The sequence below is a fragment of the Mycobacterium sp. UNC410CL29Cvi84 genome, assembly GCF_000686745.1.
GTDB classification, from domain to species: Bacteria; Actinomycetota; Actinomycetes; order Mycobacteriales; family Mycobacteriaceae; genus Mycobacterium; species Mycobacterium mucogenicum_B.
The window spans coordinates 55,275-165,661 of sequence record NZ_JMLM01000012.1 but is presented as its reverse complement, the minus strand read 5'-3'; the positions used below and the strand labels follow the sequence as shown (position 1 = coordinate 165,661).

The following is a 110,387-nucleotide window of genomic DNA, read 5'->3' as shown; positions in this document are numbered from 1 at the left end:
CAAGGGCCGGGCCGATTTTCTCGGCCGGAAGGCTCCAGCCCATGGACGTCATGGTCGGGCCGGGATGCACCACCGAGGCGCGGACACCGGTGCCTTCCAGCTCCATCTGGAAGTTGGTGACCATCGCGACCAGCCCGGCCTTCGCGGCGCCGTAGGCGCCCATGTGGGGACGCTGGCGCAGCGCCACGTCGGAGCCGACGAAGATCAGGTCGCCGCGCCGGCGCTCGACCATGCCGTCGAGAACGGCGCGGGCCATCCGGTTGGCGCCGACGAGGTGAATCTGCAACTGCTCGGCGAACTCGTCGGTGCTCATCTCGTGCAGCCGGCCGAAGTTGGTGTCACCGGCACCGGTGACCAGGACCTCGATGTCCCCGAGAGCGGCCGTCGCCTTGGCGACGAAGTTCTCGACCGATCCGGTGTCGGTGACGTCGAGCGGCAGCGCGATCGCTTCTCCGCCTTCGGCTTTGATCTGGTCGACGAGTTCCTGACACTTCTCCACCCGGCGGGCGCCGAGCGCGACCGGGAAGCCGCGCGCGGCGAGTGCCGTCGCCGTCGCGGCGCCGATGCCGGACGAGGCGCCGGCCACGATGGCAGGGCGGCGGGAAGGGTGTGGTTCGAAACGGGCCATTTAGCGTGCCTTCACTGTCATTGGGAGATGGGCAAATCCGCGTACGGAACTCGAGTGGACGCGGACGCAGTTGTCCTCGTCGACCTCGTAGCCGCGGATACGTTTGAACAGTTCGGTGAGGGCGACCCGGGCTTCCATCCGTGCCAGGTGAGCGCCCAGGCAGAAGTGCGCGCCGCTGCCGAAACTCACGAGCTTCGAACCGATGTCACGGCCGATGCGGTATTCGTCGGGCGCCTCGAACACCCGCTCGTCGCGGTTGGCCGAGCCGGCCAGCAGAATCAGCACGTCACCGGCGGGGACGGTGGTGCCGTAGAACTCGAGGTCCTCGACGACGGCCCGGGCCAGGAGCTGGCTGGAGGTGTCGTAGCGCAGCGTCTCCTCGATCCACGGCGAGATCAGCTCGTGGTCGTCGAAGACCGGCGCCAGTTGGTCGGGGTTCTGGTATCCCCAGTAAGCCGCATTGGCAAGCAGTTTCGTGGTCGTCTCGTTACCGGCGATGACCATCAAGAACAGGAACGCCATGATCTCGTCGTCGGTGAGCTTGTCGCCGTCGATCTCGGCCTCCACCAGCGCGGAGGTGAGGTCGTCGGACTGATTCTTGCGGCGCTGCTTGACCATGTCGGCGTAGTACATCAGCAGCTCACCCGATGCGGCCATAGCGGATGCCGGGACGTCGGCCGTCCCGTCTTCGCGATGCATCACGCCGTCGGCCAGCGCGCGGATGCGCACGCGGTCTTCTTGCGGGACGCCCATCAGCTCACTGATGACGTCCATCGGCAGCTTGCCGGCGAAATCGTCGACGTAGTCAAAGGTGTTGTGCTGCAGCGCCTCATCGAGATGCTGGACGGCGATCTCGGTGACCCGGCCCTCCAGCTCACGGATGCGCCGTGGGGTGAAGCCCTTGGAGACCAAGGTGCGCAGCCGCAGGTGCGCCGGATCGTCAAGGGCCAGGAACGACATCACGCGGTGGGCTTCGTCGTTGCGCGAGATCGGGTCCAGCGAGACGCCGTGCTTGTTGGACAGCGCGGTGCTGTTCCGGAAACCGCGCAGCACGTCTTCGTGGCGGGACAGGGCCCAGAAGTTGAGCTTTTCGTTCCGGTAGATCGGCGCCTCGTCCCGCAGGCGCCGGTAGTACGGGTACGGGTCCTCGTGGAAGTCGTAGCTGTACGGGTCGATCAGCAGCTCCACTTGCCGGGGCGAGCGAAGCGACGGGGATGGGTTTGTCGTCACGCGTTGTCTCCCACGATGAGTCCGACGACATAGGACAGCCGGTCGGCGATCTGGTGATAGGTGTAGACGCCGCTGCCGGCGTTGACGAGCGCACCGAAGTACGTCATCTCGAGGGCCGACAGCAGGCGCGGATCGGCGTCGGGGCCGACGGCTGAGCGGATGCGTTTGTGGATTTCGCCACCGATGCGGTCGCGCACCTTGCGGACCGTCTCGTCGTCGCCGGACAGTAGGGCCGTCGTGCAGGCGGCCGCCACCCCCGGTTCGTCGGCGACCACGAGCGCGAGGCTGCGCAGTGCCTGCTCGACGCGGCTGGCCCTCGTCTGGTTCACGTCGGTGAAGTAGGGCACCTGCCGAACCATGTCCAGGTACACCTCGGCGATGAGGTGGTTCTTGGACGAGAAGTAGGTGTAGGCGGTAGCCGGCGCGACCTTGGCGCGTGCCGCGACGGCCCGCACCGTCAGATCGGCGTAGGACGATTCCCGCAGCATCTCGCGACCGGCGGCCAGGACCTTCTGGAAGGTTTCCTCCTGGCGGCGGTTGCGCGGCTGGTCGTCCGCTTCTTGGCCGGTGCTTGTGAGGGCGGCCACTGCATCGCTGGACACATGTCCAAGTTAGCCGATGGCGCGGTACGGAAGCAAGAAGTGCATGAAAAAAGCCTGTTAAACGGGCATTTATGCCGCGGTTTCGGTTGCCGATCTCGTCGGACTCTTGCCACTCGGTGGCGCGTGCGGTTATGGTTCGACTGAACGTTGTCGGACAGCTGTCCAGTAAACATCAGATCGCTGGACGTCGTCCCGAAGGCAGGAGCGCAGATGACCTTGTTGGGTGACGGCGAAAGTCGCCTTCTCATCGACGGAAAATTGGTGCCGGGTTCGCGAGGCACGTTCCCGACCGTCAATCCCGCGACCGAGGAAGTCCTCGGGGTGGCGGCCGACGCCACGGTCGGCGACATGGTGGACGCCATCGACGCCGCCCGCCGGGCTTTCGACGAGACCGACTGGTCCACCAACGTGGAGCTTCGCGTGCGGTGTCTGCGGCAGCTACAGCAGGCCATGCGCGACCACGCCGATGAATTGCGCGAACTGACCATCTCGGAGGTCGGTGCGCCCCGGATGCTGACCGCCGGAGCGCATTTGGACGGCCCGGTCGAAGACCTCAGCTTCGCCGCCGACACCGCGGAGAGCTACCAGTGGACCACCGACCTGGGACATGCCACGCCGCAAGGGATTCCGACCAACCGGACCATCGCCCGCGAGGCCGTCGGGGTCGTCGGTGCCATCACGCCGTGGAACTTCCCGCACCAGATCAATCTGGCCAAGGTCGGCCCGGCACTCGCGGCGGGCAACACCCTGATCCTCAAGCCCGCACCCGACACCCCGTGGGTCGCCGCGGTGCTCGGCGAACTGATCACCCAGCACACCGACTTCCCGGCGGGCGCCATCAACATCATCACGTCCCGGGACCACGGCGTCGGTGCCTTGCTGTCGAAACACGCTGACGTGGACATGGTTTCGTTCACCGGCTCGACCGCCACCGGCCGCGCCGTGATGACCGACGCCGCGGAGACCATCAAGAAGGTGTTCCTGGAACTCGGTGGCAAGTCGGCATTCCTGGTGCTCGACGACGCCGATGTCGCCGCCGCGTGCGCGATGGCCGCGTTCACGGCGTCGATGCACGCCGGCCAGGGGTGCGCGATCACCACCCGGCTCGTGGTGCCGAGGGCCCGCTACGACGAGGCCGTTGCGGCCGCCGCCGGCACGATGGGCGGCATCAAGCCCGGTGATCCGTCCAGCCCGCGCACCGTCTGCGGGCCGGTGATCTCGGCCCGCCAGCGTGACCGGGTGCAGGGCTACCTCGACCTCGCCCTCCAGGAAGGTGGCACGTTCGCCTGTGGTGGCGGCCGGCCGGCCGACCGCGACAGGGGCTTCTTCATCGAGCCGACCGTCATTGCCGGCCTGGACAATTCGGCTCGCGTCGCCCGCGAGGAGATCTTCGGGCCCGTGCTCACCGTCATCGCCCACGACGGCGACGACGACGCCGTCCGCATCGCCAACGACTCGCCGTACGGCCTGTCCGGCACGGTGTTCTCGGCCGACCCGCAGCGGGCGGCCGGCGTGGCGGCGCGGCTGCGGGTCGGCACCGTCAACGTCAACGGCGGCGTCTGGTACTCCGCCGACGCACCGTTCGGCGGATACAAGCAGTCCGGCAACGGGCGGGAGATGGGCATCGCCGGGTTCGAGGAATACCTGGAGACCAAGTGCATCGCCACGCTGGCCACGTAGGCGTCAGCGTCCCAAAACCATTGGCTCACACGAAGTAGACGAGAGGACATCATGAGCAGGTTCGAGAACAAGGTCGCGATCGTGACCGGCGCGGGCGGCGGCATCGGCCAGGTCTACGCCGAGGCGTTGGCCCGCGAGGGTGCCGCCGTCGTCATCGCCGATATCAACGTCGAAGGCGCCGAGAAGGTGGCCGCCGGCATCAAGGCCGACGGCGGAAAGGCGCTGGCCGTGCGGGTCGACGTATCGGACATCGACTCCGCCAATGACATGGCCGCCCAGGCCGTCGCGGAGTTCGGCGGCATCGACTACCTGGTGAACAACGCCGCGATCTTCGGCGGCATGAAGCTCGACGGCCTGCTGACCGTCGACTGGGACTACTACCGCAAGTTCATGAGCGTCAACCTCGACGGGGCGCTGGTGTGTACGCGCGCGGTTTTCCCGCACATGGAGAAGCGCGGCGGCGGGGCCATCGTCAACCAGTCCTCGACTGCCGCATGGGTTTACGCCAATTTCTACGGTCTGGCCAAGGTCGGCGTCAACGGCCTGACGCAGCAGCTCTCCCGTGAGCTGGGGTGGCGCAACATCCGGATCAACGCGATCGCGCCGGGCCCCATCGACACCGAGGCCAACCGCAGCACCACGCCGCAGGCCATCGTCAAGCAGATCGTCCAGACCCTGCCGCTGGCGCGGATGGGCACGCCCGAGGATCTCGCCGGCATGTGCCTGTTCCTGCTGTCCGACGAGGCCAGCTGGATCACCGGGCAGATCTTCAACGTCGACGGCGGACAGATCATCCGGTCATGAGTTCGGATGTGAAACTGGGCTATATCGGCCTGGGCAACCAGGGCGCACCGATGGCCAAGCGACTGGCCGAATGGCCCGGCGGGCTGACCGTTTTCGACATGCGCGCCGAGGCCATGGCGCCGTTCGCCGAGCTCGGCGCCACCCTGGCCGACAGCATCGCCGAGGTCGCCAAGGCCGATGTCATCAGCGTGACGGTGCTCAACGACGAGCAGGTCCGTGACGTCGTGGCGCAGTTGGCCGAGCATGCCGAACCCGGTACCGTCATCGCGATCCACTCCACCATCGAACCCACCACTGCAGTCGAACTGGCCGAGCAGTTGCGGCCCAAAGGGATTCACATCGTCGACGCGCCGGTGAGCGGCGGCGCCCATGCGGCGAGCAAGGGTGAGCTGGCCGTGATGGTCGGCGCCGACGACGACGCCTACGACAAGGTCAAGCCAGTCTTCAAGCAGTGGGCGTCGCTGGTGGTGCGGGCCGGCGAGCCGGGCGCGGGCACCAAGATGAAGCTGGCGCGGAATATGCTGACGTTCATCGGTTTTGCCGCGGCATGTGAGGCGCAGAAGCTGGCCGAGGCATCGGGCATCGATCTGCAGAAGCTGGGGCGCGTCGTCCGGCACAGTGACGCGCAGTCCGGTGGACCCGGCGCCATCATGGCGCGCGACGACACCAAGCCGCTGGCGCCCGACCACTTCCTCTACAACATGTTCGTCCACACCCGCGGGCTGGCGGAGAAGGATCTGTCGCTGGCACTCGGGCTGGGTTCGACTGTGGGAGTGGACCTTCCGCTTGCCGAGCTGGCGCTGGCCAACCTCGCCGAGGGCCTCGGCGTACCGCACCCGAAGGAGTCATGATGGACGAGCTGCGCGCCAAGGGCCTGGCGAAGATGAACGAGGTCTACGGCTGGGAGATGCCCAACATCGAGGGCGACCCGTACTTCGACCTCACCGTGGATCACCTGTTCGGCACCATCTGGAGCAAGCCCGGCCTGTCCATGCGGGAGAAGCGGCTGATGACGTTCACGTGCGTCACCGCCGTCGGCTCGCAGGACCTGGCCGAGATCCAGATCAACGCCGCCTTGCTCAACGAGGAATTCACCGAAGCCGAGCTCAAGGACATCGGCATCTTCCTGACCCAGTACCTCGGCTTCCCACTCGGTTCGGCGTTCAACGGCGCGGTGTCCAAGGTGGTTGCCAGACGGCGTAAGGCGGCCGAGAAAGGCGTGGGGGAGGATCGCAAGGCCAACGTCAACGCCGCGGTCAGGATGAACACCGGGAGCGAGCTCGATGACAAGTAGGTACGCGTCGCTGTCGCGAGCTGAGCTCGCGGCGCTGGTGCCGGAGCTGCTGCTCATCGGCCAGCTCATCGATCGCGCCGGAATGGCCTGGTGCATCGTCGAATTCGGTCGTGAGGAGATGCTGCAGGTCGCCATCGAGGAGTGGGCCGGGTCCAGCCCGCTCTACACCAAGCGCATGCAGAAGGCGCTGAAATACGAAGGCGTCGACGTCATCACGATCTTCAAGGGCCTGCAGCTCGACATCGGCGCGCCGCCGCAGTTCATGGACTTCCGGTACACCGTGCACGACCGCTGGCACGGCGAATTCCACCTCGACCACTGCGGTGCCCTCATGGACGTCGAGCCCATGGGTCCCGACTACGTGCGCGGCATGTGCCACGACATCGAGGACCCGACGTTCGATGCGACGGCCCTGGCCACCAACCGGCGCTGCCAGGTGCGGCCCATCCACCGGCCGCCGCGGGTCCCGGCGGACCGGACCCCGGCCTGCGCGTGGACCGTCATCATCGACGAGTCGTACCCCGAGGTCGGCTTCATCCCGCAGCTCGACATCATCGGCGCGACAAACGCTTACCGCTGCGAGCTCGACGACATCGATCCCGCGGACGAGGGCCGGGCCGACTACTCCGGTCCGCTGGTGAGCGACGTCGATTTCTCGGAGTTCTCGCACTCGGCGCTGGTGCGCATCGCCGACGAGGTGTGTCTGCAGATGCACCTGCTGGTGTTGTCCTTCGCGCTCGCCGTGCGGGCCCGCTGCAACGGCGACGTCGACAAGGAACGGTCCATCCGGACCAAGTCCCTCATCGGCATCTCCGGGGTCGCGGCCGAACGCATCCAGAAGGTGTTGGGGTTGCCGGCCGATGCCGCCGGTGCCCTGCGGGTACTGGAGCTGCATCCGCTCCTCAACCCGGCCGCCTATGTCTCCGTTGATGTTTCGGGCGACGAGGCGCACGTACACCCGTCGCCGGCGCACGAGGACGGTGCGTGGATCACGCTGGTGTCGCCGGAGTCCGAACTGCCGTTGCAGGCCGTCGCGACGGCCGTCAACCCGCTGCTACGGGCCGAGGTTTCGGGTGACGCCACCGACTGGAGCGTCCGGTTCGTCGAAACCGACACCCCGGCAAAGGAACTCGGCGAGGTCTCGGTGTGCAAGGTCAGTAGCGGGGCCGCGTGGGTGTTTGAAGAACGCAAGTCCCTGCCGTTGACGGTGGTGTAGGGGTCGCTCAGAAGTCGTCGAACTCGCTGTCGAGGCTCTGGATTCGGCCGGCGACTCCCGACAGGTCGGTGTGGGAGCGCTGGATGATGTCGGCGACGTCGCCGCTGGCCTTGCCGATCGCCGACCACAGCGCGTGGTCGGCGGCAGCGGTCGGCGTCTTCTTCGATTCGTCGGCGAGGTCGGTCACCCACCGCTTGAGCGCGTCGAGTTCGCGCCGTCCGCCGTTGACCACGTCCGCGGACCGCTCGAGTTCATCGCCCACCCGCTTGTCGAGTTCGGCCAGCCGGCCGAGGGCCTGGGCGTGCTTGGCGTTGGCGTCGGCGTAGCGGTCGGCCGCACCGCCGGTCCAGTGCGAACCGGGATCCGCGGCCTTCACCTGATCCTGCAGGTCACGCAACTGCTCGCTCTTGTCGAACTCGGAGCGGTCGTGCGGAACGCCCTCGCCGAAGGTCGCGCGGGCCCGCTCCCACATCAGCAGGAAGGCATCCAGCGGCTCCACCGGTGCGGACCTCCTCGCGTGCGTCGGGCCTGCCCAGTTTAGGACGAGCCGACCAGCTACTAGGGTGTGGCTGTGCGCGTCCTCGTGATCGGCTCCGGTGCCCGTGAACATGCCCTGCTGCTCGCCCTGAGCCGCGACCCCCAGGTGGACTACCTGGCCGTCGCTCCCGGCAATGCCGGTACCTCCGCCGTCGCCGAGCAACACGACGTCGACATCACCGCCGCCGACGAGGTCGTTGCGCTGGCCAAGAAGCTGACGGCCGACCTGGTCGTGATCGGACCCGAGGTGCCGCTGGTGCTCGGTGTCGCCGACGCGCTGCGGGCAGCCGGTATCGCAACCTTCGGGCCGTCCAAGGACGCCGCCCGCATCGAAGGTTCGAAGGCGTTCGCCAAGGACGTCATGTCCGCCGCCGGCGTTCGCACCGCGACGAGCGAGATCGTCGACAACCCCGCTCACCTCGACGCCGCACTGGACCGCTTCGGGCCGCCCGCCGGCCAGCAGGCCTGGGTCGTCAAGGACGACGGTCTGGCCGCAGGCAAGGGCGTCGTCGTCTCCGCCGACCGGGAGGCCGCCCGCGCCCACGCCGCCGAACTGCTTGAATCCGGCCACCCGGTGCTGCTCGAGTCGTTCCTCGACGGGCCCGAGGTGTCACTGTTCTGCGTTGTCGACGGCGAGACCGTGGTGCCGCTGCTGCCCGCGCAGGACTTCAAACGCGTCGGCGACAACGACAGCGGACCCAACACCGGTGGCATGGGCGCCTACACGCCGCTGCCATGGCTGCCCGCCGCAGTCGTCGATCAGATCGTCGACGAGGTCGTCAAACCCGTTGCCGCGGAACTGGTCCGGCGGGACAGCTCCTTCTCGGGCCTGCTGTACGCGGGTCTGGCCATCACGTCGAACGGCCCTGCCGTCGTCGAATTCAACTGCCGCTTCGGCGATCCCGAGACCCAGGCGGTCTTGGCGCTGCTCCAGACGCCGCTGGGCACGCTGCTGAACGCCGCCGCCACCGGAACCCTGGACGCGATCGGTCCGCTGCAGTGGCAGGACGGTTCGGCCGTGACGGTCGTCGTCGCCGCCGAGAACTACCCGGGACGCCCCCGCGTCGGCGACGTCATCACCGGATCGGAGACCGCCGGCGTGCTGCACGCGGGCACCACCCGCCGCGACGACGGCAGCGTCGTCTCCTCCGGCGGCCGGGTGCTGTCGGTGGTCGGTACCGGTGCCGACCTGGCGGCCGCGCGCGCCGAGGCCTACCGGATCATCGAGTCGATCCGCTTGCCGGGCAGCCACTTCCGCACCGACATCGGCCTCGCCGCCGCCGAAGGCCGCATCTCCCTCTAGGGATTCGTGCACGATTTTCCGCGGTGCGCGCGGAAAATCGTGCACAAATCACTGGACGAGGAGCGGGGCGAGCCAGGAAATCTCGGCCGGCAGCTGCGCGCTCCAGAACGAGCCGTCGTGCCCGCCGGGAGAGAAGCCACCCGCCGCGCCGTTCGGCAGCTGCGCGATGAACTGTTTGGTCGCCGAGTAGAACGGGTCACTGTCACCGCAGTCGATGCGGATCGGGATACCGGCCAGCCCGGGCAGACCCCACACCGAGTTGGCCGCGTAATCGGCCGCGCCGTCGAACGCGCCCGGGGCCGTCGCACCCGATGACGTCCACAACGCCGGGCTGACGGCACAGATCGCCGCGGTACGGGCCGCGCCCAGCCGGGCGCCCAGCAGCAGCGCGCCGTAGCCGCCCATGGACCAGCCGAGAAAACCCACCCGCGAGGTGTCGAGGCCCTGCGAGGCCAGCATCGGGATCAGCTCGTCGAGCACCATCGCGCCCGAATCCTCGCCGGACGCCCGCTTGTGCCAGTAGCCGCCGCCACCGTCGACGGCGACAACCGCGAACGGCGGCAGCCCCGCGGACACGGCCTGTGCCAGCCCCTGTTCGACACCGCCGGCCATCACCGTCGCGGCGTCGCTGCCTTTGCCATGAAGCGCGATGACGGGCCGCAGCGGGGCGGTCTGGCCCGGCGGGCGGGCGATGGCCCAGTTGGTCGAGATGCCGCCGCGGGCCTGCGAGACGAAGGAACCGGTCACGTAGGTCGGCGCCGGATCCGCGACGGCCGGAGGCGGCGCCAGCGGCACCCCGACGCTCGTCATGGTCACCGGGTTCGCGGTGACCGTCGGGCGGCCCGACGTCGACCCCAGCGCGAACGCGCCGGCGGCCCCTGCGGCGGCGCCGGCTCCGAGACGGAGGACGGCGCGTCGGCTCAGCTCTGCCATGGCCGCCATCATGCCATCGGCCGCAGCCCGTCATTCCTGAGTAATGCCTAATGGATTACGTGAAATCGTGATCGCCGCGTGACCATTCCTGGCAGCATTTACAGCGTGATGACAGCAGTCACCCCGAAGGGGGAACGGCGACGGTATGCGCTGGTCAGCGCGGCCGCCGAGCTGCTGTGTGAAGGCGGCTTCGACGCCGTCCGGCACCGCGCCGTGGCGCAGCGGGCCGGGCTGCCGCTGGCCTCCACGACGTACTACTTCTCGTCCCTCGACGACCTCATCGAAAAGGCGGTCGAGCACGTCGGAGAATCGGAATCCCAGCAGCTGCGCATGCGCGTCTCGGCGTTGTCGCGGCGTCGCCGCGGCGCGGACGCGACGGCGGACCTGCTGGTCGACCTGCTGGTCGGTGACGGTAACCGGGCGTCCGACCAGTTGATCTCCCGCTACGAGCGGTACATCGCCTGCGCCCGTCAGCCCGGGCTGCGCGACGTGCAGCGGCGCATTCTCAAGCAGCGGTCCGAGGCCGTTGTCGAGGTCGTGGAGCGGTCCGGGCGCTCGGTACGCGCCGAACTGCTCACGGCCCTGGTCTGCGCCGTGGACGGGGCGGTAGTGGCGTCGATGGTGAGCGACGGCGACGGTCCGCGCGCGACGGCCCGGGCGACCCTCGTGGACGTCATCGACGTCCTGGCCCCCTTCGACCAGGAACGCCGGGTCGCCCTGTAAGCGGGCTTAGTAGGCTGTAGTTCCGTGAGCATCCCCAACGTGCTGGCCAATCGTTACGCCAGCGACGAGATGGTGGCCATCTGGTCCCCGGAGAACAAGATCGTCGCCGAACGCCGGCTGTGGCTGGCCGTGCTGCGCGCGCAGTCCGAACTGGGCGTGACCGTGCCGGCCGGCGTCGTCGAGGACTACGAGCGGGTGCTGGAACAGGTCGACCTGGGTTCGATCGCCGCGCGGGAGCGTGTCACCCGGCACGACGTCAAGGCGCGCATCGAGGAGTTCAACGCGCTGGCCGGCCACGAGCACGTCCACAAGGGCATGACGAGCCGCGACCTCACCGAGAACGTCGAGCAGTTGCAGATTCGGCAGTCGCTGGAGCTGGTGTTCTCGCACGGCGTCGCGGTGGTGGCCCGGCTGGCCGAACGCGCCGCGCTGTACCGCGACCTGGTGATGGCCGGCCGCTCGCACAACGTGGCGGCGCAGGCCACCACCCTGGGCAAGCGGTTCGCCTCGGCCGCCGAGGAGACGCTGATCGCGCTGACCCGGCTGCGGGAACTGATCGACCGGTACCCGCTGCGCGGCATCAAGGGCCCGATGGGCACGTCGCAGGACATGTTGGACCTGTTCGACGGTGACGCCTCGCGGCTGGCGGACCTGGAGCGCCGGGTGGCCGAATTCCTGGGATTCACCGAGGTTTTCACGTCCGTCGGCCAGGTGTACCCGCGGTCGCTGGACCACGACGTGCTGTCCGCGCTGGTGCAGCTGGGCGCCGGTCCGTCGTCGTTCGCGCACACCATCCGGCTGATGGCCGGCCACGAACTGGCCACCGAGGGCTTCGCACCCGGGCAGGTCGGCTCGTCGGCCATGCCGCACAAGATGAACACCCGCTCGTGCGAGCGCGTCAACGGCCTGCAGGTCGTGCTGCGCGGCTACGGCTCGATGGCCGCGGAACTGGCTGGCGCGCAATGGAATGAGGGTGACGTCTTCTGCTCGGTGGTGCGCCGCGTCGCGCTGCCCGACGCATTCTTCGCGATCGACGGGCAGACCGAGACGTTCCTGACGGTGCTCGACGAGTTCGGCGCCTACCCGGCCGTGATCCAGCGCGAGCTGGACCGCTACCTGCCCTTCCTGGCGACGACCCGCATTCTGATAGCCGCGGTGCGCGCCGGCGTCGGCCGCGAGACCGCGCACGAGGTCATCAAGGAGCATGCGGTCGCGGTCGCGCTCGCGATGCGCGAAAAGGGTTTGGAGCCCGACCTTCTGGACCGGCTGGCCGCCGATCCGCGGCTGCCGCTGGACCGCGTCGAGCTCGACGCGGCACTGGCCGACAAGCAGGCGTTCAGCGGTGCGGCCGGCGACCAGGTCGACGCCGTCGTCGCCGCGGTGGACCGCCTGGTGGCGCAGTACCCGGAGGCGGCCAAGTACACCTCGGGCGCCATCCTGTGACCTTGGCGGGAAGCTTGGCCGGGGTTGACCTGACCGACCTCGACAACTTCGCGTCGGGCTTCCCACACGAGCTGTTCGCGCGGCACCGCGCGGAAGCTCCGGTGTACTGGCACGAGCCGACCGAGAACACCCCCGACGGCGAGGGCTTCTGGTCGGTGGCCACTCACGCGGAAACCCTTGCGGTGCTGCGTGATCCGGTCACGTACTCGTCGGTGACGGGCGGTACGCGGCCGTTTGGCGGGACCCTGATCCAGGACCTGTCGATCGCCGGCCAGGTGCTGAACATGATGGACGATCCGCGGCACGCGGAGATCCGGCGGCTGGTGTCGTCGGGGCTGACGCCGCGGATGATCGCGCGGGTCGAGGATGACCTGCGTGCCCGCAGCCGGGCGCTGCTGGATGCGGTGTCGCCGGGGGTGCCGTTCGACTTCCTGGTCGACATCGCGGCCGAGCTGCCCATGCAGATGATCTGCATCCTGATGGGTATCCCGGAGTCGCAACGGCATTGGCTGTTCGAGGCCATCGAGCCGAGTTTCGATTTCGGCGGTTCCCGCAAGGCCGCCATCACCCGGTTGTCCGTGGAGGAAGCCGGCTCCCGGATGTACAACTTCGGCATGGAGCTGATCGCATCCAAGCGGGCCGAGCCCACCGACGACATGCTGTCGGTGGTGGCCAACGCCGAAGGCGCGTCAGACCTCGAGGTGTATCTGTTCTTCAACCTGCTGTTCAGCGCGGGCGCCGAGACCACCCGAAACTCGGTGGCCGGCGGGCTGCTGGCGTTGTGCGAGAACCCCTCTCAGCTGGCGCGGCTGCGCGCCGACCTGTCGCTGCTGCCGTCCGCGATCGAGGAGATGGTGCGCTGGACCTCGCCGTCGCCGTCGAAGCGGCGCACCGCCACGCGGGCGGTGTCGCTGGGCGGTTGCGATATCGAGGCGGGGCAGAAGGTGGTGGTCTGGGAAGGTTCGGCCAACCGCGACGAGCTCGTGTTCGCCGACCCGATGACGTTCGACGTGGCGCGCAAACCCAACCCGCACTTGGGATTCGGGCAGGGCCTGCACTACTGCCTGGGCGCCAACCTGGCCCGCCTGGAGCTGCGGGTGCTGTTCGAGGAGCTGCTCACCCGGTTCCCGGACATCCAGGTCGTCGAGCCACCCGAGTGGACCCGCAGCAACCGGCACACCGGGCTCCGCCACCTCTGGGTGTCCCTGTCGTGATTTGTGCACGAAAATCCGCGGGTAGCGCGGAAAATCGTGCACAATCACGACTTTTCGAGGGTGAATTGATTGACGTCGACCTGGCGCAGCCGGAACAACTTCGCGCACCCGGTCAGGTATTTCATGTACCGGTCGTAGACCTCGACCGATTGCACTGCGATGGCTTCGTCGCGGTGTGATTCCAGGGCCTCGGCCCAGAGGTCGAGGGTTCGCGCGTAGTGCGGCTGCAGTGACTGGACTCTCGTCACCTTGAATCCGGCCGCCGCGGCGTGCTGACGGACCATCGGGCCGGACGGCAGCCGGCCGCCCGGGAAAATCTCGGTCATGATGAACTTGACGAACCGCAGCAGGTCGATCGTGACGGGCAGGTTCGTGTAACGCGGATCGGTGGTGCAGATGGTGTGCAGCAGCATGACGCCGTCGGGCGGGAGAGCGTCGTAGGCCATCTGGAAGAACGCCGGATAGCGTTCGTGACCGAAATGCTCGAACGCGCCGATGGAAACGATCCGGTCGACCGTTCCGTCGTATTGTTCCCAGCCGCCGAGGAGGACGCGACGGGAGCGGGTGGTGTCCATGTCGTCGAAGAGCCGCTCGACGTGGGTGGCCTGGTTCTTGGACAAGGTGAGGCCGATGACGTTCACGTCGTACTTCTCGATGGCGCGGCGCATGGTGGCGCCCCAGCCGCAGCCGATGTCGAGCAGCGTCATTCCTGGTCTGAGGCCGAGTTTTCCGAGGGCGAGGTCGATCTTGGCGGTTTGGGCCTGTTCGAGCGTCATGTCGTCGCGCTCGAAGTATGCGCAGCTGTAGGTCTGGCTGGGGTCCAGGAACAGTCTGAAGAAGTCGTCGGATAGGTCGTAGTGGGCTTGAACGTCCGCGAAATGCGGTTGAAGTTTATGCGCCATGATGTTCCTTCCTGGCGGTTGGGCTGGATTCAGTGCTCCATGAAAAGCATTGAATTGCAACGGATATCGATGTGACAGTGTGATCCCGTCACATCGGCGGCATCAGGACCGAGTCGATCATGTACACCGTGGCATTCGCGGTCTTGACTCCGCCGCACACCAGCGCGGCGTCATTGACTTTCAGTCCTGCGCCGTCGCCGGTGACGCTCACCGGCGAGCTCTCGAGGGTGGTGTGGGTGCCGGCCACCGCCGCAGGCGAGAGTTGGCCTTGTACAACGTGATACGTGAGGATTTTGGTCAGGGTGGCGGAGTCCGTCTTGAGTGAATCCAGGGTCGCTGCCGGCAACTTCTTGAAGGCATCATCGGTGGGCGCGAAAACGGTGTATTGGCCATCGTTCAGCGTCGCGACCAGGTTGACGTTCGGGTTCAGCTTGCCCGACAGCGCCGCCGTCAGCGTGGTCAACATCGGATTGTCGGAGGCTGCCGTCGCGACCGGGTGCAAGCCCATCCCGGCGACCGAACCCGGCCCGGTGGGCACCTGCTGCGCGTAGGCCTGGCAACCAGTGCCCACGAGCGCCGTGACGGGCGGAGCCGATGTCACTGCCGTGGCAGCACTTGGCATTGAGGCCATGTTCGTACTCGGCGCAGCCGAGGGTGCCGATTTGGTGCCGGCGTCCGAACACGCTGATAAGCCGACGACGGCGACAATCGACATGCCGGCGGCCGCGATGTGTGAATAGCGAGGGTGTTGCATCCGGGTCTCCTTTGTGCGGACGACTGCCGCCGTGGTTTGTTCTTTGTTTACTGATTCGGAACCCCGGCGCCTTTGGATGGGTCTGCGGGCAGATGGAATGAGGTTTGTCCGCCAACATGATTCGACTTAAGGGAGGAAGCGGCCAGATTCGGGTAACCGAAGACACCGAATTCGCTGCCGCACCCATCCGGGCTGCCCTTGGCTCCGAACCACTCCTGCGACCCGCGCGTGATGGCTCGGGCGTCGGACGAGAGTGAGACCACATGACGCAGCGATTTGACGTGGCGATCGTGGGCGGCGGACCGGCCGGTGCCGCCGCGGCGTGGCAGGCGGCGCAGGCCGGGGCCCGTGTGCTGGTACTCGACAAGGCTGAGTTCCCCCGCGACAAGCCGTGTGGCGACGGCCTGACGCCCCGGGCCGTCAGCTACATCCAGAAGATGGGACTTGCCGAGCAGGTTGCGAAGTTCCACCGTGTCAATCGAGCCACCGTCTACAGTCCGAGCCGTTGGGACCTGGCATTTCCGGACCGCCCGGGGATGCCTGATCACGGTCACGTGGCGCGTCGACTGGATCTGGACTTGATGCTGCTCGACCGGGCCGAGTTCTGCGGGGCGCAGGTGCGCCGCGGCGCAGAGGTGGCCGGGCCCATCATCGATTTCGGTGGGCGGGTCGCCGGAGTGATCCTCAAGACCGGGGAACGGGTCGCTGCCGATGCCGTAATCGCCGCTGACGGCGCCCATTCGCCGATCAAGCGGGCACTGGAACTCAAGTCGCGCTACAACGGCTACGCGGCGATCGCGATTCGCGCAGAAATGTCGGCGGAACGCCCGGATGTCGATTCTCTTGACGTACACCTGCAGCTCAGATTCGAGGGCGATCAGCTGCCGGGCTATGGCTGGGTATTCCCGCTCGGAGGCGGCCGGGTCAACGTCGGCCTGGGTTACGTCAACAGCTACAAGAAGTGGCGACAGATCAATGCGACGCGGCTGCTGGGCGAGTTCCTCGCCGGGCTGCCTGCCGAGTGGAATCTACCGGCGATCGATGAATTGATGAAAGCCAAAGCCGTGCAAGCATGGCGGCTCCCAATGGGTTTCACCGCCTGGCCCCCGTGGCGGCCGGGCGTCCTTTTCGCCGGCGACGCCTTGGGCGCGGCGCGCCCCGCCTCAGGTGCGGGAATCTCGAAGGCCCTGCAGTCCGGTCTGGCAGCCGGTGAGTGCGCTGTCGCGGCGCTGACCAATGGCGGCCCAGGCGATTTCACCAACTACGCCCAGCGGGTAGAGGAGGCGTGGGGTACGGAATACCGCCGCGGCCGGTGGTTCCACAAGTTGGTCGGTGTACCGGCGATCGCGGCCGCCGGCGTGCGCACACTCGACGTCGTCAGCAATCCGTCCGTGCGCGCGAGACTGCTGTTCTGGGAGCAATGGTCCAACGCTCAGAGCTAGCGGGTGATACGCAGTGGCCCAGTGTATTTGGCGTGTGACAGCGTGCGACCGGCCCGGACGGGCCGATCGCACGCATACCTAGGCCGCGGGCTTGTGATAGCCGGCCAGGGTGACGTCGAGCAGACCTTCGGTGAAGTAGCGTTCGCACCCACGCAGATATCTCATGAAGCGCTGGTAGACCTCCTCGGATTGGATTTCCACCGCCTTCTCGTGGTTGGCCTCGAGCGCGTCGCCCCAGATCTTGAGCGTCCGGATGTAGTGCGGCCGTAGGGATATGGCCTCGGGGACGACGAAACCGGCTTGTTCACCGTGGGTGATCATCATCTCCGTCGTCGGAATCCGGCCGCCGGGGAAGATTTCGGTGACGATGAACTTGATGAACCGCGCCGTCTCGAAAGTGACCTTCTTGCCGTCCGCGTGCAGCTCGTACGGGTGATAGCCGACGCTGCTCTGAATCGTCATCCGGCCGTCGGCGGGAAGAATGCCGAAACATTTCTTGAAGAAATCCGGATAGCGTTCGAAACCGAAATGTTCGAAGGCCTCGATGGACACGATCCGGTCGACGGGCTCGTCGAACTCCTCCCAGCCGTGGAGCAGCACCCGGCGGGTCCGGTCGGTGTCGATACCGTCCAGGAGTTGTTGTGTGAAGGCCCTCTGGTTCTTCGAGAGAGTCAATCCGACAACGTTGACGTCGTACTTCTCGACGGCCCGCTTGAGAGTGGCGCCCCAGCCACACCCGATGTCCAACAACGTCATTCCGGGTTTCAGGTCGAGCTTGTCGAGGTTGAGATCGATCTTCGCGACCTGTGCTTCCTCGAGAGTCAGGGTCGGTGGCTCGAAGTAGGCGCAGCTGTAGGTACGCGACGGGTCTTGGAAGAGGGCGAAAAAATCGTCTGACAGGTCGTAGTGGGCTTGTACTTCTTCGAAATGGGGTCGCAGTTCGTTTTGGGAACCAGATGCCATGAATCGGGGCCTACTTCTCCAGGGTGAATTGATTGATGTCGACCTGGCGCAGCTTGAAACCCTTTGCACAGCCGGTCAGGTACTTCATGTAGCGGTCGTAGACCTCGACGGACTGGATCGCTACAGCCTCATCGCGGTGTGCTTCCAGCGCTTCGGCCCACAGGTCGAGGGTTTTCGCGTAGTGCGGCTGCAGCGACTGGACCCGGGTCACCCGGAATCCGGCCGCGGTCGCTTGCTGCTCCACCATCGCTGCCGACGGCAGTCGACCGCCCGGGAAGATCTCGGTGGTGATGAATTTGATGAATCGGGCCAGCTCGAACGTCAGAGGTATTCCGAGTTCCTGGGCCTGCCGTGGGTCGAAGCCACAGATGGTGTGCAGCAGCATGACGCCGTCGGGCGGGAGCGCGTCGTAGGCCATCCGGAAGAACGCCGGATAGCGGTCGTGGCCGAAATGCTCGAAGGCGCCGATCGATACGATGCGGTCCACCGGTTCGTCGTACTGCTCCCAGCCTTCCAGCAGGACTTTCCGTGAGCGCGTGGTGTCCAGGCCGCCGAGCAGCTGATCGACATGTGCGGCTTGGTTTTTCGAGAGTGTCAGCCCGACGACGTCGACGTCGTACTTCTCGATCGCGCGCCGCATGGTCGCGCCCCAGCCGCAGCCGATGTCGAGCAATGTCATACCGGGCTCGAGGCCCAGCTTGCCCAACGCCAGGTCGATCTTCGCCAACTGGGCCTGCTCCAGCGTCATGTCGTCGCGCTCGAAATAGGCACAGCTGTACGTCTGGCTCGGATCCAGAAACAGTCTGAAGAAATCATCTGACAGGTCGTAATGCGCCTGGACGTCCGCAAAATGCGGCTTGAGTTTTTCTGCCATGGCTTCCTCTCCAGGCCGACGGCCTGAGAATGCTGATCGCGCGCACACACCTGATCAGCCGGCGACATCGACGGCCCGCAGGGAGGTGCGGTTGCCCTGTACACGTGTGTGGCGCCCGCACGGTTCACGAGCACGACAACAGGTATTCGTTGCCAGGTTTCAGTTGGATGGGTGGGACGCCGAAATTGATGAGTTGGCCCAGTTGCTGGAGCGACATCGGCGCAGCGTTCGACAGCGCAGGAATTCGCGGTCTGGCGGCGCCCGCGCTGCTGGAGCGATCAGCCAGAGAAGCCCTGAAATATATTGCCGACGGCTTACCAGTGAAGCAACGACTCAGGCGCAATGCAAGAGCAAACGCCCACGAACGGTCGGTGCGTCCGTCAGGACGACGTGGGGCGGGCCGGGCGCAGGCCGGCCGACCGCAACTCCAGTGCCGCCAGCTTCCGGATCGCGATGGTGTCGTGGGTACGCCAGGCGGTCACCGGGTCGTCGGAAACCTCGGTCAGCTTTGCCAGCGGCCGGTTGGCCAGCGCCCGTAACGCCAGCAGCTGTTCGCCGGCATCGGTCGACGCCAGCGTCACCGCCGTCCACTTACGGCGGAAGAACCTGATCCGCAGCACCAGCCACGGCATTGCGACGGCGAGGATCGGCGGCAGCGCCACCGCCAGCGCGAGCACCCAGGCCAGCCAACTGGCCGTGCTGTTCAGGCTGTCGCCGGCGCCCGCGATGTCGACCGCGGCGCTGCCGGCCGACCGCAGCGGACCGCCGAACGCCTTCCCGATCAGGGGAATGCCGTCGGCGTTGTGGCCGGCGGAGGCCAGGCTGTCGGCGACGCCGTCGGCACCGTCGTGTACTTGGCGCCCGACATCGGCGATGGTGGCGATCGCGCTGTGCACCGCGACGCCGACCGAGATCCAGATCGCGAACCACACCAGCGCGACGACGTCGCTGGTCAGCTGGGCGAGCAACCGGCCCGGCGTCCGGGCATAGGGCACGTAGCGCGAACTCATGCCACCCATCCCAACAGATAGGGTGGTCCGATGCGCCCAGCTTTGTCCGACTACCGGCATCTGACCAGCGGCAAGGTTCGCGACCTGTACCGCATCGACGACGACCACCTGCTGTTCGTCGCGTCGGACCGGATCTCGGCTTTCGACTACGTGCTCGACAGCGAGATCCCGGACAAGGGCCGCGTGCTCACCGCCATGAGCGTCTTCTTCTTCGATTACCTGGCCGAGCAGCTGGGCACCGCCAACCACCTCGCCGGCCCGGCCGACGACGCGCGCATCCCGGCCGAGGTGCTGGGCCGCGCCCTAGTGGTGCGCAGCCTGGAAATGATGCCGGTCGAGTGCGTGGCGCGTGGATACCTGACCGGTTCGGGGCTCATCGACTACCGCAAGACGGGCCAGGTGTGCGGCATCGCGCTGCCGGAGGGGCTGACGGAGGCCAGCCGGTTCGGTGAGCCGCTGTTCACGCCGGCGACCAAGGCCGAGATCGGTGCGCACGACGAGAACATCGCGTTCGACGCCGTCGTGAAGCTGGTCGGGGCCGAGCGGGCCGAGCAGCTGCGCGACGAGACCCTGAAGGTCTACAGCGCCGCCGCCGCGCACGCGCTGACCAAGGGAATCATCCTGGCGGACACCAAGTTCGAGTTCGGGGTCGACGCCGACGGCGGGCTGGTGCTGGCCGACGAGGTGCTGACGCCGGACTCGTCGCGGTACTGGCCGGTGGACGGCTACACCGAGGGTGTGGTGCAGCCAAGCTTCGACAAGCAGTTCGTCCGGAACTGGCTGACCGGCCCGGACTCCGGCTGGGACCGCGCCGGCGACACCCCGCCCCCGGCGCTGCCCGACGACATCGTCGAGGCCACCCGGGCGCGCTACATCGAAGCGTACGAACGCATTTCGGGTCGTCGGTTCGCTGATTGGATCGGCGCATGAGCGAGGCTCCCGTCGCGAAGAAGGTCGATCACCGTCGCGAACACCACGGTGACGTGTTCATCGACCCGTACGAGTGGATGCGGGACAAGACCGATCCCGAGGTGATCGCACTCCTGAACGCGGAGAACGCCTACACCGAGGAGATCACCGCACCACTGGAACCGTTGCGGCAGAAGATCTTCGACGAGATCAAGGCCCGCACCAAGGAGACCGACCTGTCGGTGCCGACCCGGCGCGGCGACTGGTGGTACTACGCCCGCAGCTTCGAGGGCAAGCAGTACAGCGTGCACTGCCGCTGCCCCATCAGCGATCCCGACGACTGGACCCCGCCGCAGCTCGACGAGCACACCGAGGTCCCCGGCGAGCAGGTGCTGCTGGACGAGAACGTCGAGGCCGAGGGCCATGACTTCTTCTCGCTCGGCGCGGCCACCGTCAGCGTCGACGCCAACATCCTGGCGTACTCCGTCGATACCGTCGGCGACGAGCGATACACGTTGAAATTCAAGGACTTACGTACAGGCGAGCTGTACGACGACCGCATCACCGGCATCGGTGCCGGCGGCACCTGGGCGGCCGACAACCGGACGCTCTACTACGTCACGGTCGACGATGCCTGGCGGCCGGACACCGTCTGGCGGCACCGACTGGGCTCCGGGCTGCCCGGCGAGAAGGTGCACCACGAATCCGACGAGCGGTTCTGGGTGGGCGTCGGCCGCACCCGCAGTGACAAGTACATCTTCATCGCCGCCGGCAGTGCCGTCACGTCCGAGATGCGCTACGCCGATGCCCGCGATTCCAAAGCCGAATTCAAAGTGGTGTTGCCGCGCAAGGACTCCGTCGAATACTCGGTCGAGCACGCGGTGGTCGGCGGCGAGGATCGCTTCCTCATCCTGCACAACGATGGCGCCGAGAACTTCGCGCTGGTGGACGTGCCGGTGTCCGATGCCCCGCTGACCAGCCTGGACGGTGCCCGCACGCTCATCGCGCACCGCGACGACGTGCGACTGGACGGTGTCGACGCGTTCGCCGACCAGCTGGTGGTCAGCTATCGGCGCGAGGCATTGCCGCGGATTCAGCTGTGGCCCTTCGACTCCGACGGCAACTACGGCGAGACCCAGGAGATCGCCTTCGAGTCGGAGCTGATGTCGGTCGGCCTGTCGGGCAACCCGAACTGGTCGTCGCCGCGGCTGCGGATCGGTGCGACGTCGTTCGTCATCCCGGTGCGGATCTATGACCTGGACCTGGCCACCGGTGAACGAATTCTGTTGCGCGAGCAGCCTGTTCTCGGGGACTACCGACCCGAGGACTACCTCGAGCGCCGGGACTGGGCGGTGGCCGCCGACGGCACGAAGGTGCCGCTGTCGATCATCCAGCGGGTGGGCGCGCCGACCCCGGCGCCGGCGCTGCTGTACGGCTACGGCGCCTACGAGTCCTGCGAGGACCCGCGTTTCTCGATCGCCCGACTGTCCCTGCTCGACCGCGGCCTGGTGTTCGTCATCGCGCATGTGCGTGGCGGCGGCGAGCTGGGGCGCGGCTGGTACGAGCACGGCAAGCTGCTGGAGAAGAAGAACACCTTCACCGACTTCATCAGTGCCGCAGAGCATCTGATCGCCACCGGCGTCACCCGGCCGGAGAACCTCGTGGCCCTCGGTGGCAGTGCCGGTGGCCTGCTGATGGGTGCCGTGGCCAACATGGCGCCCCAGCTGTTCGCCGGCATCCTGGCGCAGGTGCCCTTCGTCGACGCCCTGACCACCATCCTCGATCCGTCGCTGCCGCTCACCGTCACCGAGTGGGACGAGTGGGGTAATCCGTTGGCGGACAAGGACGTCTACGACTACATGAAGTCCTACACGCCGTACGAGAACGTGACGGCCCAGGACTACCCGGCGATTCTGGCGATGACGTCGCTCAACGACACCCGCGTGTACTACGTTGAGCCCGCGAAATGGGTTGCCGCGCTGCGTAGTACCAAGACCGACAACCATCCCGTCCTGCTCAAGACCGAGATGGCAGCCGGCCACGGCGGCACCAGTGGGCGCTACGAACGCTGGAAGGAAGCCGCGTTCCAGTACGCCTGGGTGCTAGCCACCGCGGACCGCGACAAATATGGCAGCGGCCAGGTAGACGACCTCCTGGACGGAGCGCACGCCTAGGTTCGACGCCATCGATGGTGGGGTGTCGGGCATCTGCGCGGCGTAGATGTTGGCCGGGAACATGGCCAGCATCAACAGGAACAGGCAGATGGCGGCCGCGACGCGCGTGGGCGGAAACAGCAGCCCGATGGCGCCGAGCAGTTCGAGCACGCCGGTGACGGCCACCAGCCGTTCCGGTGACGGCAGCTGTGGGGGAACAATCGCGGTCATGTCGCGCCGCATGCCCGGCGTGAAGTGCGCGACGCCGGTCATGAAGAACATCAGGGCCAGGCCGACCGCGATGGCGCTCGGCCAGCTGTTGACGTAGCCGACTCCGAGCCACCCCGCGACGCGGGCGCCGAGGCTGCCCAGAACGAGAACGAGAAGAACGGCCACGGTGCGCCCCTCCATGATCTAGTCGATGTCTAGATTGAGGATAGCGTTGAACTTGGCGCTGTCAAGATAGGATGCGGCCATGGCCAAGGGCAGCTACCACCATGGCGATCTGAAGGCCGTCATCCTGGAGCAGGCGGCCGCACTCGTTGCCGAGCGCGGCGCCGATGGCATCTCGTTGCGCGAGCTGGCCCGCGTCGCCGGGGTGTCGCATGCGGCGCCCGCGCACCACTTCTCCGATCGGCGGGGGTTGTTCACCGCGCTGGCGACCGAGGGCTTCACGCAGCTGGCCGCTGCCCTCACCGAGGCGGAGCCCGAATTCGCGCACGCGGCAAGGGCTTACGTGCAGTTCGCCCTCGACCACCCCGGCCATTACGCCGTCATGTTCGACAAGATGCTCTACGACGCGGACGACCCGGCCCTGCGCGCCGCCGAAGCCGAGGCGGCCGCCGAACTCACGGCCGGCGTCGCAACCCTGGCTGATCCCAACGCCCAGAACGACCCCGACGGCTCGGCCCTGGCCGCGTGGTCGCTGGTCCACGGCTTCGCGTTGCTGACCCTCAACGGCGCGGTCGCCGATGCCGACCCCGTCGATACCGCCGAACGCCTCGCCCGCATCCTCTTCTCCGGCTAGCCCCACCTCCCGCACCCACTTCCTGCGAGCGGCCGTGTTTGTACGGGAACACGCCGCAATCTGCGTGCAGAAAGGTCGCGCTCACAACTGCTGAGCGGCCGTGTTTGTCCGGCAACACGCCGCAATCTGCGTGCAGGAAGGTGTCGCGGGTGGCTGCTGAGTGGCCGCGTTTTGTACACGTAGGTCGGCGTGTCGCCGGACAAACACGGCCGCTCGCGCTGAAGGGCAGCAGGGAGAGAAAAGGGCCAGTGTTCAGGCGGCACCAATGTCACGGCAACCGACGGGACACCTGACGTTGTCACACTGCTTACATGGCTGGCCAATTGATCGTCTCGATCTCGGGGATCCGGGACCGCACGCTGGGCGACGTCGCCGACATCTGTGCCGAACTCGACACCCGGCAGATTCCCGCGTCGCTGCTGGTCGCCCCGCGGCTCAAAGGCGGCTACCGGCTGGAGCGTGACATCCCTACGGTCGAGTGGTTGACCAAAAGCCGCGCGGCGGGCGCCGCCGTCGTCCTGCACGGGTTCGACGAAGCCGCCAGCAAGAAGCGCCGCGGCGAGTTCGCGGCCCTGCCCGCGCACGAGGCCAACCTGCGGCTGATGGGCGCCGACCGGGTGCTCGAGCACCTCGGCCTGCGCACCCGGCTGTTCGCCGCGCCCGGCTGGACGGCATCGCAGGGCACCGTCACCGCGTTGCCGCGCAACGGCTTCCGGCTGCTGGCCGGCGACACCGGCATCACCGATCTGGTGCGGTCCACGACCTTGCGGTCGCGGGTTTTCGGCATCGGTGAGGGCTTCCTCACCGAACCCTGGTGGTGTCGCACCCTGGTCCTTGCCGCCGAGCGCACGGCCCGGCGCGGCGGCACCGTCCGGCTTGCGGTGGCCGCCTCCCAGCTGCGGCGGACCGGGCCGCGGCAGGCCATGCTCGACGCCATCGACCTGTCGCTCATGCACGGTTGCGCGCCCGCGGCCTACGAGTGGACACCCGACCCGGCACTAACCGACGCGGCCTGAAGGTTGGGACGCTAGCGTGGCCCCATGGACGCTGACGTCATCGTCGTGGGGGCCGGGCTGGCCGGGCTGGTCGCCGCCGCCGAACTGCTGGAGCGGGGCCGCTCGGTTCTGATCGTCGATCAGGAGAACGAAGCCAGTATCGGCGGCCAGGCGTTCTGGTCGTTCGGTGGACTGTTCTTCGTCGACAGCGCCGAACAGCGTCGCGTCGGCATCCGCGACAGCTACGAGCGGGCGCTGGAAGACTGGCTGCGCACAGCGGGATTCGACCGCGACGAGGATCACTGGCCCGAGCAGTGGGCACGGGCCTACGTCGACTTCGCCGCCGGCGAGAAGCGCAGCTGGCTGCGGGAGCGGGGCCTGCAGACGTTCGCGTTGGTCGGCTGGGCCGAACGCGGTGGCTGGGACGGCAAGGGGCCGGGCAACTCCGTGCCGCGCTTCCACATCACCTGGGGTACCGGTCCTGCACTGGTCGACATCTTCGCCCGACGGGTCGTCGGCCACCCCAAAGTGCGCTTCGCGCACCGGCATCGGGTCGACGAACTCATTGTCGATGGCGGCGCCGTCACCGGCGTGCGCGGCGCGGTGCTGGAACCGTCTGCCACCGCCCGTGGCGAGGCGTCGTCGCGTAACACTGTGGGGGAGTTCGAGTTCCGCGCGCAGGCGGTGATCGTCGCCAGTGGCGGCATCGGCGGCAACCACGACCTGGTACGCCAGAACTGGCCCAAGCGCATGGGCCGGGTGCCCGGCCAGCTGCTGTCCGGCGTGCCCGCGCACGTCGACGGCCGCATGCTCGGCATCAGCCAGGCCGCCGGTGCCAGTGTCATCAACAACGACCGGATGTGGCACTACACCGAGGGCATCACCAACTACGACCCGATCTGGCCGCTGCACGGCATCCGCATCCTGCCCGGGCCGTCGTCGCTGTGGCTGGACGCCACCGGCAAGCGGCTGCCCGACCCGCTGTACCCGGGCTACGACACCCTGGGCACGCTGGAGTACATCTGCCAAACCGGTTACGACTACACGTGGTTCGTGCTCGACCAGAGCATCATCGCCAAGGAGTTCGGGCTGTCCGGCCAGGAGCAGAACCCCGACCTCACCGGCAAGAATCTGCGGGAAGTGCTGGGGCGCAGCCGGGGTGGCGGTCCCGCTCCGGTCCGCGCGTTCGTCGACAAAGGCGTGGACTTCGTGTCGGCGAACACATTGCGCGACTTGGTTTCTGCCATGAACAAGGTGCCCGACGTCGAACCGCTGGACTACGCGACCGTCGAGGCCGAGGTCGCCGCCCGCGACAAGGAGATGACGAGCAAGCTCACGAGCGACGGTCAGACCGTCGCCTACCGGGCCGCGCGCTCCTACCTGCCGGACCGGTTGGCCCGCATCGCCGGACCGCACAAACTGACCGACCCCAAGGCCGGGCCGATGATCGCCGTCAAACTGCACATCCTGACCCGAAAGTCGTTGGGCGGCTTGCACACCGATCTGGACTCCCGGGTGCTCACGCCGGAGGGTGCGGTGCTCGACGGGCTGTACGCGGCCGGCGAGGCGGCCGGTTTCGGTGGCGGCGGCGTGCACGGCTACCGGGCGCTGGAAGGCACGTTCCTGGGTGGCTGCATCTTCTCCGGCCGCGCCGCCGGACGTGCCGCGGCCCGCGCCGTCGGCTGAGTTCCTACCCGCGTGCGGGCGACTGCACGCGGTCGGCGCCCTTGGCGCGCGGGGAGCGGTGTAATACCTGCGGGCCGGCGGCCAGGATCGCCAGGCACACCATCGACGTGGCGTAGAGCGCGCCGCCGATGATGTCGGTGAAGTAGTGGAAGTCGTTGCTGGCCATGCCGATAGAGGGGATGGCGGCGCCGATCGTGGCGATCGTGACGCTCCACACGTGAACGCCGATCCCGAGCACCAGCATGGCCGCGACGGTGATCGCCACGGTGGTGTGACCGCTGGGATACGCCAGATTTTCGCCGTACCAGGGCCGGCCGAACAGCACCTTGAGCACCTTGGCGCCGATGATCGAGATGACCGGGCACAACGCGGCGACGGTGGCCAGCCGCCACTCGCGTCGCCACATTGGGATGGCGACCGCCAGCACGTAGAGCGGCACCAGCACCTTGACGCGGTTCAGCAGCAGCATCCAGTACGGGTGGTCGCCGAGCAGCGCGCGCGACGTCTGCATGAACCAGTGATCCACGGCCGAGTCCCCCGACCGGACGACGATGCCCAGCGCGATCATCGCGGTGAACCCGACCAGCGGCCACCACACCAAGAACCGTCGCGTGTTCAGAACCGCATCTCCTGCTCGGGAGTGAGCACCCGGAAGTCGGTGTCGGTCATCTCGTCGAGCCGGCCGTAGTAGATGCCCTTGGCCTGTTCGGCGACGACGCCCTGGTGGATCGGCACCGCGTGCTGCGGCGCGACGGCCCGCAGGAAGTCGACGGCCTCGGCGATCTTCATCCACGGCGCGGCGGCCGGTGCCGCCAGCACCTCGACCGGCTCATCCGGCACGAACAGCGCGTCGCCCGGATGCATCAGTCGGGCAGCGTGACCAGCATCACCGACCAGGTACGAGATGTTGTCGATGATCGGAATCTCCGGGTGGATCACCGCGTGCTTGCCGCCCGCGCCACGCACCGTCAGGTGACCGATCGACAGCGTGTCGCCGACGTGCACCGCCTGCCACGCGCCACCCAGCTGCGCCGCGGTCATGGGGTCGGCATACAGCTTGGCCTGCGGATTCGCCTCGACCAGGGCCGGCAGCCGGGCCGGATCGGCGTGGTCGGGGTGCTGATGGGTGATCAGGATGGCGTCCAGTCCCGTGATGCCCTCGAAGCCATGCGAGAAGTTGCCCGGGTCGAACAGGACCGTCGCCTGTGCGTCGCCGTCGGTGAATCGGGCCAACAGGCAGGAATGTCCGAAGTGCGTCAGCTCCATCAGTCCATTGTGCGGGCATCGCGGCGTACAAGGGCGCCGGTAGAGTACAGATGTCTTCCCGTCGCTACGCTCGCTTCGGCAGAGCAATCCGACCCGAACAAAGGAGCGCGCGTGGCCCGCGTCGTTGTGCACGTGATGCCCAAGGCCGAAATCCTGGACCCGCAAGGCCAGGCGATTGTGGGAGCGCTGGGGCGCCTCGGGATCACCGGAGTGTCCGACGTCCGCCAGGGCAAGCGGTTCGAGCTCGAGGTCGACGACACCGTGTCCGACGAAACGCTGGAGCACGTCGCCGAGACGCTGCTGGCCAACACCGTCATCGAGGACTTCTCGGTGCACCGGGAGCAGGCGTGACCACCGCTGGGGCGAGCGCAGCGACGGGAAATTCGCGAGTCGGTGTCATCACCTTCCCCGGCACGCTCGACGACGTCGACGCCGCTCGGGCGGTCCGGGCCGTCGGCGGCGAGGCCGTCAGCCTCTGGCACGCCGATCCCGACCTGAAGGGCGTCGACGCCGTCATCGTCCCCGGCGGCTTCTCCTATGGCGACTACCTGCGCTGCGGCGCCATCGCCAAGTTCGCGCCCGTCATGACCTCGGTCGTCGAAGCGGCCGGCAAGGGCATGCCAGTGCTGGGCATCTGCAACGGCTTCCAGGTGCTGTGCGAGGCCGGGCTGCTGCCGGGCGCGCTGACCCGCAACGAGGGTCTGCACTTCATCTGCCGCGACGTGTGGCTCGAGGTCACCGCGACGTCGACCGCGTGGAGCAGCCGCTACGAACCCGGCGCCGACATCCTGATCCCGCTCAAGTCGGGTGAGGGACGGTACGTCGCGTCGGAGAGCGTGCTCGACGAGCTCGAAGGTGAAGGCCGCGTGGTCTTCCGCTACCGCGACAACATGAACGGCTCGATGCGCTCGATCGCCGGGATCAGCTCGGCCAACGGCCGCGTCGTCGGCCTGATGCCGCACCCCGAGCACGCCACCGAGGCCCTCACCGGCCCGTCGGACGACGGACTCGGCATCTTCTTCTCGGCGCTCGACGCGGTCCTGAGCGCCTGACGCCCTTCTGCTTGCCAGCGAGGGTGCATACAGATCGCGAAAATCGCACGCGAGACGCGCTGGGCGCACCCTCGTTGGCGTGGCCGACGCAGCTGCGCCCAGGCTTCAGCGTCAACTCGATTTGAGCATCCCGACCCGTTGACCCTGACCTGAGGGCGCACCTCACTCGAAAAAGTGCGCCCTGGGTACAGGATCAATGCGGTGGTGCGGGGGAACAACCGATGCGTCAGCTGTCGAGCGCGACCGACGCCTCGGCGGTGTAGCAGAGGAACGTCAGCGTCTCCTGCAGGTACAACTGCACCGTCTCGGCATCGTGCGACAGGTAGCCGATGGTCACGTCGGTGCCCAGCTGCAGATCGAAATCGCCTCCGCGCGTGGACAATACGAACGCGCCGTCGATGGCGGGCGCCCAGATGATCTCACCGTCGACCAGACGGTTGAGGTGCTCCAGCAGCGGGTAGCCGTGCTCGGTGGTCTCGCTGACCTTGGTGTAGGCCTCCGCCGACAGCAGCACCGAGTACGGCCCGTCCACCCCGGCGAGCCGCAGCTCCGACAGCGCCTGCGAGATGACGTCCGGGTAGCCGCGGGGGTCGCTCGGCAGCGCCAGCGCCGGGTTGGAGCTGGCGGCCCGGATGCCCTCGATCTGCGCGGCGGGGTAGCCCTCGAAGATCGCCCGGTCCTCCGAGAACGCCAGCTTCTTGGCGGCTTCCTTCACCGGATCCCAGTCGGAGTCCTGCGCGCCGCGCTCGACGTCGTCGATGGCCGTGCGTGTCACCGTGAACGGCACCCGCAGCCGCACCAGCGGCCGGGCTTCCCGAAGATGCGCCACCACACCGTCGGCCGGTGACGTGACATCGACGAGGTGGCCGGTGCTGACCGCGGCCGTCTTGGGTCCACCCGGTTCACTCACGTCGACGACGCGGCGGCCGGCGATGTGCCGCTTGAACGTCCGCGCGGCTTCCTCCTCGATCTGCGCCCACGCGGCGGCGGTGACGGGAGCGAGATCGCGGTACAGGTTGTTCATTGCGGTTGACCTTTCAGACTGCCGATGGACAGGGTCCCGGGGGACGTGGGTTGCGCTTCGGGTTCGGCCGGTGGCGCGGCGGGCAGGGGCGGCGGGGCATCGAGGAAATCGACTGTGGGAGTGAAGAACAACACTCCGGTGACCGCAGTGGAGAAATCCAGTATGCGATCGGTGTTGCCCGGCGGATCGCCGATGAACATATTGCGCAGCATGCGTTCGGTGACGGCCGGGTCGGCCGAGTACGCGATGTAGTACGTGCCGAATTCCCCTGAGCCGACGCGGCCGAACGGCATGTTGGCCCGCACGATCTGCAGCTGGTTGCCGTCGTCGTCCTCGATGACGTTGAGGGCCAGGTGCGAGTTGGGCGGCTTGACGTCGTCGGCCATCTCGATGTCCTCGAGCTTGCTGCGGCCGATCACCCGCTCCTGCTCGGTGACACTGAGTGATTCCCACGACGCCATGTCGTGCAGGTACTTCTGCACGTGAACGTAACTGCCACCGGCGAATCCGGGATCGTCGTCGCCGACCAGCGCCGCGACCACGGCATCCGGACCGTCCGGGTTCTCGGTGCCGTCGACGAAGCCCAGCAGGTCGCGGTTCTCGAAGAACTTGAATCCGTGGACCTCGTCGACCACCTTCACCGCGCCGTCGAGCGATTTCAGGATCTGGCTGGCCAGCTCGAAACACACGTCCATGGCGTTGGCCCGGATGTGGAACAGCAGATCGCCCGGGGTCGACGGCGCGTGGTGACGCGCACCCTGCAATTCGGGGAACGGATGCAGGCCGGCCGGGCGCGGCCCGCTGAACAAGCGATCCCAGGCGTCCGAGCTGATGCCGGTCACCAGGCTCAGACGGCTTGCGGGCGTGCGGAATCCAACTGCCCGAACGAGTCCGGACAGCCCGGTGAGCGCATCGTGCACTTCGGGCTCGGCGCCCTCATCGATGGTGGCGATGAGAAAGATGGCAGCAGATGTCAACGTGGTGAGAACGGGCTGAGGCCGTGCGGGACACACGAACTCGACCCTAGCGGCAACCGCAACGGATTTCCGGGTGATGATGGCCTCATGACCGGAGCTACTGCCGCGGGCCTCTGCGGGTTCATCGACGCGTCGCCCTCGCCGTTCCACGTGTGCGCGACGGTGGCCGCGCGGCTGACCGCCGCCGGCTTCACCGAACTCGTCGAGACCGACGCCTGGCCCGGCTCTCCGGGCAACTACTTCACGGTGCGGGCCGGCTCGCTTGTCGCCTGGCGCAGCACCGACGAGCCACTGCCCTTCCGCATCGTCGGCGGCCACACCGACAGCCCCAACCTGCGGGTCAAGCAGCACCCCGACCGGTTCGTCAGCGGCTGGCAGGTGGTGGCGCTGGAGCCTTACGGCGGCGCATGGCTGAACTCCTGGCTGGATCGCGACCTCGGGATCAGCGGCCGGCTCTCGGTGCGGCGCGGCAACACCGTCGAGGACGTCCTGGTCCGGATCGACGACCCGATCCTGCGGGTGCCGCAGCTGGCCATCCACCTGTCCGACGACCGCAAGGGCGTCAGCCTCGACCCGCAGCGGCACGTCAACGCGGTGTGGGGCGTCGGGACCGGCACCCGTGACTTCGTGGCGTTCGTCGCCGAGCGCGCGGGTGTCGACGGCGCCGACGTCCTGGCCGCCGACCTGATGACGCACGACCTGACGCCGTCCCGGCTGATCGGCGCCGACGGCGAGCTCGTCAGCGCACCCCGGCTCGACAACCAGGGCACCTGCTACGCCGGGCTGGAGGCGTTCCTGGCCGCTCCGGCTGCCGACTACGTTCCGGTGCTGGCGCTGTTCGACCACGAAGAGGTCGGCTCGACGTCCGACCATGGCGCGCAGTCCGATCTGCTGCCGACGGTGCTGGAGCGCATCGTGCTGGCGGCCGGTGGGACGCGCGAGGACCTGCTGCGCCGGCTGGCCGGGTCGATGGTGGCCTCGGGCGACATGGCGCACGCCACCCACCCGAACTACCCCGAGCGGCACGAACCCGGGCACCTCATCGAGGTCAACGCCGGGCCGGTGCTCAAGGTCCAGCCCAACCTGCGGTACGCCACCGACGGCCGGACCGCCGCGGCGTTCGCACTGGCCTGCGCGCAGGCCGGGGTACCGCTGCAGCGGTATGAGCACCGCGCCGACCTGCCGTGCGGATCGACCATCGGCCCGATGACCGCCGCGCGCACCGGTATCCCGACCGTCGACGTCGGCGCCGCGCAGCTGGCCATGCACTCGGCGCGCGAGGTGATGGGCGCGCTCGACGTGCCGGCCTACGCCGCGGCGCTGCAGGCGTTCCTGTCACCGGCCTGACCTACAGTCTGGCCATGGCACTCAAAGTGGAGATGGTCACATTCGACTGCACCGACGCGCAGGCCCTCGCCGACTGGTGGGCCGCGCAATTCGGCGGCAAGGTGCACACCCTGATGCCGGGGGAGTTCTTCGTCGTCAACTTCCCGGAGGGTCCGAACCTGGGCTTCCAGCAGGTGGACGACCCGACGCCCGGCAAGAACCGGCTGCACCTGGACTTCCACCTGGAAGGCGACATCGAGCCCGAGCTCGAACGCCTCAAAGCCGCGGGCGCGACGGAAACCGAGCGGCACGCCTTCGGCGAAGTGGCCCGATGGGTGGTGCTGGCCGACCCGGAAGGCAACGCGTTCTGTATCGCGGGCGCGGCCTGACGAGCTAGGGGCCGGCCTGCTCGACCAGTTCGACGCCGGTGGACACCACCGGCTCCGACGCGGCATGCCACGCCTTCGACGCGACGACGATCGCGCCGGCACAGATACACACCAGGGCCGCGATCACGGCAAACACCGCGATCGCACCACGGTTGAGTCCAATGTGAAGTCTCATCCGGCCACGCTAAAACCGCGGGATGAGGCCCCGATGGGTCCTACCTAGCAGCCCGCTATGAGGGCCGGCGCGATGAGTTCCCGCGCCCGCGCAAGTCGACTTAGTGTTGAACCAACGACCGCGAACGGAGTCCGCCATGGCCGACGCCAAGGATGTATCGAACCCCCGGGCCGCATGGGCCGGCCGCACCGCATCACAGAAGGCCGGCCTGGCGCTGAGCGCCTTCCTCCTGCTGTTCCTGCTGGCCGATGCCATCCCGAAGATCCTCGGGGTGGAATTCGCGCGCACCGCGACCGAGGGACTCGGCTTCCCGCCCTACCAGACGTACGTCATCGGGTGGGTGCTGCTGGCGTGCATCGTCGTGTGGGTGATTCCCCGCACGGCCGTGCTGGGCTCGGTCGGGCTGACGGCCTACCTCGGCGGCGCCGTGACCATCGACATGCACCACGAGGCGTGGTTCCCGGTGGTCTTCGCGGTGGCCTTCGGCCTGCTGATCTGGGGCGCGCTCATCCTGCGGCGGCCGGCGCTGCTCAAGGTGCTGGTCAGCGGCGACGAGTAGCCGGCGCTCGCCGTGGCGGGCGGGCCAGGTCGGCAACGGTAGACTCTCTGCGTGACGTCCTCGGTCGATACCGTCAATAACGCGACTACCACGCCCGATCAGCCGCAGCCGTATCGCGAGCTCGGCCTCAAGGATGACGAGTACCAGCGCATCCGCGAGATCCTCGGCCGCCGGCCCACCGACGCCGAGCTGGCCATGTACTCGGTGATGTGGAGCGAGCACTGCTCGTACAAGTCCTCCAAGGTGCATCTGCGCTACTTCGGTGAGACCACCACCGACGAGATGCGCGCAGGCATGCTGGCGGGCATCGGCGAGAACGCCGGCGTCGTCGACATCGGTGACGGCTGGGCCGTCACCTTCAAGGTCGAATCGCACAACCACCCGTCGTACGTCGAGCCGTACCAGGGCGCTGCCACCGGCGTCGGCGGCATCGTCCGCGACATCATGGCCATGGGCGCCCGCCCGGTCGCCGTCATGGACCAGCTGCGCTTCGGCGCGGCCGACGCCCCCGATACCCGTCGCGTGCTGGACGGCGTCGTCCGTGGCGTCGGCGGCTACGGCAACTCGCTGGGCCTGCCGAACATCGGCGGCGAGACCATCTTCGACCCGTCCTACGCCGGCAACCCGCTCGTGAACGCCCTCTGCGTGGGCGCCCTGCGCGTCGAGGACCTGCACCTGGCCTTCGCGTCCGGCACCGGCAACAAGATCATCCTGTTCGGCGCCCGCACGGGCCTCGACGGCATCGGCGGCGTCTCGGTGCTGGCCTCGGACACCTTCTCCGGCGATGAGTCCGGCGCCGGCCGCAAGAAGCTGCCGAGCGTTCAGGTCGGCGACCCGTTCACCGAGAAGGTGCTCATCGAGTGCTGTCTCGAGCTGTACGCCGCGCACCTCGTGGTCGGCATCCAGGACCTCGGCGGCGCCGGATTGTCCTGCGCCACTTCGGAACTGGCATCGGCCGGTGACGGTGGCATGCACATCGACCTGGACAAGGTGCCGCTGCGCGCGACGGGCATGACCCCGGCCGAGGTGCTCTCCAGCGAGTCGCAGGAGCGCATGTGCGCCGTCGTGACGCCGGAGAACGTCGACGCCTTCATGGCCGTCTGCCGCAAGTGGGACGTGCTGGCCACCGTCATCGGTGAGGTCACCGACGGCGACCGGCTGAAGATCAGCTGGCACGGCGAGACCGTCGTCGACGTGCCGCCGCGCACCGTCGCCCACGAGGGCCCGGTGTACAACCGGCCCGTTCAGCGCCCCGACACCCAGGACGCGCTGATCGCCGACACCTCCGCCACGCTGCCCCGGCCCAAGACCGGCGACGAGCTGCGCGCCACCCTGCTGCAGCTGCTCGGCAGCCCGCACCTGTGCAGCCGGGCCTTCATCACCGAGCAGTACGACCGCTACGTCCGCGGCAACACCGTCCTGGCCGAGCACGCCGACGGTGGCGTCCTGCGCATCGACGAGGCCACCGGCCGCGGCATCGCGGTGTCGACCGACGCGTCGGGCCGCTACACGCAGCTGGACCCGTACACCGGTGCGCAGCTGGCGCTGGCCGAGGCCTACCGCAACGTCGCCGTCACCGGCGCGACGCCGGTCGCCGTCACCAACTGCCTCAACTTCGGCTCGCCAGAGGATCCGGGCGTCATGTGGCAGTTCTCGCAGGCCGTGCGCGGCCTCGCGGACGGCTGTGCGGCCCTTGGCATTCCGGTCACCGGCGGCAACGTCAGCTTCTACAACCAGACCGGCTCGACGGCGATCCTGCCGACCCCGGTGGTGGGCGTGCTCGGCGTCATCGACGACGTGCACCGCCGCATCCCGACCGGCATCGGCCTGGAGCCGGGCGAGACGCTGATCCTGCTGGGCGACACCCACGACGAGTTCGACGGCTCGGTCTGGGCCCAGGTCACCGCCGACCACCTCGGTGGCGTGCCGCCGCGGGTGGACCTGGCGCGCGAGCAGCTGCTGTCCGAGGTGCTGACCGCCGGGTCGCGCGACGGACTGATCTCGGCCGCCCACGACCTGTCCGAGGGCGGGCTCATCCAGGCCGTCGTCGAGGCGGCCCTGGCCGGCGAAACCGGTTGCCGCGTCCTGCTTCCCGAGGATTCGGACCCGTTCGTGCAGCTGTTCTCCGAGTCGTCGGGCCGTGTCCTTGTCGCGGTGCCGCGCACCGAGGAGAGCCGCTTCATGGCGATGTGCGAGGCCCGCGAACTGCCGGCCGTCCGCATCGGTGTGGTGGATCCGGGCAGCGACTCGGTGGAGGTGCAGGGTCAGTTCAGCGTCACGCTGGACGAACTGCGCACAACCTCCGAGAGCGTGCTGCCCGCCCTGTTCTCCCATGAGTGATTTGTGCACGAAAATCCGCGCCCACCGCGGAAAATCGTGCACAAATCGCTGAGATGGTGACCCGTGGCCGGGCGTAAGGCGCCCGACCCGGCGGCGACGCGCGCGGCGGTGTTGCTGGTGGCCGACTGGCTGCGGGACGAGCAGACCGAGACGCCGCCGCGCGCCGCGATCGCCGAGGCCGTCCGGCTGACGGCCCGCACGCTGGCGGCCGTCGCACCGGGCGCCAGCGTCGAGGTCCGCGTCCCGCCATTCGTTGCGGTGCAGTGCATTTCGGGCCTCAGTCACACCCGCGGTAATCCGCCCAACGTGGTGGAGACGGACCCTCGCACCTGGCTGCGGCTGGCCACTGGGCTGTTGTCGCTCGACGACGCGGCGGGCGTCATCGAGATGTCCGGGTCACGGGCGCGGGAGATCGGCCCGTGGCTGCCACTGGTCGACCTGTAGCGCTCACTTGAAGAACGGGTATTCCTGCACCCAGTGAAAACCCCTGTTGCGCAAGGTGAATTGATCGAGGTCGACCTGATCGAGGGCGATCTGAACCGGGCGGCCGTGCAGCGTGCCGGTCAGTTGCAGCTGCCGGTCCGACGGCCGTGACACTTTCAGCTCGGCCAGTGCCGCGCCGCCGGGTTCGGACACCGTGATGGTGTCGGACTTGACGGTGGCGGGGGCGTCGACCAGTTCGCCGTTCATCCGCTGGTACGTCAGCGCGCCGTCCGTCTCGAAAACGACGCGTTGCCAACGGGTTTGATCCGTCGTCAGCGGCGGCACCGGCTTGCCGTCCACGCTGAACTCCCGGACCGACCAGATGCCGTACAGCTCGGGCTTGGCCTTGCCGCCGCCGTAGGCGTGCCACGCCTGCCAGCTCGCGAAGGCGCATCCGACCAGCACCCAGAGACCCAGCACGGCCTGCGCGGTGGCCCCTCTGCGATTGGCCCGCTCAGAGCTGAACAGCGGGGGTTGGCTGACCGGCTCCGACGGGCGCTGCAGGACGAAGAGGTCCGTCAGCCGGCGCAGCTGCGGGGCGAGCAGCACCAGGCTCATCAACAGCAGATGGCCGGAGAGGATCTTGACCGGCACGTCGAACGTCATGTTCAACAGGAACACCTGGGCCATGCTGGCCAGCCCGAGCAGCGTCCCCAGCGTCGCGGTGCGGGGCAGGAACATCAGCAATCCGGCCAGCACCTCGACGGCGCCGAGTGTCATCTCGTACGGATGCGAGCTGCCCACCTGCAACCACAGCACTGAGGCCGGACTGAAGTCGCCGAACGACCGCAGCAGCGCGGACGGCGGCGGCGACGGCATCTGGGTGGGCACCAGTTTGGCGAACCCGTAGAACAGCATCTGGCCGGCGACGCACAAGCGCACGAACGTCAGGAACCACGCCGACAGTCGCGCGTAGTCGGGCCGCCGGCGGTCCAGCAGCGTCCACACCGCGGTCCCGACGGCCGCGACGACCGCCAGGGTGAACACCATCACCCACACCACGGTCTGGTCGCCACTACCCGAGTCTTGGTGCAGCACCGCGTCGACGCCGAACACCTCGCGGCCGATCCACTGCAGCGGCGGGCCCAGCACAGTCATCTGCCACATCACCGCGAGCTTCGGCAGGAACTCGCCCACGATCCCGAAGAAGGCAAAAGTGATCTGCGCGAACAACACACAGAACAGGCCGAAGTACAGAAAGCAGAATCTGAATGCGATCTTCGTCACGCTCGACCATGGCCGGGTCGCGTCGGCGGTGACGGGATCGAGGACGGGAGTATCAGGACTCTCTGATAATTGACTGGCCACGAAACCCATATAAACAGCCGGACTGAAGTGGGCTGATGAGACGGTGTGAGGCCGTGCGCGAAGTCGCCCGCGGCGCGGGAGTCGAGCCCGAAACAGGCCCGACGCGTGCGCCTCCGGTGGGCGACGCGCCGACAGACAGAAGATTCGATTCCGTTTCCCGCCCGGCTGGACCGTAGACTCATTCCTGTCACCAACCGCCTCCCCGGGAGCAGCCCTATCGTGACCGAACAGACCGAGAACGAGCCACGCGAGGAATGCGGCGTATTCGGGGTCTGGGCCCCTGGCGAGGACGTGGCAAAGCTCACGTACTACGGCCTTTATGCGCTGCAGCACAGAGGGCAGGAAGCGGCAGGCATCGCCGTCGCCGACGGATCTCAAATCCTGGTGTTCAAGGACCTCGGCCTGGTCAGTCAGGTGTTCGACGAGCAGACCCTGGCCGCCATGCACGGCCACGTCGCAGTCGGGCACTGCCGGTACTCGACCACCGGCTCCACGACGTGGGAGAACGCGCAGCCGGTGTTCCGCAACACCGCCGCCGGCACCGGCGTCGCGCTCGGCCACAACGGCAACCTGGTCAACACCGCCGAACTGGCGGCCCGGGCCCGCGAAGACGGCCTGATCAACGCGCGTGGCCATGTCGCCGCCACCACCGACTCCGACATCCTGGGCGCCCTGCTGGCGCACGGCGCCGCCGACTCGAGCCTGGAACAGTCCGCGCTGGAACTGCTGCCGCAGGTTCGCGGCGCGTTCTGCCTGACCTTCATGGACGAGAACACCCTCTACGCCGCGCGCGACCCGCACGGCGTCCGTCCGCTGTCCCTGGGCCGGCTGGACCGCGGCTGGGTCGTCGCCTCCGAGACCGCCGCACTGGACATCGTCGGCGCCTCGTTCGTCCGCGACATCGAGCCCGGTGAGCTGCTGGCCATCGACGCCGACGGCGTGCGCTCCACCCGGTTCGCCAACCCCGAGCCCAAGAGCTGCGTCTTCGAGTACGTCTACCTGGCCCGCCCCGACAGCACCATCGCCGGCCGTTCGGTCCACGCCGCGCGCGTCGACATCGGCCGCCGGCTGGCCCAGGAGAAGCCCGTCGACGCCGACCTGGTCATCGGGGTGCCCGAATCGGGCGTGCCCGCGGCCGTCGGCTACGCGCAGGGCTCGGGGATCCCGTTCGGTCAGGGCCTGATGAAGAACGCCTACGTCGGGCGTACCTTCATCCAGCCGTCGCAGACCATCCGTCAGCTCGGCATCCGGCTCAAGCTCAACCCGCTGAAGGAAGTCATTCGCGGCAAGCGGCTGATCGTCGTCGACGACTCGATCGTCCGCGGCAACACCCAGCGCGCCCTGGTCCGCATGCTGCGGGAGGCCGGCGCCGTCGAGGTGCACGTGCGCATCGCGTCGCCGCCGGTGAAGTGGCCGTGTTTCTACGGCATCGACTTCGCCACCCCCGCCGAGCTGATCGCCAACGCCAAGAGCACCGAGGCCAGCGAGGACGAGATGCTCGAGGCGGTCCGGCACGCGATCGGCGCCGACTCGCTCGGCTACATCAGCCGGCAGGGCATGATCGCCGCCACCGAACAGCCCGCTTCCCGACTGTGCGCGGCCTGCTTCGACGGCAACTACCCGATCGAACTGCCAGGTGAAGCTGCCCTCGGCAAGAACGTCGTCGAGCACATGCTGGCGTCGGCGGCCCGCACCGGCCTGCCGCTGACCGCCGACAACGACAACGCCTCAGCCCTGCGCCGCCCCTGACCCGGCCGCCCTGGATGGGCGCGACGTGCATCCGCGAGGGTGCGACCGGTAGCCTTGGGGCCGATGACTAGCCAGGATGAGCGAGCTGAATCGATTGGCGCCTCCTACGCTTCGGCGGGGGTTGACATCGAGGCAGGCGATCGCGCCGTCGAATTGTTCAAGCCCCACGCCAAGAAGGCCACCCGCCCCGAGGTGCGAGGCGGCCTCGGAGGTTTTGCCGGGCTGTTCGGCCTGAAAGCCGGGTACCGCGAGCCACTGCTGGCTTCGTCGACCGACGGTGTGGGCACCAAACTCGCGGTGGCGCAGGCCATGGACAAGCACGACACCGTCGGCATCGACCTCGTCGCGATGGTCGTGGACGACCTCGTGGTGTGTGGCGCCGAGCCGCTGTTCCTGCAGGACTACATCGCCGTGGGCCGCACCGTGCCCGAGCGGGTGGCCGAGATCGTCTCGGGCATCGCCGAGGGCTGTGTGCAGGCCGGCTGTGCGCTGCTGGGCGGTGAGACCGCCGAGCACCCGGGCCTGATGGAGCCCGACCACTACGACATCTCCGCGACAGGCGTCGGCGTCGTCGAGGCCGACGACCTGCTGGGCCCCGAGAACGTCCGCCCCGGCGACGTGATCATCGCCATGGCTGCCACCGGCCTGCACTCCAACGGCTACTCGCTGGCCCGCAAGGTGCTGCTCGAGATCGACCGCATGAGCCTGTCGGGCCACGTCGAGGAGTTCGGCCGCACGCTCGGTGAAGAACTGCTGGAGCCGACGCGCATCTACGCCAAGGACTGCCTGGCGCTGGCCGCCGAGACCCAGGTCCGCACCTTCTGCCACGTCACCGGTGGTGGGCTGGCCGGAAACCTGGAACGTGTCATTCCGCACGGCCTGACCGCCGAGATGGACCGCGGTACCTGGACGCCGGCACCGGTGTTCCAGATGATCGCCCAGCGCGGCCGCGTGGAGCGTGCCGAAATGGAGAAGACGTTCAATATGGGTGTCGGCATGGTCGCCGTCGTCGCGCCGGAGGACACCGACCGCGCGCTGGCGATTCTGACGGCCCGGCACCTGGACTGCTGGACTCTGGGCACCGTCAACAAGGGTGGCAAGAGCAGCGTTCGAGCCGAGTTGGTGGGCCAGCACCCGCGCTTCTGACCTCAGGTCGCGCGCGGGGCTGGGCCGGCGGCCCTGGATCAGGGCCGCTCGTGGGGTCTAGTGACGCCAGTCGTCTTCGGGCACGGCCCAGCGACCGGCAGGCTCGTCGTCCGAGTCGTCGTCGCCCAGGTCGTCATCGAAGGCACTTGTGCTGTAACCAACGGAGTCGTTCGAGAGCTCTCGTTGCAGCCGACCGAAATCGGTCTGCGGTGAGCTGTACTTAAGGTCTCGAGCAACCTTGGTCTGCTTCGCCTTTGCTCGGCCGCGGCCCATGGGGGACCCCCTCGCGCAATAACGGAGCGGCCCGATGTGCAGGCGGCTCCGATCTGAGTGTGTTTATTGTCCTGCCGCTAGCTTACCGTGCCCGGCGGTCTCATGCTGGCAGGCCACCCTTACGGGGGTTCGGAGAGCGAATCGGCCGGACGGTTCAGTCCTGGTCGAACAGGATGACCTGACGAATGGCCTGACCGTCGGCCAGCCGATCCATCGCCTCGTTGATCTGATCGAGCCGAATCCGCGCGGAAATGAGCTTCTCGACCGGCAACTTCCCTTCGCGCCACAGCTGCGCGTAGCGGGGGATGTCGCGGCCCGGTATCGACGAGCCCAGATAACTGCCGACGACCGTCCTGGCCTCGGCGGTGACCGTCAGCGGCGAGATGGCGGCCAGCGCCGCCGCGGCCGGCAGGCCGACCGTGATGGTGCTGCCGCCCGGCTGCGTCGCGCCGAAGGCCGTCTCGAACGCCCGGGGATGCCCGGCGCACTCGATGACGTGGCGGGCCTTGATGCCGAGTTCGGCGACCTGAGCTGCGGTGTAGGTCTCGGTCGCGCCCAGCGCGGTGGCCTGGCCGAGCTTGTCCGTGGCGGTGTCGACGGCGATGACGCGTTCGACCTGCAAGGCCCGCGCGGTGATGAGGGCCGCCATCCCAACCCCGCCGAGCCCGACCACCATCAGGCTGTCGGTCGGTGCGGGCCTGGCGACGTTGAGGACGGCGCCACCCCCGGTGAGTACCGCGCAGCCGAGCATCGCGGCGACGTCGGGCGGGATATCGGAGTCGACGGGCACGGCGGAGGCCCGGTCGACGACGGCGTGGGTCGCGAAACCGGACACGCCGAGATGGTGATGCACCGGCCGGCCGGCCGCGCTCAGGCGGCGGCCGGCCAGCAGGGTGCCCGCGGCGTTGGCCGCCGACCCGGTCGGGCACGGCAGACGGCCGCCTTCGTCGCAGTCGGGGCACTCGCCGCAGCGGGGGAGGAACGACATCACGACGCGCTGCCCGGGGCGGATGTCGCCGACGGCGGCACCGACGCCGACGACGACACCGGCGGCCTCGTGCCCCAGCAGCATCGGCAACGGGCGGGGCCGGTTGCCGTCGACGACGCTGAGGTCCGAGTGGCAGACCCCGGCCGCCTCGATCCGGACCAGCAGCTCGGTCGGGCCGGGATCCGCCAGCTCCAGCTCACCGACGGTGATCGGCCGCGACCGCGCGTACGGCCGGGCCCGCCCGGACTCCTCGAGGACCGCCCCGGTGATCTTCATCGCCGGGCCAATGCCGCGAAGGCGTCGTCGGTGCGGTCGAGCGCGTCGTCGATGTCCGCGGTCGTGTGGGCCGCGCTGAGGAACCAGTTGTGGTACGGGTGCAGGTAGACGCCACGGGCGCCGGCCTCGTCGCACCACAGTCGGGTCTGGCTGAAGTCGTCGTCACCGGTGAACCGCAGCAGCGGCATCTGCACCGGCCCCGTCTGCACGACCTCGAACCCGTGCGCGCGGGCCTGGGCGGCGAGCCCGTCGCGCAGGCGTTGGCCGGAGTCGAACATGCGCTGCATCGCGTCGGTGTCGCGCAGTTCCCGGATGGTCGCCAGCGCGGCCGCCATCGACACCGCGGAGTACCAGAAGGATCCCGTGGCGTAGATGCTGCCGGCCGCTTCTCTCAACCTGTCGGTGCCCGTAACCGCAGCCAGCGCATAGCCGTTGGCGATGGCCTTGGACCACGCCGACAGGTCGGGGCGCACGCCCAGCGGTTCCCAACTACCCGCAAGATCCAGCCGGAAGCCGCAACGGACGTCGTCGAGGATCAGCGCGGCGCCGGCGCGGTCGCACAGCTCGCGTAACCCCTTGGCGAACAACGGATCGGCCAGCTCCTGATCGCGGAACACGTCGTGCCGGAACGGGCAGACGATGACGGCGGCCAGATCGTCGCCGGCGCGGTCGACGGCGGCGCGCAGGGAATCGAGGTCGTTGTACTCGAAGTAGTCGAGGTGTGCCCGATCCTCCCGGGTCACCCCCGCCGTCACGGGGGTGCACCACGGCACCGCACCGTGATACGCGCCGTGGGCGATGAGCACCTTGCGCCGCCCGGTCGCCGCGCGCGCGATCGTCACGCACGCGGTGGTGGCGTCGGTGCCGTTCTTGGCGAGCATCGCCCAGTCGGCGTGGGCGACGGTGTCGACGAGCAGTTCGGCGAGTTCCACCATCACCGGAGCGGCGCCGTTGAGGCAGTCACCCTTGGCGATCTGTTCCGAAACTGCTTGCTGCACAGCAGGATTGCGATGACCCAGGACAACTGGGCCCCAGCCGCACATGAAATCCAGATATGTGTTGCCGTCGGTGTCGGTTATGCGGCAGCCGTCGCCCGAGGCCATGTACTGCGGCAGCGTGGCCGAGAACGACCGCGCGTTCATGTGCCCGTACATGCCGCCGGGAACGACGAGCCGGGCCCGTTTGGTCAGGGCGGTGTCGTTGTGGTCGATCATCGCAACAGCTCCCGGGCCACCGCCGCGACACCGGGCGCGTCCAGCCGGTACTTGGCGTACAGCGCCGCCGGGGGACCGACGGGGATGTATTCGTCGGGCACACCGTGTTTGGCGAACCGCACGGCGGGCGCGCCGTTCAGGAACAGCGCTTCGGCGACCGCGGATCCCAGTCCATTGGTGACGTTGTGTTCCTCGACGGTGAGGATGGCGCCGGTCTCATGCGCGGCGGCGAGTACCTCGTCGATGTCGAGCGGCGCGACGGTGTGCATGTCGATGACGCGGGTCCTGATGCCTTCGTCCGCCAGGATCGCCGCGGCCTCCAGTGCCGGGTGGACCTCGCTGCCGGTGGCGATGATGGTCAGGTCGTGGCCGTCGCGCAGCCGGATGGCCTTGCCGAAGGTGAGGTCGGGCACCGTCGGGTAGACCTCGGGGTCACGGCCGCGGCCCAGCCGGATGTACATCGCGCCCGGGTGGTCGACCGACGCCCGCAGGATCGCGCGCAGGTGGTTGGCATCGGTCGCGCAGACGACGGTCAGCTCGGCGAAAGTGCGCAGCACGCCAAGGTCTTCCAGCGCGTGGTGGCTGGTGCCGTAGAACCCCATCGACATGCCCGAGTGGTGCCCGACGATCCGCACGGGCATCCGCGGGTACGCGCAGTCGGTGCGGATCTGCTCGGCACACAGCAGCGCCGAGAACGACGCGAACGTCGCGGCGAACGGCACGTAGCCGCACGAGGCGATACCGGCCGCGGACGTGATCATGCCCTTCTCGGCGATGCCCATGTTGAAGAACCGGTTGGGATGGCGCGCCGAGAAATCGGTGGCCCGGTTGGCGCTCGCCAGATCGGCCGTCAGCACGACGACGCGCGGATCGTGGTCGGCCAGGTCGGCCAGTTCCTCACCGAACACGAACGCGGGGATCGAACTGACGTCGCTGCCGTCGAACGATCGCTTGTCGCGCAGTTCGGTGGCACCGCCGCCGAAAATCTCTGCCTGGTCCTGGGTTTCGGTCATTTCACTGCCTCCAGCGGACGCAGGCCGGCCTGCAGTTCCGCGATCACGTCGTCGTAGTCGGCGCCGACGAGGTTGCCGACGTGCCAATCGGGGTTGAATTCCATGAGCTGCACGCCGCGGCCCTTGACCGTGTCGGCAACGATGAGTTGTGGTGGGCCGTCGGGTTTGTCGGGCAGGGCGCCGAACAAATCCAGCAGCGCGGCGGGGTCGTGCCCGTCGACGCGGTGGGTCTGCCAGCCGAACGCGGCGAAGCGGTCTTCGATGGGCTCGACGCTCATCACGTCATCGGTGAAGCCGTCGATGCACAACTGATTGCGGTCGACTATGGCGACCAGCTTTCCGAGGCGGTAGTGCCCCGCGGCGTTGGCGGCCTCCCAGATCTGACCCTCGTGCAGCTCGCCGTCGCCCAGCATGCAGAACGTGCGGTACGGGCGGCCGCCGACCCGTCCGGCGAAGGCCATACCGACGGAGATGGACAGGCCGTGGCCGAGTGAGCCCGAGCTGAAATCGATACCCGGGATCTTCTTCATGTCGGGGTGGTCGCCGAACGGGCTGCCCAGGCGCGTGTAGTCGTCGAGCGCCGACGGCGGGAAGAAGCCGACATCGGCCAGCACGGGGTACAGGCCGATGGCGGCGTGGCCCTTGCTGAGGACGAAGCGGTCACGGTCGGCCCATTTCGGTTCTGCCGGGCGGTATTTCAGGACCGAGTAGTACAGCGCCGCGAACAGTTCGGCGGCCGAGAAGGACGACGTGTAGTGGCCGGCGCCGGCGATCCGGGACAGTCGCACGGTCTCGAGCCGGATGAACTTCGCCCGGTCGACGACTTGCTCCAGTGCGGCCGCCCGGCCGGGCGTTCCCGTTGGTGGAATCATCTGCTGCTCCCTTGCAGTGGGTGGTGCCGACCGGGGCGTGCCAAAGGTGATGTGGCGCAACGGGTATGGCGCTGATCGCAGTTTCGGCTGTGGTCGGCCTCACGCTATGGTGGGAGATCTTTCGAGGTACAAGGTGCGGAACCGAAGTTCGTTCGGAAACTCAGGCGAACAAGACACATTTTTCGGTCATGGTCCGTATTGTCCGAGTTGCGCCGAAGGATGTGCTGCCCGAACGCGGATGTGGACGACGCGGATTCAGGCTGTGGGACGAGGAGGTTCAGATGCAGCGGTACGAGGACGACCGGGTCGGAGAGGTCAAGACCGACGAGATCGACGAGTTGTTGCTCTGGGAGCTGACCACCAACGGGCGGCGCACCAACAACGAGTTGGCCCGCAAGGCGGGGATCGCGCCGTCGACCTGCCATGCCCGGATCAAGCGGCTCGAGCAGCTCGGTGTGATCCGCTCGATCAACGCTTTCGTGGACTACGAGGCCCTCGGATTCCCGGTGCAGGCAATCGTTTTCGTGCGACTGCCGGCGTCGGCGCGTGATCAGGTCAAGAGCTACGCCAGCCGCGTGATCCGGTTTCCCCAGGTGCTCAACGTGTTTCACATGGGCGGGCCGGACGACTTCCTGATTCACGTGGCCTGCACGTCGACCAGTCAGCTGCGCGACTTCGTCGCGACCAAGCTCAGTTCCGGGCCCGTCGCGGCCACGACCACCAGCATCATGTTCGACCACTACATCGGGGTCCAGCACATGGAGTACGTCAGCGGTTACGACGAGATGCGTCGGCCGATCCGGTAAATACCGAAGAAATTTCGGCGGGCACCAGCTTCGGCCGGGCTTGTTTCGAAGATCATCGAAACTTCCGGACCACCTGGCGCACGATGTTCGGAATCTTCCCGGGGCACGAAATGTGGTCTGCATCATAGGCAGCGTCTTGCCGCCATGGCCCGCCCGAGAGGAATTCGACGATGACCGCAGCAACGGAACTGCTCGCCAAACACCGGATGTCGATCGGTGGTCAGGCGCGCGACAGCGCCTCCGGTGAGGTCATCGAGATCCGCGACAAGTTCGACGGCCACCTCATCGGCACCGTGCCGGCGGGCACGATCGCCGACGCGCAGGACGCCCTCGACGCGGCCGTGGCAGGTGCCGAAACCTGGTCGGCAACACCGGCTTTCCGTCGCGCCGCCATCCTCAAGGCCGCCGCGGCACAGATCCGGGCCGACCGCGCGCAACTGAGCGCGATGCTGTCGGCGGAGAACGGCAAGACCATCGCCGACGCGAGGCTGGAGATCGACACCACCGCCCGCATCTTCGACGGCTTCGCCGAGGAGTCCCTGCGGCTGTTCGGGCAGACCATCCCGCTCGATATTCAGGACGGGCTGCAATCGGACCTCATGCTCACGGTGCGTGAGCCGCTCGGCGTCATGGTGGGCATCGTCCCGTTCAACTTCCCGGCCGAGCTGTACGCGCACAAGGTGGGCGCCGCGCTCGCCGCAGGCAACGCCATGATCGTCAAGCCGCCGGAGGACGACCCGATCGTGGCGGTCATGCTCACCGAGATCCTGCACCGGGCCGGAGTGCCCGGCGCCGCACTGCAATTGGTCACCGGCTACGGCCATGTCGTCGGCGCGCACCTGGCCGGCAGCCCCGACATCGCGGCGGTCACGTTCACCGGCAGCACGGCGGTGGGCGCCGTCATCGCCGCCGCCGCGGGCCGCAACGTCGTGCGCGTCTTCCTCGAACTCAGCGGCAACGACGCCTTCATCGTCTGCGACGATGCCGACCTGGACACGGCCGTCGACCATGCCGTCGCGGGGCGCACCTACGCCAACGGACAGGTGTGCGTGGCCACCAAGCGCATCATGGTCGTCCAGTCCCGCTATCAGGAGTTCGTGGACCGCCTGCGCGAGCGGGTCGCGGCGCTACGGGTCGGCGATCAGCGCGGCGAAACCACCGATGTCGGTCCGCTCATCAGCGTCGAGGCGGCCCGGACCGTCGAACGGCAGATCCACGAGGCCGTCGAGCAGGGCGCGCGCGTGCTGGTCGGTGGCACGCGGCGCGGCGCCTTCATCGACCCCACGCTGCTGGAGATCGACACGCGCGTCGGCATCGCCACCGACGAAGAAATCTTCGGGCCGGTCTTCTCGCTGCTCGCCGTCGACAACCTCGACGAGGCGATCGAACTCGCCAACGCCTCCCAATTCGGGCTCAATGCAGCGGTTTTCACCAACGACGTCACACAGGCCATCCGCGCCGGCCGGCGCATCAAGGCCGGCATCGTCTCGGTCAACGGCGGCAACACCTACCGGCCCGACGTGGCCGCGTTCGGCGGCTACAAGAAGAGCGGCCTGGGGCGTGAAGGGATCGCCTACACGCTCGACGAATTCACCCAGATCAAGAGCATCGTGCTGCGGGGCGTGCTCGCCGACTGACCCCGCCCGACCACCCCGCCGTTCCTGGGTTCCCGGAATTCACCCCGACAGCGTCGTCAGAAAGCCGAAAATCAATGATCAACACTCCACCATCCGACCCCGCGACGACGCTGGAAGCAGCGCCCGGGACACACACCATGCTGCAGCGCGGGCTGGGCGTGGGCTCCATCGTGTTCATGGTCGTCGCCGCGGCCGCCCCGCTGGCCGTCGTCACCGCCAGCGTCCCGATCATCATCTCGGTGAGCGGCAGCGCCGCCGCCCCGCAGTTCTTCCTGATCGCGATGGTGATCCTGGCGCTGTTCTCGGTCGGCTTCACCTCGATGAGCAAGTACGTGCCGAATGCCGGCGCGTTCTACTCGTACATCCAGCGCGGGCTGGGGCGGCACGTCGGGGTAGGGGCGGCGGCGTTGGCGCTGGGGTCCTACGGGGTGATGCTCATCGGGCTGTACACCTACCTCGGTGTGGCCACGTCGAAGCTGTTGACCGCCGTGCACATCGGAATTCCGTGGTGGGCCAGTGCGATTGGCTGGGTCTGTCTGGTCGGGGTGCTGGGCTACCGCGACATCGAGCTGAGCTCCAAGGTGCTGGGCGTGCTGCTGATCGCCGAGACGCTGGCCGTAGTGCTCGTCGACATCGGCGTCATCTGTGCGGGCGGAGCCGGCTGGTCCGGCGGTGAGGGCGGCCTGAGCCTCGTACCGCTGTCACCGTCCGAATTCGCCACCGGTGCACCGAGTCTCGGGCTGATGTTCGCGTTCTTCTGCTTCATCGGATTCGAGGCGACCGCGGTGTTCCGCAACGAGGCCAAGGACCCCGACCGCACCATCCCGCGGGCGACCTACACCGCGGTGGTCTTCATCGGCCTGTTCTACGCCCTGGCGGCGTGGGCCGTCGTCGAGGGCCTGGGCGTCGACCGCGCCGTCGACGCTGCCAAGGCCGAGCCCGAGAACGTCGTGCAGAACCTGGCGAGCACCTACGTCTCGCCGATCCTCACCGACGTCATCCAGGTGCTGCTGGTGACCAGCTTCTTCGCCTGCGTGCTGTCGTTCCACAACGTCATCACGCGCTACCAGTTCACGTTGGCGACCAAGGGGCTGCTGCCCGCGTCGCTCGCCGAGATCGACGAACGCCACCGCACGCCGTCCCGCTCGTCGCTGGTGTTCACGGTGATCTCGCTGACCGCGATGGTGGCCGTCGCGGTGATCGGCTGGGACCCGATCACCCAGACCTACATGTGGTTCTCCGGCGCGTCCACACTGGGCCTCATCGCCCTCATGGCAATGACGAGCCTGGCCGTCATCGTCTTCTTCCGGACGCAGGAGCACGGTGCGAGCCTGTGGCACACCGTGATCGCGCCCGGCCTGTCCTTCCTTGGCCTCATCGCGATCCTGCTGCTGGTGATCAAGAACTTCGCGCTCCTGGTCGGCAGCACCACCACCGCGGTCGTGCTCGGCGGGCTCATCGCCGCGATCTTCGCCGCGGGCGTCGTCGTCGCCGAGCGGGTCCGGCGCCGCCGTCCCGACCGCTACCGGGCGCTGGTGCAGGACAACTAGTTCCGGGCGCCGCCGCGCAACCGGTCCACCGCGGCCCGGCCCGCGCCGGCGGACGTATCGGCCTCCGGCAGCGAGTCCGCGTCGATCGCGGCGGGCACCTGGGCGTCACCGCCGGTGGTCAGCTCCGTATCAGCGGGCACGCCGCGCTTGAGCAGCGCCAGCGCGATCGGGCCCAGGTCCACATGCTCGGCGACGGTGCCCACGCGGCCGATCGCCCGGCCACCGGCGAGCACCGGATCACCCGTCGCGGGACGGTCATCGCCGCCGTCGAGATGCAGCAGGACCAGCATGCGGGGTGGCTTGCCCAGGTTGTGGACCCGGGCGACGGTCTCCTGGCCGCGGTAGCAGCCCTTGTCCAGATGCACGGCGCCGACGCCCGGCCCGCCGATCCAGCCGACCTCATGCGGGATGGTGCGCTCATCGGTGTCGACGCCCAACCGCGGCCGCAGCGCCGCCACCCGCAGGGCCTCGTAGGCCCACAATCCCGCGGGTCGGACGCCCGCGTCCAGCAGCCGCTGCCGCCATGCCGCGGCGTCGGCCCGCGGCACCACCAGCTCGATCTCCTCCGGACCCACCCGGCGCACGAAACCGCCTTGGGGCAGCGGCGCGGCCGTCCACTCGGTGTCCGGGGTCGGCAGGTCCAGCTGGTTGACGGCGGGCCCGAGCAGCGACAGCACCGCGAGGTCGGCCGGGTTCACCTCGACCTTCGACCAGAACACCATCTTGCGCAGGAAGTCGGCGAGCGGCTGCCCGCGCCACGATTCGGTGTCCAGCGTGGTGACGCCGCCGAGCTCGGTCTGCAGCCAGTGGTCCTCGACGCGGCCCTGGCCGTCGAGGCTCAGGTTCTGGACGACGGACCCCTCCGGCAGGGCGCTGACGTGCTGGCTCGAGATGGTGTGCAGCCAGCTCTGGCGGTCGTCGCCGGTGAGTGCGATGGTCGCGCGGTGGCCGCGGTCGACGACGATGGCCTCGGTGGCGGCGGCACGCTGCTCCCCGAGCGGGTCGCCGTAGTGCCAGACGGCGCCGGCGTCGGGTCCGGATTCGGGGGCGGGAACTGCGCTCATGCTTCGAGCCTAGTTGGCGTCCCGACTAGCCTTCTGGCCGTGACCACCCCGCCGCCGATCGTCGTCGCAGTCGACGGCTGCCGGGCCACGGTCCGCGCCGACGATCCCGTGTTCTCTCGCGGCGACGGGGTCTTCGAGACGGCATTGGTGCGGGGCGGCGTCGTCCTCCTGCTCGACGAGCACCTGGCGCGGTTGGCGGGGTCGGCGGTACTGGCTGGGCTGCCGTGCCCCCATTCCGAGCGGTGGCGGGCGGCGGTGGCGTCCGCGGTCGGCCAGTGGCCCGGCGGAGAGGCCGTGCTGCGGCTGGTGCTCGGCCGCGGTGCCGACGGTGTGGTGGCGTTCGTGATGGTCTCGGCCGTGCCGGCGCGCGTCGCCGCGGCCCGCCGGGACGGTGTCGCGGCGGTGACACTGGTGCGGCCGCACTGGCCGCTCGCGGCCGCGAAATCGCTGTCCTATGCCGCGAACGTCGCCGCGCTGCGGCATGCCGAACGGGCCGGTGCCGGTGACGCCGTGTTCGTCGACGCGACGGGCGCGGTGCTCGAAGGGCCGCGCTCGGCCGTCGTGCTGGCGGTTCGTGGCGCGGCCGGCGAACCGGTTCTGGTGACGCCCGATGCGTCGTCGATCCTGCCGTCGACCACGCAGCGCGCGCTGTTCGCGGCCGCCGCGGCGCAGGGTGTCGAGTGTGTGTACCGGCGGGTGACCGTGCCGGATTTGTTTGCCGCACAAGGTGTTTGGCTGCTTTCGGCGATCACGCTGGCGGCGCGGGTGCATACCTTGGATGAGCGCGCGTTGCCGGGCTCGCCTTTCGAGGCCTTGATCCGCGGGTTGATCGACGGGCAGATCTGAGTCCGAGAAAAATCGGTTGTCGGGTCTTCGACCTGGGAGTACGGTCGCACGTACACAGGGAAGGAGGTGGTCCGACAAATTGATTGATTCTTTGAGGACATGTGAGGTGGCTGCCCGCTAGTAGCGCAGGGTAATTCCCGAGCGCACTCGCGAATTCCCGCAGCCACCCGGCCCCCGAGCCTCCCGGTCTTGTCCAACCAGGAACCTTGGCTCGGGGGCCGCCCCATGTCCGGGGTAGGTCAGCCGGCCGGCGGGGGCGCCGGCGCGAGCGAGTTGCACGCCTGCGTCGCGGACTTCCAGGTGTTCTCGTCGACCCCTGGAGGAGCCGGCGGGGTGCCGTGCTCGCCACCGGGCGGCGGACCCTGATGGCCCTCGTGCTTGCCCGGAGCGCCCGGCGGCGGGCCCTGCGGCGGCGCGGGAACGCCGTGCTCGGTCAGGCACTGCGCGAAGGCGTCACCACCGGGTGGCGTGCCCGGAGCTTCCGAGCCGGACGCCGGTGCCGCGCTGCTGGACGAGGCTGCCGACGACGCCGTGCTCGAACTGCTCGGTGCCGAGTCGCTGCTCGACGAACACCCGACCACACCGCCGACCAGTGCGGCCGCGGTCGCACTGAAGACGGCGAGACGAATAGCGGAAGGAACCACGTTTCCCCCAATCTGGTTGCGAATACTGACCAGGCAGACGCTAGAGAGCGCCGATGGGGGAGTGATATCGAGAATCTGGGCGTCGCCTGTGAAGTGGCTGCGCCGGGAGCTACGAGATCAGCGGGGCGAGCTGACGGACCGTCAGCCGACGAAACGCGACAGGCGCGCGGAGAGGTGCGGGGTCAGGCCGCCGTCGGCGTCCACGCGCTCCTCGACGTAGGCCAGGTCGCCGTTCTCGATGATCCCGTACAGCCGCTTCGCGCCGCCGACGAGCATGCCGGACTTGCTGCGGGCCAGGGCGTCGGTCGCCAGTTCCCAGGAGGCCTGGTTCAGCGGGGTGCCGTAGAACAGCTCGACGTAGCCGGCCGAATGCGCCAGCAGCAGCTCGATGGCCTGGGACTCGTCCTGCCCGTGGGGATCGTTCGGATCGTTCACGAACCGCCAGTAGCCGGTCTCGCGCAGGCCCGGGCCGGCGTATTCGCCGTTCTCGTCGAGCCGCCAGGAGCGGGCATCCCAGTTGAGGTAGTCGCCGCCGTTGTGCGACACGATGATCTGCTGACCGAACCGGTAGTCGCCGGCGGACTCGCGGCCCTCGCCCTCACCGCGCCAGACGCCGACGAGCGGCAGCAGGGCCAGCAGGGCGTCGTTGAAGTCCGCACCTTCGCGCAGGTTGGCGGTATCCGCGGGCAGCGGCAGGTCGTCGAACCCGGGCACGTTGCGCGCGGCCGTGGCCTTGGCGCGATCGGCTGCCGCGGCGATGGCGCGGTCGCCGGAGCCGCTCAGTGCGCCGAGCTCGCCCAAGCCGTCAGGGTCCTGGTCGGACGTCACGACTCGTCGGTGATCAGGCGGTACAGCGCGTAGAGCGCGAACCAGGTGATGGCCAGCGTGGCCACGACCAGCAGGATCTCGAAGAAAAGCACCACGAGGAGACAGATTACTCGGGGCTTCGGTGTGACGTGCGCCGCACCGGCTCCTCAAATGCGACGAGCGGCCGCATCTGTACGTCCGGACACGGAGTGTCGGGGTACAAACACGGCCGCTCGCGGCAGTGAGAACTAACTCAGGTCATGCGACCTTGACGTCGACCTCGTGGATGCCGGCACCGGTCGGCGCAACCACGGCGTCGCCGTTGCCGACCTTGGACAGTGCGCGCAGCGTCCAGGTGCCGGGCGCGGCGAAGAAGCGGAAGTCACCGGTGGCCGACGCGACGACCTCGGCGGTGAACTCGTCCGTGCTGTCCAGCAGGCGCACGAATGCCCCACCGACCGGCTGGCCCGAGCCGTCGACGACGCGGCCGGTGATGACCGTTTCCTTCTCCAGGTCAACGCTGGCCGGCAGCGTCAGGCCTTGCTTGGGTGCAGAGCACATATTCAGTTTCCCAACTCGATCGGGGCACCCACCAGGGAGCCGTATTCGGTCCAACTGCCGTCGTAGTTCTTTACATTCCGGTGGCCGAGCAGTTCCTGCAGCACGAACCAGGTGTGCGACGAACGCTCACCGATGCGGCAGTAGGCGATGGTCTCCTTCTCGCCGTCGAGGCCGGCGTCGGCGTAGATCTTCGCCAGCTCCTCGTCGGACTTGAAGGTGCCGTCGTCGTTTGCGGCCCGGCTCCACGGCACGTTGATGGCGCTCGGCACGTGGCCGGGGCGCTGGCTCTGCTCCTGCGGCAGGTGCGCGGGAGCCAGAATCTTGCCGGAGAACTCGTCGGGCGAACGCACGTCGACCAGGTTCTTGGTGTTGATCGCGGCGATCACCTCGTCGCGGAACGCGCGGATGCTGTTGTCGATGGGCTTGGCCTCGTACGAGGTCGCCGGGCGGACGGTGGCGTCCTTGACCAGCGGGCGGTCGTCGAGCTCCCAGCGCTTGCGGCCGCCGTCGAGCAGCTTGACGTCGTCGTGGCCGTACAGCTTGAAGTACCAGTAGGCGTAAGCCGCGAACCAGTTGTTGTTGCCGCCGTACAGGATGACGGTGTCGTCGTTGCTGATGCCCTTGTCGGACAACAGCTTCGAGAACTGCTGCTGGTCGACGAAGTCACGCTTGACCGAGTCCTGCAGATCATCGCGCCAGTCCAGCTTGACGGCGCCGGGGATGTGCCCCTCGTCGTCGTAGGCGCTGGTGTTCTCGTCGACCTCGACGAACACCACGCCGGCGGTGTCGAGGTTGTTCTCGGCCCATTCGGTCGAGACCAGGACGTCGGAACGTGCCATGTACGAATTCCTTTCGGTTGCTTATGAGCTCTAGCGGGTCAGGTGGTGGCGGGGGCGCCGGTGCCGCGGAATCGCGCCACGAGCGGGTAAATCTGGCAACCGAGGCAGATGCCGAAGGCGGCGTTGAGGAAGGCGGCGATCAACGCGAACGCGGTGGCACCGAGGCCCAGCGCGGTGATACCCGTCGCGAAGCCGACGAATCCCACGATGGCGAACAGCAGTCCGACGAGCTGGGCGAACTTCAGCGGCGCGACCGGTTCCTTCTCGCTCACCGGGGCCAGCCGCGGCGCGATGAAGGTGGCGAAGATCCGGCCGTAGGGATGCTTGCGCGGTCCGCCGAAGGCGCCGATCGCGAACACGACGGCCTGCAGACCGAGAATCACGGCCGCGGCGATCGGGCTGGCGGCCGAAACGAGCAGCGTGAGGATCAGCACGCCGGTGGTGACCCAGGCTGCGAAGCGGGGTCCGCGAACGTCGACCTGCGGGGTTTCGATGGAATTGTCTGACATGGGAAAGCTCCTGTTGGTTGTAAATGTGGACTGGCCACAGAAGGGCTGCTCGGAGCGCAACACGAAATGACGGCGCGGCTACTCAGCAGCTACAACAACAACAGCAACAACCCGCAACGCGGCACAGATCTACTGCGCGACGCTTGGTGAGCAGGAGCTCGCGGGGGGCCAACACGGCAGACAGCTTACCCAACAACGGGGTGGTCAGGCCAACAGCGGTAGCAGGGCCTCGCGCAGATCAGCGGATTTCGGGACGCCCGCGGTGCGGTACCGCTGCTGCCCCGCGGCGTCGAAGATGAACGTCGTCGGCAGCGAGAGCACCGACAGTCGTCGGGCCGCAACGGGATTGGCGTCGAGATCGAGTTCGACGTGCGCGACCCCGAGGTCGTCGCACACCTGGTCGACGACGCGGCGCACGGCCGCGCAGGGTCCGCACCACGTTGCGCTGAAATGCACGACCGTCGGGCCGGTGGTCGACAGGCCGAGGTCGGCGTTGTCGTTTTCGGCCGACGCCTCGGCCGGTATCACTTCCTTCATCAGGCCGGCGCGCAGCGTCAGCAGGCGGCCGATGATGTACGCGATCCCGAGCGCGGCGACCAGGACCGTCAGCACCACAACTGTGGAGTTCATGATTGTCTGAACCCATCCAGGGGCACGGTTACTCCCGTCGCGATGCCTTCGATGATGACGTCGGAGCCGCGGGCCCCCTCGCTGGTCGGGGTCAGCCCGAACGGCAGCTTCATTCCCGGCATCGTGGTGGAGAAGGCCCGCAGGACGGCGGCCTTCTTGTCGTCGGGCACCTTTTCTTCCGCGGTGCCCGGGCCGGTGAGCACGTCGGTCGCCGTGAACACCAGGTTGGTGCGGTCGGCGCCGGTGATGGACAGGTCCACCGAGACGCTGACGCGCTTGTCGAGGCCGGCGGCGGCCGGGGTCCCGGTGAACACGAGGCCGTGGTTCTCGGAAATACCGGATTCGGTAGTGCCGCCGGTCGCATCGTTGGAATCGTTGGTGGGGGCTTCCACCAACAGGTCCTTGATGCCCATGAAGCGGCCGACATGGGTCGAGTCGACGATGATGCGGCTTTCCAGCTTCGCCGCGGTCAATTTGGCGTCGGGTCCGATGAGCCAGGACTTGGGCGTCGCGACCATGTCGTACAGCGTGGCCTCGATGGACGCCTTCCCCACGACGGGGTGCGCGACGGCGGCCGCCTTGACCTCGACCTGCTGGTAGCGGCCCCGCGCGGCCTGGGTTGCGAAGGGGAAACCGAGGATCGACACCCACGGATCGAAGTGCAGGTGGGCCGCGGTCCGGACGCTGCGGGACATTCGATATTCGGCGAAGATCGCGAAGCCGAAATCGGTGCCGACGACCGCGAGGATCAGCACGACCGCTGGGATCAGCAGTCGGGTCAGCACCTTACGCATCCGGACATTCTGGCGTACGGCCAGCCACGCAGTGGTGCGACCGGCCGTTCCAAGCCGCTAAATCGCAGGTGGCAAGCTATCGTTAGATGATCTTGGCCGGTAACGGCCATGTGTCAGCCATGATTCTCCGGAGTTGAATCGGATTGAACTGCGACAGCGTCGTCGCGGGGGAGAGTCCGGTGTGGCCCCGGACGTACTGGAGGACCCGTTGGATCTTCTGCTACTGACCGTCGACCCGCACCCGGAGTCTGTGCTCCCGGCGCTGGCGCTACTGCCGCACAGTGTGCGGCCGGCACCCACCGAGGTGTCGTCGTTGCTGGAAGCCGGCAACGCCGATGTGGCGATCGTCGACGCGCGCACTGATCTCGCGGCCGCCCGCGGACTCTGTCGTCTGCTGGGCAGCACCGGAGCGTCCGTACCCGTGGTGGCCGTGGTCAACGAAGGCGGCCTGGTGGCCGTCAACGTCGAGTGGGGTATCGACGAAATCCTGCTGCCCGGCACCGGCCCGGCCGAGATCGACGCCCGGCTGCGGCTGCTCGTGGGACGCCGTAACGGCGTCGCCGACCAGCAGAGCGCCGGCAAGATCACGCTCGGCGAACTCGTCATCGATGAGGGCACTTACACCGCGCGGCTACGTGGCAAGCCTCTCGACCTGACCTACAAGGAATTCGAGCTGCTGAAGTACCTGGCTCAGCACGCCGGCCGGGTCTTCACCCGCGCCCAATTGCTCCAGGAGGTGTGGGGCTACGACTTCTTCGGCGGCACCCGCACCGTCGACGTGCACGTCCGGCGCCTGCGCGCCAAGCTCGGCCCCGACTACGAGTCGCTGATCGGCACCGTCCGCAACGTCGGTTACAAGGCCGTCCGGCCCGCACGCGGCCGCACCAACGGCGCCCCCGAATCGGTCGACGACATCGACGACGAGGACGACGGCGACTCCGGTGACGTCGAGAACGGCGCCCGCCAGACCCAGCCCGTGCAGTGACGGAACTGACCTGGCACACCGCACTGAGTGCTGCCGACCAGACGGCCATCCGTGAACTCGTCGCGGCGGCGACCGCCGCCGACGGCGTGGCCCCGGTCGGGGACCAGGTGCTGCGCGAACTCCCGCTAGACCGCACCCGGCATCTGCTGGCGCATGACTCCGGTGCGCTGGTCGGCTATCTGAATCTCGCGCCGGACATGGCCGAGGCCGTCGTCGCCGTCGACGCCCGGCGCCGGGGGATCGGCAGCGAGCTGATCCGCACCGGCCTGGCCGCCGGTGGCCCGGCCACCCGAATCTGGGCGCACGGCAACCTCGATGCCGCACGGGCCACCGCCGCGGCGCTCGGCCTGACCGCGGTGCGCGAACTCTGGCAGATGCGCCGCTCGTTGTCGGCCCTGCCTGCGCTGACCGAGGTACCGGGTGTTTGGCTGACCACCTATCCGGGACCCGACGTCGACGCCGAACTGCTGCGCGTCAACAACGCGGCGTTCCACTGGCACCCCGAGCAGGGTGGCTGGACGCAGGCCGAGATGGACGAACGCCGGGGTGAGTCGTGGTTCGATCCGGCCGGGTTGTTCCTGGCATATGACGCCGACGATCTGACCGGGGAACGGTTGCTCGGCTTCCACTGGACGAAGATTCACCCGGGCTCCGGCCTGGGCGAGGTGTACGTCGTCGGCGTCGGCCCGGACGCGCAGGGCCGCGGCCTCGGGGCGTTGCTGACGCTGGCCGGCCTGCACTACCTGGCCGACCGGCTGGGGACGGACGGGACCGTACTGCTGTATGTCGAGGCAGACAACACTGCGGCGGTGAAGACCTACCGACGTCTCGGGTTCGAGCTGTACAGCGCCGACGTCGCCTACGCGGGGGCCCCGACCGTTAGCTGAAACGGCGAGTTGGCTGAAAAGTCCCTGTCCGTGTTCACCCGGTGTTCATTCGGCATCAGTGATTCGTCCATTACGGCCGCATACGTTGCGCGGGAGTCGGAAGCCGACCCTTGAAAGCCGACCATCGGCCGACACCGAAAGTAGGACCCGTGAAGTTCACCAGCATCGGTAGAGCATTCGTCGTCACCGCAGCGGCCGCATCGCTTGCCGTCGGTATGACTGCGTGTGGCAATGACAACAAGTCCGGCACCGCGTCGTCGTCGTCCGGCTCGGCCGCCGAGTGCGGCGGAAAGAACGCGCTGACCGCCGAGGGCTCGACCGCGCAGCAGAACGCGATCGCCGAGTTCAACAAGGCTTGGGGCCAGGTTTGCTCGGGCAAGAACCTGTCCTACAACGGCACCGGCTCGGGCGCCGGCCGCCAGCAGTTCATCGCCAAGCAGGTCGACTTCGCCGGTTCCGACTCGGCGCTGGCCAAGGAGCAGATCGAGAAGGCCGCCGAGCGTTGCGGCGGCAACCCGGCGTGGAACCTGCCGCTGGTCTTCGGCCCCGTCGCCCTGGCCTACCACCTCGAAGGCGTGAGCAAGCTCGTCGTCAACGCCGACGTGCTGGCCAAGATCTTCCAGGGCGAGATCAAGAAGTGGAACGACCCGGCCATCGCCGCGCTGAACGCGGGCACCACCCTGCCGGACGCCGACATCAAGCCCGTCTACCGCTCGGACTCGTCGGGCACCACCGACAACTTCCAGAAGTACCTGTCCGCCGCGGCTCCGGAGAGCTGGAAGAAGGGCGCCGGCAGCGAGTTCCAGGGTGGCGCCGGTGAGGGCGCGCAGAAGTCGGCCGGCGTCGTGCAGGCCGTGCAGGCCACCCCGGGTGCCATCGGCTACGTCGAGAAGAGCCCGGCCGCCGCTGCCGGTCTGCCGTTCGCGCAGATCGACACCGGTTCGGGCGCAGTCGAACTGACCGACGACAACGCCAAGAAGGCCATCGCGTCCGCCAAGTTCGCCAAGGACGGCAACGACCTGGCCCTCGACCTGAAGTCGCTGTACTCGACCAAGGAAGCCGGCGCCTACCCGCTGGTGCTGGCCACCTACGAGATCGTCTGCTCGAAGGGCTACGACGCCGATACCGCCGCCGCGGTGAAGTCGTTCCTGAAGGTGGCCGCCAACCAGGGTCAGGCCAACCTGTCGAAGGCGGGCTACATCCCGCTGCCCGACGCTTTCAAGGCGCGTCTGCTGCAGTCGGTCGACGCAATCGCTTAAGCAGTGCTGGCGCTCCGGTTCCATCGCAGTAAGGATGGAACCGGAGCCCACGACCGTTAGGTTCCTGACAGGATGACAGTGACAACACCGAATCCAGCCGACGCGGGGTCGGGGGAGGCGCTTGCCGCACCCTTCCCCGAGCCGACGCCGGTGTCTCTCGACCCGCTGAAGGGCTCGAAAGTTCGCCTGGGCGACCGGATTTTCCGCCTGCTCGCCGAGGGTTCCGGCGTACTGATCGTCGCGCTGATCGCGGCCATCGGTGTGTTCCTGCTGTGGCGCGCCATCCCGGCGCTCGCCCGTAACAAAGAGAACTTCTTCACTTTCGGTGGCAACTGGGTCACCACCGACACCTCGGCGATGCACTTCGGCATCCTCGATCTGCTGCAGGTCACCGTCTTCGTATCGGTGTTCGCGCTGCTGATCGCGATGCCGGTGGCGCTGGGTATCGCGATCTTCCAGACGCAGTACGCGCCGCGCCGGCTGGCCGGACCGCTGGCGTATGTGGTGGACCTGCTCGCGGCGGTGCCGTCGATCGTCTACGGCGTGTGGGGCCTCTACGTGCTGGCTCCCGTGCTCAAGCCGTTTGCGTTGTGGCTCAACAAGAATCTCGACTGGCTGTTCCTGTTCAAGACCGGCAACGCCTCGGTGGCCGGTGGCGGCACCATCTTCACCGCGGGCATCGTGCTCGCGGTGATGATCCTGCCGATCATCACCGCTGTCACTCGTGAGGTCTTCATCCAGACGCCGCGCGGCCAGATCGAAGCCGCACTGGCGCTGGGCGCCACCCGCTGGGAGGTCGTGCGCACCACGGTGCTGCCGTTCGGCCTCTCGGGCTACATCAGCGGTGCGATGCTCGGCCTCGGCCGCGCGCTCGGCGAGACCATCGCGCTGCTGATCATCCTGCGCGGTACGCAGACCCAGTTCAGCTGGACCCTGTTCGACGGCGGCTACACGTTCGCCAGCAAGATCGCGGCCACCGCAAGCGAATTCAACGACCAGTACAAAGCAGGCGCCTACATTGCCGCCGGCCTGGTGCTGTTCATCCTGACGTTCGTGGTGAACTCCGCGGCACGCGCGGTCGTGGCCGGAAGGACGGCGAAATGAACGCGAAGATGGCGGCGATGCTGGAGCGGCCCGTCAAGCACCAGTCGTTCGAAGGGGTGGGCCTGCGCCGCAAGGTGACCGACAAGGTCGCGACGGTGCTCGTCAGCCTGTCACTGCTCGTGGCGCTGATCCCGTTGGTGTGGGTGCTGTATTCCGTTATCACCAAGGGCTACAAGGCCCTCACCGCGTCGGAATGGTTCACCAACTCGCAGTCCGGCATGACGGCGTTCGTCGAGGGCGGCGGCGCGTACCACGCCATCGTCGGCACCGTCCTGCAGGCGCTGGTGTGCGCCGTCATCTCGATCCCGATCGGCGTGATGGTGGCGGTGTACCTCGTGGAGTACGGCGGCGGCACCAAACTGGGCAAGGTCACCACTTTCATGGTCGACATCCTCACCGGTGTCCCGTCGATCGTCGCCGCGCTGTTCGTCTACGCGCTGTGGGTCGCCACCCTGGGCTTCCAGCGCACGGGTTTCGCGGTGTCGCTGTCGCTGGTACTGCTGATGATCCCGGTCATCGTGCGGTCCACCGAGGAGATGCTGCGCATCGTCCCGATGGACCTGCGCGAGGCCAGCTACGCGCTGGGCATTCCCAAGTGGAAAACCATTGTGCGGATTGTCATTCCGACAGCGCTGTCGGGCATCGTCACGGGCGTCATGCTGTCGCTGGCCCGCGTCATGGGTGAGACGGCCCCGCTGCTGGTCCTGGTGGGCTACGCACAGGCCATGAACTTCGACATGTTCGGCGGCTTCATGGGGTCGCTGCCGGGCATGATGTACGACCAGATCGGCGCCGGTGCCGGCGCCAACGAGGTCCCCACCGACCGGATGTGGGGAGCGGCGCTGACCCTGGTGCTGCTGATCGCGCTGCTGAATGTGGCGGCGCGGTTGGGCGCCAAGTTCTTTGCCCCGAAGAAAGTTTGAGCAGGAGTACCGTCAATGGCCAAGCGTCTGGATCTCAAAGATCTCAACATCTACTACGGCTCCTTCCACGCCGTGCAGAGCGTCAGCCTGTCGGTGGAGCCGCGCAGCGTAACGGCGTTCATCGGGCCGTCGGGCTGCGGCAAGTCGACGGTGCTGCGCACCCTCAACCGCATGCACGAGGTGATCCCGGGCGCCCGCGCCACCGGTTCGGTGCTGCTCGACGGTGACGACATCTACGCCCCCGGCGTGGACCCGGTCGGCGTGCGCAAGACCATCGGCATGGTGTTCCAGCGCCCGAACCCGTTCCCCACCATGTCGATTCGCGACAACGTGGTGGCCGGGCTGAAGCTGCAGGGCGTGCGCAACAAGAAGACGCTCGACGAGGTCGCCGAGCGGTCGCTCAAGGGCGCCAACCTGTGGAACGAGGTCAAGGACCGCCTCGACAAGCCCGGTGGTGGTCTCTCGGGCGGTCAGCAGCAGCGCCTGTGCATCGCCCGCGCCATCGCCGTGCAGCCCGACGTGCTCCTGATGGACGAGCCGTGCTCGGCGCTGGACCCGATCTCGACGCTCGCCATCGAGGACCTGATCGCAGAACTGAAGCAGGACTTCACGATTGTGATCGTCACGCACAACATGCAGCAGGCGGCGCGCGTCAGCGACCAGACCGCGTTCTTCAATCTCGAGGCCACCGGCAAGCCGGGTCAGCTGATCGAGATCGACGACACCGAGAAGATTTTCTCCAACCCGTCCAAGAAGGCCACCGAGGACTACATCTCCGGCCGCTTCGGTTAGGTCGCCTTCTCCCGCGAGTATGCGTGGGGGGCATTGTCGACGCGGGGGTTCGCGGTCACTTTCTCTCGCGAGCTGGGGGCACCTCCCGCTTGCGGGGGAACGTAAAACTGTCGTTTTTGCTTGAAAATTGACAGTTTTGCGTCTGTTCGCGCAGGAACTCATGCCGCGCGATCAAAGTGACGCCTGATTCTTGTGCACAGCTCGACCGGGTATTGCCTGATGTCGTCGACGACAGCCGGAACGCTGGTCCAGCTCATTTCCTGTAGCCGTGCTGTCTTGATGCGATCATGTTTAACCGCAACGGGATTCGAGTGCCATTCCATACTGTCGTACTCAGCTGCCACGCGGTATTCGGGCCAGGCGAAATCGAGTCGCCATAGTTGACCGTGGAGATCGCGTATCTCGTACTGCAATTCGGGAGTCGGAAGCTCCCATTCGATGAAGACCAGCCGCATCTCGGATTCCATTGGAGACTCGGCTCGCGCGTCAGCCAATGGCAGCAGCTCGCGGACATTGACCACGCCGCGACGACCACGTTGTTCCTCAAGGGCCTGCAGCAGTTCCGCCCTGCTGCAGGTGCCGCTGCGGAGAGCGGCATCTAATACCGCTAGCACCCGCGGACGTTTCAGTGTCCGGGCGACTTCTATCGCTGTCCATGCGGGCGCGGTGGCGAGTCGGCCGTCAAGTTTCTTGAGCGGCGCGCCAATTCGCTGGTGCACGATGAGGTCGAGCGAAGTCCGTATGCGCACGCCCGGGTCGAGGATGTGGGTCCGATCGTCCTGTTCGGTATCGAAGCCGTACATCGCGGCGGCAGTGTTCATACAGGCGACGATGGGGACGTCGGACAGCAGGTCCAGTGCTCTGAGCCGGCTTGTTGTGTCTGGAGGCCGCGCGGAATAGACGCCGTGGCACACCCGGAAGACTTCTCCCTCCCGGACTCTGCGTGCGAGTGCCCGATCGGTCATCGTCGCGAGCAACTGTCGTGCTGTCGCAACGCCGTTGTGGACGGCGAATACGTCTTCGAGCGTCATGCGTCGATGGTGGCGGCCGCATCCCGTCGCCGCCACCATCCGGCCTCCAGCCCTGTGGATAACTCAGCGAGCAGACGCAAAACTGTCATTTTTCGCTCGAAAACGACAGTTTTACGTTCCCCCGCAAGCGGGAGGTGCCCCCAGCTCGCGAGGGGAGGTGACCCAACTGCGTCCTACGGCGTGATGACGACGCGGGTGCCGGAGGGTTCCTTTGCCGCCCAGACGTTTTCGATGTCGGCGAGTGGGCGCGCAACGGTGGTCAGCTGCAGTTCGCCGGCGTCGAGCATCGCGAACATCCGAGTCAGGCCTTCGGTGCGGGCGCGCTGCAGGGCCTCCGGCGGGACGCTGCCGATACCCACGCCCTGAAGCGTGATGCCCGTGCTGCGCAACGTGGCGGCGTCGACGCTGATGCTCGCCCCGGTCATCGAACCGACCTGGATGAAGCGTGTGGCGTGGAAATGGGTCGACGAATGCGCGGCGGCCAGGGCGGCGAGGGTCTGCTGCGCGGGTTCGCCCCACAGGTAGTCGATGACGGCGTCGAACGGCCGCGCCGAGTGTTGGGCCACAACGCTTTCCGTCAGATCATCGGTGCCGAGTGCAATGACGTCGTCAGCTCCGACGGTGCGGAGCCACTCCAGTCGTTCGGGGTTGCGGCCGGCCACCACGACGCGGCCCGCCCCGAAGACGAACTTGGCCAACTGCACTGCCAGGGATCCCGTGACGCCGGTGGCGCCGAGGACCAGCACCTGGTCGCCGGGCTTGGTCTGGGCGGCGTAGTCCAGGCTCATCCACGCCGACATGCCGGGGTTGGGCACTGCCGCGGCGGTCACCGAGTCGACATGTTCAGGTACGGGGACAGCCGCACCGGGGTTGACCCGGGTGCGTTCGGCCATCAACCCGTACGGCGCAATCGAACCGGTGTACACCCGCGAACCGTCATCGAGGCGGGCGACGCCGTCGACCCCGGCGATGGCGGGGAGCTGAATCTCCTTGCTGCTGTAGTGCTTTCCCATGATGACCATGCGGCTGAGGTTGGTCAGTGCCGACGCCTCCACGGCGGCGACGACGGCGCCGTCACGCGGCTGGGGCTCGGGGAAATCCAGGTACCGGGGCTGCTGTCCCCACTCGTGCACGACCGCTGCCTTCATGTGTGCTCCTCGGCTCAGAATATGGTTTCTTAGGAAACTATATGCCGATGGCTCAGTGGATGGCAATATGGTTTCCATGAAAACCAAATCCGCTCTGATCGCCGAGATCAGCTCGCTGGTCGGCGCGGTGGGGGACAAGTTCGACACCGACGAGGTTGATGCCGAGCGCGATTACCTCGCCGCGCACTGCCCGCCCCGGCTGGAGCGCACCGTGCGTGAGCTGCCCACCCTTGGTCTGCATCTGCTGGCGGAGCTCGCCGACGGCCCGATCAGCGTGGTGGGCCTGGCCGCGCGCGCCGGGCAGCTCAAGGGCACCGTGTCCAAGCACGTCCAGAAGCTGGTCGACGCCGGGCTCGTGACCCGCTCGCCGGTGCCGGGCAACCGCAAAGAACTGCAGCTGAACCCCACCGCGGACGGGAAACGCCTCATCGAGGTACATCAGCGCATGCACGACGAGATGGACGCCGGCCGGCACGACTTCCTGTCGCGCTACACCGTCGCGGAACTGTCGATGCTGGAGAAGATGCTGCAGGACTTATTGGCGACGAGCCGGGACGGCGTGCGGTTGGTCCCCGCCGGGCTGGGGTCGCCCCCAGCTCCCGAGCGGGGGGCACCTTCCGCTCGCGAGCTGGGGGCACCTCCCGCTTGCGGGGGAACATAAAACTGTCGATTTGCGCGTGAAAACGACAGTTTTACGTCTTCTCGCGGGAAAAACTCAGCGGATGGTGGGCAGACCGTCGTCGTCGGAGTAGCGGCCGGTGACCTGGAAGATCACGCGACGCGCGACCTCGACGGCGTGGTCGGCGAAGCGCTCGTAGAAGCGGCTGAGCAGCGTCACGTCGACGGCCGCGGTCACGCCGTGCTTCCACTCGCGGTCCATCATCACGCTGAACAGATGACGGTGCAGGTCATCCATCGCGTCGTCTTCTTCTTGGATACGGGCGGCGCGCTCCGGGTCCTGGGTGAGGAGCACCTCTTGCGCGGTGTTGCCCAATTCGACTGCCAGACGGCCCATTTCGGCGAAGTAACCGTTGACCTCCTCGGGCAGCGCATGCTGCGGGTGGCGGCGGCGGGCGATCTTGGCGACGTGCAGCGCCAGCGCGCCCATGCGGTCGACATCGGCGACGATCTGGATGGAGCCGACGACGGACCGCAGGTCACCGGCGACCGGGGACTGCAGGGCCAGCAGGACGAAGGCCTGTTCTTCGGCCTGTGCGCTGAGGGCCGAGATGTGCTCGTGGTCGGAGATGACCTGCTCGGCCAGCACCAGATCGGCCTGCAGCAAAGCCTGGGTCGCGCGCTCCATGGCAACACCCGCCAGTCCGCACATCTCGCCAAGGCGGTTGGTCAGGCCCTCAAGCTGCTCGTGGTACGCGGTACGCATGGGCTCCAGACTACTTTCTGGCCATGAGACGTGCCGTGATCTGGCAATGAACGGCCGGTGAATGGGACAGGTCAGATGCTATTTGCAGGTCGTGTCGGCCGCATTGGTGATGCTGAGGTCTTCCGGCAGCTTGGTGGGCTCGCCGGACAGGCTGCCGTGCGTCACCCGCATCTGGGCCGCTGAACCACTGGCGGCGGGGGTTCCCACCGCGGTGAAATCGGTCCCGAGCACCACTCGCACCACGTCCCCGAGGCCGGACACCCGCTCGACGTGGGCGTTGGGCAGCGTGGACGCCACGGTCGCCGCGGCCTGTTCGTGCCCTGCCGAGAAGAACACCGTCGTCGACGTCACCTGGCCCTGGTAGTCGTCCGGCGAGTTGACGGTGAAGCCGTGCTGCTCGAATTCCTTGGATGCGGTCGCGGCCAGGCCGTCCTGACCGGTCGAATTCGACACCCGGACCGTCACCTGGCTCGGGTCGGTCGTCGTGGTGTTGACCTCTTCGCCGTCCGAAGTGGCCGCGGCGCTGCTGGGCGCGGCCGGCGTGGGCGGAACCGGGGTGTTGTCGGAGTTGCGTTCCTCGGGCAGCGGGTCATCGTTGATGATCGCGTCGAACAGTGCGCGCATGTCGTCGACGCGCGGCGGCTCGTTGCCTTCGGAGTCGGTGACGCCGGTGGGCACCGTGACGAAGGTGACGCGGCCGGCGCTGACGCCCTGGATGGACTGGCCGAGTTGCACCAGGTCCTTGGTGGTGACGTTGTCGACCGAGGAGTCGTTGATGAACAGGTTGACGACGTTGTTGAGCTTGCCGATGTTGAAGAACGTGTCCTTGGAGATCATCGACCGCAGCAGCGAGGACAGGAACATCTGCTGGCGCTTGATGCGGCCGTAGTCGCCGTTGACCTCAGTGGTGACCTGGCGGGCGCGGACGTACTGCAGCGCGGTGTGACCGTCGATGACCTGGCGGCCGGAGTGCTCCAGCACGGTGCCCAGTTCGTAGTCCTCGAGCGGCGTGCTGCTGCAGACCTCGACGCCGCCGACGGCATCGACGAGTTTTGAGAAACCAGCGAAATCGACTGCCATGAACCGGTTCACCGACAGGCCCGACAGCTTCTGGATCACCTTCACCAGGCACTTCGGCCCACCGAACGAATAGGCCGAATTCAGCTTGGTCTCGGTGTAAACCTGGTCGGGCCCATAGCTCTTGGTGTCTTCGTCGTAGATGGGCCCGTAGCCGCCGGTCTTCGGATCCCACGCCTCGCACTGTGTCGACTTGATGGCCAGGTCGCGCGGGAACGACACCGCCACAACACGTTTGCGGTTCGCCGGGATGTTGACCAGCATGATCGTGTCGGAGCGGGTGCCGCCGGCGTCTTCGGTGGTCCCGGCCCCCATGTCGGCGTTCTGGCCGTAGCGGCTGTCCACGCCGACGATCAGGAAGTTCTCGTCACCGAACTGCGCGTTGGGGTCGATGATGTCGCGGGAGTTGAGGTCCAGCGCCGAGACGCGGTTCATGTTGTTGTTCTTGATGTTCTGCCACTGCCAGGCGGCGCCGGTCATCGACAGCGCGATGACGGCCGCCAGCGCCATGAGGATGCGGCCGGCCACCGCGAACCGGTGGCGCGTGTGGTGATCGACCGGTGGGGGCGCGTCGACGTGCGCCGGCCGCTCGGGGTGGTCGATGTAGTTCCGGACGTCGGTGCGCACCACGGCCCGTGGCCGTTCGGTCAGCGCGACGGGTTCGGCCAGCGGCGCACCGAAAACCTCTGTGGCGGGCTCGGATTCGAGTCGAAGGCGGGCGGTGCGCGCCGGTTCCTCGGCCACCGGTGCGGGGGCGACGGGCTCGCGCTTCGGCGCGTTCCGTGGCGCCGGCGCGGGCCGCTGCGGTTCTGGGCGCTTGGGCGGCGCGGGCGCTTCGACCGCCGGCGCGGCCGTACCGCCCGAGAGCCGGGCGATGAGTTCGGCGACGGTGACGCCACCGCCGCCGTGGCTCCCGGTTCCCTCGTCGTCCGCGCTCTCGTCGTCCGGCTGGCTCTGGAGGCGACCGGCTCGCTCCCACGGCGCCCGGACGGGGCCCGCGGCCCGCGTCGTACGGGTTACCCAGGGGCTGTCGCCGGCAGCATCGCCGTCACCCTCACCGGGGGTGGTCCGGTCGCGGTCGCTCACGTTTACCCGCCGGAGTTGACCAAGTCGGCGCCGAACGGCACCGTGCAGTCGTCGGGATCGTCCAGCCAGCCTTCGGGCAGCACCACGGAACCCGGCGACCCCTGCCGGCCTCGTGGGCCCTCTGCGCAGTCCGGGAACGGCACATCGGAATCCAGTTGGGTGAGCAGCTCGTCGAGCTCGGCCAGGGTTTTCACCAGCGCCAGCGCACGACGCAGATCCGCGCCGGCGGGCAGCCCGTGCAGGTACCAGGCGACGTGCTTGCGGATGTCGCGCATGCCCTTGTCCTCGCCGAAATGGTCGGCGAGCAGCTGGCCGTGCCGGCGGATGATGTCCCCGATTTCGCCGAGCGTCGGCGGGGTGGGGCGGGGCTGGCCGTTGAAGGCCGCCGACAGTTCGGCGAACAGCCAGGGCCGGCCCAGGCAGCCGCGGCCGATGACGACGCCGTCGCAGCCGGTCTCGGCCATCATCCGCAGTGCGTCGTCGGCGTCGAAGATGTCGCCGTTGCCGAGCACCGGGATGCCGGTGACGTGGGCCTTCAATGCGGCGATCTGATCCCAGTCGGCGGTGCCGGAGTAGCGCTGCGCGGCGGTGCGGGCATGCAGGGCGACGGCGGCGGCACCTTCCTCGGCGGCGATCCGGCCGGCATCGAGGTGGGTGTGGTGGGCGTCGTCGATCCCGATCCGGAACTTCACGGTGACGGGAATGTCGGTGCCTTCGGTGGCGCGCACGGCGGCCGCCACGATCTGGCCGAACAGCTTGCGTTTGTAGGGCAGGGCCGAACCGCCGCCGCGGCGGGTGACCTTGGGCACCGGGCAGCCGAAGTTCATGTCGATGTGGTCGGCCATGTTCTCGTCGACGATCATCTTGGCCGCAGCGTACGTGGTGGCGGGGTCGACGGTATAGAGCTGCAGGGAGCGGGGGGATTCCTCGGGCGCGAACGTCGTCATGTGCAGCGTCGCGGCGTTGCGCTCGACGAGGGCCCGCGCGGTGACCATCTCGCACACGTACAGCCCGCTGACGGTGCCCACGCGGGCGAGCTCCTGCTCGCGGCACAGGGTGCGGAAGGCGACGTTCGTCACACCCGCCATGGGCGCGAGGACGACCGGAGAGCGCAACGAGATCGGCCCGATCCGAAGGGATCGGGCCGTCTCGCTGACAGCTTCGGTTACGACGCTGATGTCGACACCAGGAGGTTCTTCATCGCCTTCTTCTCGGCGACCTTGCGCTCGCGTTCCAGACGACGTTCCTTGGCCACCTCGAACTTCGCGCAGGTGTCCTCGAGCTCGTTGATGATCCGGCCCAGGTCGTCGCGCAGTCGCGCGCCTTCGCCGGTGAAGTCTTCGCGCTCGAAGATGCGCCACTTCTTGAGCACCGGCATGAGGACGTCGTCGAGGTGGATGCGCGGGTCGTAGACGCCACCGACGGCGATGATGACGGCCTTGCGGCGGAAGTCGGGCACGGTGTACCCGGGCATCTTGAAGTTCTCGACGATGCGGTGCAGCGAGGCCATCGCCTGGTTCGGGTTGATGTCCAGGCCGGCGGCCGAGACATCGCGGTAGAAGATCATGTGCAGGTTCTCGTCACCCGAGATGCGCTGCAGCAGCTGGTCGGCGACGGGGTCGTTGCAGGCCTTGCCGGTGTTGCGGTGCGAGACGCGGGTGGCCAGCTCCTGGAACGAGACGTACATGACCGAGTCGAACAGGCTCTCGGCGAACAGGTCGCCCTGCAGGTTCTGGCCGGGCGAGAAGCCGCGGGTGACCTGCTCGACGCGCAGTTCCTCGAGCTCGACCGGGTCGCAGTTGCGGGTGACGACGAGGTAGTCGCGCAGGGCGATGCCGTGGCGGTTCTCTTCGGCGGTCCACCGGTTCACCCAGTAGCCCCACGCGCCGTCCATGCCCATGTTCATCGCGATCTCGCGGTGGTAGGACGGCAGGTTGTCCTCGGTCAGCAGGTTCTGGACCATGGCGGTCTGGGCGACCTCGGAGAGCTTGGACTGCTCCGGGTCCCAGTCCTGGCCACCGAGGGCGTAGTAGTTCTTGCCCTCTTTCCAGGGGATGTAGTCGTGCGGGTTCCAGTCTTTCCGCATGTTCATGTGGCGGTCGACGAGCGTCTCGACGACCGGCTCCAGCTCATGCAGAAGCTGAAGGTCGGTGTAGTCGGCTGTCATGGCGCCTCCCGAATAGATATCTGTACCTGGTGGTAGCAGTCAGAGTATCTGTGTCCCGTAGTGACATCAAGTTGCTGTGACGCATGTCCGATCGGTGAATCTGAACTGTGACGTCACGGCTTCGTAGGCGTTACCGGTGCGACGGCACCCGACTCATCAGCATGTCGACGCAGTAGTCGACGAACTGCTCTCGGGTGACGGGCAGCTTCCCGCCCAGGTATCCGGTGAACAACGCGGTGAGGGCACCGATCAGGCTGGTGGCCTCGAGCGCCCGCCGCGCGGGGTCGCCGTCGGGGAACATCTTGTGCTGCAGGAGCTCGATGAAGCTCGGCATCCAGTCGGCGCCCGAGCGGGTGAGGACCGGTTCCTGCGCCGGGGCGATGAGCAGCACGCGGCCACGGGTGGGGTCGTCGACCATCATCGTGACGAACCGCTCGACGGCGTCGCGCGGGCTCTGTGATGTGGTCAGTGCCGCCATGGCCGTCGTGCACACCTCGTCGTACACGGCGCGGACGAAATCCTCACGGTCGGTGAAGCTTTCGTAGAAATAGCGTTCGGTCAGGCCGGCGGTGCGGCACACCGTCCGGACCGTCGCAGCCGGGCCGTCGGAATGGCCGAGCGCGGCAATGCCGGCTTCGATGAGCGCCTCGCGGCGCCGCGTCGGGCGGTCCGCCAGGGGGACGGCGGACCAGCGGCCCTGTCGTTGACCGGAAGGCACGTGACTCCTAAGCTGTGGCTGACAACGCGTGTAGTCAGGATACCCGCTGACATCCAGGAAAGAATGCCGGTGACTCAAAATACTTCCGACGCATGCCCCATGACCAGCGACTCTGTGCCCGTGGCGGCCGGCTGCCCGGTCACTTCCGGTGGCTATGACGCGGTGCCGCTGGGGCCCGACTCGCTGACGTGGAAGTACTTCGGCCAATGGACCGGGCTGTTCCAGGGCACCTGGGCGGGCTCGATGCAGAACATGCATCCGCAGCTCGGGGCGGCGGTCGAGGAGCACTCGATCTTCTTCATGGAGCGGATTCCGCGGCTTCTCCGGTCGATCTACCCGATCGGCGGCGTGGTGTTCGACGGTTACCGTGCACCGCAGACCGGCGCCGAGGTGCGGGACTATCACATCGGGATCAAGGGCGTCGACAAGCAGGGACGCCGCTACAGCGCGCTGAACCCCGACGTCTTCTATTGGGCCCACTCGACGTTCTTCAAATCCACCCTGCTGGCCGCCGAGAAATTCGGCGGCGGCATCTCCGAGGCCGACAAGCGTCAACTGTTCGACGAGCACGTCGCCTGGTACCGCATGTACGGCATGAGCATGCGGCCCGTGCCGAAGAGCTGGGAGGACTTCGAGGTCTACTGGGATCACATGTGCCGCAACGTGCTGGAGAACAACTATGCGGCGCGCGAGGTCATGGATTTGTCGACCATGCCCAAACATCCTTCGCTGCAATGGATTCCGGACTGGCTGTGGGCCCAGAACCTCAAGGTGATGCAGCGCTTCCTGACCTTCATGACGGTGGCGCTCTACGACCCGCCGGTGCGCGAACTGATGGGCTACACGTGGTCGCCCCGGCAACAGTGGGTGCACGACCGGCTGTGCCAGGTCATCACGCTGGTCTCGAAATACGGCCCGAAGCGCAGGCTGATGCATCCGCGCAAGCGATCGGCGATCGACCGGGCGACCGGCCGGCTGCCCATCGATTCGCCGCTGGTGGAGACGCCCGCACGCAACCTGCCGCCCGTCGAGTACCGGGGTCAGCCGCAGTTCTACTGCCCAAAGGTGGACTGACTCAGGCGTTTTGCGGTACTCGCAGTATTTCGAGGGGTCTGTGAGGCCGATTTAGTCGCTGGGTCACCGTCGGGCAATGGTTAGGCAACACGGCCGGTGTTGGCTCGACGCATGACGAGCATCTACGAACAGATCGGAGGAGTCGAGGCGCTCGAACAGGTGGTGGCGGACTTCTACGAGCGCGTGCTGGCCGACCCCGAACTCGCCGGCTTTTTCGCCGGCGCCGACATGCCACGACTCAAGGGCCGGCAGGTGGAGTTCTTCGCCGCGGCACTGGGTGGGCCGGAGCCCTACACGGGCGCATCCATGCGGGACATCCACCGCGGTCGGAGGATTTCCCGGCAGCACTTCAATCTGGTGGCCGCGTATCTGAGTGAAAGCCTGGCTGCGGCAGGCGTTCCGGCGCGGACCGTGCAGCGGATCATGGCAGCGATCGCGCCGCTGGCCGACGATATCGTCACGGCAATGAGCGCCTGAGCGCCCACAGCACCGACTCTGCCTGGGCCCGCGGGGTGGCATCAGGACTAGCGTTGAGGCCATGCCAGTTCAGGGCGTCCTCGCCGACCGCTACCAATTGCGGGGCACGCTGGGTCACGGCGGTATGGCAGAGGTCCGCGACGCGTGGGACACCCAGCTGCAGCGGCCGGTGGCCGTCAAACTGCTCTACGCGCAGTTCAGTGATCAGCCGGATTTCCGGCACCGGTTCCAGGTCGAGGCCCGCGCCGCGGCCGGGCTGAACCACCCGCACGTCGTCGCGGTGCATGACTACGGCGAGCAGGACGGCACACCGTTCATCGTCATGGAACGGCTGCCGGGGCGGACGTTGGCCGACGTGATCGCCGCGGGTCCGCTGCCCCAACACGTGGTCCGAGCCGTCCTCGACGGCGTGCTCTCGGCGCTGGCCGCGGCCCATGCGGCGGGCATCCTGCACCGTGACATCAAGCCCGGGAACATCCTGCTGGCGGACTCGGGGGCGGCGAAGATCTCGGACTTCGGCATCGCCAAGAGCGCCGACTCGAACCACACCGTGGCCGGCCAGGTGGTCGGCACGATGGGCTATCTCAGCGCCGAGCGACTGTCGGGACGGCCTGCGACGGTGGCCGACGACCTCTACGCCGTCGGTGTCGTCGGGTACGAGGCACTCACCGGCCGGCGGCCTTTTCCGCAGGACAACCTCGTCGACCTCGCGCGGGCCGTCATCGAGGGGCATCCGGTGCCGCTACGTGCGTTGCGTCCCGACGTCGACCCGGCGCTGGCGGTGGTCGTCGAACGGGCGATGGCCCGTGACCCGCGGGTGCGCTTCGGCGGTGCCGACGAGATGCGTGCGGCGCTGCACGGTGCTGTGCCGGCCGGTCGTCCCCCGACGCTGGTGCTGGGGCAGCCGCTGCCGGACCCGACGACGTCGCTGCTGCCGGTCGCCGCGCCACGCCGCCGCTCGCGACTTCTGCTGTGGGGTGCGGCCGCCATCGTGGTGCTGGTGACGGTGATCGCGGTGATCGTCGACGCCGCATCACGGCCGTCGACGCCGACGCCGGTCGGGACGACCACACCGGAGCCGACCCCGACGTCCACGTCGGCCCCGCCGCCGACCTCGACCCCGACGCCCATCGACGACCGTCCCACGCCCAACGGTCCGGGCAACGGGCACGGCAAAGGCCCGAAGAACAAGCACCGCGACTGACTCAGCTTGCCGGGCGCAGCACCCCCAGCGCCCAGCCGGTGCCGAGGCCGCGGCGCAGCGCCATGTGGATCCACAACAGCGCCAGTGGCTCGAGCAGCCGGGCGGCGGTGAGGTCGCCGGCGTCGAGGGTCTCGAATCCCAGCTCGCGAACCAGCTGTGCCGCAATAGCTTTCGCATCGGCGTCGTCGCCGCAGATGAACATGACGGGTGACGACGGCAACGCGGGCGAGTCCATCATCGGCGCGCCGATCTGGTTCATGGCCTTGCACACCCGCGTACCAGGAGCCCAGGCGGCGACCTGTTCGGCGCCGGATGTGGTGTGCCCCAACTCGAGGGCGGTGACGTCGGGCGTCAGCGGATTGGTGCAGTCGATCAACACCTTTCCCGTCAGGTCACCGCACGCGGACACCGCCGCCTGCGTCCCCTGCCAAGGCGTGCACAGCGCGACAACGTCGGCCCCGGTCGCGGCCGTCGCGTTGTCGGTCACCGCTGCGCCGAGGCCCGCATACCTGTCGTTGTCGGGATTCCGTACCCCGTAAGTGATTTCGTGGCCGAGACGCTGCCATGCCCTTCCCAAGGTGCTGCCCACATTGCCGGCGCCGATGATCGTGATCCGCATCGGTCAGCCCACCAGCGCCACGTCGTAGTGCTGCATCTCGTCGATCTGGTCGACGAAGGGGGCGATGTGCGAAAAGAAATCGCGGAAATGCGTGCTGCGGCGGAACTTTTCGAGATGATCGGCGACCGAGGTCCAGCGGATCCGCAGAATCCAGCGGTCCGCTTCCTCGACGCATCGGGTCAATTCGTAGCCCAGGCAGTGCGCGCTCTCGCGCAGTGGAACCGTGGCGGCTCGGTACGCTGCGACGAAGTCTTCGGCGCGTTCGGGCGGAATCCGGTAGCGGATGTATTCGACGACGGACGGCTCGCCGGGCGAGCTCAGAATCTTCATGGCATAACAATGCTTGAATTCAAGCAATGTTGCAACGGCTTTGTGGCCGAATATCGGGGTGACCTGGCGGTATCGTCGTCCGCGTGGGTGAAGCGAGCGGGTCCTATGGCATCCCGGAGCACGAGGCGACATGGGACAGCGTCGACCACCTGCTCGCCGACTGGGCCCGGGAGCGTCCGGACCTGGATTTCAGTCCGCTCGCTGTCGTGTACCGGATGGGGCAGGTGCGTCGGTTGCTCGAGCAGCGGATGGCTGAGGTGTTCGCCCGGCACGGCCTCACCGCCGCCGACTTCCTGGTGATCGTCACACTGCGTCGCGCCGGCGAGCCGTATCGAATGCCGCAGGCGCGGCTGATGAACGCGCTGGGGCTCACCTCCGGCACGGTGAGTCTGCGGCTCGACCGGTTGGTGAAAGCCGGCAGCGTGACACGCGAACCCGACCCGGATGACCGGCGCGGCAGCATCATTCGACTCAGCAAGTCTGGCTTACGGCTCTTCGACGCGGTGGCGCCCGAGCATCTGGCCAACGAAGACCGGCTGCTGTCGGCACTGACGGCCGGCCAACGCACCGAACTGGCCGGGCTGCTCCGTCATCTCCTGGTCTCGCTGGAATCGCGACGAGCGACGCCGGACGCGTATCTGGGGATGTCGCTCGAATCGGCCCATGTCGCGCGGAGCCTGCGTACCGCAGTCGGGCTGAGTGACACCGCGGGGCTGCTGGTGTCGACGGTCGAACCGGGCAGTCCCGCCGCCGTCGCCGAGCTTCAGCGCGGCGATCTCATCACCGAGATCGGGGGAATGCCGGTGCGCAACCACGGCACCCTGGCGACGGCGCTGGCCAAGCTGGGCGAGGGGCAGGCTGTGGAGCTCGTGGTGCTGCGCGGCGACGAGCCGCGGCGGATCACCCTGCGCCGGCCGACGGGATAAGTACAGATTTTTCTGAATACAGATAGATCTGTACTGTCGTGGTGTGACCACGGCTCAGCACACCGACGCGTTGTCTCGGTTCGGGCATGCCCTGTCGGATTCCACGCGAGCGCGAATCCTGTTGAGCCTGAGCCGGACTCCCGGCTATCCGTCGGAGCTCGCCGACCAGCTCGGCGTCTCCCGGCAGATCCTCTCCAACCATCTGACGTGCCTGCGGGGCTGCGGCCTGGTGGTGGCCGTGCCGGAGGGGCGTCGGATGCGATACGAACTGGCGGACGGCCGCATCGGCCGGGCGCTGGACGACCTCATGGGGCTGGTCCTCGCGGTGGATCCCGACTGCGTGTGCGTCGGCGCCGACGGCGAGCCGTGCGGGTGCAGCTGATGACGCTCACCGAGGTCCGCCGCGGGCAGCTGGCGCGACGCATCAGGTGGCTGGTCGCGGCGACCATCTCCTACAACGTCATCGAAGCCGTCGTCGCGCTCTCGGAAGGGGCACGGGTGTCGTCGGCGGCGTTGGTCGGCTTCGGCCTCGACTCGGTGATCGAGGTGTCCTCGGCCGCCGCCGTCGCCTGGCAATTCGCGGGCGCCGACGCGGAAGCTCGCGAGAAGACCGCACTGCGAATCATCGCGTTCTCGTTCTTCGCGCTGGCCGCGTACGTCACCGTGGATGCGGTCCGTGCCCTGCTGGGCTTCGGCGAAGCCCAGCACTCGACCATCGGCATCGTGCTCGCGGTGGCGAGTCTGATCGTCATGCCGGTGCTCTCGTACGCACAACGGCGGGCCGGCCGGGAGCTCGGATCACGGTCGGCCGTGGCCGATTCCAAGCAGACGCTGCTGTGTACCTATCTGTCGGCCGTGCTGTTGATCGGCCTTCTGGTGAACAGCATCCTCGGCTGGTCCTGGGCCGACCCGATCGCGGCGTTGGTGATCGCTGCGATCGCGGTGAAGGAAGGTGTCAACGCGTGGCAGGGCGATGTCTGCTGTGCACCGGCCGTCCGCGAGTCCGCCGCGACATCCGATGGGTGCGGCTGCTGCAACTGACCATCTGGCGAATGCGAAGAAAATAGCCATCGATTTGGAATTCGGGTGGAAAATCGCTTCTGTACACCGTTCGAACGACAAATCTTGCCCAGTTAGAAGTTTGCCAAGCATGTCTCTGGGCAACGGAGTACGGTGCCGGATAGCCGGTGATGCATCCGGCTGAACACCGACGAACGGCTGGTTCTGATGGCTGGGAAACATCGCGAACGCAAAGCGGCACGGCGCTGGTCACGTGGTGCGAGTGCGGTGACCCTGACGGCCGCCGGTCTCGCAACGGTGTGCACCACCGGCAGCACCCGCGTCCCGGTGATCGGTGCGCCGGTGGCGCTGGCGGCATTGATCACGCCGGCGAACTCGACGGCGCAGATCTTCGCGGGCTCGCAGTACTACAACCGGGACTGGAGCCAGTACGGCCAGCCGCAGGTGATTCCGTTCCTCGCGGGGCCGCAGGGGATCGCCAATGCCGTCTCGGCCAACGCCGACGACCCGCGGGGCATCGTTGTGCTGTCGTCGGGCTGGGGCGCCGGGCAGACGGGGACGGCGCTGGGCATCCTGCAGGACCGGAACGACCCCGCGCTGGACAACGTGAAACTCGTAGTGCTCGACAACAACTCCAACCGCGCGGGTGGCGGGTTCTGGACCACGTACTGGTTCGGCGCGCCCTTCCTGTTGACGTCAGCCGCACCGACACCGAACGACACCACGGTTCCGGTGGTCGACGTGGCCTACGAATACAACGTCAACTCCGATGCGCCGACCTACCCGATCAACGTGCTGGCCGACGCCAACACCATGGCCGCGTACCTGGCGGACTACGGGGCGGAGGCCAAGGCGCCTGTGCCCGACGTCGCGCTCCAGCCCGTCGCTCCCGGCGCGCAGCACTACCACTACATCGTGGCGCCCGACGGCACCATCGTTGATACCGTGCCGGTTTCGGGCAACATCACCTATGTGACGTTCACGTCGCGCGGCCTGCCGCTGCTGCGGCCGCTGCGAATCATCCCGGGCGGCAACATCATTGCCGATCCCATCGAGCCGACTCTGAAGGTGTTGGTCGATGCGGGCTACAAGGACAATTCGCCGATACCGCAGGATCCGGGGCAGACCCGGCCGGTGGGCCTGGTGCCGTCGCCGACGGAGACTGCGACCGCCCTCGGACGGCTGCCCGGCGCTGTTCAAGAGGGGGCGCAGAACCTCGCGGCCGATACCCCAGCACCGCTGGCTGCGGCTCAATCCAGTCCAAAGCCGTTGGCCGCCAATATCGATACACCGCCGGCGAAGAACCTCGTCGACATGACGGCGGGCAACAAGGTGGTGCCGGGTGCCGGGCCGTCCAAATTGCCCACCCCGGGAGGCTTCGCCAAACAGGCCACCGAGGCAGTCACATCAACGGTCAGCGGCCTGGTCGGCGGGCTTACGGGCGGCCTCGTGAAACCCAAGGCGCCCAGCAGCCCGTAGCCTCAGTCCGGGCGGGCCGCCAGATCCCGCTTGAGCACCTTGCCGGTGGGGTTGCGCGGCAACTCGTCGAGGAACACCACCTCGCGCGGCACCTTGTAGCGGGCCAGGTTGTCCTTGACGAACTGCTTGACCTCCGCCTCCGACACCTCGGTCCCCTCGACGGTGACCACGAAGGCGCGCAGGCGTTTTCCGAACTCGTCGTCGTCGACCCCGACGGCGGAGGCCTCCACGATGGCGGGGTGAGTGACCAGCAGTTCCTCGACCTCGACGGGGAACACGTTCTCGCCGCCGGAGACGATCATGTCGTCGTCGCGGCCGTCGATGTAGAGGCGACCCTTGTCGTCGAAGTGCCCGACGTCGCCGCTGGCCATCAAGCCGTCGATGAACTCCTTGGTGCCGCCACCGGTGTAGCCCTCGAATTGCGTTGCCGCACCGACGAATATCCGGCCCGTTCCGGGGGACGGCACCTCACGGCCGTTGTCGTCGAAAATCTTGATGCGGCAGCCGAGCATCGGCTTGCCGACGGAGGTGGGAGCCTCGCGGATGTCGGCGGGTGTCGCCATGGTCGCGAGCGCCACTTCCGTTGAGCCGTAGAGGTTGTAGACCACGTCACCGAGCAGGTCCTGCGCCGCGGTCGCGACGGCGGCGGGCAACTGGGAGCCGGCGCAGAAGATGGCGCGCAGGCTCGTGGTGTCGTAGCTGCGGACGGTGTCGTCGCCGAGGCCCAGCACCCGCTGCAGCATGATCGGCACGACGCACACCGTGGTCGCCTTGTGCCGCTCGATGTCCGCCAGCAGCTGTTCGGCCTCGAACTTGCGGCGCAGCACCAATTTTGAACCCAGCGCGATCGTCATGATGGCGATCAGCAGGCCGGTGCCGTGGAACAGGGGTGGCCCGATGATGGTGGCTTCGCGAGCACGCATCGGCAGCCGCGCCAACAGGCCGCCCGGGAGGATGAAGCTGCGCGGCTCGGCGCGCGGTGCGCCCTTGGGCGTGCCCGTCGTCCCGCTCGTCAGCAGGATGATCCGGCCCTGCTTGGCCGGGGCCGGCGGCGCCTTCGGCGACGCGTCGGCGGCGAGGGTGTCGAGATCGTCGCTGGCGCTGTCGATATCGGTGACGTACGTGCCGTGCCTGGCCTCGATATCGGCGACCAGATCGGTGAACTCGACGTCATGCACCAGTAGGTCGACGCCTTCGCGGTTCGCGACCTCTGCCGCCTGGGGGGCCGAGAACGCCGTGTTGAGCCACACCGCGTTGACCCCGGCGCGGGACGCGGCGAATGCCACGATCAGGGGTCCGCGGTGGTTGCGACAGAGGATGCCGACGGTGGCCCCGGGCGCCAGGCGAGCGCGGAATGCGTTGGCAATCCGGTCAACTGCCTCGTCGAATTCGGCGTACGTCAGTTCGCCGCGTTCGTCGGCGATCGCCGGATAGGCGCCGTGCCGGATCGCGGCGATGCGCGGTGCGGCCCCGAACGGCCCGTAGGTGTTGAGTGCTGCCAGGACCTGCACCAACCGGTGCGGCAGGTCGACGCCGATGGCGCCGGCCCGCACCAATGCCACGAGGGCGCGGGTTTCGAGACCGGCCCGCCGGGCCGGCTCGGCAAGCAGTGAGTTCAGGTCCATCTTTTTCTTCCCGTCGGTTCGCTCGCCCATCATGACAGTCCTCTTCTATTTCTATTCAGCCGCAACGGGTTCGGTCGACTCGGCCGGCGCTGCTTGCGCAGCGGCGGACTCGCCGAACATCGAGTAGACCTTGTTCCGCACCAGGTCGAACGGCCGCGGGCTGAGCGCATCGGTGAGGGCCGTCAACTGGCCGGACGGCGGGCTCAGGCGGCGCGGCCGGTGCATGATCGCGTCGCACAGCGTGGCGGCGGCCTGCTCGGGCGTCAGGGTGGGGAAGCGGTCGTACATCTTGGTGGGGGCGATCATCGCGGTCCGCACCAACGGCATGTGCACCGTGGTGAACGTGATGTTCTCCGACACCGTCTCACCTTGCAACGTGTCGCACAGTCCGTCCAGTGCCGACTTGCTGGCGATGTAGGCGCCGAAGCGCGGCAGCTTGGTCTGCACACCGATCGAGGACACGTTGATGATGTGCCCGAAGCCGCGCTCACGCATGCCCGGCGTGAACTTCAGGATCAGCTGGACGGGCGCGAAGTAGTTCAGCTGCATGGTGCGCTGGTAGTCGTGCATCCGGTCGTGCGACAGCTCGAGCGAGCGGCGGATGGACCGGCCGGCGTTGTTGATGAGGATGTCGACGTGACCCAGGTCGGCCAGCACCTGGTCGGCCATGGCGCCGATCGCGTCGAGGTCGCTCAGGTCGCACGGGTACACGTGCGCGGTGCCGCCGTCGGCGCGGATGTCGTCGGCGACGCGCTCCAGGTTCTCCCGCGTGCGGGCCACCAGCACGACCTCGCCGCCGGCGGCACCGATGCGGCGCGCGGTGGTCTCACCGATGCCCGCCGAGGCGCCGGTGATCACGACGATCTTTCCCGCGACGGCGTCTTCGAGGGTGTAGCCGGTGAGGGCGTCGACCACGGTCTGCAGGTAGATCGGGCGAGTCTTGATCGGCGTGTTCATGACGCTCGCGAAGACGGCGAGCGGCTTGGCGCTGACGGCGGCGACGGGCTTGGTCGCCAGGGCGGTGATGTCGGAGAGGTTCATGGCAGGGGTCCGTTCTTGAGTGGGGTCGGTTTTCAGCCGAGGGCCCGGCGGGCCAGGCGCAGGGCGGGCAGCAGCAGGGCGTGGGGAGTGATCGAGCCCGTGATGGCCATGAGCTTCACGACGGCGCCGGGCACGATATGGCGGGCGCCGCCCTGCATGCCGTCGACGGCCTGGGTCGCGACATCGACAGGGGAGACCTGAGCCGGTCGCAGGCTGAACTCGTGCGCCGAGGCGACCTCGGCCCATTCGGTGGGGACCGGCCCGGGGCACAGCGAGGTGCAGGAAACGCCCGTGCCGCGCAGTTCTTCGTGCACGGCCTCGGAGAACGAGTTCACGAACGCCTTGGACGCGCCGTAGGTCGCCATCGACGGCATGGGCTGGAATGCGACGACAGAGGCGACGTTGAGGACGGCGCCGGCGCCGCGCTCCACCATGCCGGGCAGGACGGCGTGGGTGAGTTCTTGCAGCGCAACAACATTGACCTCGACCTGCTCGCGCTCGCGGTCCATCGGCAGCGTGTGGAAGGCGCCGCTGGTGCCGAAACCGGCGGAGTTGCAGAGGCCGGCCACGGGCCGCGTGCGCAGTTCCTCGACCAGTGTCTGGCGCTGCGCGGCGTCGGCCAGGTCGCACGGCCGCACCGTCACGCCGACGCCGTGGTCGGCGCGCAGCTCGTCGGCCAGGGCGTCGAGCCGGTCCTGGCGACGGGCGACGAGGAGGAGGTCGTAGCCGCGGGCGGCGAGCACGCGGGCCAGTTCGGTTCCGATTCCGGAGGAGGCACCAGTGATGACGACCTCGGTGGTGCCATCGGGCTTCGGCAGGGTCATGTGGCTCTCATTTCCTAGTGACGTGTGACTGTGCCAGTAACACTGGCACAGTGTGAATGTTGGTGTCTATACTTCGTGGAATGGCAGATGTCACAGTCGAGGAATTCACCATCGACGAACTGGCCGCCCGCACCGGCATGACGGTGCGAACCATTCGCTTCTACAACGAGAGCGGCCTGCTGCCGCCGCCTGAGCGGCGCGGCCGTCTCGCGTATTACGGTGCGCCGCACCGTATTCGGCTCGAGTTGGTGCAGCAGCTGCAGCAGCACGGGTACACGCTGGCCGCGATCACCAAGGTGCTGGCGCGGCTGCCGGAAGGCGCGACGGCCCACGACCTCGCGGTGCGTGCGGCACTTCTCACACCGTGGAGCCCGGCCGACGACGAGACCGTCGACCTACGTGAACTCGAACAGCGCGCCGGCCTGGCGTTGGATGACCGGGCACTCGACACGCTCGAAGCCCTGGGGGCGATCCGACGGTTGGATGACGGCCGTTTCAACGTCCGGCAGTCGGTCTTGGGTGCGGCCATGAACCTGCGCGACACCAGCGTGCCGGCCGACGACATCCGGCGCCTGGCCGGCGTCGTCGACAAGCACATCGATGCCCTCGCCAATGAGGTGACGGACGTCGTCTTCAGCCGGATTCGCGAGGCCGAGGATCCCAACGTCTACCTCGGGCGCATCGCCAAGGTGGTGCCGAACCTACGGCCGCTGGCGGCGCAGATGATGGCCGACCGCTTCACCGCGGCGATCAGTCAGGCGGTGCAGGAACGCGTGGCGGAGCTGGAGATGCCGGCGAAGTAGGTCGTTTACTTCCGGCGGAGCTGGCAGGTCGCCTGGGTGGTGGCGACGACAGTGCCGTCAGCGTCGGTCACCACGGCTTCGACGACGTACTCCGACTTGCCGTTCTGGGCGGCCTCGGCCTCGATCCGCGCGATGTCGTCGCGGCTCATCTCGGCTTGGGCCCGCACATCGGATTTGGCCGGTGCCTTGTACTGGATCGACATGTCCTTGACCAGCGGAAAGAACTGGCTCTGGTCGAACGCGGTGATCGCGAGAATCCCACCGAGTACCTCGGCGACGGTGAACAACACCCCGGCGTACATCACGCCAAAGTGGTTGCCGTTCCCCGCGATTGGCGCCGTCGTCGCGGCGAAGCCCGGGCGGACCTCGACGACTCGGACGCCCAGGCCGTGGGCGGAGGGGATGGTGGTCGCGAACATCGAGTTCATGAACTCGAGCTGGGCGGCGTCGTTGCTGCTCGTCACGTCGCCAACACTATCCAGTGTGGCGAACGGTGCCGCTGATTTTGTGGGTTGTGGTGCCCCCACCAGGGCTCGAACCTGGGACCTGCGGATTAAAAGTCCGTAGCTCTACCGACTGAGCTATAGGGGCGTGGGACACAGGATACTGCGTCCCGTGCAGCGGCCTCCGGGGGTGGGTTGTTGTGCGGCGGCCGGCGGTCTGAAGTGCCGATTTGGGCCGTGGGGCGGTCGTGCCCTAAGCTATCGAAGCTCCCAACGGAAACGTTGAGAGTGCCCCCGAAGAGATTCGGATTGGCCCCCATCGTTTAGTGGCCTAGGACGCCGCCCTTTCACGGCGGTAGCACGGGTTCGAATCCCGTTGGGGGTACGCAACGCGAAAGCGAAGCACACGCAGTATGTAAGGCCCTGTGGCGCAGTTGGTTAGCGCGCCGCCCTGTCACGGCGGAGGTCGCGGGTTCGAGTCCCGTCAGGGTCGCCAGAACGGCGAGGCAACTTGCCCTTCCGGCCAGGTAGCTCAGTTGGTACGAGCGTCCGCCTGAAAAGCGGAAGGTCGCCGGTTCGATCCCGGCCCTGGCCACTTCAAGAACCACCTGGTGACGGGTGGTTTTTCTCGTATCTGGGACGCGTGCCGTGATCGTCAGCCGCCCCCACCACCGCAGCCGCCACCACCGCAGCCGCTGTGCCCACCACCGCAGCCCGAGTGCGCCCCGTGGCCTCCCTCGCCGCAGCCGGAGAACTCAGCACCGGCAGCCCAGCCGCCAGCTCCGGCGTCGGCAACAGGCCCGAAGCTTCCGCCGCGGGTAGCACCAAGGCGTTGAAGCCCGCGTCGCTTGACGGTTACGAAGAGCAAAATGAGCGCCGCGTCGAACGCGATGACCACCACCGGAATCGTCCACCACATGATCGCGTCCTCCCGCATCGTGTAGGCATTTACGGGACGAAGCGGACCATCACCGCAGCGCTACCGATCCCAACTCCGGTGTCGTACTCGCCACGTACCTTCACCGCCCATCCGGGGGATTATTCGGCCCGGGTCGGGCGAGGCGCCCACACCCGGCTCCACACTTCACGAATCGCGACGCCGAGCAGAACCAGCGCGAACACCACCAGCAAGCTCAACTTGAGACCACCGCCGAATCCCGTGCCGTAGTGGAGCGCACTGAGAATGATGGCGGCGCCGGTGATCGGCGCGAGAATCGTGACGCTGCCCGCGGGCCATCTCGCGACCGATATCGCTTCGACGATGGCGGCAATCGCGGTGATGGCCAGTGCCGCGACCGCGACGCTCGCGATGACGTTCGCGATGAAGAACCCATCGTTCAGGGACGACGGATGGTCGGTCAGCGGCTCGTACGCCGTCCAGCCAAAGTCTTTGTGTCCCAACCCGACTCCGAATATCGACTCGTCGTAGTCGGCGTACCGCCGCGGCAGGCCGAAGTTCAATGTCGCTGAACTCATCTCCGTCATGAGACGAGCGACGACGAACACCCACCACGACACGGCGCCGGTGACGTGAGCGATCCGCGCCGTAACGAAGCGCCGACCGTGGAGTGCAACGCAGCTCATCCGAGTACCGGCGCGCCGTTCGGGCCGATCTGTGGCGCCGGCATGAAGCACGGCGGGATCCCCGGTGCATACGGGGGGAAGCAGGGCTGCGGGAAGCACGGCTGCCCGTTCCAGTACGTCGACTGGTTCGGAGGACACACCGTCATTGGTTCGGCGGTGGACTCGGGGGCAGCCGACAGCGCGGCAACTCCGGCAACCGAGGCAACGATCGCTGCGACTGCGGACCAGCGAGTCATAGTTCGTCGTCTTCGTCTTCAAACCGCGGGCGTGGCTTGCGCATCACGACCACTGCCCAGATCACGCCGCCGATAAGCGCCGCGACGATCGCCAAGAAGACGAGCTGTCCCGCCAGGTAGTCCATCGAATCCCCCTGCCCCCGAAATCCAAGGATAAGGGGATCACCGGCATGGTTCCCGCGGAGATTCGGGCGCCTCCCGCTGAGGTGACAGCGGGACGGAACACGCGCACTCACTCAGTCAACTCGCGGGTGTACCTCTAACTGTGGGCGTCGGACTATGTTGGCCAGTGAACGGGTGAAAGCGTGGCGATGATGGCCGGTCTCCTTCGGATGGGCACGTACCTGGCGGCTTGCGGGGCGCTGGCCCTCGGCCTGTCGCCGGCCGCCGCGGCGGATGCGGCTTTCGATCCGACGGGCAACCGATCAGGCGGCCCGGTGCCGACCGTCAACGGTGTGCCATGCGTCGGTGGCGGCCTGGGTGTTTGCGTGAGCATGCGGCAGAACCGCCCGCCCACGTCGGTGCCGCAGTCCGGCGTGAGGCACAGCCCGACGGTGCGCCGCTGAGTGTCGAGCCGCCCGACTCGCAACCGGCAGGCGATGAGTTCAGCTGGGTAAGGTGCTGGCAATGACCAATTTCCCGGAGCCGGCCGACAGCCTCGAGCCGCAGCTCGAACCGGTCGCCGCCCGGCTCCTCGACGCGCAGGTGGCGTTCGCCATGCAGCAGCTGCGCGGCGAGAACTACCACAGCCTGGTCCTCGACGAGATCGAGCACGCGCTGGCGGAGGCGTCGGAGATCACGCTGTCCGACGCGGTGACGCCGACGATGATCAAGAACGTCGCCGCGAAGTACGCCGTGCAGGTGCCGGTGGAGGGCGGAATCGCGGAACTGGTCAGTGAGATTGCCGTCCGGCTGTTACAGCTGACCGCGACCTCGGACACCAACTTCGGCGACGTCATCGACGGCCGCCGCTTCGGTGAGCTCAGCGCGATGGTGCTCGAGATGGGCGTCACCCAGCGAGTGCTGGAGCACATTCTGAGCAGTGAGGCGTTCACCGAATTCTGTGTGACGCTGGTGCAGCACTCGCTCGCGGAATCCGTCACGCAGGGCGGCAAGTCGTTGGCCCGGGGCCGGCTGGGCCGCGTGCTGGGCGGATTGGGCGCCCGCATGCCACAGGGGCCGGTTGAGCGGCTGGAGCTGCGCGCCGAGGACCTGGCGCGCCGCGGCGCCCGCTTTCTGCTCGCCCACACGCACGCGGACGAAGACGTGCTCGCCGAGGCACTCAACGATCTGTGGCGCAGCAACCTCAACAGCCCGCTGTCGTCGGCGATTTCGGTGATTTCGGCCGACGACGTCGAGGACGCTGTCGTGCCGATCTACGAGTTCTGGCGCACGTTCCGGGACACCGACTACTTCCGGTCGCTCCTCGATGAGGGCATCGACCACGTCTTCGAAAAGTACGGCGACGTCAGCCTCTACGATCTGCTGCTCGATCTCGGGGTGGGCCGTGAAGACATGATCGAGGAAGCTTTGCGTTTCGGCCCTCCGGTGATCGCCCTGCTCGACGAGCGCGGCTATCTGGAGTCGGTGCTGCGGCGCCGTCTGATCCCGTTCTACGTTTCGGACGAGTTCCGGGAGGCCCTGGCCGGCGGCTGAGCCGTTTGGCCCCGCAGCACACGGGTAACCACCCGTCATGGCTTCCGAGAGACCGCCGAATCAGGCACCACCGGACCCGGATCCGACGTTGACGCCGGGCCTGGCACCCGGCGGCGGCACCGAACCCGGTGACACGCCGCCGGATTCCGGGCAGGAATCCGCGACGAGCAATCCCGATCCGACCCCACCGGCCGGCGGTCCACGCAAGGTGATCGCGCCGACGGTGATGATCGCGATCTACGTCATCATCTTCCTGAGCATCGCGATCCTGTTCACCCTGAAGATCGCCGGCGTTCTGAACTGACTACTTGTACGGCGGATACGGGGCCGAGTGCAGTACCCGGGCCAGGTGTGCGGCGTTGCGGGCCGCGGCGGCGGTGGCCGACGCGACGGCCTCGGGGACCTCATCGAGATCGTTGTAGTCCGTCGACTCCATCGCGGCGCCGTTCCAGTACGTGCAGCCCTGCGCGGGGATGTTGAAACCAATGTCGTTGAGCCCCTGGAAGATATCGGCGACGGTCTTGTGGGCGCCGTCCTCGTTGCCCACGACGCTGACGATCGCGACCTTCTGCGAGACGGCGGGCCGGCCCTGGTCGTCTTTGTTGGACAGTTCCGCGTCGAGGCGCTCGAGAACCCGTTGCGCGACCGACGACGGGTGCCCCAGCCAGATGGGGGTGCTGATCAGCAGGATGTCGGCTTCGAGGACTTGGGCCCGGATCTGTGGCCACTGATCGCTGTCACCCATGTCGGCCTCGACGCCGGGCGCGATGTTGAAGTCCACGCACCGAACGGTTTCGCACGCGACATTCTGTTCGCGCAGTACAGCCAGGACATGCTCGGCGATCAGCTCGCTGCTCGACGGCGACGGCCCCGGCTTGAGGGTGCAGATCAACGCCGTCGCGCGCAGGGGGATGGTCGATTCAGTCATGACGGGCGGTTACCCGCGCCGGACATCACCAAACAGGGCGGCGGCTCAGCGGCTCTCCAACTCCGCCACCCGCGCCTTGAGCGCGTCGATCTCGGCCTGCAGCTCGGCCTCGCGCCCGTCGAACCTGGCCTGGTACGCCTCGCCCAGCTCGCGCAGGTACTCGCGGTCGAAGCGGGGAATGATGGAGCGTGAACAGTTCCAGTCGAAGGCCTCGACGGCGATCTCGATCTCGCGCTGCGGCCCGTCTTCGATGACGGTCCCACGGCCGAAGACCTTGAGCCGGGTACGTCGCGGGTAATCGACGAAGAACATCGCCAGTCGGTCGTCGGCGGCCAGATTACCCAGGGTGACGAACTGGTTGTTGCCGGGCAGATCGATGAACCGCAGCCGGTCGGTCTCGGGCCGGTACCGGACGAATCCGGCTGGGCCACTGCGGTATTGGAGGTAAGGCCAACCGTTCGGCGTGACGGTGGCCAGGCAGAACTGGTCGGCGCGCCGGATCATCAGCAGCTCGCGGTCGTCGAGGCGCTGGGGTCCGTCGTCGGCGCGCTCGGTGTGCCGCCCGTACGCCAGGTAGCTGCCGTTGCGCTGCTGGCGATCCAGGGCATCGGGGCCGAATGCCAGGTGGTGATAGTGATTGTTCGGCTCGGCGGACACAACGGCTACGCTACGCCCGCCTTCGAGCCCCGATGACCGCGGTTGTCGGTTCTGCGGCACAAAGCATTTGGGCCCGTTAACCGGAGTTGACGGGCCCAAATACGTTGTTCAGTTGGCCGGCGCCGGCGGAACCGGGGGAACCGGTGCCCCCGGCGGAGGCGGGACATCGGCGGGGTCCGGGCGGAACTCCACCAGGCCCGGCGGGATGTTGGTGCCGGGAGGCGGTGCCGTGCCGGGCAGGGATTCACCAAGCTGCTCGCGCGGCATCTGCCCGAGCAGGCCGCCCTTCAGGCGACCGTCGCGGTACATGTCGATGTAGCGACCCAGCCACTGCCGGCCGGTCACGTCTTCGTTCTCCTGGCCGGCTTCGACGCCGAACTGCTCGCACTTACCGGGCGCCGACGGCTTGATGCACTGCTGCGGGCCGTAGGCGTTGTTGAATGCGCGCAGATTGGGTGCCGCGACCGGACCACCCGCGCCAGGAGCCGACGGCGTGGCGTACTGGCCGAGAACGGAGCCGCGGTCCAGACCGGTCAGATCCGACGGTGCGCCGAGGGCGGCGGCCAGCGGATTGACGTCGTTGGTCTGTCCCAGGACGTTCAGACCCTGCGGACCCAGGTTGGCGCCCGCGATCGGGACCGCCAGGTTCGCGCCCGGACCGTCGGCCGCAACCGGGGCCGGTGGCGGCAGGGCGGGGCCGGGTGCCGGAACCGGGGTGGGCACGACCGGGTCGGCGGATGCGATGTCAGTTTGCGTCATTGCCGCCGCCGCAGCGAAAACCGCTGCGGCGGTGACAATTCCGCGGGCAACCCGATGCATCAGACCGACTTGGTGATGCCGTAGTAGGCGACGATGTCGTCCGTGTCGGTGGTGGAGCTGGTCAGCACCGCGTACGACCTCAGGAACGACTGCCCGACGCAACCGTCGACCTTGATGTGGGTGTCCTTGAGGGTCACGCGGACCGGAGCCGACTTGAAGGTCTTCTTGTCGACCGGCACCTGGGTCACGGTGCCCGGCTTGGCGTGGATTTCGATGGTGCCCGACATCGGGACGCTGATACCGGTGGGCAGCAGGCCGGCGAGGGTGGAGCCGGAGGTGCTGATACCGATCTGGCCGATCAGGCGGACCTGGCCCAGCTCGATGCCGCAACCGATCTGGTAACCGGCCTCGAGGGTGCCACCAGCCAGCTTGGTCTTGCCGTTGCCGGTGACGGTGCCGGTGAACGTGCCGCCCACCAGGTATTCACGCGAGCTGACGGCGGTGGTCAGCGGGGCGACGGGCAGCTGGGTCTCGTTCTTGGCCACGACCTCCAGGACCCACCCGTCCGGGCTGGTGATGCGGGCCGGCTCGTCGGAGGCCACGATGCCGGTGTCCGGCGGCGGGCCGTCGAAGCCGGCGGGATCGACCGGGTCGGCCAGGGCGAGCGGCGTAACGGTCGCCGACAGCAGCACGCCCGCTGCGGCAGCCAATGTGGCAAGTCGGTTCAACATGGGGTTACGGCGCCTCTCGTGGGTTGGAATCCGAGAATGAGACTGTTTTCGATTCTCGGAGCATTCAATATTCGGATTTCGAATCGGTGAACGGCTGGCCAATTACTCGGAACTGGCATTTTTATGTGGAACGATCAAATTCTTTAATCAGTGACAATATTTACGATCTGACTGATTAAATTCACGTCGGGTGTCCATGTCCGGTGCGGGCGGGCTCGTGGTGAGCTTGTTCGCCCGCACCGGGCATCAGGTCAGACGGACTTGGTCACACCCAGGTAGGTGATGACGTCGTCGGTGTTGTCGGTCGAGCTCGTCAAGGTGGCGTACGACCGGATGAACGACTGGCCCGCGCACTGGTCGGTCTTGATCCGGACGCCGGTGATCGTCACTCGGGCGGTGGTGCCCTTGAACGACTTCTTGTCGATCGCGACGGTGGTCACGGTGCCGGGCTTCAGGTACACCTTGCCCTGGAGGCTGATACCGGTACCCAGGCTCGGGTCGGTGCCGGCGAACGGGATCTTGATGCCGGGCGTGAAGCTGGCGCCGGGGTTGATCTCGGCCTCGTCGGAGATGATGCCGCAACCGATCTGCTCGCCGGCTTCCAGCGTTCCACCAGCCAGTTTGGTCTTTCCGCCACCGGTGATCTTGCCGGTGAAGGTGCCGGCGACCCAGTACTCACGCGAGGAGATCGCGGTGGTCAGGGGGGCGACGGGCAGCTGGGTCTCGTTACTGCCGGTGACCTCGATGTGCCAGCCGTCCGGGGTGTCCAGGACGCCGGCGGGGCCCGACGGCACAGCGCCCTCGCCCGGAGGCGGCGGAGCCGGGTTGCCGGCCGGCTGCACGGCCGGATCGGCGGGCGGGTCAGCGAGTGCCAGCGGCGCGGTGCCGACCGGGAGCACCACGCAAAGGGCTGCCAACATGGCATAACGGTTCGACATGGTGATGAGCGCGCCTCTCGTATCGGGTAATCAGCGTTGCTGCGGATCGCTGTGCGTTGCTGAATTTGTGTCGCTGCGGAGCATCTACTGGCTGGGTTGCCAGACGGTTAACGGACCGCAAATACTTGCCCCTGCGTTATCAACTAGTGGGCAACGCAGGAATATGCGTGTATTGGTGAAGTCATTTGTCGTGGTGGCAGCATATTGAATGCCCAGTTCAGCGAGTGTGATCTGGGTCATTCAACCGCCAGTACAATACAACCGACGGAGATTGGAAATCGCCGGTTTGTCTTGCGTTCACCAACTGGACATCTACACGCCTGACCGTGGGAGGGTCGAACGCCGAGCGTCCGTCATTGCCGGGTGTCCATGCCCGGTGGACGCGGCGATCACACTGAATGACTTGGAGGAAACGGTGAAGTCTTCACGCACCTGGGTACGTCTGGTTGCCGCATCTGCTGCCGTCTTCGGCGCGGGGGCGATGTACCTGCCCACCGCTGCGGCCGACGATGACGCTGCCCCGATCGGCCCGATCGATGCCGGCGCCGGCGTGCAGTCGACGGGTGTCACGTCGTCGAACGCGGACCCCGCCGCCGTGCAGGCATGCTCGCAGTTCGCCAACGCGCTCGACAGCGCCGCCTCCGGGTACGAGGGCTTCGCCGACAGCCTCGACGCCAACGACCCCTACGTCCACCAGAGCAATGTGGCCGGCCGGACCAGCCTGCGGCAGTCCGCCGCCGTCGCGATGGACGCCGCGAACACCCCCGGCCTGAACCCGGCTATTGCCGACCCCATGCGGTCCTGGTCATTCGGCGCGACCAAGCTGCTGGTGAAGATGGGCATCGGGATGACCGGCGGCAGCCTCGACGACACCGCAACCCAGGTCAACACCAATGCCGAGGCCGTCCAGCGCGAGTGCGCCGCGGCCGGTACCCACGCCTGAGCGCGCCGGTATATAAGGAACACGTGAAGCGACACGCCTTCGGCGTCGCCGTGCTGTGCCTGGCCTTGGCGGCTTGCGGCGGCAAGACCGGCACCCCGACACCAGCCACGCCGACGACGGTCGCCGAGTCCAGCATCGACAACCTGCTGCTGACGCCCGACGAGATGAACAAGACGATGGGCGTCACCGGCATGGTGGGCCGTCCGCCGAAAGACGGGATGGACGACCACCGCAACCTGCTGCCGAACTTGAACTGCCTCGGCGTCTGGCAGATCGACGAGTCCGTCATCTACTCGAAGGACGGCAACGACCTCAAGAGCGGCCAGGATTGGAAGGCCGTGCGGCAGCAGACGCTGCAGGTCCCGGACAGCGACCAGTGGAACTACCTGGCGGCGCAGTCGGTCGTCTACTTCCCGACATCGGATGCGGCCCGGAACTTCTTCAACCGGTCGGCCGCGCGGTGGGCCAAGTGCACCAACCACCACGTGAACATCCGGCTCAACGACAAGCCTCTGCCGAAGTGGCTGTCCGGCGACCTGGAGCGCACCGACACCAAGCTCGCGATGCCCATCATGCGCGGCACCGGGCCCGAAACACGTTGGTGCCAACACGTTGTGCAACTGGTCGCCAACCTCATCATCGATGTCGAGGCCTGCACGCCCAAGGCGCCGGTGACGGCGGCCGCCGACATCGCCGCGAAGATCCAGTCGGACATCCACTAGCGGGTCGTCCCGCTGGTTGCACCATCCCGCTCACGGCGCGTGGTTTAGTGGTCTATGGTCGCGCCATGGCAGTCAGCGCGTCGCACGAAGTGACCATCGAGGCAACCCCTGAAGAGATCATGGATGTCATCGCAGATCTTGCGCAGACGCCCGTGTGGTCGCCGCAGTACACCAAGGCCGAAGTCCTCGACACCTACGAGAACGGCCGGCCGAAGCAGGCCAAGATGACCATCAAGGCCGCCGGCATGGCCGACGATCAGATCCTCGAGTACACCTGGACCGACCTGACGGGCAGCTGGGTGCTGATCAGGTCGTCGTCGCTCAAGAAGCAGGAAGCGCGCTACACGCTGACCCCGGCCGGCAACAAGACCAAGGTGAAGTTCGAGATCACCGTCGACCCGGTGGTGCCGATCCCCGGGTTCCTGCTGAAGCGCAGCGTCAGCGGTGGCGCCGAGACCGCCACCGAGGGGCTCAAAAAGTTCATGGCCAAGAACAAGAAGGGCTGACGCACACCGGGATTCAGCCGCGTCGACCCATGAGCTAACGTCGCGGGATGACGAATGCGGGGCCACTGGCCGGAGTCAAGGTGATCGAACTCGGCGGAATCGGCCCCGGGCCGCACACCGCCATGATGCTGGCGGACCTCGGCGCCGACGTGGTGCGGGTGCGTCGTCCCGGCGGGCTGACGATGCCCGCCGAGAACGTCGACCTCCTGCACCGCGGCAAGCGGATCGTCGACCTGGACGTCAAGTCCGACCCGGCCGCGCTGCTCGCACTGGCCGCGAAAGCCGATGTGCTGCTTGACTGTTTCCGTCCGGGCACCTGCGAGCGCCTCGGCATCGGGCCGGCCGAGTGCGAGGCCGTCAACCCGCGCCTGATCTTCGCCCGGATCACCGGTTGGGGGCAGGACGGACCGCTCGCCCAGACCGCGGGCCATGACATCAACTACCTGTCGCAGACCGGTGCGCTGTCGGCCATCGGCTACCGCGACCGGCCGCCGGTGGCGCCGCTGAACCTGGTCGCCGACTTCGGCGGCGGTTCGATGCTGACGCTCATCGGCATCGTCACGGCGCTCTACGAACGCGAACAGTCGGGCCGCGGCCAGGTCGTCGACGCGGCGATGGTCGACGGTGTCAGCATGCTCGCGCAGATGATGTGGACCATGAAGTCCACCGGCGTGATGAAGGACCAGCGCGAGTCGTTCCTTCTGGACGGCGGCGCCCCGTACTACCGGGTCTACGAGACCTCCGACGGCGGCTACATGGCGGTCGGTTCGATCGAGCCGCAGTTCTTCGCTCAGCTACTTGTGGGCCTGGGCCTGGATCCCGCCGAGGTGCCGAACCAGTTCGACCTCGCGCGCTACGACGAAATGCGCGAAATCTTTGCTGCCCGGTTCGCGAGCCGGACCCGCGCCGAATGGACCGAGACGTTCGCCGGGACCGACGCCTGCGTCACTCCCGTGCTCACCTGGACCGAGGCAGCCGCTGGCGAACACCTCCGGGCCAGGTCGACGATCGTCACCGTCGACGGTGTTGACCAGGCCGCTCCCGCGCCGCGCTTCTCGCGGACCCCGTCGGGTCCCGTCGGCGCCCCGCCGCAGCAGACCACCCCGATCGACGAGGTCGGTTGGTAACGGTTGGGAAGTTAGCTGGCGCATTCTCTACCCGTGGCCGGTGGAGAGGACTAAATTTGCCAATATGGCAGTTATGGCGTCCCGAGAGCTGGTGATCGACGCCTCGCCCGAAGCCATCATGGATGCGCTGGCCGACATGGACGAGGCGTCGCAATGGCGCAGCTTGCACCGGGAACTACAGGTACTGGATCGGTATCCCGACGGTCGTCCGCACCACGTCAAAGCGACCGTGAAGATCATGGGCATCACCGACAAGGAGCTCCTGGAGTACCACTGGGGTGACGACTGGGTGGTGTGGGACGCCGCCGACACCTTCCAGCAGCGTGGGCAGCATGCCGAGTACAAACTGACTCGCGAGGGCGACCGGACCCGGGTGCGATTCGACATCATCGTCGACCTCGTCGCCCCCATTCCCGAGTTCCTGTTGCGCCGAGCCCGCAAACTGGTGCTCGATGCTGCGGTCGACCGACTGCGGGCCCGGGTGACTCGTCTCTACGGCTAGTCCACGTCTGTCGATAGGGAGCTTGTATGTCCGACCGCCCACCTTCTCCGCTGTTGGAGAAGCTGGTGGTGGTGCGGAACGGAGGGCCGCAGCAGACCGTGGTGACCGAGCTGCGCCGGGTGATCCTGCGCGGTGACGCGCCGCCCGGAACCCCGGTGCCGCTGACCGAGGTCGCCGAGCTGTTCGGCGTGAGCCACATCCCCGTTCGCGAGGCACTCAAGACGCTCATCAGTGAGGGCCTGGTGACGCACCGGCCCAACTCGGGCTACACCGTCGCCCGCATGACGAAGCAGGAACTGCACGAGATGTACGTGGTGCGCGCGGCGCTGGAGGGCGCGGCGCTCGCGATCGCGGCGGAGAAGGCCACCGACTACGAGCGGGCCCTCGCGATCGAGGCCAATGACCGCATGGCGCAAGCGATTCGGGACTCCGACGGTGCGGCGTTCCAGCGGGAGAGCCGTAACTTCCACATGGCGCTGGTGCGCCCGTCCGGCATGCACCGGCTGCTGCACATTCTCGATATGTCCTGGAACATGATCGAACCCGTGCAGGCCATGATGCACGTGACGCCCGACGACCGGGCCAAGCTCAACGGCGATCACGAGGAGATGCTCGAGGCGTTCCTGGCCCGGGACGCCGACCGGCTCGGTGCGATCGCGCAGCGGCACAACGACAGCGTCGACGCCGCGATCGGGACCCTGCCCACCGACACCGGGCTCCTCACCCAGGACACCTAGGGATTTGTGCACGATTTTCCGCGACCGGCGCGGAAAATCGTGCACAAATCACAGGGTGCGGAGGCGGCTGATGGCCTCGTCGAGGGTGTCGTCGCGCTTGCAGAAGGCGAAGCGCACCAGGTGATTCCAGCCGGCCGAGTCGGGGGAGTCCGGATCGAGGAACGCCGACATCGGGATGGCCGCGACGCCGACGCGCTCGGGGAGTCCGGCGCAGAACGCGGTGCTGTCGTCGTACCCCAGCGGCCGGGGGTCGGCGCACAGGAAGTAGGTGCCGAAGCTGTCGTGCACGTCGAAGCCGATATCGGTGAGGGCACCGGCCAAGCGGTCCCGCTTGCCGCGGTAGGACTTTCGCAGCGCCGCGACCCAGGCGTCCTCGTGGTCCAGCGCGTGCGCGACGGCCGGCTGGAACGGCGCGCCACCGACGTACGTCAGGTACTGCTTGGCGGCGCGCACCCCGGCGATCAAATCGGCGGGCCCGCAGGCCCAGCCGATCTTCCAGCCGGTGCAGTTGAACATCTTCGCGGCGCTCGAGATGGTGACGGTGCGCTCGGCCATGCCGGGGTAACCCGCCAGCGGCCGGTGCTGATGACCGTCGAACGTCAGCTGCTCGTAGACCTCGTCGGTGATGACCAGGAGATCGTGCTCGATGGCGAGCGCGGCGATGGCTCTCAGCTCGTCGTCGCTGGCGACCATGCCCGTCGGGTTGTGCGGTGAGTTCAGGATCAGCGCGCGGGTCTGCGGCGTGATCGCGGCGCGGAGCCGGTCGACGTCGATGGCGAAGCTATGGCCGTTGGGTGCCAGGGGAACGACGACGCGGCGGCAGCCGGCCATGGCGATCACCGGGGAGTAGGAGTCGTAGAACGGCGCGATGATCAGGACTTCGGAGCCTGGTTCGACCAGCCCGATCACCGCTGATGCGATGGCCTCGGTACCGCCGACGGTGACCAGTACCTCGGTGTCCGGGTCGTAGGCGATGCCGTAGTGCCGCTTGCGCTGGGCGGCGATGGCCTGGCGCAGCGCGGGAATGCCCGGGCCGGGCGGGTACTGGTTGACGCCGTCCGCGATGGCCTGCTGCGCCACCGTGAGCATGGGGGCCGGGCCGTCCTCGTCGGGAAAACCCTGGCCGAGGTTGACGGCGCCGACCCGTGCGGCCAGCGCCGACATCTCGGCGAAGATCGTGGAGGCGTAGGGCCGCAGGCGGGCGGCCATCCCCGGTGGCGTCACCCCTGGATTGTCGCAGAACTCCTGACATGGTCGACGGTGCGCTCGTGCCGCTGCTGCCGCGCGATGACGGCGAAGTAGAACGCCAACGCGAAGGCGCAACTGGTGAACAGGCTGCTGACGAAGAACAGCCACGGGTGCCGGATGCCGCGCCGCAGGCCGTCGGCGATGGTGAACAACGGCAGCAGGATGACGTTGATGATGGTGTAGTCCTGGCCGGCCGACGACGCCGCGGGGTTGACGAACATCAGGCGGATGTAGTCCGACCAGCTGCCCGGACCGGTGATCGGATTACCGTCGGGCGGTTGGTATTCCATGACGAACTTGGTGTTGAAGTAGTAGCCGAGCGCTATCGAGGCGATGCCGATCACGTAGTAGGCCGACTCGAGTGCCGAGAACGCGGGTCCGTCGGCGGGCTTGCGGAAGACGGCCGGATTGAGCTTGACGATGAACGCGATCGTGATCAGTCCGAGGACCGCGTGAACGATGAGCGAGACCATGTCAGCGGAGTCTGCTCGCCGCGAAATGTTTTGTCAATCATGACAAAACATTCTGCGGTACCGTACTGGGATGCCCCGGCCGCCGCAGACCGTACGTAGTGAACGCACGCGTGAGGCGCTGCAACAGGCGGCGTTGGTCCGTTTTCTGGCGCAGGGTGTCGAGGGCACCACGGCCGAGGAGATCGCCGCCGACGCCGGTGTCTCGCTGCGCACGTTCTACCGGCACTTCACGTCCAAGCACGATCTGTTGTTCGCCGACTATGACGCCGGTCTGCACTGGTTTCGGACCGCGCTCGCCGGGCGGCCCGCGGACGAACCGGTGCTGGCGGCTGTTCAGGCCGCGATCTTCGCTTTTCCGTACGACTTCGGCGCGGTCACCAAGATTGCGACGCTGCGTGAACAAGAGCTCGACCCCGACCGGATCGTCAATCACATCCGCCAGGTCGAAGCGGACTTCGCCGACGCCATCGCCGAGCATCTGGCGCGGCGCGGCGGACCAGATGACCTGCTGCGCGTCGCGGTGACGTCGAGGACCATTGCCGCCGCGGTGTTCGCCGCGATGGAGGTGTGGATGGGGGGTGCCGAGCGGTCGCTGGCTGATCTGGCGCGCATGTGTCACCAGGCGTTGGATCAGCTGGGGGCTGGGCCCGTCTGATATCGACAAGTTTTGTCACTATTGACAAAACTATGCACGGGTGCGACTCTGCGGAAATGGCGCAATTCGACGCGATCGTGGTGGGAGCGGGGCACAACGGGCTGGCTTCGGCGGTGCTGCTGCAGAAAGCGGGCCTGCGCACGCTGTGTCTGGAGGCCAAGCTCTACTCGGGTGGCATGGCCTCGACCGTCGAGCTCTTCGACGGCTTCAAGTTCGAGATCGCCGGCTCGGAGCAGTTCCCGACGTCGCTCAAGGTCAGCCAGGAGCTGGGCCTCGACGAGGTGCCCAGCGTCGAGCTGGAAGTCATGTCTGTCAACATGCGGGGCATCGGCGACGAGCCGTTCCTCTTCTACTCCGATCCCATGAAGCTGCTCACGCACATGAACGAGGTGCACGGCGCCGAGGCCGTCAACGGCATGGCCGGCCTGATGGCGTGGAGCATGGCCCCGGCGCGCGCGCTCGGCCGGTTCGACGCGGGGCTGCCGCCCAAAACCTACGACGAGATGTATGCCTGTGCCACAAACGAATTCGAGCGGTCGGCCATCACCGACATGCTGTTCGGGTCGGTGACCGACGTCCTGGATCGCTACCTGCCCGACAAGGACAAGCACGGCGCCATCCGCGGCATGCTGTCGGTGCTGGCGTGCAACTCCACCTACCGCGGCCCGGCCACCCCCGGCAGTGCCGCCGCGCTGGCGTTCGGCCTCGCGGTGCCGACCGACGGCGCATCGCTGATGCGAAAGCTCAAGGGCGGCATCGGCGCGCTGACCAAACACCTCGAGGACACATTCGTCGCGCACGGTGGTGAGGTTCGGTTGCGCAGTGCGGTCGCCGCCGTCACTGTCGACGACGGGCGGGTCACCGGGGTCCGGCTGGACGACGGTACCGAAATCACTGCGCCCGTGGTGGTCTCGTCGCTCGCGCCGTCGGTCACCGTGGACCGGCTGCTCGGCGCCGCCGTGCCCGACGACGTCCGTGCCCGGTACGCGCGCGTCGACCACCGGGGCAGCTACCTGCAGATGCACTTCGCGCTCGACGGCATCCCGGAGTTCGCCGAGCCGTACGAAATTCTGAACAACCCCGAATTGCAGGGCACCATCGGTCTTTTCAGCACTCCCGAGGAACTACAGCAGCAATATGACGCCGCGCGCTGTGGAATAGTGCCGGCCGATCCCTCCATCGCCTGGCAGATCCCGTCGGTCCAGGACCCCGAGCTGGCGCCGCCCGGCAAGCATGCGTCGTCGGCCTACGCGCTGTGGTTCCCGGTAGAAGGCGGCGGCGATTACGGATCGATGAAACGAGAAATGGGACAACGGGTCATCGACAAGATCACCCGAGTGGCACCCAACTTCGAGAAGCTCATCCTGCGGCACACGACGTTCACGCCGCGGCACATGGACCGTATGTTCGGCGCTCCCGGCGGCGACTTCTGCCACGGCCTGATCCACCCCGAACAGATGGGGCCGAACCGGCCCGGGCCGCGCGGCTACCTCGACCAGGAGCTGCCCGTCGCGGGCCTCTACCTGGGCGGCGCCGGCTGTCACGGCGGCCCGGCCGTCAACTTCATCCCGGGCTACAACGCCGCGCACGCCGTGCTGAACAACTGACTCGGCTTACTCAGCCGAAACGTCACCGAAACGGATTCGGCAACAACGGCGACCTACTCTGCGGGGATGCGGCCCCACCGGCGTTCTGTCCTGCTCGGACAGCTGGTGGCGGATCGGGCCGCGCCGTCACAGCAGGGCGTGCTGAACGAACTGCGCCGTGCGGTCCTCGACGGCGGGGTGCCGCCGGGCACACCGATCCCGTTGGCGGACGTGGCGGACGTCTTCGGCGTCAGCCAGATCCCGGTGCGGGAGGCGCTGAAAACGCTCATCGGAGAAGGGCTGGTGGAGCACCGGCTCAACTTCGGCTACACCGTGGCCCTGTTGACGCCACAGGAACTACGCGAAATGTACATCGTGCGTGAGGCTTTGGAATCGGCATCGCTGGGGGTCGCCGTGGCCAACGCCACCGATGCCGACCGCGCGGCCGCGGTCGCGGTCAATGTCGGCCTGGAGCAGGCGATCCGCGACGACGACGCGGGCGCCTATCACCGGCAGAGCCGGGAACTGCATGCCGCGCTCACCCGACCGTCGCGCATGCATCGGCTGCTGCACATGCTGGAGGCGGCGTGGAACGTCACCGAACCCGTGCAGTCGATGCTGCATGTCAGCCGTGACGACCGGGCGGCCCTGCATGCCGACCATTGCGCTATGGTCGACGCCTTCGTCGCCGGCGACGCAGAGCGCCTGATCGCCGTCGCGGAAGACCATGCCGTCCGGCTCAACGCCGTGATCGCCAAATTGCCGACGGACACCGGGCTGCTGGCGTAGCGGCGAACATATATCTTTTCCGCAATTGCCACATATCTCAGGGGAAACAGCGGGGAAACGTTGCATTTCTAGCGTTTTCGAGCATGACTGACACCCTCGTTCCCAAGGACACGACCCCACCGGGCGCGGTGATCGGCGCAGGTGACATCGTCGAGGCCGCCGGCCACCCGATCGGCGGCGGCGTCATCAAACCGGATTACGACCCGCGATTGACCAACGAGGACCTCGCTCCGCTGGGCAAGCAGAGCTGGGGTTCCTACAACATCTTCGCGTTCTGGATGTCCGACGTGCACAGCGTCGGCGGCTACGTCACCGCGGGCAGCCTGTTCGCGCTGGGCCTGGCCAGTTGGCAGGTGCTGGTGGCGCTGCTCATCGGCATCACCCTCGTGTACTTCCTGTGCAACCTGGTCGCCAAGCCGAGCCAGGCCGCCGGTGTGCCGTACCCGGTGATCTGTCGCACCGCGTTCGGCGTGCTGGGCGCCAACATCCCGGCCATCATCCGCGGGTTGATCGCGGTGGCCTGGTACGGCATCCAGACCTACCTGGCATCGGCCGCCCTGGATGTGGTGCTGCTCAAGCTGTTTCCGGGGCTCGCCCCCTATGCCGACCTCGCTACCCACGGCTTCCTCGGATTGCCGCTGCTGGGCTGGGCCAGCTTCCTGCTGCTGTGGGTGTTGCAGGCCTGCGTCTTCTGGCGCGGTATGGAGGCGATCCGCAGGTTCATCGACTTCTGTGGCCCGGCCGTCTACGTCGTCATGTTCCTGCTGTGCGGCTACCTCATCTACAAAGCCGGCTGGGGCGCAATCGATCTCAACCTCGGCGCGGTCAAGTACACCGGCCTCGACTCGGTTCCGGTGATGCTCGGCGCCATCGCGTTGGTGGTGTCCTACTTCTCCGGTCCGATGCTCAACTTCGGTGACTTCTCCCGCTACGGCAAGTCGTTCGCCGCCGTCAAGAAGGGCAATTTCCTGGGGCTGCCGGTGAACTTCCTGGTGTTCTCGGTGCTCGTGGTGGTCACCGCGTCGCTGACGCTGCCGGTGTTCGGCGAACTGCTCACCGATCCCGTGCAGACCGTGGCCCGCATCGACAGCACCTTCGCAATCGTGTTGGGCGCCTTGACCTTCACCATCGCCACCATCGGCATCAACATCGTCGCCAACTTCATCAGCCCGGCGTTCGACTTCTCCAACGTCAGCCCGCAGCGCATCAGCTGGCGTGCGGGCGGCATGATCGCCGCGGTCGGCTCGGTGCTCATCACCCCGTGGAACCTCTACAACAACCCGGAGGTCATCCACTACACGCTGGAGATCCTGGGCGCCTTCATCGGCCCACTGTTCGGCGTGCTGCTCGCCGACTACTACCTGGTGCGCAAGCAGCAGGTGGTCGTCGACGAACTGTTCACCATGTCCGAGTCCGGAAAGTACTGGTACACCGGCGGATACAACAAGGTCGCGGTCATCGCCACCGTGGCCGGCGCGGTGCTCGCGGCGCTTCCGGTGCTGCTGGCCGGCACCGTGTACGGCATGCACACCGCTGCCCAGTACAGCTGGTTCATCGGCTGCGGTGTCGCACTCGGCATCTACCGGGTGCTGGCTGTCCGCGACCGGTTCGTCGCCGAATCGGTGGCGTGACCGTGGGGGAGTCCTTGGGATGAGCCGGATTTGGGTCATCAACCCCAACACCACCACATCGATGACCGCCGGGATCGGCCGCTGCGCACAAGCAGTGGCCGGTTCCGGTGTCGAGATCGTTGCCGTGACATCCGAATTCGGTCCGCCCTCCATCGAAAGCCACTACGACGAGGCGATGAGCGTGCCGGGTCTGCTCGAGGCGATCCGGCGCGGTGAGGACGCCGGGGCCGACGGCTACGTGATCGCGTGCTTCGGTGATCCGGGACTGGACGCGGCGCGGGAGCTCGCGACCGGCCCGGTCGTCGGCATCGCCGAGGCCGCCATGCAGACCGCCAGCCACCTTGGCCGCGGCTTCTCGGTGGTGACGACGCTGCCGCGCACCACGGGCCGGGCCGCCGATCTGGCGGAACGCTATGGGATGCAACGTTTCTGCCTGGGCATCCACGCCTGCGATATTCCGGTGCTGGATCTGGAAACCGATCCGACGGCACGCAAGGTCATCACCGAGGCGTGCCGGGAGGCGTTGGACGCCGACGGCTCCGACGCCATCGTGCTGGGGTGCGCCGGCATGGCCGAGATGTGTGCGGCGATCACCGCCGAGCTCGGGGTGCCGGTGGTCGACGGGGTGAGCGCCGCCACGTTGACGGTGCAGGCCCTGGTGCGGATGGGGCTGCGCACCGGCAAGCGCGGCGAGTTCGCGACACCGCCGGCCAAGGAATACACCGTCCGGCGCGGGGTCTAACCGGCCGGGTGTACGGCGCGCCAATGCTCGGCGATCTCGATGCGCCGCGCCAGCCACACCCGGTCGTGGGATTGCACGTGGTCGAGGAATCGTTCCAGCGCGGCACTGCGGGCCGGTCGGCCGACCAGCCGGCAGTGCAAGCCGATCGACAGCATCTTCGGGCTGCCGCCCAGCCCCTCGGCGTAGAGCACGTCGAACGCGTCACGCAGATGAGCGAAGAACTCCTCACCGTTGGAAAAGCCTGCCGGAGAAGCGAATCGCATGTCGTTGGTGTCCAGGGTGTACGGCACCACGAGGTGGTCGGTGTCGGCCACTCGCACCCAGTACGGCAGATCATCGGCGTAGGAGTCCGAGTCGTAGACGAAGCCGCCGTGCTCGACCACCAGCTCCCGCGTGTGCGGAGAGTCCCGGCCGGTGTACCAGCCGAGCGGCGCGGCGCCGGTCAGCTCGGTCAGGATCCGCACCGCCTCGGCCATGTGCGCGCGCTCGGTGTCGCGGTCGGTCAGCTGGTAGGACTTCCACCGCAGGCCGTGACAGGCGATCTCGTGTCCCAGTTCGCCGAACGCGGCCAGCGCCTCCGGATTGCGCTGCAGGGCCCGCGCCACCGCGAAGATGGTCAGCGGGATGTCCCGGCGCTCGAAGATCCTGAGTATCCGCCACAATCCGGCACGCGAGCCGTACTCGTAGAGCGACTCCATGCTCATGTGCCGGTTGGGGAACGCGTCGGCCGGCGTCATCTCGGACAGGAACGTCTCCGAGGCCGGATCGCCGTCGAGCACGTTGTTCTCGCCGCCCTCTTCGTAATTGAGGACGAACTGCACAGCAATGGCCGCGCCCCCGGGCCACTGCGGGTCCGGCGGGGTGCGGCCATAGCCGACCAGGTCGCGCGGGTAGCTCACGTGAGCTCTCCGAACAGCCGCAGTCGCGCCAACCCGCCGTCCGGATAGATGTCCAGCCGTGCCTCGGACACCACGTCGTCGGAATCGATGATGAAGCGGTGCCGGGTGTCGGGCAACAGATCGGTGCGGGGCAGCAGGTCGACCCACCGTCCGTCGGCGCGCAGTGCCGTCAATGCCGCTGCCCCAGGGCTGTTTCCGATGAAGTAGGACGTGTCGATCTCGGCGAGCCGCACCCGTCCCGGTCCCGCGAGCCGGATGCGCACCCAGTCGTTGGAATCGTCACGGCGCCGCGCGGTTTCCCAGCCATCACCCATCACCTGCGCCTGTCCGGGGAAGATCAGGTTCTGCGGCGAGCTGTAGAAACGATTCGAGGCGTCGAGCACCAGACCGCCGTTCTCCAGCGCGGCCAGGTCCAACGGGCCGACACCGAGGAATCGCTTGTCGGGGCGGCCTTCTCCGTGCACCCGCAGCCGCGCCACCCCGCCGTCCGGGTAGATGTTGAGGCGCACATGCGTCCAGCGCTGCTCCGAGGAGACCTCGAAGTTGTTACGGGTGTCGCCGTACACGCGCGAGCGCGCGATGAGCGGTACCCAGCCGGGGTCGACGGCCAACTGCTCGGCTGTCGGGTACCCGTCGACCTCGATGGCGTCGACGGAGACGGCCGGCGGATAGTTGCCCTTGAACCATGCGGTGTCGACCACCACGCCGCGGATGACGCCCGGCACGCCGAGTCGCACGATCGCGGTGTCATGGCCTTCGTCGCGACGACGCCGCGTCTCCCAACCGTCGTACACCTGCCCCTTGTGACCGAACGAGGCCGGCCGATACACCGACGGGCCGGGGGAGATGAGGTTCTCTTTCTCGGCGAACAAGTCGTCGTTGGCCCAGATCACCGCTCCGCCGAGGCTCCGTAGCGCGAGGTCGGGCAGCCAGGTGAAGTCGGGCAGTGATTCAGTCATGACAGCTTTCGGTTCTTGAGGTTTCGTAGCACCTCGACGGTAGCGCCCGGCGCGACCGCGAGTACGTCGTCGGCGCCGAACGCGCCGCAGTCCAGTCCGCGCAGCACCACCGCCGCCAGCGCCTCGGCGGTCGCGGGTTCGTCGACGATCGGGCCGCCGGTGCGGTCCAGGTAGGCCTGCAGCCGGGGCGCCGCGGCGGACATGGCGGCCCGGAAGAAGGTGAAGGTGGCCAGCCACCGGGTCACCAGGTGGCCGGGGTGCATGTCCCAGCCCTGGTAGAAGCCGCGCTCGAGAGACCGGGTGACGAGCCGATGGTGGCGCCGGATCGCCTGCACCACTTGCTCTTCGGTACCGACGGGGGCCACCTGCGTCGAGCCGTCGGCGACCCAGACGCCGGTTTGTGCGGCGGCGGTCTGCATCACCGCCTTGGCATGGTCGGCCACGGGGTGATGGAGCGCCTGATGTTGCGGTGCGATACCGCATGCGGCGCTGTAATCGTAGGTGCCGTAATGCAATCCGCTACATCGGCCCTCGGCGAGCTGGATCGCACGGGCGACGGTCGCGGTCCCGTCGGGGCCCAGTACCGCCTGCGGGCTCTCGATCTGCAGCTCGAAGCGCAGCGTGTGATCTGGCAGACCGTGTGCGGTCTCCAACGCCTCGCACAGCCAGACCGCCGCCGTGACCTGTTCGGCCGCACGCAGTTTCGGCACGGTGAAGACGAAACCGTCGATGGCGCCGGCGTCGAGCACCAACTCGAGGGTGCGCAGGGCCCGGCGGCGCTCTGCGGTGGTGAGCCCCTTGATGCGAATCCCGCTGTGGCTCAACCCGAGTGCGGGCAGGGTCGCCGCCGCCCGCGCCGCGTCGCGATCCTCCACGTCGTCGCCGCGGTTGCCGTAGCCGTCCTCGAAATCCAGGCGCAGGTCGGCAATCGGCGCGGCGGCCAGTTGGTCGCGCACCAGCGCCACTGTGGTCTGGTCGCCGAGTTCGGTGAACACTTCCGCGTGCCGGTCCAGCAGTTCGAGCGCGGCCCGACCCCACTGTGCAGGGGTATCGGGCGTCGCGTCGGCCGCGCTGACGTAGACGGTGTGTATCGGCTGGACGGCGGGTCCGGTCCCCGGAAACCGCGTCGCGAGGTCGGCGTCGACGCGGAATAACAGGGTGTCGATGCGCTGGAGCGCATCCGCCGGGATGCGATGGTGGGGGTCCGACACGTGCCTATCGTGCCGTGCCGACGCGATCTCAGCATGTCGAGCCCGAGTCGGTCTCAGGGGAGCTGATCTAGTCTCGGCAGAGCAATGTCGCACAAGGAGGCCCGATGACCAGCGCCGAACGGATCGACGATCCCGCCGAGAACCCGGTGCCGGACACCGGCACATACGCCGGCCCGGAGTGGATGGGCAAGGCCAACTGGCACTCAGTCGCCGAGTCGTACCTGCTGCGGGCCGTGAAGCCGCTGCTGTTCCTGCTGACCAAGCTCATGCTGGCCATCAACAGGCGGTTCCCGCAGGCCCTGCTGGACCGCGCGTACGACGGTTCCGAGCGGGTGACCAACTGGATGCCCGCGGTGCGTGGGTCGCGCACCGAAAGGGTCGAGCTGCCGAACTGCCCGGCCGAATGGGTCTGGAACGAGACCACCCCGCCGGTCGACGGCCGCGTCATCGTCTACTTCCACGGCTCGGCGTTCATCGCGCTCGGCATCAACAGCCACCGGCCGATGGTGAGCCACATCGCCCGCGACAGCCGCGCGCGGGCCTTGAGCGTCGGGTACCGGCTCTGCCCACGAAACCTCGTCGAGGACGCGGTCGAGGACGGCGTCGACGCCTACCGCTACGTGCTGGCGCAGGGCGTGAAGCCCGAGAACATCGTCCTGGCCGGTGACTCGGCCGGCGGCTTCATCGCGGCCATGACGGCCGTGACGGTGCGCGACCTGGGCATGGCGCCGCCCGCCGGCTGCGTGCTCCTGTCCGCGGCCACCGACAGCGACATGACGCCGAAATACGAAGCGGCCGCCCGTGTTCCGGACGCCATGTTCCCGGTCGACTTCCTCCGGATGATCAGCGAGGTCTTCCTGCTGCGCAACGGCGGGCGCGAAGCGACCCCGTCCCCGGTCGACGCCGACCTGCGCGGCCTCGGCCCGTTCCTGCTGCAGGTGGGGTCCGAAGAGGCGTTGCGCCCCGACTCGGAGCTGATGGCCGAGCGGCTCGCCGCGGCGGGAGTGCCGGTGCGCCTGCAGGTCTTCGACCGCGCCGTCCACGTCTTCCAGGCCTTCGCCTTCTCGAACCCCGACGCCCGTCGTGCGGTCGGTGAGGTCGCCGAGTTCGTGAAGTCCGTCGCCTGATTCCGCCGAGTGTCGGCTCGTGTTCGAGGATCCGCGAAATCGTCGAACACGAGCCAACATTCGATGCGGTTGACCACAGCCGGGAATGAACCGGCGCCGTGCGGCGGTTGCCTACTCCGTGACTGCCGCACCCTTCCGTCTTTCGCCCGACGCCGCACTGCTCAAGCCAGTTCAGGTCGGAGACACGCTGGCCACCAACCGTCTGTTCATGGCGCCGCTCACCCGGTCGCGGGCCGACGCCGACGGCACCCCCTCGGACTTGGCGGCCGAGTACTACTCGCAGCGCGCCGCCGCGGGGATCATCATCTCCGAGGCCACGGCCGTCTCACGGAGCGCCAACGGCGCCTACATGAACACCCCCGGCATCTACACCGACGGGCACCAGGCGAAGTGGGCCGAGATCGCGCAGGCCGTCCACGAAGCCGGCGGCAAGATGTTCGTGCAGTTGTGGCACGTCGGGCGCATGGCGCATTCGGAGATCAGCGGTGGCCGGCCGGTCGCGCCGTCGGCCATCGCCGCCGACATGGTCACCCACACCCCTTCGGGTAAGAAGCCTCTGGAGATCCCGCGGGCGCTCGACATCGATGAGCTCCCCGGGATCGTCGCCGACTTCCGTGCCGCCGCGCGCCGCGCGGTCGACGCCGGGATGGACGGTGTGGAGATTCACGGCGCCAACGGTTACCTGTTGCACGAGTTCGCGTCCGATGTGGTCAACCAGCGCACCGACGCGTACGGCGGATCGCCGGAGAACCGGGCCCGGCTGACCGCCGAGGTCGTCGAAGCCGTCGTGGCCGAGATCGGCGCCGGCCGCGTCGGATTGCGGATATCCCCCGGAAACCCCGCCGGCGACATGCATGAGAACGACGCGTTCAGCACGTACGAGGCCCTGCTGAACCGGATCGATCCGCTCGGCATCGCCTACCTGCATGTGGTCATCGACCCCACCGCCGACCTGTTCGGCGCGATTCGCGCGCTGTGGTCGGGCACCTTCGTGCTCAACACGGGCCGGGGCTCTGGCACCGATTTCTGCCAGCTCAACAGCTTCGTCGACCTGGGTGCCATCAGTGCCGCCGCGGTCGGGCGGTCCTTCCTGGCCAATCCCGACCTGGTCGACCGGCTGGTCCTGGGGGCCGAGCTCAACGAGCCGGATGTGGCGACGTTCTACGCGTCGGGTCCCGTCGGCTACACCGACTATCCGTTCCTCACCGAGGCTGTCGCCTAACGCGAGGCGCACGGGCCACTCAATACGCAAGGGCCACTTATTGCACGTCAGGATCACGCGGACGTGCGGTAGGTGGCCTTTCGTGTGCCTCTGGACACTCTCCCAACCACCTGGTTGGGAGGGCCTGTTACGCTTCCGAGCAGGGGACCGTCTACTCACGGGTAGCCGAACCCACAACCCCATCTCAATAGGACCTGGAGCAAACACATGTCCGAAGAAGCCTTCATCTATGAGGCCATTCGCACGCCCCGTGGCAAGCAGCGCAACGGTGCACTGAACGAGGTCAAGCCGGTCAACCTGATCGTCGGCCTGATCGACGAAATGCGTCGTCGCAACCCCGATCTGGACGAGAACCTGATCAGCGACGTCATCATGGGCGTCGTCTCGCCCGTCGGTGACCAGGGCGGCGACATCGCCCGCACCGCCGCGCTCGTGGCCAAGCTGCCCGAGACCACCGGTGGTTTCCAGCTCAACCGCTTCTGCGCCTCCGGCCTGGAGGCCGTGAACCTGGCTGCCCAGAAGGTCCGTTCCGGCTGGGACGACCTGGTGTACGCCGGTGGCGTCGAGTCCATGAGCCGCGTCCCGATGGGTTCGGACGGCGGCGCGTGGGCCGGCGACCCCGAGACCAACTACCGCATCGGCTTCGTCCCGCAGGGCATCGGCGCCGACCTGATCGCCACCATCGAGGGCTTCTCGCGCGAGGACGTCGACGCCTACGCCGTGCGCTCGCAGGAGAAGGCCGCCGCAGCATGGTCGGGCGGCTACTTCGCCAAGTCGGTCATCCCGGTCAAGGACCAGAACGGCCTGACCATCCTGGACCACGACGAGCACATGCGTCCGGGCACCACCCTGGAGAGCCTGGCCAAGCTGAACTCCGCGTTCGCGGGCCTGGGCGCCATGGGCGGCTTCGACGACGTGGCGCTGCAGAAGTACCACTACGTCGAGAAGATCGACCACGTCCACCACGGTGGCAACAGCTCGGGCATCGTCGACGGCGCCGCCCTGGTGCTGATCGGTAGCGAGGCCGCCGGCAAGTCGCAGAACCTGACCCCGCGCGCCCGCATCGTGGCCACCGCCACCAGCGGTGCCGACCCGGTCATCATGCTGACCGGCCCGACCCCGGCCACCAAGAAGGTCCTGGACCGCGCCGGCCTGACGGTCGACGACATCGACCTGTTCGAAATCAACGAGGCCTTCGCTTCGGTGGTGCTCAAGTTCCAGAAGGACCTGAACATCCCGGACGAGAAGCTGAACGTCAACGGTGGCGCCATCGCGATGGGCCACCCGCTGGGCGCCACCGGCGCCATGATCACCGGAACCATGGTCGACGAGCTCGAGCGCCGCGGCGCCAAGCGTGCCCTCATCACGCTGTGTATCGGCGGCGGCATGGGCGTGGCCACCATCATCGAGCGCGTCTAGGGAGATTGAAAGAACATGGCTGAGAAGACAATTCAGTGGGACAAGGATGCCGACGGCATCGTCACCCTGACCATGGACGACCCCACGGGTTCGGCCAACGTGATGAACGAGCACTACAAGGAGTCGATGCACTACGCGGTGCAGAGCCTGCTCGCCGAGAAGGACTCCATCACCGGTGTCGTCATCACCAGCGCGAAGAAGACCTTCTTCGCCGGCGGTGACCTCAAGGGCATGATGCAGATCGGCCCCGACGACGCCGGCGAGGCGTTCGCCATGGTCGAGGACATCAAGGCCGACCTGCGTGCCCTGGAGACCCTGGGCAAGCCCGTCGTCGCCGCCATCAACGGCGCCGCCCTCGGTGGCGGCCTGGAGATCGCGCTGGCGTGCCATCACCGCATCGCGGCGGACGTCCGCGGCAGCCAGATCGGCCTGCCCGAGGTCACCCTGGGTCTGCTGCCCGGCGGTGGCGGCGTCGCCCGCACCGTGCGCATGTTCGGCATCCAGAAGGCGTTCATGGAGGTCCTGAGCCAGGGCACCCGCTTCACCCCGGCCAAGGCGCAGGCCACCGGCCTGGTCGACGAGCTCGTCGACACCGTCGAGGAACTGATCCCGGCCGCCAAGGCATGGATCAAGGCCAACCCCGAGGGTGGCGTGCAGCCGTGGGACGTCAAGGGCTACAAGATGCCCGGTGGCACCCCGTCGAGCCCGGGCCTAGCCGGCATCCTGCCGTCGTTCCCGGCGCTGCTGAAGAAGCAGCTCAAGGGTGCCCCGATGCCCGCGCCGCGCGCCATCCTCGATGCCGCCGTCGAGGGTGCGCAGGTCGACTTCGACACCGCGTCGCGCATCGAGAGCCGCTACTTCACCAGCCTGGTCACCGGCCAGACCGCGAAGAACATGATCCAGGCGTTCTTCCTGGACCTGCAGGCCATCAACGGTGGCGCCTCGCGTCCCGAGGGCATCGCCAAGCAGGACATCAAGAAGATCGGCGTGCTGGGCGCGGGCATGATGGGCGCCGGTATCGCCTACGTGTCGGCCAAGGCCGGCTACGAGGTCGTCCTCAAGGACGTCACGCAGGAAGCCGCTGACAAGGGCAAGAACTACTCCGAGAAGATCGAGGCCAAGGCGCTCGAGCGTGGCAAGACCACGCAGGAGAAGTCCGACGCGCTGCTGGCCCGCATCACCCCGACCGCGGACCCGCAGGACCTCAAGGGCGTCGACTTCGTCATCGAGGCCGTGTTCGAGAACCAGGAACTCAAGCACAAGGTGTTCCAGGAGATCGAGGACATCGTCGAGCCCAACGCGCTGCTCGGCTCGAACACCTCCACCCTGCCGATCACCGGTCTGGCGACCGGCGTGAAGCGCCAGGAGGACTTCATCGGTATCCACTTCTTCTCGCCCGTCGACAAGATGCCGCTGGTGGAGATCATCAAGGGTGAGAAGACCTCCGACGAGGCGCTGGCCCGGGTGTTCGACTACACCCTCGCCATCAAGAAGACCCCGATCGTCGTCAACGACAGCCGCGGCTTCTTCACCTCCCGCGTCATCGGCACCTTCGTCAACGAGGCGCTGGCCATGCTGGGCGAGGGCGTTGCGCCCGCGTCCATCGAGCAGGCCGGTTCGCAGGCCGGTTACCCGGCTGCGCCGCTGCAGCTTTCGGATGAGCTCAACCTGGAGCTCATGCACAAGATCGCTGTCGCCACCAAGGAAGGCGTCGAGGCTGCCGGTGGCACCCACGTGGCGCACCCGGCCGAGGCTGTCGTCGAGAAGATGATCGAGCTCGGTCGTCCGTCGCGCCTGAAGGGCGCGGGCTTCTACGAGTACGTCGACGGCAAGCGCACCCAGCTGTGGCCGGGGCTGAAGGAAGCCTTCAACTCGGGTTCGACCGAACTGCCGCTGCAGGACATGATCGACCGCATGCTGTTCGCCGAGGCGCTGGAGACCCAGAAGTGCATCGACGAGGGCGTGCTGACCTCGACCGCTGACGCGAACATCGGCTCGATCATGGGTATCGGCTTCCCGCCGTACACCGGTGGTTCGGCGCAGTTCATCGTCGGCTACCAGGGCGAGCTGGGCGTCGGCAAGGAGGCCTTCGTGGCCCGGGCCAAGGAGCTGGCCGCCAAGTACGGCGACCGCTTCCTGCCGCCGGCGTCGCTGGAGAGCTAGCCTCTAGCACCACCAAAAACCCCCAAATCCCAAGGGATTTGGGGGTTTTTGCGTTGGTGGATGACGCGGATGCACGGTGGTGGCTGCTCAGGCGCCGGAGTCTGTCGCCTGGGGTGCCTTGACGTGAATCCACAGTTTGTCGAGGATGCGCTGCAGGTCCCGGCGCTCGCGCTCGCTCAACACGTCGATGAGCCCGCCGCACGCCTGCTCGAATACCGGAAGCGCTTCGGCGACAAGCTTTTCCCCTTCGGGTGTGATGCGGACCGGTGTGCTGCGGCGGTCGGTGGCATGCCGGGTCCGTGTGACCAGCTTCCGCTTCTCCAGCCAGTCGATGAGACCGGTGGCGCTGGCCTTGGTGATGCCGAAGTACTC

General features: G+C 67.6%; 118 protein-coding genes and 4 tRNA genes (2 of these 122 cut by a window edge). 64 read left to right on the top strand and 58 right to left on the bottom strand.

The annotated features are described in order from the left end of the window. The 3 genes in view from BR47_RS0118425 to BR47_RS0118415 are tightly spaced (at most 38 nt apart) and all read right to left on the bottom strand, a layout consistent with a single transcriptional unit that may run on beyond the window. Positions 1-628: the 5' portion of an SDR family oxidoreductase gene (locus BR47_RS0118425; protein WP_029120417.1), read on the bottom strand. The gene continues 227 nt to the left of window position 1, outside the view; the window shows 628 of its 855 coding nt (coding positions 1-628); its start codon is at positions 626-628; the stop codon falls past the left edge of the window. Continuing rightward, on the bottom strand, positions 629-1,816 hold the full coding sequence (locus BR47_RS0118420) for a cytochrome P450 (RefSeq protein ID WP_029120416.1): 1,188 nt from the start codon (positions 1,814-1,816) through the stop codon (positions 629-631). A gap of 38 nt (positions 1,817-1,854) precedes the next feature. Next, positions 1,855-2,460 (bottom strand): TetR/AcrR family transcriptional regulator, encoded by a 606-nt coding sequence (locus BR47_RS0118415; protein WP_029104616.1) that lies wholly within the window; start codon positions 2,458-2,460, stop codon positions 1,855-1,857. Between the two features lie 210 nt (positions 2,461-2,670). On the opposite strand from BR47_RS0118415, the gene BR47_RS0118410 reads away from it, so the two are divergent. The 5 genes from BR47_RS0118410 to BR47_RS0118390 are packed head-to-tail and all read left to right on the top strand — an operon-like array spanning position 2,671 to position 7,454. Then, positions 2,671-4,140: an aldehyde dehydrogenase gene (locus BR47_RS0118410; RefSeq protein ID WP_029120415.1), complete on the top strand. Its 1,470-nt coding sequence runs from the start codon at positions 2,671-2,673 to the stop codon at positions 4,138-4,140. A 51-nt stretch (positions 4,141-4,191) separates the two neighbouring features. Continuing rightward, complete coding sequence (locus BR47_RS0118405) at positions 4,192-4,944, top strand: SDR family oxidoreductase (RefSeq protein WP_020098753.1); 753 nt, start codon at positions 4,192-4,194, stop codon at positions 4,942-4,944. Further along, the gene (locus BR47_RS0118400; RefSeq protein WP_029120414.1) at positions 4,941-5,795 is read left to right on the top strand and encodes an NAD(P)-dependent oxidoreductase; all 855 of its coding nucleotides are present in this window, start codon (positions 4,941-4,943) and stop codon (positions 5,793-5,795) included. Before BR47_RS0118405 ends, BR47_RS0118400 begins: the two co-directional genes overlap by 4 nt. Continuing rightward, positions 5,795-6,238 (top strand): carboxymuconolactone decarboxylase family protein, encoded by a 444-nt coding sequence (locus BR47_RS0118395; protein WP_029120413.1) that lies wholly within the window; start codon positions 5,795-5,797, stop codon positions 6,236-6,238. The genes BR47_RS0118400 and BR47_RS0118395 overlap by 1 nt, the downstream gene beginning before the upstream one ends. Beyond that, on the top strand, positions 6,228-7,454 hold the full coding sequence (locus tag BR47_RS0118390; RefSeq protein WP_029120412.1) for a hypothetical protein: 1,227 nt from the start codon (positions 6,228-6,230) through the stop codon (positions 7,452-7,454). Before BR47_RS0118395 ends, BR47_RS0118390 begins: the two co-directional genes overlap by 11 nt. Positions 7,455-7,461: 7 nt before the next feature. On the opposite strand, the gene BR47_RS0118385 is transcribed toward BR47_RS0118390, so the two are convergent. Continuing rightward, positions 7,462-7,953, bottom strand: a complete 492-nt coding sequence (locus BR47_RS0118385; protein WP_029120411.1) for an EspA/EspE family type VII secretion system effector — start codon at positions 7,951-7,953, stop codon at positions 7,462-7,464. 72 nt (positions 7,954-8,025) lie between these two features. Here BR47_RS0118385 and purD point away from each other — a divergent pair, with 72 nt between their 5' ends. Beyond that, positions 8,026-9,294, top strand: a complete 1,269-nt coding sequence (gene purD / locus BR47_RS0118380) for a phosphoribosylamine--glycine ligase (RefSeq protein WP_020098758.1) — start codon at positions 8,026-8,028, stop codon at positions 9,292-9,294. A gap of 48 nt (positions 9,295-9,342) precedes the next feature. On the opposite strand, the gene BR47_RS0118375 is transcribed toward purD, so the two are convergent. Then, a complete protein-coding gene (locus BR47_RS0118375) occupies positions 9,343-10,239 on the bottom strand; it encodes an alpha/beta hydrolase (RefSeq protein WP_020098759.1) in 897 nt (298 codons plus the stop codon). A gap of 96 nt (positions 10,240-10,335) precedes the next feature. Here BR47_RS0118375 and BR47_RS0118370 point away from each other — a divergent pair, with 96 nt between their 5' ends. From BR47_RS0118370 to BR47_RS0118360, 3 genes are read left to right on the top strand one after another with little or no spacing between them, the layout of a single operon-like run. Then, positions 10,336-10,950 carry a TetR/AcrR family transcriptional regulator gene (locus tag BR47_RS0118370; RefSeq protein WP_020098760.1) on the top strand — a complete coding sequence of 205 codons (615 nt, stop codon included), beginning with the start codon at positions 10,336-10,338 and terminating at the stop codon, positions 10,948-10,950. 24 nt (positions 10,951-10,974) lie between these two features. Further along, positions 10,975-12,393, top strand: a complete 1,419-nt coding sequence (purB, locus tag BR47_RS0118365; protein WP_029120410.1) for an adenylosuccinate lyase — start codon at positions 10,975-10,977, stop codon at positions 12,391-12,393. Next, positions 12,390-13,607 (top strand): cytochrome P450, encoded by a 1,218-nt coding sequence (locus BR47_RS0118360; protein ID WP_029120409.1) that lies wholly within the window; start codon positions 12,390-12,392, stop codon positions 13,605-13,607. Before purB ends, BR47_RS0118360 begins: the two co-directional genes overlap by 4 nt. A gap of 44 nt (positions 13,608-13,651) precedes the next feature. Here the strand turns inward: BR47_RS0118360 and BR47_RS0118355 are convergent, their stop codons facing one another. Then, on the bottom strand, positions 13,652-14,509 hold the full coding sequence (locus BR47_RS0118355; RefSeq protein WP_029120408.1) for a cyclopropane mycolic acid synthase family methyltransferase: 858 nt from the start codon (positions 14,507-14,509) through the stop codon (positions 13,652-13,654). Positions 14,510-14,597: 88 nt separating this feature from the next. After that, the gene (locus tag BR47_RS0118350) at positions 14,598-15,131 is read right to left on the bottom strand and encodes a fasciclin domain-containing protein (protein ID WP_502685829.1); all 534 of its coding nucleotides are present in this window, start codon (positions 15,129-15,131) and stop codon (positions 14,598-14,600) included. Between the two features lie 395 nt (positions 15,132-15,526). Between BR47_RS0118350 and BR47_RS0118345 the strand changes: the two genes are divergently transcribed. Continuing rightward, complete coding sequence (locus tag BR47_RS0118345) at positions 15,527-16,705, top strand: geranylgeranyl reductase family protein (RefSeq protein WP_029120406.1); 1,179 nt, start codon at positions 15,527-15,529, stop codon at positions 16,703-16,705. Positions 16,706-16,783: 78 nt separating this feature from the next. On the opposite strand, the gene BR47_RS0118340 is transcribed toward BR47_RS0118345, so the two are convergent. The 3 genes from BR47_RS0118340 to BR47_RS0118325 form a co-directional block, all read right to left on the bottom strand. After that, positions 16,784-17,668 carry a cyclopropane mycolic acid synthase family methyltransferase gene (locus BR47_RS0118340; RefSeq protein WP_029120405.1) on the bottom strand — a complete coding sequence of 295 codons (885 nt, stop codon included), beginning with the start codon at positions 17,666-17,668 and terminating at the stop codon, positions 16,784-16,786. A gap of 10 nt (positions 17,669-17,678) precedes the next feature. Then, complete coding sequence (locus BR47_RS0118335; RefSeq protein ID WP_020098767.1) at positions 17,679-18,542, bottom strand: cyclopropane mycolic acid synthase family methyltransferase; 864 nt, start codon at positions 18,540-18,542, stop codon at positions 17,679-17,681. A gap of 380 nt (positions 18,543-18,922) precedes the next feature. After that, positions 18,923-19,552: a hypothetical protein gene (locus BR47_RS0118325; protein WP_029104620.1), complete on the bottom strand. Its 630-nt coding sequence runs from the start codon at positions 19,550-19,552 to the stop codon at positions 18,923-18,925. Positions 19,553-19,582: 30 nt separating this feature from the next. On the opposite strand from BR47_RS0118325, the gene BR47_RS0118320 reads away from it, so the two are divergent. Continuing rightward, positions 19,583-20,482, top strand: a complete 900-nt coding sequence (locus tag BR47_RS0118320) for a phosphoribosylaminoimidazolesuccinocarboxamide synthase (RefSeq protein ID WP_029120404.1) — start codon at positions 19,583-19,585, stop codon at positions 20,480-20,482. After that, on the top strand, positions 20,479-22,635 hold the full coding sequence (locus tag BR47_RS0118315) for a S9 family peptidase (protein ID WP_029120403.1): 2,157 nt from the start codon (positions 20,479-20,481) through the stop codon (positions 22,633-22,635). Before BR47_RS0118320 ends, BR47_RS0118315 begins: the two co-directional genes overlap by 4 nt. Here BR47_RS0118315 and BR47_RS0118310 read toward each other — a convergent pair. After that, a complete protein-coding gene (locus BR47_RS0118310) occupies positions 22,564-23,010 on the bottom strand; it encodes a DoxX family protein (protein WP_029104622.1) in 447 nt (148 codons plus the stop codon). The two genes, BR47_RS0118315 and BR47_RS0118310, sit on opposite strands and share 72 nt — an antisense overlap. Positions 23,011-23,089: 79 nt before the next feature. On the opposite strand from BR47_RS0118310, the gene BR47_RS0118305 reads away from it, so the two are divergent. From BR47_RS0118305 to BR47_RS0118295, 3 genes are all read left to right on the top strand, one after another. Next, complete coding sequence (locus BR47_RS0118305; RefSeq protein ID WP_029120402.1) at positions 23,090-23,641, top strand: TetR/AcrR family transcriptional regulator; 552 nt, start codon at positions 23,090-23,092, stop codon at positions 23,639-23,641. Positions 23,642-23,952: 311 nt separating this feature from the next. Next, positions 23,953-24,657, top strand: a complete 705-nt coding sequence (locus BR47_RS0118300) for a DUF2334 domain-containing protein (RefSeq protein WP_029120401.1) — start codon at positions 23,953-23,955, stop codon at positions 24,655-24,657. Positions 24,658-24,681: 24 nt separating this feature from the next. Then, positions 24,682-26,322: an FAD-binding dehydrogenase gene (locus tag BR47_RS0118295; protein ID WP_029120400.1), complete on the top strand. Its 1,641-nt coding sequence runs from the start codon at positions 24,682-24,684 to the stop codon at positions 26,320-26,322. A gap of 4 nt (positions 26,323-26,326) precedes the next feature. On the opposite strand, the gene BR47_RS30860 is transcribed toward BR47_RS0118295, so the two are convergent. Then, positions 26,327-26,920: a phosphatase PAP2 family protein gene (locus BR47_RS30860; RefSeq protein WP_051634879.1), complete on the bottom strand. Its 594-nt coding sequence runs from the start codon at positions 26,918-26,920 to the stop codon at positions 26,327-26,329. 17 nt (positions 26,921-26,937) lie between these two features. Further along, complete coding sequence (locus tag BR47_RS0118285; protein ID WP_029120399.1) at positions 26,938-27,588, bottom strand: MBL fold metallo-hydrolase; 651 nt, start codon at positions 27,586-27,588, stop codon at positions 26,938-26,940. A gap of 111 nt (positions 27,589-27,699) precedes the next feature. Between BR47_RS0118285 and purS the strand changes: the two genes are divergently transcribed. Further along, positions 27,700-27,939: a phosphoribosylformylglycinamidine synthase subunit PurS gene (gene purS / locus BR47_RS0118280; protein WP_029120398.1), complete on the top strand. Its 240-nt coding sequence runs from the start codon at positions 27,700-27,702 to the stop codon at positions 27,937-27,939. Continuing rightward, entirely contained in the window at positions 27,936-28,640 is a 705-nt protein-coding gene (gene purQ / locus BR47_RS0118275) for a phosphoribosylformylglycinamidine synthase subunit PurQ (RefSeq protein WP_020098779.1), read from the top strand. Before purS ends, purQ begins: the two co-directional genes overlap by 4 nt. A gap of 226 nt (positions 28,641-28,866) precedes the next feature. Here purQ and BR47_RS0118270 read toward each other — a convergent pair whose 3' ends face one another. Together BR47_RS0118270 and BR47_RS0118265 are read right to left on the bottom strand one after the other, a co-directional pair. Continuing rightward, a complete protein-coding gene (locus BR47_RS0118270; RefSeq protein ID WP_020098780.1) occupies positions 28,867-29,664 on the bottom strand; it encodes a family 1 encapsulin nanocompartment shell protein in 798 nt (265 codons plus the stop codon). Then, positions 29,661-30,677, bottom strand: a complete 1,017-nt coding sequence (locus tag BR47_RS0118265; protein WP_029104624.1) for a Dyp-type peroxidase — start codon at positions 30,675-30,677, stop codon at positions 29,661-29,663. The genes BR47_RS0118270 and BR47_RS0118265 overlap by 4 nt, the downstream gene beginning before the upstream one ends. Positions 30,678-30,728: 51 nt before the next feature. Here BR47_RS0118265 and BR47_RS0118260 point away from each other — a divergent pair, with 51 nt between their 5' ends. Together BR47_RS0118260 and BR47_RS0118255 are read left to right on the top strand one after the other, a co-directional pair. Further along, positions 30,729-31,988 (top strand): M18 family aminopeptidase, encoded by a 1,260-nt coding sequence (locus tag BR47_RS0118260; protein WP_081831338.1) that lies wholly within the window; start codon positions 30,729-30,731, stop codon positions 31,986-31,988. A gap of 14 nt (positions 31,989-32,002) precedes the next feature. Beyond that, entirely contained in the window at positions 32,003-32,356 is a 354-nt protein-coding gene (locus BR47_RS0118255; RefSeq protein WP_020098783.1) for a VOC family protein, read from the top strand. A 4-nt stretch (positions 32,357-32,360) separates the two neighbouring features. Here BR47_RS0118255 and BR47_RS33175 read toward each other — a convergent pair whose 3' ends face one another. Beyond that, positions 32,361-32,531, bottom strand: coding sequence for a hypothetical protein (locus BR47_RS33175; protein WP_020098784.1), 171 nt, complete (start codon positions 32,529-32,531; stop codon positions 32,361-32,363). A 136-nt stretch (positions 32,532-32,667) separates the two neighbouring features. On the opposite strand from BR47_RS33175, the gene BR47_RS0118245 reads away from it, so the two are divergent. The 3 genes from BR47_RS0118245 to BR47_RS0118235 all read left to right on the top strand — a co-directional run bounded on the left by BR47_RS0118245 (position 32,668) and on the right by BR47_RS0118235 (position 35,874). Beyond that, complete coding sequence (locus tag BR47_RS0118245; RefSeq protein ID WP_020098785.1) at positions 32,668-33,090, top strand: DoxX family protein; 423 nt, start codon at positions 32,668-32,670, stop codon at positions 33,088-33,090. A gap of 51 nt (positions 33,091-33,141) precedes the next feature. Next, positions 33,142-35,430, top strand: a complete 2,289-nt coding sequence (gene purL / locus BR47_RS30855) for a phosphoribosylformylglycinamidine synthase subunit PurL (RefSeq protein WP_036427563.1) — start codon at positions 33,142-33,144, stop codon at positions 35,428-35,430. 63 nt (positions 35,431-35,493) lie between these two features. Further along, on the top strand, positions 35,494-35,874 hold the full coding sequence (locus BR47_RS0118235; RefSeq protein WP_029120396.1) for a sterol carrier family protein: 381 nt from the start codon (positions 35,494-35,496) through the stop codon (positions 35,872-35,874). Between the two features lie 3 nt (positions 35,875-35,877). On the opposite strand, the gene BR47_RS0118230 is transcribed toward BR47_RS0118235, so the two are convergent. Further along, a complete protein-coding gene (locus BR47_RS0118230; RefSeq protein WP_502685828.1) occupies positions 35,878-37,230 on the bottom strand; it encodes a DoxX family protein in 1,353 nt (450 codons plus the stop codon). A 207-nt stretch (positions 37,231-37,437) separates the two neighbouring features. Between BR47_RS0118230 and purF the strand changes: the two genes are divergently transcribed. Together purF and purM are read left to right on the top strand one after the other, a co-directional pair. Continuing rightward, positions 37,438-38,970 (top strand): amidophosphoribosyltransferase, encoded by a 1,533-nt coding sequence (purF, locus tag BR47_RS0118225; RefSeq protein ID WP_036419967.1) that lies wholly within the window; start codon positions 37,438-37,440, stop codon positions 38,968-38,970. A 63-nt stretch (positions 38,971-39,033) separates the two neighbouring features. Further along, the gene (gene purM, locus BR47_RS0118220; protein ID WP_020098790.1) at positions 39,034-40,116 is read left to right on the top strand and encodes a phosphoribosylformylglycinamidine cyclo-ligase; all 1,083 of its coding nucleotides are present in this window, start codon (positions 39,034-39,036) and stop codon (positions 40,114-40,116) included. A gap of 57 nt (positions 40,117-40,173) precedes the next feature. On the opposite strand, the gene BR47_RS0118215 is transcribed toward purM, so the two are convergent. The 5 genes from BR47_RS0118215 to BR47_RS0118195 form a co-directional block, all read right to left on the bottom strand. Further along, the gene (locus BR47_RS0118215) at positions 40,174-40,389 is read right to left on the bottom strand and encodes a DUF3073 domain-containing protein (RefSeq protein WP_020098791.1); all 216 of its coding nucleotides are present in this window, start codon (positions 40,387-40,389) and stop codon (positions 40,174-40,176) included. A gap of 154 nt (positions 40,390-40,543) precedes the next feature. Continuing rightward, complete coding sequence (locus BR47_RS0118210) at positions 40,544-41,653, bottom strand: alcohol dehydrogenase catalytic domain-containing protein (protein WP_029120394.1); 1,110 nt, start codon at positions 41,651-41,653, stop codon at positions 40,544-40,546. Continuing rightward, the gene (locus BR47_RS0118205; protein ID WP_029120393.1) at positions 41,650-42,867 is read right to left on the bottom strand and encodes an aminotransferase class III-fold pyridoxal phosphate-dependent enzyme; all 1,218 of its coding nucleotides are present in this window, start codon (positions 42,865-42,867) and stop codon (positions 41,650-41,652) included. The genes BR47_RS0118210 and BR47_RS0118205 overlap by 4 nt, the downstream gene beginning before the upstream one ends. Then, positions 42,864-43,880 (bottom strand): transketolase family protein, encoded by a 1,017-nt coding sequence (locus BR47_RS0118200; RefSeq protein WP_029120392.1) that lies wholly within the window; start codon positions 43,878-43,880, stop codon positions 42,864-42,866. The genes BR47_RS0118205 and BR47_RS0118200 overlap by 4 nt, the downstream gene beginning before the upstream one ends. Further along, on the bottom strand, positions 43,877-44,752 hold the full coding sequence (locus tag BR47_RS0118195; RefSeq protein WP_029120391.1) for a transketolase: 876 nt from the start codon (positions 44,750-44,752) through the stop codon (positions 43,877-43,879). The genes BR47_RS0118200 and BR47_RS0118195 overlap by 4 nt, the downstream gene beginning before the upstream one ends. A 281-nt stretch (positions 44,753-45,033) precedes the next feature. On the opposite strand from BR47_RS0118195, the gene BR47_RS0118190 reads away from it, so the two are divergent. The 3 genes from BR47_RS0118190 to BR47_RS0118180 all read left to right on the top strand — a co-directional run bounded on the left by BR47_RS0118190 (position 45,034) and on the right by BR47_RS0118180 (position 48,745). Continuing rightward, the gene (locus BR47_RS0118190; RefSeq protein ID WP_036419968.1) at positions 45,034-45,558 is read left to right on the top strand and encodes an Lrp/AsnC family transcriptional regulator; all 525 of its coding nucleotides are present in this window, start codon (positions 45,034-45,036) and stop codon (positions 45,556-45,558) included. Positions 45,559-45,728: 170 nt separating this feature from the next. Continuing rightward, positions 45,729-47,195, top strand: a complete 1,467-nt coding sequence (locus BR47_RS0118185; RefSeq protein ID WP_029120389.1) for an aldehyde dehydrogenase family protein — start codon at positions 45,729-45,731, stop codon at positions 47,193-47,195. Positions 47,196-47,269: 74 nt separating this feature from the next. Further along, the gene (locus tag BR47_RS0118180) at positions 47,270-48,745 is read left to right on the top strand and encodes an APC family permease (RefSeq protein ID WP_029120388.1); all 1,476 of its coding nucleotides are present in this window, start codon (positions 47,270-47,272) and stop codon (positions 48,743-48,745) included. Here the strand turns inward: BR47_RS0118180 and ygfZ are convergent. Next, the gene (ygfZ, locus tag BR47_RS0118175; RefSeq protein WP_029120387.1) at positions 48,742-49,809 is read right to left on the bottom strand and encodes a CAF17-like 4Fe-4S cluster assembly/insertion protein YgfZ; all 1,068 of its coding nucleotides are present in this window, start codon (positions 49,807-49,809) and stop codon (positions 48,742-48,744) included. The two genes, BR47_RS0118180 and ygfZ, sit on opposite strands and share 4 nt — an antisense overlap. Positions 49,810-49,848: 39 nt before the next feature. On the opposite strand from ygfZ, the gene BR47_RS0118170 reads away from it, so the two are divergent. Further along, positions 49,849-50,655, top strand: coding sequence for an aminotransferase class IV (locus tag BR47_RS0118170; RefSeq protein ID WP_051634878.1), 807 nt, complete (start codon positions 49,849-49,851; stop codon positions 50,653-50,655). 239 nt (positions 50,656-50,894) lie between these two features. On the opposite strand, the gene BR47_RS32700 is transcribed toward BR47_RS0118170, so the two are convergent. The 8 genes from BR47_RS32700 to lmeA form a co-directional block, all read right to left on the bottom strand. After that, positions 50,895-51,299 carry a hypothetical protein gene (locus BR47_RS32700; protein WP_081831337.1) on the bottom strand — a complete coding sequence of 135 codons (405 nt, stop codon included), beginning with the start codon at positions 51,297-51,299 and terminating at the stop codon, positions 50,895-50,897. A gap of 141 nt (positions 51,300-51,440) precedes the next feature. After that, positions 51,441-52,127: a heme-binding beta-barrel domain-containing protein gene (locus BR47_RS0118160; RefSeq protein ID WP_020098802.1), complete on the bottom strand. Its 687-nt coding sequence runs from the start codon at positions 52,125-52,127 to the stop codon at positions 51,441-51,443. A gap of 237 nt (positions 52,128-52,364) precedes the next feature. Continuing rightward, entirely contained in the window at positions 52,365-52,667 is a 303-nt protein-coding gene (locus tag BR47_RS0118150; RefSeq protein WP_020098804.1) for a DUF1416 domain-containing protein, read from the bottom strand. A gap of 2 nt (positions 52,668-52,669) precedes the next feature. Continuing rightward, positions 52,670-53,506, bottom strand: a complete 837-nt coding sequence (locus tag BR47_RS0118145) for a sulfurtransferase (RefSeq protein ID WP_020098805.1) — start codon at positions 53,504-53,506, stop codon at positions 52,670-52,672. A 38-nt stretch (positions 53,507-53,544) separates the two neighbouring features. Next, positions 53,545-54,015, bottom strand: coding sequence for a DUF4395 domain-containing protein (locus BR47_RS0118140; RefSeq protein WP_029120385.1), 471 nt, complete (start codon positions 54,013-54,015; stop codon positions 53,545-53,547). Between the two features lie 82 nt (positions 54,016-54,097). Then, a complete protein-coding gene (locus BR47_RS34140; RefSeq protein WP_350224456.1) occupies positions 54,098-54,190 on the bottom strand; it encodes an Ms5788A family Cys-rich leader peptide in 93 nt (30 codons plus the stop codon). 29 nt (positions 54,191-54,219) lie between these two features. Further along, positions 54,220-54,645: a thioredoxin family protein gene (locus BR47_RS0118135; RefSeq protein ID WP_036427562.1), complete on the bottom strand. Its 426-nt coding sequence runs from the start codon at positions 54,643-54,645 to the stop codon at positions 54,220-54,222. After that, positions 54,642-55,439, bottom strand: coding sequence for a mannan chain length control protein LmeA (lmeA, locus tag BR47_RS0118130; RefSeq protein WP_020098808.1), 798 nt, complete (start codon positions 55,437-55,439; stop codon positions 54,642-54,644). Before lmeA ends, BR47_RS0118135 begins: the two co-directional genes overlap by 4 nt. Before the next feature lie 208 nt (positions 55,440-55,647). On the opposite strand from lmeA, the gene BR47_RS0118125 reads away from it, so the two are divergent. From BR47_RS0118125 to pstB, 6 genes are all read left to right on the top strand, one after another. After that, complete coding sequence (locus BR47_RS0118125) at positions 55,648-56,424, top strand: winged helix-turn-helix transcriptional regulator (protein ID WP_029120384.1); 777 nt, start codon at positions 55,648-55,650, stop codon at positions 56,422-56,424. After that, on the top strand, positions 56,421-57,311 hold the full coding sequence (gene mshD / locus BR47_RS0118120; protein WP_029120383.1) for a mycothiol synthase: 891 nt from the start codon (positions 56,421-56,423) through the stop codon (positions 57,309-57,311). Before BR47_RS0118125 ends, mshD begins: the two co-directional genes overlap by 4 nt. 149 nt (positions 57,312-57,460) lie before the next feature. Continuing rightward, positions 57,461-58,570: a phosphate ABC transporter substrate-binding protein PstS gene (gene pstS / locus BR47_RS0118115; RefSeq protein WP_029120382.1), complete on the top strand. Its 1,110-nt coding sequence runs from the start codon at positions 57,461-57,463 to the stop codon at positions 58,568-58,570. Between the two features lie 72 nt (positions 58,571-58,642). Next, on the top strand, positions 58,643-59,674 hold the full coding sequence (gene pstC / locus BR47_RS0118110) for a phosphate ABC transporter permease subunit PstC (RefSeq protein WP_036427561.1): 1,032 nt from the start codon (positions 58,643-58,645) through the stop codon (positions 59,672-59,674). 8 nt (positions 59,675-59,682) lie between these two features. Continuing rightward, entirely contained in the window at positions 59,683-60,597 is a 915-nt protein-coding gene (pstA, locus tag BR47_RS0118105) for a phosphate ABC transporter permease PstA (protein WP_029104629.1), read from the top strand. Positions 60,598-60,612: 15 nt separating this feature from the next. Then, complete coding sequence (pstB, locus tag BR47_RS0118100; RefSeq protein ID WP_020098814.1) at positions 60,613-61,389, top strand: phosphate ABC transporter ATP-binding protein PstB; 777 nt, start codon at positions 60,613-60,615, stop codon at positions 61,387-61,389. A gap of 158 nt (positions 61,390-61,547) precedes the next feature. Here pstB and BR47_RS0118095 read toward each other — a convergent pair whose 3' ends face one another. Together BR47_RS0118095 and BR47_RS0118090 are read right to left on the bottom strand one after the other, a co-directional pair. Further along, on the bottom strand, positions 61,548-62,420 hold the full coding sequence (locus BR47_RS0118095) for a type IV toxin-antitoxin system AbiEi family antitoxin domain-containing protein (RefSeq protein WP_029120380.1): 873 nt from the start codon (positions 62,418-62,420) through the stop codon (positions 61,548-61,550). Positions 62,421-62,593: 173 nt separating this feature from the next. Continuing rightward, complete coding sequence (locus BR47_RS0118090) at positions 62,594-63,568, bottom strand: quinone oxidoreductase family protein (RefSeq protein ID WP_029120379.1); 975 nt, start codon at positions 63,566-63,568, stop codon at positions 62,594-62,596. Between the two features lie 76 nt (positions 63,569-63,644). On the opposite strand from BR47_RS0118090, the gene BR47_RS30850 reads away from it, so the two are divergent. Next, positions 63,645-64,229, top strand: coding sequence for a MarR family winged helix-turn-helix transcriptional regulator (locus tag BR47_RS30850; RefSeq protein ID WP_231506735.1), 585 nt, complete (start codon positions 63,645-63,647; stop codon positions 64,227-64,229). Between the two features lie 54 nt (positions 64,230-64,283). Here the strand turns inward: BR47_RS30850 and phoU are convergent, their stop codons facing one another. From phoU to BR47_RS0118060, 5 genes are all read right to left on the bottom strand, one after another. Then, complete coding sequence (gene phoU / locus BR47_RS0118080; protein ID WP_020098817.1) at positions 64,284-64,952, bottom strand: phosphate signaling complex protein PhoU; 669 nt, start codon at positions 64,950-64,952, stop codon at positions 64,284-64,286. Between the two features lie 78 nt (positions 64,953-65,030). Further along, positions 65,031-67,115, bottom strand: coding sequence for an LCP family protein (locus BR47_RS0118075; RefSeq protein ID WP_029120378.1), 2,085 nt, complete (start codon positions 67,113-67,115; stop codon positions 65,031-65,033). Between the two features lie 2 nt (positions 67,116-67,117). Further along, entirely contained in the window at positions 67,118-68,293 is a 1,176-nt protein-coding gene (gene dusB / locus BR47_RS0118070) for a tRNA dihydrouridine synthase DusB (RefSeq protein WP_177127402.1), read from the bottom strand. Continuing rightward, positions 68,281-69,282, bottom strand: coding sequence for an acyl-ACP desaturase (locus BR47_RS0118065; RefSeq protein ID WP_020098820.1), 1,002 nt, complete (start codon positions 69,280-69,282; stop codon positions 68,281-68,283). Before BR47_RS0118065 ends, dusB begins: the two co-directional genes overlap by 13 nt. Positions 69,283-69,412: 130 nt before the next feature. Next, a complete protein-coding gene (locus BR47_RS0118060; protein WP_020098821.1) occupies positions 69,413-70,000 on the bottom strand; it encodes a TetR/AcrR family transcriptional regulator in 588 nt (195 codons plus the stop codon). A gap of 99 nt (positions 70,001-70,099) precedes the next feature. Between BR47_RS0118060 and BR47_RS0118055 the strand changes: the two genes are divergently transcribed. From BR47_RS0118055 to BR47_RS0118045, 3 genes are all read left to right on the top strand, one after another. After that, positions 70,100-71,074, top strand: coding sequence for an oxygenase MpaB family protein (locus BR47_RS0118055; RefSeq protein ID WP_171024426.1), 975 nt, complete (start codon positions 70,100-70,102; stop codon positions 71,072-71,074). 111 nt (positions 71,075-71,185) lie between these two features. Further along, complete coding sequence (locus BR47_RS0118050) at positions 71,186-71,551, top strand: group I truncated hemoglobin (protein ID WP_020098823.1); 366 nt, start codon at positions 71,186-71,188, stop codon at positions 71,549-71,551. Between the two features lie 61 nt (positions 71,552-71,612). Continuing rightward, positions 71,613-72,755, top strand: a complete 1,143-nt coding sequence (locus BR47_RS0118045) for a serine/threonine-protein kinase (protein ID WP_029120375.1) — start codon at positions 71,613-71,615, stop codon at positions 72,753-72,755. 1 nt (position 72,756) lies between these two features. Here BR47_RS0118045 and BR47_RS0118040 read toward each other — a convergent pair whose 3' ends face one another. Both BR47_RS0118040 and BR47_RS0118035 read right to left on the bottom strand, forming a co-directional pair. Next, complete coding sequence (locus BR47_RS0118040; RefSeq protein ID WP_029120374.1) at positions 72,757-73,374, bottom strand: NADPH-dependent F420 reductase; 618 nt, start codon at positions 73,372-73,374, stop codon at positions 72,757-72,759. A gap of 3 nt (positions 73,375-73,377) precedes the next feature. After that, entirely contained in the window at positions 73,378-73,704 is a 327-nt protein-coding gene (locus tag BR47_RS0118035; protein WP_029120373.1) for a putative quinol monooxygenase, read from the bottom strand. Between the two features lie 83 nt (positions 73,705-73,787). Between BR47_RS0118035 and BR47_RS32170 the strand changes: the two genes are divergently transcribed. The 4 genes from BR47_RS32170 to BR47_RS30840 all read left to right on the top strand — a co-directional run bounded on the left by BR47_RS32170 (position 73,788) and on the right by BR47_RS30840 (position 77,129). Then, entirely contained in the window at positions 73,788-74,630 is an 843-nt protein-coding gene (locus tag BR47_RS32170; RefSeq protein WP_051634876.1) for a PDZ domain-containing protein, read from the top strand. Positions 74,631-74,673: 43 nt separating this feature from the next. Then, positions 74,674-75,012, top strand: a complete 339-nt coding sequence (locus tag BR47_RS0118025) for an ArsR/SmtB family transcription factor (protein ID WP_029120372.1) — start codon at positions 74,674-74,676, stop codon at positions 75,010-75,012. After that, positions 75,012-75,671: a cation efflux transmembrane domain-containing protein gene (locus tag BR47_RS0118020; protein WP_036427580.1), complete on the top strand. Its 660-nt coding sequence runs from the start codon at positions 75,012-75,014 to the stop codon at positions 75,669-75,671. The genes BR47_RS0118025 and BR47_RS0118020 overlap by 1 nt, the downstream gene beginning before the upstream one ends. Before the next feature lie 186 nt (positions 75,672-75,857). Beyond that, on the top strand, positions 75,858-77,129 hold the full coding sequence (locus tag BR47_RS30840) for a PE-PPE domain-containing protein (RefSeq protein ID WP_051634875.1): 1,272 nt from the start codon (positions 75,858-75,860) through the stop codon (positions 77,127-77,129). Between the two features lie 2 nt (positions 77,130-77,131). Here BR47_RS30840 and BR47_RS0118010 read toward each other — a convergent pair whose 3' ends face one another. The 3 genes from BR47_RS0118010 to BR47_RS0118000 are packed head-to-tail and all read right to left on the bottom strand — an operon-like array spanning position 77,132 to position 80,619. Then, complete coding sequence (locus tag BR47_RS0118010; RefSeq protein WP_029120370.1) at positions 77,132-78,787, bottom strand: AMP-binding protein; 1,656 nt, start codon at positions 78,785-78,787, stop codon at positions 77,132-77,134. Positions 78,788-78,805: 18 nt separating this feature from the next. Beyond that, positions 78,806-79,795, bottom strand: a complete 990-nt coding sequence (locus BR47_RS30835; RefSeq protein WP_036427559.1) for an SDR family NAD(P)-dependent oxidoreductase — start codon at positions 79,793-79,795, stop codon at positions 78,806-78,808. A 32-nt stretch (positions 79,796-79,827) separates the two neighbouring features. Continuing rightward, entirely contained in the window at positions 79,828-80,619 is a 792-nt protein-coding gene (locus tag BR47_RS0118000) for an SDR family NAD(P)-dependent oxidoreductase (protein WP_029120369.1), read from the bottom strand. Between the two features lie 80 nt (positions 80,620-80,699). On the opposite strand from BR47_RS0118000, the gene BR47_RS30830 reads away from it, so the two are divergent. Then, on the top strand, positions 80,700-81,422 hold the full coding sequence (locus tag BR47_RS30830) for a MerR family transcriptional regulator (protein ID WP_051634874.1): 723 nt from the start codon (positions 80,700-80,702) through the stop codon (positions 81,420-81,422). A gap of 5 nt (positions 81,423-81,427) precedes the next feature. On the opposite strand, the gene BR47_RS0117990 is transcribed toward BR47_RS30830, so the two are convergent. Continuing rightward, positions 81,428-81,886, bottom strand: a complete 459-nt coding sequence (locus BR47_RS0117990; RefSeq protein WP_029120368.1) for a PaaI family thioesterase — start codon at positions 81,884-81,886, stop codon at positions 81,428-81,430. Between the two features lie 51 nt (positions 81,887-81,937). Next, a tRNA-Lys gene (locus tag BR47_RS0117985) sits at positions 81,938-82,013 on the bottom strand. Between the two features lie 164 nt (positions 82,014-82,177). On the opposite strand from BR47_RS0117985, the gene BR47_RS0117980 reads away from it, so the two are divergent. The 3 genes from BR47_RS0117980 to BR47_RS0117970 all read left to right on the top strand — a co-directional run bounded on the left by BR47_RS0117980 (position 82,178) and on the right by BR47_RS0117970 (position 82,460). After that, positions 82,178-82,250: transfer RNA gene (locus tag BR47_RS0117980), tRNA-Glu, on the top strand. A 34-nt stretch (positions 82,251-82,284) separates the two neighbouring features. Then, positions 82,285-82,361 (top strand) — tRNA-Asp (locus BR47_RS0117975). Between the two features lie 25 nt (positions 82,362-82,386). Further along, a tRNA-Phe gene (locus BR47_RS0117970) sits at positions 82,387-82,460 on the top strand. A gap of 443 nt (positions 82,461-82,903) precedes the next feature. On the opposite strand, the gene BR47_RS0117965 is transcribed toward BR47_RS0117970, so the two are convergent. Together BR47_RS0117965 and BR47_RS34045 are read right to left on the bottom strand one after the other, a co-directional pair. Continuing rightward, positions 82,904-83,341 (bottom strand): hypothetical protein, encoded by a 438-nt coding sequence (locus tag BR47_RS0117965; RefSeq protein WP_231506734.1) that lies wholly within the window; start codon positions 83,339-83,341, stop codon positions 82,904-82,906. Positions 83,342-83,681: 340 nt separating this feature from the next. Beyond that, positions 83,682-83,810 carry a hypothetical protein gene (locus BR47_RS34045; RefSeq protein WP_260933559.1) on the bottom strand — a complete coding sequence of 43 codons (129 nt, stop codon included), beginning with the start codon at positions 83,808-83,810 and terminating at the stop codon, positions 83,682-83,684. Between the two features lie 189 nt (positions 83,811-83,999). Here BR47_RS34045 and BR47_RS0117955 point away from each other — a divergent pair, with 189 nt between their 5' ends. The 3 genes from BR47_RS0117955 to BR47_RS0117945 all read left to right on the top strand — a co-directional run bounded on the left by BR47_RS0117955 (position 84,000) and on the right by BR47_RS0117945 (position 85,645). After that, positions 84,000-84,251, top strand: a complete 252-nt coding sequence (locus tag BR47_RS0117955) for a hypothetical protein (RefSeq protein WP_029120366.1) — start codon at positions 84,000-84,002, stop codon at positions 84,249-84,251. Between the two features lie 61 nt (positions 84,252-84,312). Continuing rightward, on the top strand, positions 84,313-85,341 hold the full coding sequence (locus BR47_RS0117950; protein WP_029120365.1) for a hypothetical protein: 1,029 nt from the start codon (positions 84,313-84,315) through the stop codon (positions 85,339-85,341). Positions 85,342-85,378: 37 nt separating this feature from the next. Continuing rightward, positions 85,379-85,645 carry a DUF6480 family protein gene (locus BR47_RS0117945; protein WP_029120364.1) on the top strand — a complete coding sequence of 89 codons (267 nt, stop codon included), beginning with the start codon at positions 85,379-85,381 and terminating at the stop codon, positions 85,643-85,645. Here the strand turns inward: BR47_RS0117945 and BR47_RS0117940 are convergent, their stop codons facing one another. The 5 genes from BR47_RS0117940 to BR47_RS0117920 all read right to left on the bottom strand — a co-directional run bounded on the left by BR47_RS0117940 (position 85,646) and on the right by BR47_RS0117920 (position 89,354). Beyond that, the gene (locus BR47_RS0117940) at positions 85,646-86,269 is read right to left on the bottom strand and encodes a flavodoxin family protein (protein ID WP_029120363.1); all 624 of its coding nucleotides are present in this window, start codon (positions 86,267-86,269) and stop codon (positions 85,646-85,648) included. A 45-nt stretch (positions 86,270-86,314) separates the two neighbouring features. Further along, positions 86,315-86,926 (bottom strand): pyridoxamine 5'-phosphate oxidase family protein, encoded by a 612-nt coding sequence (locus tag BR47_RS0117935; RefSeq protein ID WP_029120362.1) that lies wholly within the window; start codon positions 86,924-86,926, stop codon positions 86,315-86,317. Positions 86,927-87,034: 108 nt separating this feature from the next. After that, on the bottom strand, positions 87,035-87,685 hold the full coding sequence (locus BR47_RS0117930; RefSeq protein WP_036427558.1) for a hypothetical protein: 651 nt from the start codon (positions 87,683-87,685) through the stop codon (positions 87,035-87,037). 59 nt (positions 87,686-87,744) lie between these two features. Further along, positions 87,745-88,416 carry an MspA family porin gene (locus tag BR47_RS0117925; RefSeq protein WP_029120360.1) on the bottom strand — a complete coding sequence of 224 codons (672 nt, stop codon included), beginning with the start codon at positions 88,414-88,416 and terminating at the stop codon, positions 87,745-87,747. Positions 88,417-88,667: 251 nt separating this feature from the next. Then, positions 88,668-89,354: an MspA family porin gene (locus BR47_RS0117920; protein ID WP_081831335.1), complete on the bottom strand. Its 687-nt coding sequence runs from the start codon at positions 89,352-89,354 to the stop codon at positions 88,668-88,670. A 415-nt stretch (positions 89,355-89,769) separates the two neighbouring features. On the opposite strand from BR47_RS0117920, the gene BR47_RS0117915 reads away from it, so the two are divergent. From BR47_RS0117915 to BR47_RS0117890, 6 genes are all read left to right on the top strand, one after another. Continuing rightward, the gene (locus BR47_RS0117915; protein WP_353582950.1) at positions 89,770-90,297 is read left to right on the top strand and encodes an Rv2240c family protein; all 528 of its coding nucleotides are present in this window, start codon (positions 89,770-89,772) and stop codon (positions 90,295-90,297) included. Positions 90,298-90,320: 23 nt separating this feature from the next. After that, entirely contained in the window at positions 90,321-91,019 is a 699-nt protein-coding gene (locus tag BR47_RS0117910) for a sensor domain-containing protein (protein WP_029104635.1), read from the top strand. Positions 91,020-91,084: 65 nt separating this feature from the next. Continuing rightward, positions 91,085-91,525, top strand: a complete 441-nt coding sequence (locus BR47_RS0117905) for an SRPBCC family protein (RefSeq protein WP_029120357.1) — start codon at positions 91,085-91,087, stop codon at positions 91,523-91,525. A 47-nt stretch (positions 91,526-91,572) separates the two neighbouring features. Further along, a complete protein-coding gene (locus tag BR47_RS0117900; RefSeq protein ID WP_029120356.1) occupies positions 91,573-92,652 on the top strand; it encodes a CaiB/BaiF CoA transferase family protein in 1,080 nt (359 codons plus the stop codon). Positions 92,653-92,716: 64 nt separating this feature from the next. Then, the gene (locus BR47_RS0117895; protein ID WP_029104636.1) at positions 92,717-93,154 is read left to right on the top strand and encodes an SRPBCC family protein; all 438 of its coding nucleotides are present in this window, start codon (positions 92,717-92,719) and stop codon (positions 93,152-93,154) included. A gap of 26 nt (positions 93,155-93,180) precedes the next feature. Beyond that, positions 93,181-93,891: a GntR family transcriptional regulator gene (locus BR47_RS0117890; protein WP_029120355.1), complete on the top strand. Its 711-nt coding sequence runs from the start codon at positions 93,181-93,183 to the stop codon at positions 93,889-93,891. Between the two features lie 48 nt (positions 93,892-93,939). Here the strand turns inward: BR47_RS0117890 and BR47_RS0117885 are convergent, their stop codons facing one another. Both BR47_RS0117885 and BR47_RS0117880 read right to left on the bottom strand, forming a co-directional pair. After that, on the bottom strand, positions 93,940-95,100 hold the full coding sequence (locus BR47_RS0117885; protein ID WP_020098850.1) for a pyridoxal phosphate-dependent aminotransferase: 1,161 nt from the start codon (positions 95,098-95,100) through the stop codon (positions 93,940-93,942). Positions 95,101-95,111: 11 nt separating this feature from the next. Beyond that, positions 95,112-95,612, bottom strand: a complete 501-nt coding sequence (locus BR47_RS0117880) for a DUF2834 domain-containing protein (protein ID WP_029120354.1) — start codon at positions 95,610-95,612, stop codon at positions 95,112-95,114. Between the two features lie 70 nt (positions 95,613-95,682). On the opposite strand from BR47_RS0117880, the gene BR47_RS0117875 reads away from it, so the two are divergent. The 5 genes from BR47_RS0117875 (at position 95,683) to BR47_RS0117855 (ending at position 101,015) form a co-directional block, all read left to right on the top strand. Further along, on the top strand, positions 95,683-96,267 hold the full coding sequence (locus BR47_RS0117875) for a TetR/AcrR family transcriptional regulator (RefSeq protein WP_029120353.1): 585 nt from the start codon (positions 95,683-95,685) through the stop codon (positions 96,265-96,267). A gap of 56 nt (positions 96,268-96,323) precedes the next feature. Next, on the top strand, positions 96,324-97,874 hold the full coding sequence (locus BR47_RS0117870; protein WP_029120352.1) for a phytoene desaturase family protein: 1,551 nt from the start codon (positions 96,324-96,326) through the stop codon (positions 97,872-97,874). A 66-nt stretch (positions 97,875-97,940) separates the two neighbouring features. Beyond that, positions 97,941-98,642 carry a GntR family transcriptional regulator gene (locus BR47_RS0117865; protein ID WP_020098854.1) on the top strand — a complete coding sequence of 234 codons (702 nt, stop codon included), beginning with the start codon at positions 97,941-97,943 and terminating at the stop codon, positions 98,640-98,642. Between the two features lie 83 nt (positions 98,643-98,725). After that, a complete protein-coding gene (locus BR47_RS0117860; RefSeq protein WP_029120351.1) occupies positions 98,726-100,273 on the top strand; it encodes an NCS1 family nucleobase:cation symporter-1 in 1,548 nt (515 codons plus the stop codon). A gap of 19 nt (positions 100,274-100,292) precedes the next feature. Next, the gene (locus BR47_RS0117855; RefSeq protein WP_029120350.1) at positions 100,293-101,015 is read left to right on the top strand and encodes an aspartate/glutamate racemase family protein; all 723 of its coding nucleotides are present in this window, start codon (positions 100,293-100,295) and stop codon (positions 101,013-101,015) included. Here the strand turns inward: BR47_RS0117855 and puuE are convergent. From puuE to BR47_RS0117840, 3 genes are read right to left on the bottom strand one after another with little or no spacing between them, the layout of a single operon-like run. Next, entirely contained in the window at positions 101,012-101,914 is a 903-nt protein-coding gene (puuE, locus tag BR47_RS0117850; RefSeq protein WP_029120349.1) for an allantoinase PuuE, read from the bottom strand. The genes BR47_RS0117855 and puuE overlap by 4 nt on opposite strands. Then, a complete protein-coding gene (alc, locus tag BR47_RS0117845; protein ID WP_029120348.1) occupies positions 101,911-102,873 on the bottom strand; it encodes an allantoicase in 963 nt (320 codons plus the stop codon). Before alc ends, puuE begins: the two co-directional genes overlap by 4 nt. Continuing rightward, the gene (locus BR47_RS0117840; protein WP_036427556.1) at positions 102,870-104,084 is read right to left on the bottom strand and encodes a DUF6986 family protein; all 1,215 of its coding nucleotides are present in this window, start codon (positions 104,082-104,084) and stop codon (positions 102,870-102,872) included. Before BR47_RS0117840 ends, alc begins: the two co-directional genes overlap by 4 nt. A 104-nt stretch (positions 104,085-104,188) precedes the next feature. On the opposite strand from BR47_RS0117840, the gene BR47_RS0117835 reads away from it, so the two are divergent. From BR47_RS0117835 to BR47_RS0117820, 4 genes are all read left to right on the top strand, one after another. Next, a complete protein-coding gene (locus tag BR47_RS0117835; protein ID WP_029120346.1) occupies positions 104,189-105,211 on the top strand; it encodes an alpha/beta hydrolase in 1,023 nt (340 codons plus the stop codon). 85 nt (positions 105,212-105,296) lie between these two features. Then, a complete protein-coding gene (locus BR47_RS0117830) occupies positions 105,297-106,433 on the top strand; it encodes an alkene reductase (protein ID WP_051634873.1) in 1,137 nt (378 codons plus the stop codon). 207 nt (positions 106,434-106,640) lie between these two features. After that, positions 106,641-107,852: an acetyl-CoA C-acetyltransferase gene (locus BR47_RS0117825; RefSeq protein ID WP_020098862.1), complete on the top strand. Its 1,212-nt coding sequence runs from the start codon at positions 106,641-106,643 to the stop codon at positions 107,850-107,852. Between the two features lie 15 nt (positions 107,853-107,867). Continuing rightward, a complete protein-coding gene (locus BR47_RS0117820; RefSeq protein ID WP_020098863.1) occupies positions 107,868-110,015 on the top strand; it encodes a 3-hydroxyacyl-CoA dehydrogenase NAD-binding domain-containing protein in 2,148 nt (715 codons plus the stop codon). Positions 110,016-110,102: 87 nt separating this feature from the next. Here BR47_RS0117820 and BR47_RS0117815 read toward each other — a convergent pair whose 3' ends face one another. Beyond that, positions 110,103-110,387: the 3' portion of a MarR family winged helix-turn-helix transcriptional regulator gene (locus BR47_RS0117815; protein ID WP_029120344.1), read on the bottom strand. 315 nt of this gene lie beyond the right edge of the window; 285 of the gene's 600 nt are visible here — the last part of the coding sequence; its start codon lies off the right edge, out of view; the stop codon is at positions 110,103-110,105.

Excerpts from the sequence above, each read along its gene's own strand:
- BR47_RS0118410 (WP_029120415.1), top strand. The coding sequence starts at position 2,671 with ATGACCTTGTTGGGTGACGGCGAAAGTCGCCTTCTCATCGACGGAAAA.
- BR47_RS0118405 (WP_020098753.1), top strand. The coding sequence starts at position 4,192 with ATGAGCAGGTTCGAGAACAAGGTCGCGATCGTGACCGGCGCGGGCGGC.
- BR47_RS0118400 (WP_029120414.1), top strand. The coding sequence starts at position 4,941 with ATGAGTTCGGATGTGAAACTGGGCTATATCGGCCTGGGCAACCAGGGC.
- BR47_RS0118395 (WP_029120413.1), top strand. The coding sequence starts at position 5,795 with ATGGACGAGCTGCGCGCCAAGGGCCTGGCGAAGATGAACGAGGTCTAC.
- BR47_RS0118390 (WP_029120412.1), top strand. The coding sequence starts at position 6,228 with ATGACAAGTAGGTACGCGTCGCTGTCGCGAGCTGAGCTCGCGGCGCTG.
- BR47_RS0118375 (WP_020098759.1), bottom strand. The coding sequence starts at position 10,239 with ATGATGGCGGCCATGGCAGAGCTGAGCCGACGCGCCGTCCTCCGTCTC.
- BR47_RS0118370 (WP_020098760.1), top strand. The coding sequence starts at position 10,336 with ATGACAGCAGTCACCCCGAAGGGGGAACGGCGACGGTATGCGCTGGTC.
- BR47_RS0118355 (WP_029120408.1), bottom strand. The coding sequence starts at position 14,509 with ATGGCGCATAAACTTCAACCGCATTTCGCGGACGTTCAAGCCCACTAC.
- BR47_RS0118350 (WP_502685829.1), bottom strand. The coding sequence starts at position 15,131 with ATGCCAAGTGCTGCCACGGCAGTGACATCGGCTCCGCCCGTCACGGCG.
- BR47_RS0118345 (WP_029120406.1), top strand. The coding sequence starts at position 15,527 with ATGACGCAGCGATTTGACGTGGCGATCGTGGGCGGCGGACCGGCCGGT.
- BR47_RS0118340 (WP_029120405.1), bottom strand. The coding sequence starts at position 17,668 with ATGGCATCTGGTTCCCAAAACGAACTGCGACCCCATTTCGAAGAAGTA.
- BR47_RS0118335 (WP_020098767.1), bottom strand. The coding sequence starts at position 18,542 with ATGGCAGAAAAACTCAAGCCGCATTTTGCGGACGTCCAGGCGCATTAC.
- BR47_RS0118325 (WP_029104620.1), bottom strand. The coding sequence starts at position 19,552 with ATGAGTTCGCGCTACGTGCCCTATGCCCGGACGCCGGGCCGGTTGCTC.
- BR47_RS0118320 (WP_029120404.1), top strand. The coding sequence starts at position 19,583 with ATGCGCCCAGCTTTGTCCGACTACCGGCATCTGACCAGCGGCAAGGTT.
- BR47_RS0118315 (WP_029120403.1), top strand. The coding sequence starts at position 20,479 with ATGAGCGAGGCTCCCGTCGCGAAGAAGGTCGATCACCGTCGCGAACAC.
- BR47_RS0118305 (WP_029120402.1), top strand. The coding sequence starts at position 23,090 with ATGGCCAAGGGCAGCTACCACCATGGCGATCTGAAGGCCGTCATCCTG.
- BR47_RS0118300 (WP_029120401.1), top strand. The coding sequence starts at position 23,953 with ATGGCTGGCCAATTGATCGTCTCGATCTCGGGGATCCGGGACCGCACG.
- BR47_RS0118295 (WP_029120400.1), top strand. The coding sequence starts at position 24,682 with ATGGACGCTGACGTCATCGTCGTGGGGGCCGGGCTGGCCGGGCTGGTC.
- BR47_RS0118285 (WP_029120399.1), bottom strand. The coding sequence starts at position 27,588 with ATGGAGCTGACGCACTTCGGACATTCCTGCCTGTTGGCCCGATTCACC.
- BR47_RS0118270 (WP_020098780.1), bottom strand. The coding sequence starts at position 29,664 with ATGAACAACCTGTACCGCGATCTCGCTCCCGTCACCGCCGCCGCGTGG.
- BR47_RS0118260 (WP_081831338.1), top strand. The coding sequence starts at position 30,729 with ATGACCGGAGCTACTGCCGCGGGCCTCTGCGGGTTCATCGACGCGTCG.
- BR47_RS0118255 (WP_020098783.1), top strand. The coding sequence starts at position 32,003 with ATGGCACTCAAAGTGGAGATGGTCACATTCGACTGCACCGACGCGCAG.
- BR47_RS33175 (WP_020098784.1), bottom strand. The coding sequence starts at position 32,531 with ATGAGACTTCACATTGGACTCAACCGTGGTGCGATCGCGGTGTTTGCC.
- BR47_RS0118245 (WP_020098785.1), top strand. The coding sequence starts at position 32,668 with ATGGCCGACGCCAAGGATGTATCGAACCCCCGGGCCGCATGGGCCGGC.
- BR47_RS0118230 (WP_502685828.1), bottom strand. The coding sequence starts at position 37,230 with ATGGGTTTCGTGGCCAGTCAATTATCAGAGAGTCCTGATACTCCCGTC.
- purM (WP_020098790.1), top strand. The coding sequence starts at position 39,034 with ATGACTAGCCAGGATGAGCGAGCTGAATCGATTGGCGCCTCCTACGCT.
- BR47_RS0118215 (WP_020098791.1), bottom strand. The coding sequence starts at position 40,389 with ATGGGCCGCGGCCGAGCAAAGGCGAAGCAGACCAAGGTTGCTCGAGAC.
- BR47_RS0118210 (WP_029120394.1), bottom strand. The coding sequence starts at position 41,653 with ATGAAGATCACCGGGGCGGTCCTCGAGGAGTCCGGGCGGGCCCGGCCG.
- BR47_RS0118205 (WP_029120393.1), bottom strand. The coding sequence starts at position 42,867 with ATGATCGACCACAACGACACCGCCCTGACCAAACGGGCCCGGCTCGTC.
- BR47_RS0118200 (WP_029120392.1), bottom strand. The coding sequence starts at position 43,880 with ATGACCGAAACCCAGGACCAGGCAGAGATTTTCGGCGGCGGTGCCACC.
- BR47_RS0118195 (WP_029120391.1), bottom strand. The coding sequence starts at position 44,752 with ATGATTCCACCAACGGGAACGCCCGGCCGGGCGGCCGCACTGGAGCAA.
- BR47_RS0118190 (WP_036419968.1), top strand. The coding sequence starts at position 45,034 with ATGCAGCGGTACGAGGACGACCGGGTCGGAGAGGTCAAGACCGACGAG.
- BR47_RS0118185 (WP_029120389.1), top strand. The coding sequence starts at position 45,729 with ATGACCGCAGCAACGGAACTGCTCGCCAAACACCGGATGTCGATCGGT.
- BR47_RS0118180 (WP_029120388.1), top strand. The coding sequence starts at position 47,270 with ATGATCAACACTCCACCATCCGACCCCGCGACGACGCTGGAAGCAGCG.
- ygfZ (WP_029120387.1), bottom strand. The coding sequence starts at position 49,809 with ATGAGCGCAGTTCCCGCCCCCGAATCCGGACCCGACGCCGGCGCCGTC.
- BR47_RS0118150 (WP_020098804.1), bottom strand. The coding sequence starts at position 52,667 with ATGTGCTCTGCACCCAAGCAAGGCCTGACGCTGCCGGCCAGCGTTGAC.
- BR47_RS0118145 (WP_020098805.1), bottom strand. The coding sequence starts at position 53,506 with ATGGCACGTTCCGACGTCCTGGTCTCGACCGAATGGGCCGAGAACAAC.
- BR47_RS0118140 (WP_029120385.1), bottom strand. The coding sequence starts at position 54,015 with ATGTCAGACAATTCCATCGAAACCCCGCAGGTCGACGTTCGCGGACCC.
- BR47_RS0118135 (WP_036427562.1), bottom strand. The coding sequence starts at position 54,645 with ATGAACTCCACAGTTGTGGTGCTGACGGTCCTGGTCGCCGCGCTCGGG.
- lmeA (WP_020098808.1), bottom strand. The coding sequence starts at position 55,439 with ATGCGTAAGGTGCTGACCCGACTGCTGATCCCAGCGGTCGTGCTGATC.
- pstC (WP_036427561.1), top strand. The coding sequence starts at position 58,643 with ATGACAGTGACAACACCGAATCCAGCCGACGCGGGGTCGGGGGAGGCG.
- pstA (WP_029104629.1), top strand. The coding sequence starts at position 59,683 with ATGGCGGCGATGCTGGAGCGGCCCGTCAAGCACCAGTCGTTCGAAGGG.
- pstB (WP_020098814.1), top strand. The coding sequence starts at position 60,613 with ATGGCCAAGCGTCTGGATCTCAAAGATCTCAACATCTACTACGGCTCC.
- BR47_RS0118095 (WP_029120380.1), bottom strand. The coding sequence starts at position 62,420 with ATGACGCTCGAAGACGTATTCGCCGTCCACAACGGCGTTGCGACAGCA.
- BR47_RS0118090 (WP_029120379.1), bottom strand. The coding sequence starts at position 63,568 with ATGAAGGCAGCGGTCGTGCACGAGTGGGGACAGCAGCCCCGGTACCTG.
- BR47_RS30850 (WP_231506735.1), top strand. The coding sequence starts at position 63,645 with ATGAAAACCAAATCCGCTCTGATCGCCGAGATCAGCTCGCTGGTCGGC.
- phoU (WP_020098817.1), bottom strand. The coding sequence starts at position 64,952 with ATGCGTACCGCGTACCACGAGCAGCTTGAGGGCCTGACCAACCGCCTT.
- BR47_RS0118065 (WP_020098820.1), bottom strand. The coding sequence starts at position 69,282 with ATGACAGCCGACTACACCGACCTTCAGCTTCTGCATGAGCTGGAGCCG.
- BR47_RS0118055 (WP_171024426.1), top strand. The coding sequence starts at position 70,100 with ATGACCAGCGACTCTGTGCCCGTGGCGGCCGGCTGCCCGGTCACTTCC.
- BR47_RS0118050 (WP_020098823.1), top strand. The coding sequence starts at position 71,186 with ATGACGAGCATCTACGAACAGATCGGAGGAGTCGAGGCGCTCGAACAG.
- BR47_RS0118045 (WP_029120375.1), top strand. The coding sequence starts at position 71,613 with ATGCCAGTTCAGGGCGTCCTCGCCGACCGCTACCAATTGCGGGGCACG.
- BR47_RS0118040 (WP_029120374.1), bottom strand. The coding sequence starts at position 73,374 with ATGCGGATCACGATCATCGGCGCCGGCAATGTGGGCAGCACCTTGGGA.
- BR47_RS0118035 (WP_029120373.1), bottom strand. The coding sequence starts at position 73,704 with ATGAAGATTCTGAGCTCGCCCGGCGAGCCGTCCGTCGTCGAATACATC.
- BR47_RS0118020 (WP_036427580.1), top strand. The coding sequence starts at position 75,012 with ATGACGCTCACCGAGGTCCGCCGCGGGCAGCTGGCGCGACGCATCAGG.
- BR47_RS30840 (WP_051634875.1), top strand. The coding sequence starts at position 75,858 with ATGGCTGGGAAACATCGCGAACGCAAAGCGGCACGGCGCTGGTCACGT.
- BR47_RS0118010 (WP_029120370.1), bottom strand. The coding sequence starts at position 78,787 with ATGATGGGCGAGCGAACCGACGGGAAGAAAAAGATGGACCTGAACTCA.
- BR47_RS30835 (WP_036427559.1), bottom strand. The coding sequence starts at position 79,795 with ATGAACCTCTCCGACATCACCGCCCTGGCGACCAAGCCCGTCGCCGCC.
- BR47_RS0118000 (WP_029120369.1), bottom strand. The coding sequence starts at position 80,619 with ATGACCCTGCCGAAGCCCGATGGCACCACCGAGGTCGTCATCACTGGT.
- BR47_RS30830 (WP_051634874.1), top strand. The coding sequence starts at position 80,700 with ATGGCAGATGTCACAGTCGAGGAATTCACCATCGACGAACTGGCCGCC.
- BR47_RS0117965 (WP_231506734.1), bottom strand. The coding sequence starts at position 83,341 with ATGAGTTCAGCGACATTGAACTTCGGCCTGCCGCGGCGGTACGCCGAC.
- BR47_RS34045 (WP_260933559.1), bottom strand. The coding sequence starts at position 83,810 with ATGGACTACCTGGCGGGACAGCTCGTCTTCTTGGCGATCGTCGCGGCG.
- BR47_RS0117955 (WP_029120366.1), top strand. The coding sequence starts at position 84,000 with ATGGCCGGTCTCCTTCGGATGGGCACGTACCTGGCGGCTTGCGGGGCG.
- BR47_RS0117950 (WP_029120365.1), top strand. The coding sequence starts at position 84,313 with ATGACCAATTTCCCGGAGCCGGCCGACAGCCTCGAGCCGCAGCTCGAA.
- BR47_RS0117945 (WP_029120364.1), top strand. The coding sequence starts at position 85,379 with ATGGCTTCCGAGAGACCGCCGAATCAGGCACCACCGGACCCGGATCCG.
- BR47_RS0117940 (WP_029120363.1), bottom strand. The coding sequence starts at position 86,269 with ATGACTGAATCGACCATCCCCCTGCGCGCGACGGCGTTGATCTGCACC.
- BR47_RS0117930 (WP_036427558.1), bottom strand. The coding sequence starts at position 87,685 with ATGACGCAAACTGACATCGCATCCGCCGACCCGGTCGTGCCCACCCCG.
- BR47_RS0117925 (WP_029120360.1), bottom strand. The coding sequence starts at position 88,416 with ATGTTGAACCGACTTGCCACATTGGCTGCCGCAGCGGGCGTGCTGCTG.
- BR47_RS0117920 (WP_081831335.1), bottom strand. The coding sequence starts at position 89,354 with ATGTCGAACCGTTATGCCATGTTGGCAGCCCTTTGCGTGGTGCTCCCG.
- BR47_RS0117905 (WP_029120357.1), top strand. The coding sequence starts at position 91,085 with ATGGCAGTCAGCGCGTCGCACGAAGTGACCATCGAGGCAACCCCTGAA.
- BR47_RS0117900 (WP_029120356.1), top strand. The coding sequence starts at position 91,573 with ATGACGAATGCGGGGCCACTGGCCGGAGTCAAGGTGATCGAACTCGGC.
- BR47_RS0117895 (WP_029104636.1), top strand. The coding sequence starts at position 92,717 with ATGGCAGTTATGGCGTCCCGAGAGCTGGTGATCGACGCCTCGCCCGAA.
- BR47_RS0117890 (WP_029120355.1), top strand. The coding sequence starts at position 93,181 with ATGTCCGACCGCCCACCTTCTCCGCTGTTGGAGAAGCTGGTGGTGGTG.
- BR47_RS0117885 (WP_020098850.1), bottom strand. The coding sequence starts at position 95,100 with ATGGCCGCCCGCCTGCGGCCCTACGCCTCCACGATCTTCGCCGAGATG.
- BR47_RS0117880 (WP_029120354.1), bottom strand. The coding sequence starts at position 95,612 with ATGGTCTCGCTCATCGTTCACGCGGTCCTCGGACTGATCACGATCGCG.
- BR47_RS0117875 (WP_029120353.1), top strand. The coding sequence starts at position 95,683 with ATGCCCCGGCCGCCGCAGACCGTACGTAGTGAACGCACGCGTGAGGCG.
- BR47_RS0117870 (WP_029120352.1), top strand. The coding sequence starts at position 96,324 with ATGGCGCAATTCGACGCGATCGTGGTGGGAGCGGGGCACAACGGGCTG.
- BR47_RS0117865 (WP_020098854.1), top strand. The coding sequence starts at position 97,941 with ATGCGGCCCCACCGGCGTTCTGTCCTGCTCGGACAGCTGGTGGCGGAT.
- BR47_RS0117860 (WP_029120351.1), top strand. The coding sequence starts at position 98,726 with ATGACTGACACCCTCGTTCCCAAGGACACGACCCCACCGGGCGCGGTG.
- BR47_RS0117855 (WP_029120350.1), top strand. The coding sequence starts at position 100,293 with ATGAGCCGGATTTGGGTCATCAACCCCAACACCACCACATCGATGACC.
- alc (WP_029120348.1), bottom strand. The coding sequence starts at position 102,873 with ATGACTGAATCACTGCCCGACTTCACCTGGCTGCCCGACCTCGCGCTA.
- BR47_RS0117835 (WP_029120346.1), top strand. The coding sequence starts at position 104,189 with ATGACCAGCGCCGAACGGATCGACGATCCCGCCGAGAACCCGGTGCCG.
- BR47_RS0117830 (WP_051634873.1), top strand. The coding sequence starts at position 105,297 with ATGAACCGGCGCCGTGCGGCGGTTGCCTACTCCGTGACTGCCGCACCC.
- BR47_RS0117825 (WP_020098862.1), top strand. The coding sequence starts at position 106,641 with ATGTCCGAAGAAGCCTTCATCTATGAGGCCATTCGCACGCCCCGTGGC.
- BR47_RS0117820 (WP_020098863.1), top strand. The coding sequence starts at position 107,868 with ATGGCTGAGAAGACAATTCAGTGGGACAAGGATGCCGACGGCATCGTC.